We start from the raw sequence: 115,343 nt of genomic DNA on the forward strand, positions 1-115,343 counted from the left end.
CAGCGGTTCCAGCTTCGGGCCCCGACGAGGAACTGGCGCACCAGCAGCAGAAGTCACACCGCAACTAACGATCAACTACTGGCGCAGGACACTAGGGCATCGTCCGGGAGAAGGCCCGCCGGTAATGGCCCGGGGACACCCCGACGTGTCTGAGGAAGTGGTGGCGGAGGTTGTTCGCCGTACCGAAGCCACTCAGCTCCCCCACCTTCTCGATCGACAAATTCGTTGCCTCGAGGAGATTTTGGGCCCGCAGCAGGCGCTGCTGCAGGAGCCACTGGAGCGGGGTCGTCCCGGTGGCCGCCCGGAGCCGCCGGTGGAGGGTCCGCGGGCTCATCGCTGCGCGCCGTGCCAGGTCCTCGACCGTCAGCGGCTGGTCCAGGTTTTCACGGGCCCAGTCCAGTACGGGGCCCAGGCCCCGGTCGTCGGCGGCGGGTACGGACAGGTCGATGAACTGGGCCTGACCCCCGTGCCGGTGGGCCGGCACCACCATCCGGCGGGCGAGCTGATTGGCGACGTATGCGCCCAGGTCGCGGCGCACCAGATGGAGGCAGAGGTCGATTCCCGCGGTCAGTCCGGCGCTGGTGAGCACGTCGCCGTCGTCGACGTACAGCACCGAGTCGTCGACGTGTATCTTCGGGTAGCGCTCGGCCAGTTGGGCGGTGTGCATCCAGTGAGCGGTGGCGCGTCGTCCGTCGAGCAGCCCCGCCTCGGCGAGGGCGAAGGCGCCGGTGCACAAGGAGACCATGCGGGCGCCGGCGTCATAGGCGAGGCGCAGGGCCGTGACGAGGGCCTGCGGCAGTGGTCTGCCCTCGTCGACGCAGGAGTCGGGCACCGAGGGCACGATGACCGTGTCGGCGCCGACGAGGTCGTCGAGCCCGTGGCGAGTCCACAGTGACAGCCCCGCCTCGGCCGCAAGGGTGTCCTGCTGCCCCTCCCCGGTACCGCACAGCATCAACTCGTACCAGGGGTCGGCAAGATCGGACTGCGGCTTCCCGAAGATGGTACAGGGGATGCTCAACTCGTAGAGGTCCCACGAGGGGACTCCGATGCCCTCGGTCACGACCACGGCGACGGAACCAGCATTCATGTGCGAAGGCTATGGCAGGAATTCGGTGGACGCCGTCATCGCCGTCACTGTTCCCGTCCTCCGCCTGCTGCGATCTTGGTCTTGCACGGCCAACCGCCACAGGCGGGGCGTACCGGACCTACAAGGAGATGTGGCATGCGTTACGGTCAATCAGCGGTGAGTGTCATCGGATTGGGGTCGATGGGCTCGGCGCTGGCCTCCGTCTTGCTGGAGCAGGGGCACGAGATCACCGTGTGGAACCGCTCGGCGCCCAAGGCCCGGCCGCTGGCCGACCGGGGAGCCCGCCTGGCCGCGACCCCCGGGGAGGCGATCGCGGCGAGCCCGCTCACCATCGCTTGCGTTCTGGACTACGAGGCGCTTCACGACGTCCTCGACCCCGTCACCGGATCCCTCGCGGGCAAGGTCCTGGTCAATCTCACCTCGGGTTCCCCCGAGCAGGCCCGTGAGGCCGCCACGTGGGCCCGGTCGCACGCCGCCGGCTACCTCGACGGCGCCGTCATGACGACCCCGCCAGGGGTCGGCAACCCCGAGATGATGTTCCTCTACAGCGGTTCCCGCGCCGTCTTCGAAGCCCATCGCCCGACCCTGGCGTCTTTGGGCGATCCCCTGTATCTGGGAAGCGATCCGGGCCTGGCCTCCCTCTACGACGCCGCCCTGCTCGGCCTGATGTGGTCCACCATGACCGGCTGGCTGCACGGCACCGCGCTGGTCGGCGCCGAGCAAACACCGGCGACGTCCTTCACCCCGGTCGCGGTCCGCTGGCTGACCACCGTGGCGGGCTTCCTGACCACCTACGCACCCCAGGTGGAGGCCGGCCGCTACCCGGGCGACGACGCCACCGTCGAGGTGCAGATCGCGGCCATCGGCCATCTCATCCACGCTGCGGCGGCCCGCGGCATCGACAACACCCTGCCCGAGCTCCTGAAGTCCGTCATGGAGCGGACCAGGGACGCGGGCCACGGCGCCGAGAGCTACGCCAGCGTGATCGAGGTCCTGAGGAACCCGGGGGACGCCGCATGACCGTCACACCGGCAGCCACCCCCCGTCCTGGGCCTGCCCCTGTGGTTCCCGGCGGCGCCGCGCCATGGCCGGACCTGCTGACCGCCGCCACCGACGACTGCCTGGCCGCCCTGCTCAGTGGAGCCGACCAGGACTGGTTACGCCCCGCCCACGGCCTCGACTGGAGCTGCCGCCGGACCCTCGATCATCTGGCCCTCGGCCTGACCGGCTACACGGGCCTACTCATCGCCCGCCCCGACGACCGCTACATCACTCTCTTCGCCTCGCTCGACCCACAGGCCCCCGTCCCCGCCTGCCTGGAGGGCCTGCGGATCGCCGCGTCCCTGCTGATCTCCACAGTCCGCGACACGCATGCCGAAGCACGTGCCTGGCACCCCTGGGGGCGCTCCGATGCCACCGGCTTCGCGGCCATGGGAATCACCGAACTGACCGTCCACACCTTCGACATCACCCGTGCCCTCGGCCTGCCCTGGACCCCGCCCGACGACCTGAGCACCGCCGTCCTCGCCCGCCTCTTCCCCGATGCCCCGACCGGGCACAGCCCGTCCGAGACCCTGCTGTGGTGCACGGGCCGCATTCCGCTTCCCGGTCTTCCCCGCCGCGCGGACTGGCAGTGGGACGGATCAGTGCGCTGACCGTGCCGCACCCCGACGGCCGGGGCCGGCCAGCCCGTCGTGCCGCGCCACGCATGCTGCTCCGACCTGTCAGGGCTCGAACGGGTCGGCCCCGGCGACCCCCACCGCCTCGGCCGGGATGGTGACGGCATCGGCTGCGAGGCCGATTGATCCGCTCACCATGCCAGAGCCGAACGGGTTCGTCCCCTATTCACCGGCGCGATCGGCGAACGCCGCCCTGGCTCCCGAGAACGTGCCGTAGACGGTGAAGGCACGGAGCCGGGCCCACACAGACCATCGCCCGCACCCCGCGCATCCCGCCCACCTCGCCGACATCCTCGCACGTGTCCTGGACAAGGGCATCGTGATCGCCGGTGACATCAATCGACCTGCTTGACATCGAGCTGCCGACCATCCGTCTGCGGCTGTTCATCTTGTCGGTGGAAACGGCGAAGACGGCAGGCATCGACTGGTGGGAGAGCGACCCGGCCCTGTCCTCCCGGGCCCGGCACGACGCCATGACCGAGGAGAACCGTGAGTTGCGCCAGCGGATCGCCGAACTCGGGGCGGGTCAGGGCCCGGCACCGGCCATGGACCGCGGCGAACGCCGGGACCGCGGAGGGGAGGTCCGATGACCGGACGGCACCCGGCCCGGCACTCTCCGGAACGCCGCCGCCCCGGTTCCTGCCTCCTCCGGTCGCACCAACCGCCACCGCCTCAACCGCGCCGCGAACAACGCCTGCACACCATCGTGCTGGTCCGCATGAAGTACGACCAGCTTGGTCTGCCCCCGCCCCCACCTGTCCGCCGCCTTGGGCAAGCTCTGCAGACGGCCGACCACATCCTCACCACTGACTTCCAGGCCGCACGCTGTCGCTACTACGGCACACCCATCGCCGAGCCCCCGCCCGCAGATGAGCCCGCCCGGCCGACAGACCGGTGGCTCACCCCTGCACGCACGGAACCGTCTCGTCTCTACAACCGTGCCACCTGTACCGCCCCGTGCACGCTGCCGCCGATCGTCTTCCGGGACCGCCCGTCACCCACACCTCTCACCCAACAGTCAGCCCGGGATGCCGCCCGACGCCCTGGCTGCCGCGACCGAGCATCCCCGGCTGGCGGCCGTCCTCGCCGGCCGGAGTGACGGGTACACCGGGCGCCGCCGTGCTGCGTCGGTGGAGTCCGTTGGCCATGGGGAGGGTTGGCGGCGGGGGCCCTGGCTGGGCAGGGACGGTCACCGGTACGTCACCATCTCTGCTCATGGACAACATGCTGACACTCTTCGCCGCGCAGGACGAGCACACCGCCGCGGGCGCGCTCACGGCTGGCCCCGAAGCGGGCCCCGTACAACTGGACTTCGGCGATGTCGATGCGGAGGACGCGCTGCCCGCCTGGGAGGCCCTCCTGGCCGGCCGCGGTATGGACGCGGTGACGGAGGAGGCGGTGCCGCGGATCATCGCCATGGACGAGGACGGCAGTACCTTGGTGTTCGAGGTGCCGCAGGTGCTGGTCGAGGCGGTGCGGGAGGCGACGCCGTCCGATATCGACGAGGCTGCCACGCAGTGGTTCCTGGCGGGTGCCGACGAGGGGTACGTGTGGTCCTCCTGTGTCGCCGAGCAGGTCCTCAGCGCCCTTGCCGAGCTCGCCAACGTCGAGGCCACCAGCGGTCGGCGAATCTACGGACGCCTGACCTGACCTCGAACCTTTCGTGGGGCCCGGCGGTTCTCCGGGAACCGTTGCGGTTGTCCGGGCCGGTTGTGGGGACGCCCTGGCCGCCCTGGCCCCGCTGTACGGGCTCTGAGTCACCTGCGTCCTCGACCCGAACACCTCTGCGACGAACCTCGCCATCCTGGACAGCCTCGGGGCGGACCTCGACATGGTCTGGGAGCGGGACGCGGGCGGCGGCTACCTGGAGACCAGGCTTGCCCGGGTGCGGGAACTGGTGGCCCGGGATCCCGCGGTCGTATGGGTCAACCAGTACGCCAACGACTTGTGCTGACAGGCCCACTACGAGCAAGGGTTGACCTTCGCCAGGTGTGCGAGCGTCTGATCAAGCAGTGAGCGGGCGGTGATCTGCCGGCAGCGCAGCGCGTGGAGCTGGGCGCGCGCGGAGGCACGGTAGGGGGCGGTGATACTCATGACGTCCTTTGCGCTGGTCGCGGCGGCAGCATGTGCAATGTTCGGCAGGGAGGCCGCGGCCGCGCTGGTCGCGGCGGCAAGCAGGTTACGGCGATCCAAGTACGGCTTCCTGTGGCGCTGCGTGTCTTCGACCCGGGTGCGGCTGGCGGGGTGAAGTAGGCCGCTACGCGGACGAGGTGGCTAAGGTCTTTCCTGGTGGTGGAGGTATTCAGGGGCGCGGCAGCGTAGGAAGCACGCGGCCTCGGCGGCGGGGTCGGTGCCGGTCTGCTGGCTGTGGGTACCGCACGCGCCGAGCAGCGCGCACGTGGCGGCCACGGCCAGCGCGGCAGGTATACGACGGGTTTTCATTGGTGGGGCCTTTCAGGCGATGTGCTGGGAGGCGTTTTCGTTCTTCAGTTCGGCGATCGGTTTCGACCAGGCGCAACTGGCCCACGGATTGCGCTTTTTGAAGTACTGGTCTGGGACAACTACAGCCACCACGTCGACGCCGCCATGCGCGAGCTGATCGCAAAACGGCTGTGGCTGACGGTCTTCAGCTTCCCTCCCTACTCCCCCGACCTCAACCCGGCCGAGCGCTGGGCGCACTTGAAGAAGAGGCTGGGCAACCTCACCCCGTGCAGCATCGATGACCTCGTCGGGCTCGTCAGCACCCGACTCAAACCGATGGAGTACGCCCCGACCTGCTCGACGGGTTCATCGCCGAGACCGGACTGATCACAGCCTCGCCATGACGTCACCCTGAATCGAAAACCTCAGTAGCGCTCGGGGACGCGCGGACGCCCGCCTCTCAGAACCAACCGGATGCTGCGCAGGGCTTGTAGGTCATTGAGGGGGTTGCCGTTCACCACCAGCAGATCAGCGTCAAGCCCGGGTTGAAGTGCGCCGGTGATGTGCCGGATGCCGAGGGCTTGGGCTGCGCCGCTCGTGGCCAGCTCGATGATCTCGGCAGGTGTACAGCCGATGTGCTCGAAGAATTCGAGGCTGGAGGCGAAGTCGTTGAAGACGGCGCGGCTCACTCCTGCATCCGTGCCGGCGATGAGCCGTACTCCTTGTTCACGCATCCGGCGCAGAGTGCCGAACATGATGTCGGCTCGCGCGGGGCCGAAGCGCTGGGCGAAGCCGCGCCAGTCAGGGCTGGCTGCTGGGCACACCGCGACGCCGTTGGCTGCCATGGTGGAGATCAGGTCCTCTCGAATGTCGAACCCGTCCCGGGCCATCCACGTGCAGTGTTCGATCGTGTTCACCCCGGCGGCCACTGCCGCGGCGATCCCGGGTGTGCCGTGGGCGTGCGCTGCGACAGGCAGCCCGGCTCGCCGTGCTTCTTCCACGACGATGTCCAGCTCTGCCGCGGTGAACTGTGCTGCCCAGATGGGAGGGCCGCCCTTGGTGATGCCGCCTCCGGTGGCCATGACCTTGATGACGTCGGCTCCGCACTCAATGTTGCGGCGGACTGTCGCCCGGATGGCATCGGCGCCGTCGGCCTCGCCTCCGAAGAACCAGCAGTGACCGCCGGGAGCAGTCACCGGTGTGCCGGCCGCCAGAATGCGCGGACCAACCAGCCGACCGCTTGCGATGTCGTTCCGCAGTCGGAATACGAGCCCGTTGCGGTCGCCTAGATCGCGGGCAGTGGTGATGCCGACGTCGAGCAGCTGGGATGCTCGCTGAGCCATGGCGCTGCTCAGGGCTGCGTCGTCCAGACCGTGCAGAGCTGACACCGGATCCGGGCCTGCATCGAGTGCGAGGTGTACGTGGGTGTCGATCAGACCGGGCAGGAGTGTCCCGTGTGGATAGGCGAAGCTGGTGATGCCGCGTGGGGTGCGCGCTTCGATGTCGCTCCGGGGGCCGACGTCCGTGATGACGCCGTTGTGGACCACGACTGCCCCGTCGGTGATGTAGTGCCCTGGCGGGCCGAGCAGCACGCGTCCCGCCGAGACGATGGTGTCCACCGGTGATCCTCCTTGGTTACGGCGCAGCAACAACCCCCGAACGCTCCCACGCGCCCCGCCGGTTGGACCAGTTCGGACCGGAAAAGTGGGGCCACTTCAGCGCGTTAATACCACCGCTGTCGGCAGTGACCAGACTGCCCATCTCTGGGACGTCAAGGACCCCGCCAAACCAGAGCCCCTCGAGAGCCCGATCAGCAACAACGTCGTCAACAAGTGATGGCTCCAGACAAGGTCGGAGACCTCACCCAGCCCCTGACCGGCCACAACGGACACGTCCTGGGCCTCGCCTTCGACCCGAAGGGCACCATGCTGGCCAGTGCGGGCGCAGACCACACCGTCCGGCTGCGGACGACCCCACGCACGATCCTGAGCGGACACACCAGTTACGTCTACACCGTGGCCGTCAGCCCCAACGGCCACCCCCGCCGGGAGGCACGGAGCTCGGTGTCACCGGTGCGCAGATGAGCACGGTGGCGAGTGCCGCGACCGGAGCGTCCAGCGTTGGCCGCCGGACCGAGTTCCGCGGCCCCCCGAGTGGATTCCATGGCCTCCGTGCAGCACGAGTTACCGCTTACCGGTCCGGAGTAGGTTTTAGCTGTGCAATCAGCCGTCGTAAGGGGCAGCGGCCACGACGTGGTACAGCCCGAGAGCGGCGGCCCCGAGGACAAGCAGAAACAGCCCGGAGCGTAGGAACACCGCACGATGGTCACTGAGGCGGCCTCTCCCGTGATCGTGCCCCAGTCCCGCAGGCGTCGGATGTCCCCCATGCTGGCCCACCAGAAGCCGGCACCGACCACAAGCAGGATCGCACCGAAGAGGCCGGCAAGAGCACTGACCACGGCCAAGAACTCTTCTCGGTCACCGTGGCCAGTGATGCTCAAAGTCGTCACCGCGAGCGGGATGACGCCCAGCAGGCCGAAGGCCACGCCTCGCCGCGCAACGTCCGTCGGCCGCAGCCGCGGCAGCATGACGCCGTCTTGGTCCAAAGCCATGGTCAGCACCCTAGCCCGCTGGGCCCGAGCATCCGCAGTGTCCCCCTGGCCATCACCACGCCGAAGCCCGCCTGGCTCTGCGACCTCCTGGCCCTGAGACCTGGTCCGAGATTCAGTGCACTTCCGACCGTCCGAATCCCTGACTGGCCTGCGTCGACACGTGCGCCCAGGGCCTGGTTCGGCCTCCCTGCCCCGGGCGTGCTTGATCAGGCGTCAGCTTTGCCCCAGCAGTCTGTCAGAACTGCCTCGCAGAACCCCGGAGTTCTGCGAGGCCTTCTGAGAATCGTGATCTGAGGAAACGTGATCATCTTTGGGGCTCTCGCAAGCCTCTCGCAGCTGGTCATTTATGAGAATCACTGTGTGCGACGATCGTCGCGCACAGTTACACGCCACCTGGCACAGTGCTTTCGGGGTGGTTCGTAAGAACCATGTCACCGGCCTCAAACCACGGAACCGCTGCGCCGGCAGTTCGGCTGCGGCCGTTGCCTCGGCGAGCGCGGTGAGCAGCGCCTCAACGCGCGTGGCGGCCGCATCTGCGGGACGGTGGAGACAGGGAGGTTCGCGCCCTGGGGTATTCCCGGGGGCTACCTGCGACCCGGGAGGTTCTCATGGACCCACAAGCTCTGGCCAACGTCGCCACGTCGGACAAGCTCGGCGGCTACCTGAGCAGCCTGCCGAAGCTGCCAGCGACCCACCACGCCGGGCCGGCGACGACGGTCCGCACAACGGTGCACCGCGATCACCAGATCGTTGTCACCACCCGTTACGAGATCACCGTGGACGGCCTGCCGATCGGCGCCCACCTCGGCGTGGACTCGAACGGCCAGGTGCATTGCCACGCGCTGCCCGCCTACCAGTTCCCCTCAGCGCTCGGCGCGGTGAGCGCGCTGATCGACAACTATCCCGAGGAGTTCCCCGCCCACCCGCCCGGGCCCGGCGGTGGCGGCCATGGCGGAGGCCACGATGGTGGCCGGCACTAGCACGGAGGTGACTGAGATGGCCGTTCGGAAGAACATCCTCCAAGACGATGCAGTTCGCGAGGCTTTCATCTCCGGCGTCAAGCAGCTCAAGGCAGAGCCGTCCCCCTTTTCCACCACTGACTTCGGCATCGCGGGCGCGCCCGGCCAGGTGCGCACCTACGACTTGTTCGTCATCTGGCACATCCTGGCCATGCGGACCGCCGTCCCTCCGGGCGGAGACCCCGATATCCGCAACGCCGCCCACCGGGGGCCGATCTTCCTTCCCTGGCACCGGGTGATGCTTAGCCTGATGGAGGCCAACCTCCAGCGCGTGTTGAAGGATGCGTCCTTCGGCCTGCCCTACTGGGACTGGACGGATGACATGGAGCGCGGCGACCCGGGGGTCAGTGCCTTCTGGGAGCCGTCCTGCATGGGCGGCAGCGGCACGGGCCCGTTCGACACGGTCAGCGATGGTCCCTTCGGCTTCGATGAGGCCGACCCGGACACGTTCCGGGTTCGGATCACGACCAACTCGTCGCTGAACATGGTCCGGACCTCGCGCGGGCTGCGGCGTGCCCTCGGCGTCGACGAGGGCAGAGTGCCCAGCAAGGCGGATGTTGACGCGCTCTTCGACGTCCGCCCACCGCCGGATGGTGACCCGGACCTCACCACCTACGACTTCCCGCCGTGGGATGCGAGCTCGATCGGCTTCCGCAACCGGCTGGAAGGGTTCAACCCGTTCGGCCTGCACAATCTGGTGCACGTCTTCATCGGCCGGGACATGAGCCTGGCCTCCTCGCCTAACGACCCGGCGTTTTACCTGCACCACTGCAACGTCGACCGGCTCTGGGAAGGGTGGATGGACCGCAACGGCCGGGACTACCTGCCTGACCAGTCCGCTCCGGCAATCCTGCGCGGCCACAGGCTGAGGGACCCGATCGTCTCCCCGCTCGGCCCCGCCGCGACACCCGAGACGGTACTCGACCTGACCGCCCTCTACACGTACGACCGGTTGCCCTGAGGACTGACGGCCCGTATATACACCGCTGACGGCCGCCCGGCCCCACGCCCCCGACTACGCCCACCACGCCGAACTGCTGGCCCTACTGGTCTTGCTGCACGGCGCTGCCGCTGCGCAGCCGATCTCACGGAGTGCTTCGAATGACTGACCTGGCCACCGGCCCCGCCGCCACCGCGGGCTCGGCCCTCCTAAACACCGCGGGCGACGGAGTGGACCGGCACCTGTTCCATCTGCTGGCCAGGGCGAACGGCATCCCGGCCTGCTACCTGGCCGACCACGGCGCCGCCCGCGCCGCCTGCGCCTCAAGGACGCCAGCAAGCAGCGGGCCCGCTGGCGTGCCGCCCACACCCTCGGTCTCCTCGACGGGGTCCTCAACGGCAGCAGTCGAGCCCGCTCATCGACGCTGCCAGGGCCCGCGCCATGCTGGCCTACGACGACCGGCTCGGACCCTGCGGGTGCCGGATTCAGGTCCGGACTGTCAGGCACCGTGTCGGGAAACCCTCCGCGCTCCGCACGGGGTCCCGGCTCGCGTGGCAGGCGTCCTGTCGGGGTATAAGGCGACGCTCGTCCGGCTCCCGCCTGCAGCGCTAAGGTGAACGCGGCGCGGTTACCGGTGGTGCTCTCAGCGCGGCGGTAGTCAAGGGTGCGGCCCCATTTCAGGTTCGAGTACCACACAGGCCGTCCGGTGGCCGGGTCCCGGAAGTCGACGGTGCAGCCGACCGAGGCGTGGCTGTGATCGCACAGACAGGTGCACACCTTGTTCTCGATCTGCCAGCCGAGTCCGCGGGGCCCCTCTGTCAGGAGCCGGGTGGCGTCGGGGCAGGGCGGGCCGTCCGGTGTCTCCAGGCGGACACCTTTCCCGCTGGTCCAGGTGTCGGTGCTGTTGACCGGCCCCGGGCCGGCGGTCGCGCGGATACGGCGCAGCAGAGGCGAACAGGAGCGCAGAGGGATCGCGCGGGCAGGCCGCCTGCTCGGCGGCTGTCCAGTGCGCTTGTCGCAGCAAAGGACCGTAGATGTCCTCGCGGCGGCCCGCGATCCGTACCCACCAGCGCGGGTTGAACCCGGACAGGAGAACGACCGCCGCCATGCCCGGCCGGTACAGGCGGATACCACCCGCATCGCGGGAACTGCGCAGCCCCGGCACACCGGCGACCCGGTGACGTGGGTCATCGCCCGCGTCCCCACTGACCTTGGGATAGAGGAAGTCGATCCAGGCCTGCTCGGTGTGGCGCGCGGCCGGAATGGACAGGGGGCGGCCTGGCCGGGTCAGCATGGGGCACAGGGCCTGGTGGGATTCACCGGTGCTGCGCCGCCGGTCGGCGGTGAGAAGCAAGGCGGACGGAGGGTTCATGAGGCGTTCTTCCGCACGGGACCGGCCCCCGGCGGTGCGCGCTGTGTGAAAGAGACAGACGGTTGTGCGGGTCGAGCATGAGGCTTCTGGCCGATTCCCGGCGACGGAAGCTGTGGGGGCTTCGTCCGTCGCGCGGCCGGGCGCTCACGGGCCCGGCCCCATGGAAGCCGCCGGGCAGGGCCACGGTCAAACAGGCGCGCGGGCACCTGAACAGGGGGGGCCTGCACGGCACTCAAGATCGAGCACCTTGTCTTGCCGCCGCAGCCAACTGCACCAGCTGCGCACGGGCATTGACGACGTTCGAGGGTGGCTTCTCGAAGCCCGATGGGTCTCCAGGATCCGGCACCACGGCGTCAGGGGGTGATGTGCGCGCCGTCGAGCCGTCGGTGCAGCATCGAGAGTGTGGTGAGCAGTTCCAGCAGTTCCTCGTCGGTGACGGTGCGGTGAAGGCGCGGCTCGTGTGCGGCTGGGTTGCGGTACATGCTGAACAGGCCCTTGACCAGGTTCGCCAGCCCCCTTCTGCTCATCCAGCTCGGGCCCTGTGGCGTTCGCGTTGATGGCCACCCGGGCCGTTCCCTGGCCCGGCATGAGAACCGCGTCGACCAGCCGCGCCCCGTCCAGGCCATGGCCGGTGAGAGTGCGCCCGGTCGGCCACCGATTTGACCGTCTCCAGGCTGGCGTGGAAGGGGTTCTTGGCCAGGATCTCCACGGTGCAGTAGCGCAGCACCTGCGGATGCGTGGAGCGGCGGCGTAGCTCGGCTGGCGTGCCGTGCGGCCTCGCTCAGCGTGGCGGGCGCCGGCCCCCTGGCCACCTGCCCCTGGTCGTTGACCCGCAGCCCGACCTGGACCAGGACCTCGTTGAGGTCGTCCTGCCGGCGTGAGAACGTGTGGGGCTGCTGAACGTAGCGCACCGGGGCCATTGCCTCTTTGAGGAACGCGATCACGCAGTTCGACGCACCGTGGCGCGCCTGCTGCGCCAGCAGCGCCGCGGCGCGCCAGTAGCTCCGCCGCCTCGGCCCTGGGCGGTGACGACTGCGCCAGCCGCGCCTGCCATTGCCGAAACTGGCATATCGGCCCCGCATTGTTGACCTCTTGAGCGCCGGGCGGTCGAAGTCCCCGCGCGCGGCGTCGGCTGTCTCGAGGTGTGCGGCCGCCGAGACCGGAGGTCGGACCGCGTCCTGATCTCCGGGTGAGGGCGTCACACATGCGCAGGGCGTGTCCCGCCTCGCCCACCCGCGTTGGTGGCGGGGGAGCCGCTGTGGGTGGACGCCGACGGGGACGGCTGTACCACCCGCGCGGAAATCCTCAACGCCCCCCAGCACAGTGCGCAGATACGGCGCGGGCGGCAGAGCCTGCCACGCGTACTGCTCGATTGGCGCCGCTCGAACGCCGGGCTCGCTTCGCCGCCGATCGCTCCCTGCGGGTGCCTGCAGAGCCTCTTGCCCATCTGTGGCATGCCGCGACGCTTCTTCGTGAGCACCGCGGAGACGGTCATGTCGCGGCTCTGGTTGCCGCCGGCGTCGCCGGCCGTGAGGCGCACGTCTTGCACGCGATCGCGAGTGGGATCCCTCGCGGTGTCTGCACGCCGGCACGCGACTTCGACGAGGCGGAGTGGACGTCCAGACGCGGCGCCTTGGAAGGGAGGGGCCTCCTGGAGGGCGACCGGTTGTCGGGATGGGGACGGCAGCTCATGGCTGACATCAAGGAACGAACCGACCAACGGCCGCCACCGCCTACGAGGCGCTGACCACGAGCGAGACCGAGTGAGCTCATCCGGCTTCTACGCCCTCTGACCGATGCCGTGGTGCGCGAGGGCGGCATTCCCATGGACAACCCCATGGGACTGAAGCTGCGCGATTGTTTCGACCAGTCGTGAACTCACCGGGGTGGGCCAGGCGGAGCCCGCCCGGCGGACACGTTGCAGCCGCTCCGCCGACGGGCCCCGCCCATGCTCACCCGAAGTCCCTGTCGGCGTATGGCTGAACGTGGCCGATGAGGGGCGGGGAGAGGTCCCCGCCCTGAAAGCCTGAACGGGCAGGGGCTCGTGCCAGCCGGAGGGCCGGGCCCCCGGCTCGTGGAGGGTGCGGGAGCTGCGGGAGTGCTCGAAGTGGGGTGTGGCCTGGTGGTGTGTGGCTGTGTCAGTCTCCCGGGGGTCTCGTTTCGGCGTGGGTGCGGGAGCCGCTCGCGACCGCCTTTTCGTGGTCGGTGTCGATGAGAATGGATGTCACTGGGGCGCTGCGGCAGCCCACAGGGATGCCGCTGCCTGTGAGGGGCGGCGGTATGGGCGGGGTGGGGGCGTGTGGTACGTGGTGTTCTTCAGGGCGGCGGCTCCCGGCGGTACCGCGCGGGTGAGGGTAGGCGGCGTGCGGGTGCTGGGCGGTCATTGAGGGTGGCCGCGGGTCGCTGGCGGGCGGCCCGCGGGATGGCGGTGTCAGTGGCGGTAGACGCCGACGCCAGCGAGGAAGAGGGTCATCGCGCCGCCGACGGCGCCGCCGCCGATCAGGATGGCCTGGGCGGTTCCGGCGCCGGCGTAGACGGCGATGATCCCGCTGGCGCAGCCGAGGTTGAGCGCAGCCGAGGTGGCCAGCAGGAGTGTGAGGACCTGCAGCTTGGTCATCGCGCACCGCCGAGCTGGTGGTGCAGGGGTCGGGAAGCCGTTCGGGCGGAGCAGGTGCCGTCCAGGGACGGCGTTCCTGCCTTTGCGGGCAGGTGAGCGAGCATGCTGGAGGGGTCCTTTTCCGTGATGGGTGCTGCATGGATGGCCGGGGGTCCGCGCCGGGAGGGTTGGCGAACGGGACGCGGAGCGGGCCCTTGCGGCTTTGTGTGGCGCCGCCCGGTTTCCCGTGATGGCGTACGGCCCTATTCCAGCCTCGGTACAGTCGGTAAATCCAGCGGTACATGCTGCAACATTGCAGGTCTGGAAACGTGCAACACAGGAACGGGTTTGTTGCACCACGGGTGTCGGGGAGGGCGCCGATGCGGGGGGAAGACACTGGTGCAACAAGTGCGGGAGACGACTGCAACATCGGGCAGGGCCATGATCTTGCCGCGTTGCTGAGCCGGGGCGGGAAGCGTGCCCCCATCGATGACTTCATCTTCGTGCTGCGCTGCCCTGAGCAGTTCGCCAGGCTGGGGGAGAAGCAACGTCACAGCATCGAGACCTCCAACGAGGCTCTGCGTGAGCGGTTCAGCCGCGAGGTGCTGGCCCTGATCGTGGTCCTGCAGGAGCGCATTCTCATCGCTCACGGAGCGCGGCGGGCGTTTGTCGCTGAGCTCAGGGCGCAGGGCATCACGGAGGTGAATGCGACTTTCCTCAGCCGGCGTTTGGGAGGCCCGCAGGAGCGGGGCCCGCACGGTGCGTGGTGGCTGGCGGAGCGGATCGCCCGGCACTGCGCCCACGGTACGTCCGCCGGCGCGTTACGCCGCCGATTCGCCCGGCTCTGGCATGCGGCGTACGGCGAACTGCCCAAGGAGGCCCAGGACCTCGCCGACTCGCTGACGCCGATGTCTGAGCGGGAGATCGCTGAACTCGTCGATGCCCCGGGCCGGCCGGCCGGGCGGCCGGCCCTGCCAGAGACCGGCCTCCTTGACGGCAGCGCCGCTGTGGCAGCCGTCCTGGACGGGATCCCCGATGCGGTGCTTTTCCTCGATGCCCACGGAACCCTCCTGCACTCCAACCGGGCAGCGGAGGCACTTCTGCGGTCGCACGATGGCGGACTGGTCGGCCGCGGTGTGATCGATGTCCTCCCCTCGTTCGATATCACTCGTCTGCCACGCATCGCCGAGAACCACGACGGGCACCAGGCAGCCGACCAGCAGCCTCCCTTACGGCTGCAGGCACGCTGCCTTGACGGCCGGGATCTGCTGGTGGAGGTCTCCAGCACACCTCTTCACGGATCACGCCCGGACAAGCACGGGTCAGCCGGGGCGGCTGTCCAGCACACACGCAGCAGCTACGTCGGCCGGGATCTGCTCATGGTCATCTTGAAGGACCTGACCGGCTCCCAGAGGCTGGAGAGGGAACTCGCCCGTCAGCAGCGGCAAACCGAGCTGATCTTGCGTGCCGCCGGTGAGGGGATTCTCCGGGTGGACGGCGACGTCAGGATCACCCTGGCGAACGCCGCGGCCGCAGCTGCCCTCGGCTATCAGCCCAGTGAACTCGACGGCATGCAACTCGCCTCACTACTGCGCAGTGTCCGGCCCGACGGCACCCCCCGGCCCTTCCACGACACCCTCCTGGGGCGCTGTCTGAGCCACGGGCATGCCTGCAGCCTGCGCGGGCAGTCGCTCCTGGCCAAGGATGGCGTCGTCGTCCCCGTGGACATTCGCGCCATGCCCATGATGGCAGGCCACAGCGGCAGCGGCTCCGTGATCACCTTCCGTCTCCGCCGGCCGGCGGAGCGAAACATTGCCCGCGGCCCGGCCGCTGACCCCACAGCGGAGATCGAACGCGCCGACGTGAGCCGCTTGAAGACCGAGCTGATGGAGTATCACCAGGTATTGATCCAGATACTCGCACGCATGGACCAACCAGGTGTCGAGGCTGTCGCACGCCTGACCGACGTGCTTGCGCCCGCCGCCCGCAAAGACCTGCTGGCGAGCGCCGAGGCAGCCCGCGCCGGCTTCGCTGTCCCCGTGCCCTTCCTCACCGTGCCCGGGGCAACAGCAACCGAACCAGATGCCCTCAGCTCGCTTGACCAGGTGGTCCACACGAGCGTGCGCACAGCGGCCGCTCGCAGCGCGCTGGCGGACACTCGCTGCACCGTGTTCGCCCCGCCCACGCCCCTGAACTCGGACGGCACGTGGCTGGCAGGCCTTCTGGCACAACTGCTCGCCGGGGCCCTGCCCGGCGGCTCCCTCGCCCGTCCCGTTCTGATCGCCGCAGCCAAGCGGGGCCAGCGCATACGCATCGACATCAGGGGCACCTTCCCCGACTGCGACCGCGAGCAGATGGCGAAGCTGGAAGGAGAAGTCCAGGCGCACGCGGGCACCTTCCACACACTGGCAACCGAACAGGCCGACGCCCCCACCGTGATGGTGCTGGAAGTACCAGACACCACCCGCACCCCCCAAAGGACCCACGCGGAAGAATCCACGCCCCCGCCCGCTGCTGCAGCCCTTGCAGAACGAAAGATCAGCACACGGCTGCCCGTCGACCTCCCTGGGGTCCGTTTGATGCCGCCCGTGGTGATACGTCATCCCACCGCAGAGGGCAGCCAACGGCCAGGCCAGCACAGCACAAACGCGCAGGGTGCGGCCCGTGCCAGGCTGCCCGATGCCAGGGGGCCGCATCACGGCCGGAGCACGTCAGCGACATCCGCGACCGCGGCAACCCCGGCCGACCACGGCATACGGCCCGAGGGCACGAGACCCCCGCACCGGCCAGGCACACGGCACCCATCCGGCTCGCCCCTCTCGCGTCCCGCCCTGCGGATAACCTCTGGCCGGCTGGTGCTTACCGTCGCCTCGGGCGAGCTGAGCCACCTGGATGCCGGCCCGGACACGCATCTGGTCCGCGCCGAGAAGCGGACCAAGGCCGAGCGAGCCGAGGTGGAACACGCCGCCAGGCCGCCCGGCCCGGCGCAGCCTCCGGTGCCGCTGGTAGCCCGCCAGGAGGTGCGTGATCAGCTCGTGCGGATGCTCGCCCGCGGCCGCTGCGTGCGTCTTGTCGGTCCTGCGGGCTCCGGCCGCACGCGGCTGCTCGAGGTCGTCGCCGAGGACTGCGCCGACCTCGCGCCCGACGGCGTCGTCCGCCTCAGCGGCCACTGCCGCAGCGCCGAGGAACTGCTGTACGACCTCTTCTCCGCGGTCCACAACGCGCCGCTGCACCGCCCGGACACGGCCGAACTACTCACCTACACCCGCCAGATCGGCGCGGTGGTGGTGCTGGACGACATCGAGTTCGGCGGCGCGGCCCTCGACGGGCTGCTGGACGCCACTCCGGAATGTGCCTTCCTGATCGGCGCCACCCCGGACGTGCCTGCCCCGTCCGCCGACGCGGGCGTCGCAGAGGTCGCCCTCGACGGGCTCGACCGCGCCGCCAGCATCGACCTGCTGGAGCACGCCGTCGGCCGCCGCCTCACCGAGGACGAGTCGAACTGGGCCGGCGACCTGTGGTTCGAGTCCGAGGGCCTGCCGCTGCGCTTCGTCCAGGCCGGCGCCCTGCTGCGGCAGCGCGACCAGGTACGCGCAGGCGACCCGTTCGGCGTTTTCGACAGCACCCGAGCTGGCGCACCGCCCTTTCCCGCAGCCGAAGGCGACGACATCGCGCTGCCCTCAATCGGGGAGGCCGCCGCACTCGCCCCGCTGCTCGCCTCCCGGCTCAGCGCCTCCGCCCGCGCCACCCTGCAGTTCGCCGTCGCGCTCGGCGGCGAGATCCCGCACCAGGCGCATCTGCCCGCGCTGGTCGGCGACACCCACGCCGACGCCGCGGTCGGTGAGCTGGTGGGGTGCGGGCTGGTCACCCCGGTCGGCTCCCGCTACCGGCTCGCCGCCGGAGTGCTGGTCCAACTGCAAGCCGCTGCGTACGGCGAGGACGCCCCGATCCGCGCCTCGGCCGCAGCCGCACACTACCGCTGGTGGGCCGCGCATCCACTGGCCACCCCCCAGCAGGTGTGCACCCAGGCCCCCGCGGTGCTCGCCACGCTGCACGCATTGGCTCCGGGCACGGGACCGTCGGCAAAGGGCCAGGACAACCCAGCGGTGCATCTGGCACGCACCGTGGCACCGGCCTTCGCCTCGGGCCTGCACTGGAGCGCCTGGCAGCAGGCGCTGCGAGCCGGCGCGCAGGCCGCCACATCTGGCGAGGACATGACGGGACAGGCCTACTTCCACCACGAGCTCGGCACACTCAACCTGTGCGTAGGCGAGTTCAAGCAGGCCCGCATCGAACTCGAAGCCGCCATGCAGCTGCACGGCGCGCTCCACGACACACACGCTGTCCATACCAGTCGGCACAACCTGAACGCCTGGCCGCCCCGCCCGCACGACGCTTCATCAAGTGCGACGACTACTGACAGTGCCGATTGAAGCGTCACATCCGGCCCCGGTCCTCTCCGCGCATGCCACGAGTGTCCAGGCCGGCTCAAGCGTCGGCCTGCGCCTTGCGGGTCCGTGGCGTCTTGACCGGTCCATCAGCGGTCGGGTCAGCAGGTTGGCTTCCTGGGCAGCGTCCGCCTGCTCGCGCGCTGTCCGCGCGGAGGCGGACGCTTCGCTCGCTCCCCGGCACCTGGCTGCGGCTGCCGTGGTCAATGACCACCGAAAGATGAAGCGGTGTCAAGGCCGTGCGCGAACAGTGCATCGAACCCCGCCATGCCCAGCGGCCGCTCCTGGGCGGGCAGCGTGCACGCCTGCGGCGCCCATGACGTCATCACCGTTCCCCGCAATCTTGACCGCCTCGTCCGGTGAAGCGGCCTTAACCCTCGACGGCAGACCTGTACCTGGGTACCGGATGCCATCCCCAGGGGCACTGCGTGTCGGCGATCCGGCGGTGGTCGGCCCGCTCAGCTGGTCGGCTGCGGCCCCTGCAGCTCTCCGACCGTGCTGCCCAGCTCCACAGTCCGGCCCTGCACCAGCTGGACGGTCAGCGCCTTGCCGGACGGGGTGTCCTGGTAGGGGGCGACCTGGATGTGCAGCAGGGGGACCAAAAACGCATGCGGGTAAGGGGGTTAGGCTTCCCCCGGCCCCGGCAGGGGAGGGAGCAGGCTATGGCCCACCACGAGGGAACCCGCAGCGGGATCGAACTCAACTGGACACTGCGAGCAGAGATCGACCTGCCGTACCCGGGCGACGGCAGCGCCTACCGCGAACTGGACGAACCCTGGTTCACGGCTGCGCTCACCGCACTCGCGGGACCGCTGCAGACACAATTCACACCCGAGGCGGACTTCTCCGGCCGGGCTGTCGCGCTCAGCCGCCAAGAAGCAGCGCCCGGGCAACTGTGGGCGACCCTGGTGGTGCTGGAACCGGCCAAGCGGCGGCAGAAACCGTACGAGGTCCCCTGGTCCCCGAAGAACTGGAGCGCCTTTCTCCGGGATCTGGAAAGCATGCCCGGTCAAGCGTCGGTGGCTCTCAAGATCATCGGATCCGACGGCCATCCCGACTGGCCGTGGCTCGACGTGTCCGTGGTCCGGGGCCGCGACACCCCCGAAGTCGTCTCGCTCGTCGCTTCTCGCACCACGAGGAATTCACCGCCCCGGGCCTCCGGAGCGAGGCGCAGGCCCGCTGGATCGACTTCTTCCGTACGCAGCTCCACCGGCACGAGGACATCCTGTACGGAAGCATCGCGGACGACGCCGAAGGTGGGACAGGAAGGACCGCACTCGAGGTCGACCTCGGGCTGCTGCTTGAGGACACCTTCCCGCACCTGGGCACCGTCCTGCGGGGATACGCATGGTGGACGGTCTGTTCCCCGGGTGTTGTCTCGGCACTCGGCGGTGTTGAGGCCCTGCGCGCCGGCGGTGCCTTCCATGACGTGGAGCCGCTGTCTGGCGGAGGGCCTCACTACGCGCGACTGAAAACGTGTGGGACTACGGTGAGGAACCGCTACGGGCGGTCTTCCGCACGCTGGCGCCGCCCTGCCCGAAGGGCAACCGGTCAAGGGGTTTTCGTCCGGACACTCGCAGGCTGGTCTACGAGCACGCACCACACCACCGAGGAGTGAGCCGCTGCCAGAGGTTCTCGAGTGTGACGCGCGGGGGATCGCGCTGGTGCCCCGGCGGCTGGGCGAGCACAAGATACTGCCCGCCGTTGCCGCAGTCCTGGACACAGCACGGGCCGCCTGAGCGCCTACGCGTCTGGGGCGGTGTGGTGCGCGATCCATTCCAGACAGCTGGGAGATCCAGCGACGATGGGCACTTCAGCAGCAGCTGCCATTCCTTGCCGGCACCGAACTCGCCGTTGTGCCAGAACGCAGAGGTCACGGGGCCGATGATCTGCGCCCCGGCGGCCAGCTTCTCCTGGACGACCGTCCGGGCCAGTTCGACGGCCTGCTCTCGCGTCGGAGTTGCCGTCGACATCTGCAGGAAATCAGCCATGCGCGGGAGCCTCTTCCTCCCAGCGCGTCGCGCGTGGGGCCGCCGCCCCACGGCCCTCGCCTTCCCGGTGGGGGCCGTTTTCCGACGCCTCGGCTTCGCGACCGGACAAGGCCCCCGCGCGGTTTCGGCGCTCATCGTCCCCGGTCGAGCCGCGCACCTGTCGGCGGGCGAACAGCGACCACGTTCGGCGCAATCCGCGGGACCGGCTCTGTTTCGCTGATCCACTATGGGCGGGGCGGCCATGTCCGGTCGTCCCGCGCAGCGCGGCCGGCAGGACCGGCAGCATCCGAGAAAGGCACTGCGGTGAGCAACGGAACCGAAAGTCAAGAAGCAGTGGTCGCGATTCCGGACCTCGGCTTGAGCGACAGTGAGCTCAACACCCTGAAGTCCAAGTTCGAGAACGACATCATGGAGTCCATGAGAGCCAGAGAGGCCGGGGCGGAAGTGGAAGTGAAGGTCAGCGTCAGCGTGAAAATCTAGAGGAAGAATAGCTGTCAATCCTCGTCCGCAGCCGACAAGGCGGCGCCTCGCGGATGCGACGAACAGATCGGTCGGCGAGGCCCGCCCCCCAACCAAAAAGGTATCGGTGTGAACATCTGCTTGATCAGTCCGCCGACGGTGACCGAATACGAAGACGCGTCCGTGGCCGAGAACCGCGCCATGCAGCTCATCACCGAGAACGCACCCGTCGGGGTGTTGAGCCTTGCCGCAGTCCTCGAACAGAACGGAAACGCTCCCGAGGTCGTGGACCTCAACCGCTGGTACTACGAGTACCTTCGCGCAGGCTACGCAGAGGCCCGTCCGCAGGACTTCTGCGATTTCGCAGTACAGCGGCTCGAGCTCATGCCGGCCCATGTCTACGGCTTCAGCACGATCTGCAGCAGCTATCCGCTCACCCTTCGCATCGCGGAGCGCATCAAGCACGTGAAGCCCGATGCCGCCGTCGTCCTGGGCGGACCCCAGGCATCCGTCGTGGACGTGCCCACCCTCCAGCGCTTCGAGTACGTCGACTACGTGGTCCGCGGAGAGGCGGAGGAAACCCTGCCGCTGCTGCTCGACGCCATGGAGACCGGCGGTCCCCTCGGAGGCATCCCGGGCATCACGTTCCGCCAGGGCGGCGAGACCGTCCGCAACCCAAACCCGCCGGTGATCCAGAACCTCGACGACCTGCCCATGCCCGCCTTCCACCTCTACCCCCACGTCAAGGAGTGCGGTTACGTCCCGCTGGAGCTGGGTCGGGGGTGCCCGTTCGCCTGCGAGTTCTGCTCGACCAACGACTTCTTCCGGCGCCGTTTCCGGCTCAAGTCACCGGACCGCGTTATCGAGCAGATGAAGCACATCCACGCTGAGTACGCAATCACGGCATTCGATCTCGTGCACGACATGTTCACCGTGGACCGCAGGAAGGTCGTGGACTTCTGCGAGGCTCTGCTCGCCTCCGGTGAGGACTTCAACTGGTCCTGCAGCGCGCGGACCGACTGCATCGACGACGACCTGATCGCCCTCATGCACCGCGCTGGGTGCAGGGGCATCTTCTTCGGCATCGAAACCGGATCCCCAAGGTTGCAGAAGATCGTCAAGAAGCGGATCGATCTCGATGAGGCCGTACGCCGTATCGAGTGCGCCGATCGGCATGGCATCAAAACAGCGGCCTCCCTGATCACCGGCTTCCCGGAAGAAACAGTGGACGACCTCAGGGGAACGGTCGCATTCCTGATGGACGTCCTTCGCCTGGACCATGTGGAACCCCAGCTCCATCTCCTCGCGCCGCTGGCTGAAACCCCGATCCAGCGCCGCTACGCCGACCAGCTCACGCTCGACGACATGTACTCCGACATGTCGCACCAGGGCTGGCACCAAAGCCCGGCGGACCGGCACATGATCGAGTCGTATCCCGACGTGTTCCCGAACTTCTACACGGTGCCGACCCCTTGGCTGGACAAGCGGTACCTCAAGGAGCTGCGGGAGTTCGTCCACGTCGGAATGCGGCGCTTCCGATGGCTGCTGGTCGCCCTGCACCAGGACAGCGGGGACCTGCTGACGGTGTTCGACGCGTGGCTTGACCGGCACCTGCGCCACAGCGAGCGGAAGACCTGGTCCGGGCCGGACATCTGTGCTTACTACGCACACCCTCGCTTCCGGGCCGAGTTCCTCGAATTCCTCCAGGCCGACTATCTCAGCGCCTCGAAGCCGGCCCACCGCACCATCTCGGAAATGGTGAGGTTCGAAACCGCCTTGGCGGGTCAGGAGGAATCAGCCGGGCAGGTACCAGGGACGCGGGAGAAGCGGGACGGGGTCGCGGTTCTCCCGGACAACGAGGTCATCAGGCCGGAAGCCGTACCGTTCGCCCCCGAGTCGGTGCGCGGGGTCAGACTCGCCGTCGACTACCCGATGGTCATCGCTCGCCTCAAGGAAAAGGGCAGCATCGCTCAGCCTCCCACGGCGCAGTCCACGCTCGTGAGACGGATGCGGGAGGACGGCGAGGCCGAGTACATCGCACTGAGCCCACTGTCGGCCCAGCTGTGGGAGCTCTGCGACGGCAGCCGGTCCGTGCGGGAGATCTCGGGCATGTTTGCCGAGTCCTCTCCCGACACAGGCGGAATCGATCCGGTCAAAGGGAGCGTGTTCGGTCTGGGGACCCTGCGTCGGCAGGGTCTGCTCCACCTGCAGGCCGACCGCGATCAGCAGAACCGGGTATCCGACGCCGTGCCGGCCACGTGGCACGAGCGTGGCGGCGCTTGAACGCGACGACGGTGCCCAATGCCTTGTGCTCGGCGCGGAAGACACCGGCCTGCCCTCCGTCCGCCAGGGTGGGGCGGTCCAAGCGGTAGTCCTTCTTCTCTCCTCGGGCCGATCCGCTCACCAGCCCGCACCCGTGCGACGGCGCCGCGGCGGGCCGGTGCCGCCCACCGGTACGCCCTCGGCGACTGGGCCGCGGCCGGTGAGCTTGAGCAGGACAGGGCGGCAAAGGGCCGTCTACCAGGTGAACTGCCCCGAAACCGGCCGGATCGGCGTGGTGGGGATCCCCGACGGCGAGCAGGCGCCTTCCCAGCCCGCCATCGATCCCGGGGCTGTCGCCCAGCGTGCGGTGGATTCCATGAAGCTGACGGTGCGGTACTGAAGGCGCTGGAACAGCAGGCAGCGGACCACCTCGGGCGGATCGGGCCGAAGAAGACCAGGGTCGGCTATGCCCGCGACTGGCAGCTGTGGGAGGAGTCCCACGGCTGGCTCGCACCGGCACCCGCCTGCTCATCGGCGCTGTCACGGTCGGCACCTCCGTGTCGTTCGTGGCCTGCTGGACCAGGTGCATCAGGCAGTGCCGAACACGATCGAGTGCAGGATCACCGGCGTCACCGCCAAGGCCCGCCGCCACGGTTACACCCTGCCCAAGGCGGCCACCGAGGCGGCCCGTCAGGCGCTGAAGCGGCTGAAGCCGCTGAAGAACGACAAGACCCGGTAGGCCCCTGGGCGCGGCAAGGCGGCCGCCGCCACCCTGGACGACCTCAGGGCGATGAAACCGCCCCGCGCGAACAGGCACCGCAGCCGGCCGCCCCGGCGCCGCCGCACGCATCTTGTGCCGGAACTGGCCCGGCTGCGCGACTGGACCCTGAATCACCGAAGTTCGCCGTCGCCGGGCGCAACGAGGAGATGACTCGACGACGCCCACACGAGGTGAATGGTCAGCACCTCCCGTGTCCTCGACCCCGCGGAGAAGGACCGTCCCGCCCATGGATGTTCACCTGCGGCGGAGGCCAGGAGACCGGCGAGTGAGGCCCGGGCCGCGCGGGAGAGTGGCGTGGACCTGCCGATGAAGCGGAACCGGCCCGTGGGGTCGTAGCGGCCCAGCAGTAGGTGCGGTGGCGGGCCGGGTGACCGCGCCCACGATGGTCTCCTCGGTGACGCGGATCTTGTCCCTTCCCAGGCGCGGGTGCCGGCTGCCGGCATCAGCGGACTCGTCTGTGGGCTCAGTTCCGCAAGCCGCAGTGAAGGCGAGAGCGGCGGCGGTAACGGTGAGCACGAGCGTCCGGGTGTGTCGCATCAGGCATGCCTCTTGTGTGCGCCGTTGTGGTTCTTGATGCCGGAGCCGAGATTGCGGGCGTAGCCATCCGCCTTCGGACGGCCAAGAGCGTCTCTACCCGTAGGACTTGTGCACCTGCCTTCGGGCAGTATCGAGGCATTGAGTGTGCTGCCTTCGCGGTGGCGGTCGCCGAGATCTCGGTAGATGGTCAGGGCTTGGGTGTGGGCGTCGATGGCGTCGTCGAAGCGGTGTATCCCTTGCAGGGCGGCGCCGAGGTTGTTGAGTGCTCGGCCTTTGCCGTGGCGGTCGCCGAACTCCCGGAGGACTGCCAGTGCGGTGGAGGTGACAGTGAGGAAGTCATCGAACGAGCGGCGGTAGTTAAGGAAGCCGATACGCCTCTCGCAAGAACCGCGCTTACCTGCGACGGCGTGGCATCCGCTGCACCATCCCGGACAAGGCCGACCAGGACGGCAACCGCAAGAAAATTCGGCTCGCTCGGCGGCCGGGTGCCGAAGTTCGACCCGACTGACTACGACGAGCGCCACGCGATCGAGTGCACCGTGCCGTAGCCCGCGGTACAACAAGCTCGCGGTCCGCTATGAGGCGGCCGTCCCGTCGCGGCCATCAACGAGTGGCTGTCACACGCCTCACAAAGGAACTGAGGCACCTTCCTCGGCCAGTGTCCTGATGCCACGCAGGGTGGCTTCCATCCCGGCGTGCAGCTCCTTCAGCCGGAAAGCGATGATCTCCTCCTCCCTGTCCGGCCAGCGCTCGAGGGCCAGCGTGACTCCGCTGCGGCCCGGCCCGATGAGGGCCGACTGCCGCAGCCGGGTGCCCCCGCCCTCGGCCTCGAGTTCGTAGCGCCAGGACGCCATGGGTTTGGACGGATCCAGGGTCGGTTCTCCATAGCGGCCATCTGCATCCGTGACGGCCCAGGCAAACACATGTTGCTCGTCCAACTCGACCACATGGGAGACGGTCCGCCACTCGCCGAGCTGTTGGTGATGGTTGTAGCCCTCGAAGCACGCACCCACCAAGGGACGGTCCGCGCCATTGAGCCATTCGACGCGCTGCAGCTCGGGGCTGAGCCGGGCCGGCAGGCGAATGTCGGTCACCAGATCCCAGACCCGCGGCACAGCTGCCTCGACATGAACATCGCAGTGCACGCTCGGACCATCGGTAAATCGCACGTCGCCCCCTCAACGTCGGATTCCCTGATCATCCATGACCTTGATCCGCCTTCGCAACAGCCCTGGGTGCGTCTTCAGACGGATCTTGCCCAGCGTAGAAAGACGCCAGTGTGACTGCTGCTTTTTGGGAGGTGGCGGCCTTCTCGTATCGGGTGGCGATGCCGCGGAAGCCCTTGAGCCGGTCGGAGCAGCGTCGATGGCGTTGCGTCGGCGGTAGTGAGGCGGCGGGCCATGAGGTCGGTCATGGGCCAGGTGAAGTACGGCCTCGGAGCGGGCGGGCCGCCAAGCGCAGGTCCGTTCCACTGCCCCAGTGTTGCGTAGGTCTCCCGTAGCTTGATGGCGTGTAGGGGGCGGGGAGAGGGGCGACAGTGCCACGGCAGGGATGAGGTAGTGGTCTGGCACCGATCAGGTACCGTTCCAGGCGGCCAGGCGCCGCCAGCAGGTCATGCCCGAGCCGAAGCCGAGCTCCTGGGGCAGGTACTCCCACTGGATGCCGGTGTGCAGGACGAACAGGATCCCGCACAGAGCCTGCCGGTCCGGCACCCGCGGCCGACCCGCCACCAGCTTCGGCCCCGGCTCGGGCAGCAACGGCTCGATGAGCGACCATAGTTCGTCCGATACGATCCACGGCCGCGACTGACGCTTCCCCACGACCCGACCAACGAGCAGACAAGCCGATGGTTACTTGATCAACGACTTCTGTTAGGGCCTCTTAGGGTCCGCCAGTTGGCGCAGCAGGGTGTTGACCCCCTCGCGATGGCCGATCCGCATGCGCTGTGTCCGGCTGGAGGAGACGTCGGCCGATAGGCGTAGGTGTCGAACGCCGCGATCTCCGGTACGAGTGACTCGACCCGCGCCCATTCGTCCTCGCCCCACGGCCCCAGACCCACCGTACTGCGAAGCACATCAACTCACGTAAAGCAAGCGCGAGTTGAACCGCCCGCCACAGGTCGTGCCAGGGTCTCGTCCCCCGGATCCCCCACCGACCGCCGACCTGTACAACTCTCCACCGCGCAGGTGGATATCAAAGCGACACAACTCTCCGTCTACCTGCCTCCGAGAGGCCTCGGCGGAGACCACCTCCGCCACGCGGAAAGCCGGCACACACGCAACCCCGGAACCGGAACCCAGCGCCTCGTGGGCGGGCGCCTCCAGGGCGAGGCGTTCCTGGACAGCGCGAACCGGCCGACGGGCCGAACCGCAGCGACTCGACCAGCTCGAAGTCGAGCACCCACGACTCGGCCCAGCCGTCGCCGCTGCTGAAGAACGCCTCAACGTCCACGCCCCACCCCCTGCGATCCGTACGGATCAGCCTCGGCCCGGCGGCGGCCCGTTCGCCAGATGCCGCTGACACGCCGTCAAGCACAGACGATCTGCACGGCTCCTTTCTCGTCTTCCGCTGAACCGGTGGTGGCAGGCCAGAAGGTTTCGGCAGGCCATCACCGGTCGTTCGCGGCGGTCAAGAGGCGTGCACGAGTTCGGCGCAGGTGGTGAAGAAGCGGTCGCCGGTCAGCTTGTGGTGTGCGCGCTGTTCACGGACGGCCTGTTCGTCCGCCCAGTGGTCCGGGCTGCTGGCGAGCGCGGCCGCGTAGCAGCGAGGCTGACCCGGAGTCCCTCGACCTCGCCGAGCGGCCCGCGCCGTTCATACCGAGGCCGATGAGCACACGTGGGTCGGTCTGGTCCAGCTACTGCAGTTGCGATGCCGTGAGACCGGGCCGAGAGACGAGGCGGCACCGACGCGGGTTGCAGAGAGAAGGAGACCGCGTCGGCGCCGGGGGCCGACTCAATCGAGGATCGCGGTCGCCTCCACCTCGACCAGGACGTCGGGCTCGAATAGGTAGTCGACCCCGATCAGCGAGGAGGGCGGAAGCGGCACCGTCAACCCGATCTCCTCCGCCACCTGCCCGACCCCTTCCATGAACGCGTCGATCTTCTCGGGCGCCCAGTCCGTGACGTAGAACGTGAGCCTCAGGACGTCGTCGAACGACGCACCCGCCCCCGCGAGGCCCTTCCCGGTGTTCCGCAGTGCGTGGGCGACCTGTCCGGCGAGGTCTCCCGGGGCGAGGGGAGACCCGTCCGCCGACCGGGCGACCTGGCCGCTGACATGCACGTGACGCCTTCCAGTGCCCACGGCCACATGCTCGTACGGGGTGGGCTGCATCATGCCTTCGGGTGTGAAACGACGGACGGACATGGTGGTCTCCTCACTTCGACAAAGTCGGTATATCTTTGCTACCTGGTAGACGAAGGACACTTCAAGGAGACCAGGTATCGTGCCGGCTACTACGCACAGCCACGACGGCGAGCTCAGGATCGAGCACCCCCACCGGGAGTTCCTCGACCAAGTGCTCGACAAGTGGTCGCTGAGCGTCCTCAACGAGCTCTGCGAACATCCCTGTCGCTTCAACGACCTGCGCCGTGCGATCCCCGCGGTGACCCAGAAGTCGCTCACCGCTACGCTGCGCCGGCTCGAACGCAACGGCATCGTGGAGCGCGTGCTCCTCAGTTCCCGCCCCGTCGCCGTCGAGTACCGGATCACCCCCCTGGGCAAGACCATGCGGCAGCCGGTCGAGGTGCTGCTGGAGTGGGTCGCGACACACATGCCCGAGGTGGAACGCGCCCGTCGTGCCTTCGACCTCGCATGAACCGGCCTGCGCGGCCGGGGCAGCACCCCTACGACTGGACCATGCTCGACGACGAGGGACGCGACCCCTGGTGGAAGCACCACGAGACGGGGCGTCACGCCTTCCCCTGACGGTGCTCACCGGAACCACGAAGACGGAGTACTTCAAGCACCCGTACCAAGCGCTGAAGCCGATGGAGCACTGAACCGCTCCGGGGAGCTGGTGGAGGCTCGTCTCCCTGAGAGGATCGAGGCATGGCCCGTCCGTCTCCCTATCCTGCCGAGCTTCGCGAGCGTGCGGTGGGCATGGTCACGCAGGTCCGCCCCAACGTCCGACTGAGTGGGCCGAGATGAAGGCGGTCGCCGCATAGCTGGGCATTGGTTCGGCCGAGACAGCCCGGACGTGGGTCGGCAAGGCCGAGGTCGGCGCCGGCCGGTGTCCCGGGGTGACTTCGGAGGAGGCTGCGGAGATCAAGCGGCTGATGGCCGAGAACGCGGAGCTGCACCGGGCGGCTGAGATCCTCAAGGCGGCCTCGGCTTCTTCGCGGCCGAGCTCGACTGGCCGTCGAAGCGCTCGTGCCGTTCATCGACGCGCACCGCCAGGTGCCCGGAGTCGAGCCGATCTGCACAGTCCTGACCAGCCACGGACTGAAGATCGCAACGAGCACCCGCTATGCGGCGAGGAACCACACCTGCAGCACCGAGCAGTCCGTGACGCGGAGCTGAAGACGCAGATCAGCCACGTCCACACGGACAACCTCAGCGTCTACGGAGTCCGTAAAGTCTGGCGGCAACTGCACAGCAAAGGCTACCGGTGGGCCTCTGCACCGTCGCCCGGCTCACGCGCGACCTCAGCCTCCAAGGCGCCCGACGCGGCAAGAAGATCCGCACCACCATCCGAAACGACCGTCACGATCGGGCCGCCGACCTGCTCCGGCGCGACGTCACCGGATCACGCCCGGGCGAGCGATGGGTGGGCCAGCTTCACCTATGTCACCACCTGGTCCGGGATCGTCTACATCGCGTTCGTCGTGGACGTGTTCTCCCGGGCGATCCTGGGCTGGTCCGCCGCCAGCAAGCGGGCCAAAACTCGTCCTCGACGCCTCGACATGGTCCCGTGGCGCTGCGAGCGTCACGGGCCACCGGTTGACGCCAGGAGGCCGGGTGCCAGCCGGGCCGTCCAAGGCAACAGCCATGTGCAGCGGAGAAAGGGGTGTTATGCACACGAGCGGGTGCCTTCCTGGAGACTGGTGAACGAGATCGCCGGCCCCTCGCACAGGGTGGGCACAGCGGTGAGCGTGCGCAGCAAGATGGGGGTGCCCCGCGCTGGGGCAGGTTCAGGGGCGACAGAGTGCGCCGGGCACCCGCTGCAGATCGAGTGCGTACGGGAGTGGAAGCGGACGACCCGGCGCGGGTTCAGGGCACGGCGGTGGGGCAGCTGTGGGATGTGCCGCCCCTCCGTCCACGGTGCCGTAGTGCGCGTCTCGTCGTGAGTCACAACAGCCCGGCTTCGCGGTCTTCCCGGCGTGCGGATCTGTCGGACCGGCGTGCGCACCTGAAGGATCGTGGTCAGGCGGCGCAGAGCGAAGCCGAGCGAGTCGTACAGGCAGGCGGAGCCGTTCACCGGGCAGGGCGATCAGCTTGACCCGGTGCCGGATGTCAACGCAGGTGCCGAGTTCGACGGTTCGCTGCAGGAAAGGGCCCGGCTTGGTGTGGGCGACCGGGTATGGTGTTTCCCCTCTCAGTGCTGGCGTACAGGAATGACGCGCGGGTGGCCGCCCCAGACGGGACGGGGGAAGGCGACGCGTCGACGGCGCCAGATCCACGTACCACCTGCGGTACAGCGCCGAGGGGTTCACGTCACCATGTGCAGCAGAAAGTTGAGGGACGATCGTTACGACTGCATTGAATTCCGCCGAGAGCGGCCGGGTCGCCCGGCGGGAAGCGGCTCACGGCCCATGCTGTCGCGGATCAGGACGCCCCCCGCTCGGGGACGGCTTCGCGCTCCAGGACGAGCAAGTCACCGGCATTGCCGTAACTGCGTGTTCGATGCGCTTTAATCCGGGATGCCTTGGAATCCCGACAGCACGGTCGTCAGGGTCTCCTGCGCCTCGGTGTATGCCGGGGCGCTGGGGTGGTCTTCCGCAGCCGGGTCGGGGTTGACCGGGTCGTCGTCGGCGATGCTCAGCACTTCCACCAGGAAGCGGCCGTTGGTGCCGTAGACCACCGCCTGGCCGTAGGTGAAGGCCGCCTCCACCGCACCGGATCCCGGCGCGGGCAGATCCCCGATGGGCGCCAGCTTCCCGTCCGGGCCGATGGTCCAACTCGGCCCCGGCGGGGCCGAACCCGCGGCGGATGCCTCGCTCAGCACGGCGACGCCGGGGCCGTGCTTGCCCGAGGTGAGCTGAGCAGCGGTGGTCACCACGGCGCTGGAGCGTGAGACTGCGGATATCGGGGCGGTAGCGGTGCGCGAGCCACAGTCCTTGGCCGCGGCGAGAACCGCGCCGAGTACCTTCGCCTTGTCGGCGTTCCTCGGCAGGACGTACGTACTCACGCTGAACCCGTCGGTGACGCGCTCGGAGCGCAGCTCGTACAGCGCGGGCACCGGCACCGGTTTGCGTGTCGCCTTCTGCTTGTCTGTGATATCCGCACCCCCGTCTGCCTCCATCAGCCGACAGGGCGAAGCCCCCAGCGGCTTGCCCTGCTGCGGGCGGTGAACCGTCCCGTCAGGCATGCCTGTGATGCGTTGGCCGAGAGTGGAGTCCAGGATCTGCTGAATGTACGGGGGCTCGACGCCCTCCTCGGATGCATCGGCGGGCACAGCGCCCGACTCCGCCTCCGCCGACGACTCCTTGGGTGAGGAGGATGAGGAGCACCCGCTCGTCAGCAGCGCGCTCAGCACCAACACCGCGGGCAGGAAGTGACCATGACGTATGCGCATGGTTCGAACGGTACGACAGGCCAACCGAATCGCGTTGCGAGAATCCCGTTTCGTCATCCTCAGCTTTGGGCTGGGCGACCGCGACGGGCTGCGGAAGGCCTGGTGGCAGTGCCGCCAGTGACTGAGTGAGCTTTTTCAGCGCTGCCGCTCCAGGGTGAGGACGGCGGCGGCGAGTGACGAGAGCCGGTTCGGACTGCAGCGGGCATGGCGGAAGATCCGCCATGACTTGAGCTTCGCAATGCTTCGTTCAACCGGCGCCCGGGCTGCCGACAGGGCTCTGTTGATCGTCCGCTGGGTGGGGGGAGCTCCCCGAGGGGCGGTCGTCTGACCGGCGTGGTCACCCAGGGGCCGGCTCCGATGTAGGCGCGGTCGGCGAGGACGGGAATGCCCTGGCGTTCGCAGATCCGGATGATGCGGTGGGTGCGGGCCGCGGTGAGGTCGTGGGTGCGGCCGGGCAGGACGGGCGAGATCCACAGCAGGTTGCCCGCGGGGTCGGCGACGACCTGCATGTTCACGCCGTGGCGGCGGTGCTTGTGGGAGAAGTCGGCCCTGCTGTCGCCGACGCGGTCGCACTCGGCGAGTGTGCCGTCGAGCAGGACGTGGTCGGGGTCGGTTTCCCGCAGGATCCGCAGCAGTCCGGGCGCTCGGTGGCTCAGGTGGTCGATGACGGCTGTGGCATAGGCGTGAGCAGTGCCGCCTATTTTTCCGGCGGATCGCTTGATTCAGTGCTCATGTCTAGCCGCCGAAAATAGGCATGAATCATCCGAAAAGCGAGCAAAACGCTCACTGAGAGGTTGTTTTCATCTTTAGTGCGATGTTATCTGGGCTATTGCTCCCTCTGATGTACCGGTGCGTTTGGGACTGCGGGGTTGGCCGTGCTTGTTGACTCGGATGGTGTGGCGTCTGATGCGGGGATCGGCTTGCGCCTGTCTCATTCCAGGAGGCCCGGATGTGTTACGTGCTTCAGCGCGGCACAAGACATGCCTGGGCGAACGCCCCCGACCGGCGGTACGTCCAGGTCATGACCGACCGTCGTGCGTATCCGAGTGATCTGTCCGATGCCCGCTGGGAGTTGATCGAGGCGGTCCTGACTGCCTGGTGCTTCGAGCGCCGCGGCCGGGCCCTGAACTTCGGGCGTCCGCCCGAACACGAACTGGGCGAGATCATGAACGCGATCCTGTACGTGGACTGCACGGGGGTGCAGTGGCGCTGTCTGCCGCATGATTTCCCGAACTGGAACACGGTCTACGGCTACTTCGCCAAGTGGCAGGCTGACGGCGTGTTCGCCCAGCTCAACGGCCTGTTGGCGCGCAAGCAGGAGGGCCGCAACGCGAAGCCGTCGGCGTGCGTGATCGACGCGCAGAGCGTCAAGACCTCCACCAGCGTCCCCGCCGCAAGCCAGGGCACGGACAACGCCAAGAAGATCGTGGCCGCAAGCGGAGCATCGTGACCGACACGCTCGGCCTCCTGCTCGCTGATACGCGACCACGTTGCGCTGCGGGCTCTCCTCGTGCTGACGAATGCCGAGGTCCAACGCTGACGGACGACCATGCAATGCTGTGGTCAAGGCGCCGCGGCTGGCACGAGTGCTCCAGCCCCCGCCCACGCCAGCCCCCGTGACCCGCAGCTTTCGGCTGGACGATGCCCATTGTCAGTGCGGTGCGCTTCACTTCCCGCCATGGAACTCACGCAAGCGACCGTCACCGACCTTCTGGCCCGACTCGGCCCGGGGGACGGCTACCTGTACCTGCCCAGCGACCTGGACCCGCAGGAGCTGACCGACCTGCTCGACGGCAGGTACGGTGCCCCGCGCACCCTCGTCCTCGACGGCTTCACCGATCCGACGGTCGACGAGTCCAGGGGCGCGGCTCTCCTCGTGCCCTTCGAGGACCGGGCCGTGACGATACGGGCGTGGGCGTACGGGGATCAGTGGGTCGGCACGGGTACGGCGCGGGACGCCGATGGGGCCGAGCGGCCGGTGCTCGTGGTCGCTCATAGGGAGGTGCCCGAACCCTTGGCGGTTGCTCCGGACGAGGATGTCGACTGGATGGAGCGGCTCAGACGGATCACCGGCTGGACACAGCCCGCCCAGCGGCCGGACGTGGACTGGGCGGAGGCGGAGGCGCGCCTGGGCACCGCGCTGCCGAGCGACTACAAGCGCATGGTCGAGACGTTCGGCGAGGGCGCCTTCGACGGATTCCTGAACCTGATCCAGGAGCCGTGGACAGCTCTCGAAGAGGACGGTCTGCTCATCTGGGCGGGCACTGAACACGAGGACCTGTACTGCTGGAGGGCCGAGGGCGACGACCCCGACCGTTGGCCCGTCGTGCTCCGGTCCTTCGACGGTGACGACGTCCCCTTCGACTGCCAGGTGGCGGAGTTCGTCTGCCGCATCCTCGTCGACCCGCACCATCCGTTCACCATGGCCCGCTATTTCGACACTCACTGGTTCATGAACTACCGGGAGAGCGGCTGACCGAACCCCGCCGCCAACGGCCCCTGCTCTCATCGGAGGCACTCCGGATCCGGCATCGTGATTCCGGCGAACCGGCAATGCGCCGGATGATCACCTGCTATCGATCACGCCCCCGACCGGCGCGAGGCCCCAGCCCCCGCCAGCCCCATGACCAGCGATTTCAGGCTTGAGGATGCTCAATGGACTGCGCACGCCGATTGCCCCGGAGCCCATGCTCATTGCGCAGCCGTCCGCACCACCGAAACCGCCGTAGTCGGTCTCATGATCGGAGCGAGCCGTCCCGAACTGCTGCTGTCCGGCAAGGCGCTGACCGACCAAGGCCGCGTGGTCACCGTCATGCTGGAAGCCGGCTGGAGCGCCGAGCAACTGCGCCACGTCATCACCGACGGGCCCCTGACCCATCCGGTACGCATCTCGGTCGGCGCGATCCGCACCGCCGCGGTGGACGAGGTCCGCACCCGCGTGGCGGACATCGCCGCGGCCCGGCCGACCACCGTCGCGGCCTGAGACCGTCGAGCGCATGGCAAGCACTCCCCACCCGGACCGCCGAACCAGCCGTCCCGCGCGGTTCCGCGCGTGGACGACGGCGACCGGCTCGCGGCGTGCGAGAAGCGGCGCCGTCCGCCGCTGGACGTCTGCGTCGGCACCGCCCGCTGCACCGCGGCTGCGGTCACCTCCAGCCCGACGAGCCGAGGGAGGAGTGGAACGGATTTTCGTACGAACCCGCGGGTACCGCCGCGAACCTCGCGGAGGCTCGGCGGTGGGTGAACGAACAGACGACCGACACGGCTGGCAGCCTGGTGAAGAACAGCGGAACAGGTATTAACGGCAGCAGCCGTTCCGCTTCCGGGCCCCACTCGGATCGCTGCCGACCGATCGCGCCAATTCCGCGAGAGGCGTGAAGTCGATCACGTTTCCGTCGGTCGCTGTTCGCGGAAGTCCTCTCAAAGTACGCGGCTTCCCGGTCTCCGACCGCGCGATGGGCACCGTGCGGCTGGCCGTCAGCAGTTGGTCACCAACGCCTACAGGTACGCGCCCGGCGCCTGCCTGTTGGACCTGGCGGTCAGCGAAGGCGCCGTCCAGATCAGCGTCTGGGACACCGACCCGACACTGCCCGCGGCCTGCCCCGCAGACCCAGACGGGGCGGGCAGCACGGCCGTGTGTCAGAGCTTCGAGGTGCGCCGCGAGCCGGTGGGCAAGCGAGTCAGGGCCGCCATCGTGCTGGTCGACGACCCCGGCGGAGATCCGGCCGCCTGCTGTGACCGTCCCTGGGCGCAGGAACCTGGCGCAGGTGTCTACCGGCCCTCAAGGTAGTCGGCGGCCCGCTCGGCAGCATCATGGAGGGTGCCGCCGCCGGGCCGATGGTAGATCCCGCCAGCGAGCGCCCTCCAGGTCGTCGGCCGTCCTGGGGCAAGATCATCCCATCGCCCGTTTGACGCGTACCTCGGCGGCCCGGGGGCGGCGGCAGCCCTCAACTCAGGGCCATGATCAATCGCAGCGCCAACGGCTGTACCGATGTAAAGGCCGGTCTCCATGGCGGTCATGCGCTGTCCCCCACCCTGGACAGGTTTTGTGCCTCCAGGCTCAGCATGTGGTCGCCGAGCAGGGAAGCAACCCAGGAACAGCACTCTTCCGGGTGTACCCGCGGAAGAACCCTAGACACTAACCATGGAGAAAACCTGTCGTGGCGACAGTAGACATTGGCCCGTCGCAGGGTTACATTCTTTGTCGTACCCAGGAAGTCGAAGTGGGCACGGCAGACACGAACTGCCATGCCGACAGGTCAAGCAGGACACGGCCCGAGAAGGTCGTGAGCAGTACCCGCGGTATCCAGCAGTATCACCGAGTAACCGAAGGTAAGGAGCGAAACGCCATCAGGATCGCCCGGGCGAGGAAGCAGTCCGCCCGGGTACCGCAGGCCCCGGATTGGAAGGTGGTCCCCGGTCACGCATCCGCGATCCCCGCAGTCCCGCCCTCCCAGGCGGACCCTGCGGACATACAGGGCCGGCGCAGTTCGCCGGTAGATGGTGTTGAAAGCTCGGGGCCCGGGTGCCAGTACGGCGCCCGGGCCCCCCGACGCGTCCCCCGGAAGAAGAGGTCTATGCCCCCTGGCAGTTCCCGCGCCGTCACTCCTCTCGATGACGACGACTACCCCGCCTACACCATGGGCCGGGCCGCCGACATGCTCGGCACCACCCCCGCCTTCCTGCGTGCTCTCGGCGAACACCGCCTGATCACACCTTTGCGCTCCGAAGGTGGCCATCGCCGCTACTCCCGCTACCAGCTGCGCATCGCTGCCCGTGCCCGCGAACTCGTCGACCAGGGCATCTCCATCGAAGCTGCCTGCCGCATCATTGTCCTCGAAGACCAACTCGAAGAAGCGCAGCGCATCAACGAGTACATGCGCACACAAGGCCCCGAGCCGCAGTCGAAGGCCTAGCTAACCCTGGTACCCGTCCCGCACGATGCCCCGCGCCACCTCGGCGCGCGCCGCCGCCAGTTCGCCGGCGATACGGCGCTCGCGGTCGGCGTCGGCCGGCACGGCAGCGGGCAGGGGCGGGCCGGTGAGCAGGCAGGCGCGGCGCAGGTGGGTCGGCGGGTGGGTGGAGTCCACGCTGTGGCCGCGCCGGGCGCCGGCGCGCAGCAGCCGCTCGTACTCGTGGCCGGGCACGGACTCCATGTGGGCGGCGAGCCGGTCCCACAGATGCTCCGCGCGCTCGGCCCTCAGGGCGGCGCCATGCCCGCGCAGGGCTGCCTGGTTGGCCTCGCGCCGCAGCGCCGTGACGGCCGAGTCCGCGATCAGCAGCCGGTCCATCAGCCCTGTGGCGGCCTCGGTGGAACCGGCCCGGGCGGCCTCCCGGTCGGCCAGGTACTCGGCCCGCTGGGCGGCCCGCAGCGTGAGCTGGTCGAGCAGCATCAGCACCCCGTGCACGAACACGCCCACCACCACCCACCGAACTTACGAAAAGATCAGTAAGGGTTGCTCCGGTCTCGCCCCGCGTGATCAGCTCTCCCCTTCTGTCATGAACAGGCGGCTTCGGGGAGAGGCCGCAGGGGAGGGAAAGGCGCCATGACGAGCGCTGCGGAGCAGATCACCCAGGCGTGCCCCGAGTGCGGGGCCGGGATCGAGGGGGACCGGCGGTTCACCCTGTGGTGCGCCGCCTGCGAGTGGAACGTCGACCCGGCGAAGCCGGAGCCCGAGCGCGGCCGGGTCGACCGGACCCGGCGCGCCCTGGCCCGCGGCTATGGCGAGAAGCTGCTGGACGAGGTGGCGCAGGGCGGTGTCCTGGCCGCCCGCCGGGACACCTCGGCGGTCCTCGCTTACGCGCTTGCCCTCGCCGTGCACGCCGTCACCGCGGTACTGCTGCTGGCCGGCGTGTGGTGCCTCGGACGCGGCTGGGGTGGCGTCGGCATGGTGGCGGGGGCGATCCTGCTGGCGATGGCGATGGCGCTGCGGCCCCGGTTCGCCCGGCTGCCGAGCGACCGGCCGGTGCTGCGCCGCGCCGACGCGCCGGAGCTGTTCGCACTCATCGACGACGTGGCCCGCTCGGTCGGCACCCGCACGGTGGACGCGGTCGTCGTCGGCGACGAGGTCAACGCCAGTGTCAGCGTAGGGGGCGTGGCAAAGCAGCTTGCCTGTCTGGTGAACGCGGGCTCCCGGTACGCAGACGCGGTCGGCTACCCCGATGCGCCCCGCGCTCAGTGACCAAGGAGCCCTGTGGGCGGGCGGGTCGGTCCGATAGAGTCGGAGCCGCGGCGGTGCACGACCGCCAGATTCCGTGAGGGAAGCCGGCCCACCTCCAACCCGCGCAGGTGGCCGCGATCACGGGGTCGTCGGTGTGGTCGAAGGGCGTGCTGAACGCGATGGCGGCGACCGCGGAGGCGGGGGGACGTCCCGGGGCCAGGTGATCCTGATCGGCTTCGTCGTGCGGGTGCTGGCCGTCCGGCTCGGCGGGGAACTCGTGGGAGAGTTCGCCGCGTTCGACAACAAGCCGCGGTCGGCCACCGCTGCGCGCCGCATGCGCGCGGGCCGACATCGCCTGGGACACGTGCGGCCGACGGGCGCAGGGAGACGGCTATCTACTCGTGTTCGAGCCTGGCATCGACGAGACCAGGGTCGTGCCGGACCTTCTGGAGGGCCTCGCCTCCGCGCTGGCCGACGCCAATGCCGCGGTCGCGTACCCGCGGCGCGTCCGGATGCGGGCCAGCCTGCACCAGGGCATCGTCCACGAGGCAGACAGCGGATACGCCGGATCCGCCGTGGTCGCCCTGTTCCGCGTCCTCGACTCCGACCCCGTACGCCGCGCCCTCGTCGACGACCCCTTGACCCAGCTGGTCGCCGCGTTCTCGGACGGGCTCTACCAGGACCTCGTCTCCCATGGCTACAGCGGCCTGGCCGCCACAGGATTCCGGCGGGCGGAGATTCACATCGCGGCGAAGAGCTTCACCGGTGTGGCTTGGATCCGTGCCCTGCCGGCTGCGCCGACAGCCCGACGGATGAGGACAAAGACCTGACATGAGCCCGTAGGTCCTCTGTCCGCAGTGGGAGGGTGGCGAGCAGCCCCGGTGGGCCGTCCGGGCGGAGCCAGGCCGGTCGGCGCCGCACCGTCCGCGTTACCGAAGTGGACCGTGCCGCCGGAGGACTCCGCCCCGCTGAAGTGCCCGTCCCCCGTCGGTGCGGGAGCGTTCGGGCCGGAGGAGGCCGCCCGTGCCGGCGCTCGGGTGGGTGGCGGCAGCGGTCGGAGCCCGACGACCAATACGGCGCCGAGCCGCTCGCAGGACTCGGCGATCAGCTCCCAGTACCGGCGATCACGTCGCCGTCCAGTGGGTCAACGTCGGCCCGCCCAGGACGCCGGCGATCGGATGCAACGGGTACGCGAACGAGGTGACGACGCCGAAATACCCACCGCCGCCGCAGACCCCACCAGCGAGGAAGTGCGCGACCGGCTGCGGGTCCTTGCCGAAGAGCGCGGCACCACCATCACCGAGCTGCTGGAAGAGCTCGCCTCCCGCGAGCTCACGGAAGCCGAACGAGAGCAGCGCGCTGCCGAGGCGGCCCGTGAGCTCGATATCCAGTACACAGAGCAGGTCCAGCAGGCCGGTCAGGATGCCTGGGCGAAGATCCGCGCCCACCAGGGCGGCACCGCCGCGTGAACCTGACGGCTGTCCTGGACCACACCGCTCTTGCCGCGCTGTACCGGGCCGACCCCTTCTTCACCGGCCTCTACATCGAGGCCTCACGCGGCACCGGCCGCGTCATCATCCCCTCCCTGTCCATCCTCGCAGCCGAGCGGCAGGTCGCCGGGGCAGGCAAGCACGCGGCATCCTTGCGATTCGCCGAGCACATCCCGTTCACCGCTGCGCACTCCGTAAACGCGATGGACTGGAAAAACGTGGACTGGCCGGTAGCCCACGCGGCTGCGATCGCCTGGCACGCGATCAAGGCCGGGGAGCCTCTCACGGTTCTGTCGCTGGAACTCGAGCTGTACGCGGGTACCGGTATCACTCCGCTGAGCCCCACCTGACCCGCACTCCGGGCGAAGGCGAGGCCGTTCCCCGGAGGGAGCGGCCTCGCTGTGGTGGCCCTACCAGAAGTTGTTGATCAAGTGACTGCCGGCTTGCGTGAACGACCGCAGCGGCGCAGCGAGACTCCCTGTGGCCCGCAGCAGTTCCGGGACGTCCTGCCGTCCGCGCCCACATCCCGCGCCGTGGCGCCCGCCCCCGCGCCCGGCGGTCAGAGCAGGCGGATGATGTGCTGCTGCCACCGTTACAGCCACTCGCTGTACCCGTCCTCGCCGGGGGCAGGGGCGCCCGGTCTCGATCGCCTTGCTGCTGCGGAGCACCTGGACGGCTACGCCGTGCGGGTGGCTCTTGCCGGTCAGGAGGCAGACCGCCCAGTGGGTACCGACCGCCTCCGGCTAGCGCTTGCGGGCGGCCTGACGAGTGATCCCCGAGGCTTCACCCAAGTCCGCGTAGGCGGCACCCGCCCGGCCCGCGCGAGTGGCAGCGTCGATGGCCAACTGCTTCGTAGTGTCGTCCGCGGTGACCCACTTGGCGGGCAGGCCGGTAGCGAGGCAGCGGCAGACGATGTCCCGGGCCAGCTCTCCCTTGGTCGCGAAGCCGCGTTCGTCGGGGATCTTCGCCGCCCGGCAGCGGTCACGATCGGACGTCCAGGCCTTGGGCAGGTAGAGCTCCCGGTCCACCAGGGCCCGGCCCGAACTGGTGGCGTAGGCGGCGAACACCCCGATCTGGCAGTTGTCGATCTTTCCCGAGGTGCTTCTTGATGAACCCGGCGTCGTCGATGATCAGCACTCCGTCCGGTCCGAGCCGCTCGGCGACGTAGGCACGGACGTCGTCACGCAGGGCGTCCGCGTCCCAGACGCTGCTGTTCAGCAGCCGCTGAAAGCCGTCGGGGGTGCGGTGGCCTGCCCATTCAGCGAGCTGCCAGCCGTTCTTGCGTGTCGCCCGCCCCAGCAGACCGCGGACGTAGTCCCGCATCCGCCACCGCAGATCCGCCCGAGCGAACCGGCCCGCCACCCGGGCGAACACCGACTCCAACTCCTCAGCCCAGCAACCGACTTCAGTCATGCCCTCCATGCCAGGACAACGACAATCGCCAGCTCAGGACACGATCCGCTGCTGGAGTATTAAGGGTGCCTCGGGTTCCGGCGGGGCGGGCGGGGCGGGTTCTCGCGTTCGGCCTCGATGATGTGGGCGATGGCCTCGGTGTGCTCGTCGCGAAACTCCGCCGTTCAGGTCGTCGCGGGTACCGGCCATCAGTTGAGCTGATCAGCCGTCATGAAGTGCCGGGGCTAGGTTGTGCAGGCTCACTTGTTCGAATTGGATGAGGATGACGACCCTGGGCAAGCAGTTAACTCCTTTGGGTGATGCGAACGTCGAGGTGATGGGCATACGATCTGGTCGGCTTGATGATGCCTTTGGGTGCTCGGGCGTGGCCGGAGGGGCTGAAGCCGGGGCGGGGGGGGATTGTGGCGCGTGCGTCTGGGAGAGCTCTGTGTATTTTGGGGCTGACGGCAGCGATCTGCGGGGGGCTGTTGGCCGGCTGTTCCGACGGTCGGAGCCGGGCGGCAGGGGAACGGGAACCGCATGCGAGTCCGGGTGCCAGTCGTAGCACATCGGGCGCGCAGAGCGGAGGGCTGGCGGGATCGGCTGGTGCTGATGGTGGGGTTGTGGCGCCGGGGGCGTCCCCGACCGTTGTGTGGGATCCGGCACGGCAGCCGGGAACGGCCGGTCAGGCGCAGAAGCTCATCCGGAAGGTGATCGCGGGCCCGGAGTTGTTCGGGCGGGGGGTTGTTGGTGCGACGCCGTACGAGGGCGACCCAAGCCGCTGGGCGGTATTGGGCCAGGACTGCGCGTGGCGGCAGGAGCCCTTGCCGAAGGATGTGCTGGCGACACTGACCCGTTACTTCCAAGTGCCTGCGGAGGGAGGCAAGGGATCAGTGCGGCTGTCGGCCACGGTCAGTGTGCATCGCACGGCCCTGGGCGCGGACTGGGCCCAGGCGGGCACGCTGGAAGAGGTGATGGGCTGCCCGGAGCAGACGCTGCGCCCGGGTGAGCGGCTGACCGGCCTGATGTCGGCCTCACAGGTGTGGGGCGACGGCGCCAACCGTTCCGGCGAGGACCGGCTGCATGAGAGCGGCCAGTGCCGCAGCCGCACCCGCGGCGGCCCGTATCCCTACGTCTGGCTGCAATCCACCTTCGGACCGGTGACGGTCGGGGTCTCCGCATGCGGGGGCCAGGGTCGCAGTGAGGAAGAGGTGCAGCGCATGGTCGCCCAGTCCTCGGGCTGGATGCGGTCGGCACTGGAGGACGAGATCGGGCGGCCCGCCAGGGTGCCATCCGGATCCTCGGAGCCGGGCGCCTGGTCCGGCGAAAACTCCTCCACGCCCGGCACGCATGGGGGCGCGTGATGGAGCCGCTGGTCGCATCCGATCCCTCCCGCCTGGGCGGGTACCGGCTGCTGGGGCGGCTGGGCGCGGGCGGCATGGGCGTGGTCTACCTAGGCCGCGCCGCCGACGGGGAACTGGCCGCGGTGAAGGCGATCCAGCCCGAATACGGCGGTCAGGCCGAGTTCCGGGCCCGGTTCCGCCGCGAGATCGCCTCGGCTCGGCGAGTGGTGAGCCCATGGGTGGTGCCGGTGCTGGGCGCGGACACTGAGGCCGGGGCCCCGTGGCTGGCGACGGCGTTCGTGCCGGGGCCCTCTCTGGACGAGGCGGTCGCGGCCTGCGGGCCCCTGCCGGTTCGTGTGGTGCGGTCCCTGGGAAACGTGCTGGCGCAGGCCCTGTCGGCCGTGCACGAGGCGCGCCTGGTGCACCGGGATGTCAAGCCGGGCAACGTCCTGCTGGCGCTTGACGGGCCACGGCTGATCGACTTCGGCATCGCGCGCCCGACGGCGGCCGAGGAGACCGCGCTGACCACGGGCGGCATGGTGGTGGGCACTGCAGGGTTCTTCTCCCCGGAGCAGGCACGTGCCGGGCGGGTGGGCTCCGCGAGCGATGTCTTCTCGCTCGGCTGCGTGCTGGCCTACGCGTCCACCGCGCGGCCGCCGTTCGGCACCGGCACCGTGGATGCGCTGCTGTACCGCACGGTGCACGACGCGCCGGACCTCGACGGCGTGGACGATCCGGCCCTGCGGGCGCTGCTGGACCGTTGTCTGGCCAAGGAGCCCGGAGACCGGCCGACGGCCGCGGAGGTGGCCGGGGAACTGATCGGGGAGGCCGGGGACGTCCCGGCCGGCTCTCTCGACTGGTTGCCGGAAGCAGTGCTGCAGATGGTCGCGGACCGGTCAGCCGAGACGCTGGCGCTGGCGGGCATCGAGCCAACCGAAATCTCCCAGCCGGCGGGGACATCTGAGGCGCCCGCCCCCGCAGCACCGGGCCGTCGCCGGATCCTCACCCTCGCCGCGGGCGGCGCTGCCCTGATCGCGACGGGCGGCGGCACGGCCCTGTGGACGGCTGTGTGGGGTGGCGACGAGGCCCCGGCCACCGCGCGAGCCGCAGGGCGTCGGTGGGTCATCGGCGTCCATGCGGACCTGACGGGGCCGCTGCAGCAGGCTGGAAGGGCTCAGGAGAAGGCTGCGCGGCTGGCCGTGGAGCAATTCAACTCCCGCAAGGACAAGCCCTTCGCACTCAGCCTCGAGGTGATCGACGACCGGGGTGAGGCTACGCGGGCGCGGCACGCGGCACGGCGTCTGACCGGCGACCGGGATGTACTCGCCGTCGTCGGTCCCACCGGCTACGCATCGACGCAGGGCGCGGTAGAAGTCTACGAGAGCGCCGGCCTGCCGCTGCTGACGGTGTCCGAACTCTCCCTCGGTGCCGCGAGGACGGTGCTGCTCGCCAAACCGCGCGTTTACTTCCAGGCCGCATCTCACACCTCGTTCGCTTCCGCAGTGACCGTCCTCACGCTCCAGGCGCACGGGGCACGGCGTCTCGGCCTGATGGCCGACCGTGCCGGCCGGGCCGTCAGCTGGGACTCCGCCGACATGGCACGCCAGGTGGCGAATAGCAAAGGGCTGGGTCTGTACCCCCGGGTTGTTCCCTCTGCCGCTTCCGAGCTGGGACCCGTCGTCACCGACATGCTCGATCATGGCATCGACAGCTTCTACTACACCGGCACGCCAGAACGCGCCGCCGTGGTCGCGCGGGCCCTGGCGGCTTCACAGTTCCACGGGCCCCGCTTCCTTGACCCTGCCTCAGCGACCAGTGACTTCATCTCGGGGGTGGGCAGGGCGGCCGAAGGGTGGCAGCTCGTCGCCCCGTACACGAGCCCGGAGGCGGTCGGTATGCGGGGGTTCAACGCCGCCTATCGGCATCGGTACGGCGAGGCGCCGGGCACATGGGCGATCGAGGCGTACGACGTGACGCGGCTGATCACCGGTCGGCTAACCGTCCTCGCCGCGCGGGACGGTCGACGTCCCAGCCGGGAGCGACTGGCCGACGCGCTGGCCCGCGCCGAGTTCAAAGGGCTGGCCGGAATGTATGCATTTGATGAGGACAGGTGGCTGAAGCTGCCCCGCGCGTACCACTACCGTGTTGCCGGCGGCAGGTTCACGTACGTCGGCCTGCCCCGGCTCGGCCAAGCCTGAACGCGGGCGTCAGCGATGCGTGCACTGCGGCCCCGGGACCCTGTCCACCTGGGCGGACACCGGTTGCTGGCCCGACTGGGCGCGGGCGGCATGGGCGTGGTCTACCTAGCTCGCGCCACCGACGGACGTCTCGTGGCGTTGAAGGTGATCCGCGCCGAGCACGCCGCGGACCCGACCTTCCGGGCCCGGTTCCGCCGCGAGGTGAACCTTGCAGCGATGCTCACCGGGCGCTGGGTGGTGCCGGTCACGGCCGCCGACCCCGAAGCGCGCGAGCCGTGGCTGGCCACCGCCTTCATACCAGGGCCGTCGCTGGCCGAGGCGGTGGAGGAGTGCGGGCAGCTGCCCGCACGCACCGTCCTCGCTCTGGGAGCGCACATGGCAGAGGCCCTGAGTGAGCTGCACGCGGCAGGTCTGTTGCACAGGGACGTCAAGCCCGGCAACATACTGCTCGCCCGCAACGGCCCGCGGCTGATCGACTTCGGCATCGCGCACGGCGTGGGCGTGACGGCGCTGACGGCCCCCGAGGCGGTCATCGGCACCCCGGGCTATCTCTCACCGGAGCAGGCCCGCGCGGGCGACGTCGGGACGCCGAGCGATGTGTTCTCCCTGGGATGCGTCCTGGCGTATGCGGCCACCGCGCAGCGGCCCTTCGGCAGCGGCGACCCGGCGGCCGTCCTGTACCGCACCGTCCACGAGACCCCGGACCTCACCGGCCTTGCCCCCCTGCCGCCGGCGGCGCGAGCGGTGGTGGCCCGCTGCCTTGCCAAGGACCCGGGGCAGCGGCCCACGGCGGGAGAACTCAGGAATGCTCTAGTTGCAGTGGCGGCAGCGCGCGACCCCCGCGCCCCCGGGGCGTCTTGGGGACCGCGTCGCAACCCGGCGGCGGAACCTGCCGCCCCGGGCAGCCGTGGCGCGGGCGCGAGCCGGGCCGCCGGAACTCCGGAAGTACCTTCGACATCAGCTGCCAGAGCCACGGGGCCGGAGCCGCGCGGTAAGGAGTCCGGCCGACCCGTCTCAGGGAGTCCGACGCCGGATGGCGAATGGCTGCCCCCCGCCGTACTGCGGCTGGTGGCCGAACGGTCGACGCGCGCTCTGAGCCCACCTCCCCGCCCCTCGACGCCCGCCACACCGGAGCCGCCCGCACTGGCCCCGCCGGCCGGCCCGCACGGCTTGGCTCGGGGCCTCTCCCGCCGTCGCATCCTGACGGCCGGCGGCTCACTGGCCGCCGTACTCGCCACCGGAAGTGCCGCAGCCCTGCTCGCCACCAGGGCGAAGACCGGGCAGGGCCGCTCCGCTCCCCGGGCCCTGCCCACCCACACCATTGGCCTCCAGGCCGACCTGACCGGCGGCCAAAAGGAAACCGCGATCGCCCAGGAGCGAGGGGCGAGACTTGCAGTCGACGCGCACAACGCGCGCAGGGACGCACGCTTCCGGCTCGCACTGACAGCGCATGACGACCAGGGCACGGCCGAGGGTGCGGAGAAGGCCGTCCGCCGCGTGCTGGCCGAGCCCTCCGTCCGCGCCGTGATCGGCCCGGTCGGCGAGACTGCCCTGCAGGCCGCCGAGCCGCTGTACACGGCGGCCCGCATGCCGATCGTTCTCGTCTCGCACGACGGCAGACCGCTGTCCACGGTCACCACCCGTACCCTGTGTGTGACCCGCGTCAGCGACGACTTGGCGATCCAACCGCTGGCCCACTACCTGAGCCGGGTATGCCGCGTGCGCAGAACCGCCGTCATCCAGGACCGCGCTGCGGGCCAGACGGCGTGGAGCCTCACCAGGGATCTTCAGACCGCACCGCCCGGCGAGGGCACGGTCACCGTCCACTCGGTCGCGGCCGAGGACGACGACTTCCGCAAGGCCGTCACCCAGGCTCTGGCCGAACATCCCCAGGCGGTGGTCTACGCAGGGGAATCACCGGGCCGGGCCGCCGCCGTGGCCCGCGTATTGCGACAGGCGGGCTTCACGGGTGTCAGGACGGCCATCGAACCCGTCATGCGCCCGGCATTCGTGCGGGAGGCGGGTGAGGCGGCCGAGCAGTGGGTCTGCTCCGCCCCGTACACAGAACCGGCCTCCGCCGACACCGAGACCGCCAAAGCGTTCACCACCGCGCATCGCACGCGCTACGGCCACACTCCGGGGCGGTGGGCCGCAGAAGCATACGATGCCGTCGGCCTCATCGCCCGCACACTGGACGCACTCGGCGCAGGCAACACCGACGTCGAACACTCCCAAGTCGCCGAGCGCCTCTTCCACACGACGCATGACGACGGGGTGGCTAAACCCATTCGGTTCCTCAGCGACACCACTCACAGCCTGGACCCGCGGGGCGGGAGCTTCCTGTACCAGGTGCGGGACAGGACGTTCCGGTTTCTCGGGCCGTACGACCAGGTCCGCGGGGCGGGGCAGACCCCCTCCCCGGCGGCGACCATCAACGCTGGGTAGTCCACTACCAGGACCTCGACCCCGGCCGTGTCCTTCCGGTGAGGCACCGCCGTGCGCGGCCGGCCCGGCCGCACCGGCCTCCCCGACGACCGGCCGTCGATCACCACAGCGCGAGCGTCCGCCTCGGGCAGCGCCTCCAGATACTGCTCCATGCCGAGGACCCGGCGCCGGAGCACCTCCTCCACCGCGGCCAGAGCCGCCCGCACTCGCTCTAGCAGGGCTCGGTCAGGTTCGTATGGGTGTGGGTATGTCGCGGTGGCAGGTGGGGCAGGCACGGGTCCAGGTGGCGAGGAGTGTCTGCAGTTCACGGACAGCCTGGTAGAGGCTCAGGCCCGCGCCGGATCTTTCGCCACCCGCTTGCAGAACACCGTCGCCAGGTCGTCGCGGACCCGCATCATCGCCTTGTGCGTCAGGCACGCAGTCAGCGCGATGCGCTTGACGGGCGCGTAGTCCCGCAGCGGCGGGCGTCCCCCGCGTCCGCCTCCCCGGCAAAGTCGGTGAGTTTCCGGCCCGAACTGGTGGCGTAGGCGGCGAACACCCCGATCTGGCAGTTGTCGATCTTTCCCGAGGTCCCGGTGTACTGCCGGCCCACCCCGGCCGAGGTGGTGCCCTTCTTGATGAACCCGGTGTCGTCGATGATCAGCACTCCGTCCGGTCCGAGCCGCTCGGCGACGTAGGCACGGACGTCGTCACGCAGGGCGTCCGCGTCCCAGACGCTGCTGTTCAGCAGCCGCTGAAAGCCGTCGGGGGTGCGGTGGCCTGCCCATTCAGCGAGCCGCCAGCCGTTCTTGCGTGTCGCCCGCCCCAGCAGACCGCGGACGTAGTCCCGCATCCGCCACCGCAAATCCGCCCGAGCGAACCGGCCCGCCACCGGGCGAACACCGACTCCAACTCCTCAGCCCAGCAACCGACTTCAGTCATCCCCTCCATGCCAGGACAACGACAATCGCCAGCTCAGGACACGAACCGCTGCTGAAGTATTAGACCGTGTCCTATGTGGTGAGGTGGACGAGCGGCTTGTAGCAGCACAGGGCGGCAGCGAGGCCGAGGAAGGCCAGACACCTCATGAAGCTAAGAGTCAAGCTGCGGCCGAGAGTCGGATAGGGAAGGCTGTTTGTTCATCGAACAGCTCGTGCTCCTGCAGGCAGCGGTAGAGCTGGCCGATCATGCGGTTGAAGAGGTTGCGCAGGGCGGCCGCGTGCCAGTCTCCGTGTATGTCGCGTCGGCGTCGGTAGTGGGCCTTGGCCCCGGGGGATCCGTTGGGGGCCGCGAAGACCCACAGATAGCCGGCATGGTTGAGCCGGTCGTTCTTCACTCTCCGCCGGATGATGCTCGACTTCTTTCCGGAGGCCCTGGTGGTGGGCGAGGAGCCGGCGTATGCCTTCAGACCGCGGGCATCGGCGAACCGCTTCCGATCGTCCCCGATCTCGGCCAGCACCCGGGCGCCGAGCTGGACGCCGAGGCCGGGGAAGCTGAACTCCGCCGGACTGGGCCGTGACGTGGCACGCCCCGCCGACCAGTGCGTCGGCCAGGCCGCCGTGCTGGCCCGTGGCGCTGAGCGCATCCACTTCGTCCAGGCCCAGATGCTCGACACCCTCGCCTCCGCGATGGACGTCGCCGGTCAGCCCGCGGAAGCGGCGCGCATCGCCGGAATGATCAGCCACTTCCCCAGCCGCCGCAACACCCGTGCCCGACTCGCCAGGAGGACACCATCTGCCGGGGCCCGGACCTCCGACCTTGCCCACCCGGCCCTCACCGGCGCGACGAGAGGCACGGCGGCCGGCCGAGCAAGCCCGACGTCTGGCGGCGGACGGAGAGCACGAGCGGGCGGCGGACCTGGTGGCCGACCTGCTGGTCGACGGTCCCTGGACGGCAGCCCTACCCGCCCTCGCGGTCATCGACCGGGAAGCCCTCTTCGCGGCAGCGGACGGTGCTCGACGGGCTTGCCTGAGCGGCGCGCGAGCGGGCACCCACGGTCGCGGGGTCACCGGGGCCACCCGCCGTCCCACACACAACTAACCATCTGGCCGTAATGCATTCAAAAAGGATAAAAGCGAGATCGTCTGACAAGGTGTCGGATGCCGCATAACCTGGGTACGCCGAGCGCCTCGATCCCTCTGCGGTTGCCTCCCGGGCGTGCCCACTACGAGCGGGAGGGAGACGGATGCGTCAGCATCGCCACGTCGCCCGGGGCCCATCGGCTGAGGTCTGCGGGGGAGGGGTGACGGCGCGCCGTGATCGATCTCATGCTCGTCCTGCCGGTGCGCGCCTACCGGGACGCCCTGGTGGCGGTCCTGGAGGCCGAGTCCGGCCTTCGGCTGGTCTGCGAGGCCTCCACCGCGGCCGAGGCGCTCGCCCGCCTCACGCCGCACGAACCAGCCGTAGTGCTGCTCGACTTCGGCATAGCCGACGTGCTGCCCCTGCTGTGCGCCCTTCGCCGCGCGGCGCCCGCCACCCACCTCGTGGGAATCGGCGTGGGGCACGGCCGACGGCACACCGAGGCGGTCGTGCGGGCCGCCGAGGCCGGCGTGGCCGGTTTCGTGGACGCCGACCAGCCGCTGCCGGACGTGGTCACCGCCGTACGGTTGGCGGTGCGCGGTGAGTCGTGGTGCAGTCCACGCATCGCCGCGCTGCTGCTGCAGGCCATGCGCCGCCGCCCCACGCCCCCGGCGATGGCTGCCGGTCGGCCGGGACCGGCGCCGCTCGCGCCTGACGCGACGGGTGCCCGGCTGACACCCCGGGAACGGCTCGTGGCCGAGCTCGCCGCCCGGGGAATGACGAACCGCCAGATCTCGGCCCACCTCGTGGTGGGGGAGTCGACGGTGAAAACCCACATCCACGCCATCCTCCGCAAACTCCAGCTGCGCCGACGGGAGGAGATCGTGGTCAGCCTGGACCTGGGCTTCGCTTTCAGCGCGGCTCAGGGGGGACCGGGCTCGGACCCCGGTACGCAGGATCAGGGTGGAGAGGAGGTGGAGACCGTGTCTCCACCCCATCCTCCACCCCCTCTCACCGCCCCCGGTGGATAGGCCGACCTCACCCGCCGCCCGCACAGTCGAAGCGTGGCGAAGACGACGGAGCTCGACCTCGACCCGCTGACCCGGTGGTGCGGCGATGTCCTGAACCGGGGCCTGGACGGCGCCCCCGGGTGTTCGGCCGACACCGCGCCCCCGATGCCCGACCACCTCGCCGCACCGCTGCTGCGGCACGGGTTCGACGCCTTCGACCTGACCGCCGTGGCGCTGACCCTCGCCCCGGACCTCGACCCCGTCCTCGCGACGGCCCTCTCCGCGCTGACCGGCGCCTCCGGACCGCGCCGCCCGACCCTTTCCGTCATCGCCGACCTCGTCGGCGCCACCGGGCCTGGGCGCGCCGCCGTCGCCGCCCGGCTCTGCCCGTGCGGGCCGCTCGCCCAGGTGGGCCTGGTCCACGTGGCACCGCCCGTCGACCACGCTGTCGTCAGCGAACCGCCCTGGGGCCCCTCGATGCAGAGCACCCTCGTCGCGAGCACCGCCCTGCTGCGCTGGACGTTCGGGGTGACGCGCCTGGAGCCGTCGGCGTACCCGGCCGTCCGCGACGACCTCGGCGCTCCGGGCACCCCCGCCGACCCGTCGGCGGCCGAGATCGTGGCCGAGCGGCTGCGGACGCCCGGCCCCACCCTGACCGTGCTGTCGGGCCGGCGCGCGGCCGACGCGCTCGGACTCGCCCTGCACGCGGCCGCACGCTGCCGCCGCCCGGCCCTCACGGTGGAGGCGGCGGCACTCGTCGCCTTCCCCGCGGCGGCCCGGGTGGCCGCGGAGGCGCTGCTGCGGGATGCGGTGGTGGTCGTCATCGGAGACACCCGGCCGGTTCCGCCCGCCCGCTGGCAGACCCTGTCGACGGTCGTCGTCGTCGGGCCCGTACCCGTCCTGGACGACATCGGCCGCGACGTCGTCTGCCTCGACGTCCGATCGGCGCCGGGGGCGTCCGGGGGGAACCAGCTCGTGGACCAGCTGCGCGGCCGCGGGGTGAGCGTCGCGGCACCGGAGGCCGACCGGATGAGCCGCTGGGAACACCTCGACCCGCAGGACATCGGCCGGCTGGCCACGACGATCGCGGCGCGCAGCCGCTCCCGGGCCGACCCTGCACGGATCCCAACAGTCACCGCGGACGACCTCACCGCCGCCTGCCTCGGCGTCGTCGGCCACGAACTCGCGTCGCTCGCCACACCGCTGGCTGGCGCGCGCGACTGGTCCGCACTCGTCCTGCCCGAGCCGCTGCGCGGCCGGCTGACCGAACTGGTTCGGCAGGCGGCCGCCCGCTCCGAGGTGCTCGACGGCCTCGGCTTCGCCGAACTCCCCGGCCAGCCACGGGGCGTGACGGCGCTGTTCGCGGGCCCGAGCGGCACCGGGAAGACCCTGGCGGCACGCCTCGTCGCCGGCGATCTCGGCCTGCCGTTGTACCGGGTCGACCTGTCGCGCACCGTCTCGAAGTACATCGGCGAGACCGAACGCAACCTCGACCAGGTCTTCTCGGCCGCGGAGCGCTCCGACGCCGTACTCCTCTTCGACGAGGCCGAGGCGCTTTTCGGCAAGCGCAGCGAGGTCCAGGACGCCCGGGACCGGTACGCCAACATGGAGATCGCCTTCCTCCTCCAGCGGATGGAGAGCTACGAGGGCGTGGCGCTCCTCGCCACCAACCTCCTCGGACACCTCGACGACGCGTTCGCCCGCCGTCTGTCGTTCTGCCTGCGCTTCCCGTTCCCCGACGCCGCGCTGCGCGCCCGGATCTGGCGCGCCGTCTGGCCGCGGCGCGCCGTACTCGCCGCCGACGTCGACCTGGACGCCCTCGCACAGCGGCACCTTCTCTCCGGAGGCCACATCCGCAACATCGCCGTCACCGCCGCCCACCTCGCCGCGACGGACGGCAGGCCGATCGACGCCGAGTGCGTCGACCGCGCCGTCGAGCGGGAGTACGAAAAGCTCGGCATCGTGCCCGAGCCCCGCACCGGCGCGGAGGGACGATGACCACCGCGCCCCCCGGGCACGCCGCCCGCGACGGCCGGCCCCCTTCGCTGCTCGCCCTCCTGCGGGGAGAAGGGCGCCGGCTCGACGCCGATGTGCGCGGCGCCATGGAACGGTCGCTGGGCGCGCCGTTCGGCGATGTCATGGTGCACGCCGGACCGGCCAGCGCGGCCGCCGCCGACCGGGCCGGGGCCGCGGCCTTCACCGTCGGACGTCATGTCGTCATCGGCGCCGCCGGCTGCGACCCGCGCAGCGTACGCGGCCGGATGCTGCTGGCGCACGAACTCGCGCACGTGGTCCAGCAGCGGCGCGGCGGAGGCGACCTCGACCTCGGCGCGGCGCTGCCCGGACCCGCGCTGCCCCGCCACCACGCGCACGGCGGCCCCACCGAGAAGGCGGCGGCCTCCGCCGCGGCGGGCAGCGCGCTCGGCCTGGCCGCGCCCGTCTCCGGCGCCGCGCCGGTCGGGATGGCCCGGCAGGACAAGGCGGAGGAGAAGGACTGGAAGTCCGCGCTGTGGGCGAAGGCGAAGGAGAAGATCCGCGACAAGACCAAGGAGACCCTGGGACTGGTCGAGGGCGTGGCCATCGAGGCCGGGCAGATCGTGGACACCGTCGCCTGGATGCCGTACGCCGCCCAGGCCGCCGTGGACAAGGCGATCGACACGGCGGGCAACCACCTCGGCGCCTCGAAGGAGACGCTGACGGCCATCAAGGAGGCTGTGCCGGGCGCGGCGGCCCTCAACGCCATCAAGACGAAGGCCGCCGCGAGCGGCATGCTCGACCCCGTCACCGGGACCCCCATGGTCAGCGGAAAGATCACGGAGGGGTTCGACGAGCTGGACAAAGGGCTGGACGAGCATGTGTTCAAGGGCGTGAAGGAGGAGGAGGGCTTCTTCACCAGCCGCGACATCGGCCAGCTGAAGGGGGCGATCGGATCCCAGGTGGCGCTCAGCTTCGTCGGCGTGGAGGAGATCCAGCTCGCTCTGAAAGTCGTCAGCGGGATCGGCGCCTTCAAGGCGATCGCCGACGCCGTCCAGCACAACGCCTCCGGGTTCGCCACCGACCGCCGCTTCTGGACGGCGGTGGCCGGAGCGGTGCTGCACGTGGTGGGGCTGCGCTCGGCGTCGTCGGGGAAGAAGCTGTTCACCTTCATCGTGGACGTCGTCTCCACCACGCTCTCCGGCGCCGCCGAACTCGCCCAACTGCGCGAGGACTACCTGAAGCCGGAGGGGGAGGAGCGCGACAAGGCCCTGCGCAAGGACATCCAGGCCCTGATCCGGCTCGTGGCCGGGGCGGTCCAGCAGGCGCTCAGCCACCACCGGGGCCTCAAACGGGCCACCGCGCAGGCGCATACCGAGCCCCCGGCCCCGCCCGCCCGGACCGCCGCCGGCGATGCGCCCGCGCCGGAACCGGCGACCGCTGGCAAACCGGTCACTCCCGTACCGGACCCGGCGACCACGAGCAGGTCGGCCGTTCCCGTTCCGGGCCCGGTTGCCACGCCGGAGGCAGCCACGCCCGCCCCGGCAGCCGAACCGGCCGCCGTCCCCGCTCCCCGCACACCAGCCCCCGAACCGGCCGCCGGCAACGGCGAAACGTCTGCACCTGCGGTGAGCGATCCGGCACCGCACGCAGGCGGCGCGGTCCCGCCCGGTCCAAAGGCGGCCCCGGCCCGCCTGGCGGACGACAGCGTCCCGGCGCCCACGGCGGGCGAGGTCCGTGAGGTGCCCCTCCCGAAGGGAGCACCGGGCAAGAAGGACCTGGACCGCGCCATCGCGGCGACCGAGGGGCCGCACAGCACCGAGCCGCAGCCCTCGACGGCCGACCCGACCGCCGCAGCCCCGGCACCCGCCCCGACCGGTGCAGCCCCGGCACCCGCCCCCAAGCCCGTGAAGCCCGCGACGACCGGCGAGAAAGCCGCGGTGAAGCGGGTGGAGGCCGCGACCGCGAAGAAGGACCTGGCGGCACAGACGCTGCGCGACGCCAAGGCCGGGCTGCGGGCCGCCGAGAAGCGGCTGGCGCGGGCCGAGGCCGTCGCCGTCACAGCGAGCGCGGCACATGCCAAGGCGTCCGGCGGTCAAGGCTCCGGGAAGAAGGCTTCCGCCGCACAGAAGGAGCTCGCCAGGGCACGGAAGCAGCGGCAGCGGGCGCAGGACGCCTTGGTCGCAGCGCGAACGGAGGCGACCCGTACGGCGGGCAACCTCCGCGAGGCGAAGGCGATGGCGCGCAGGGCCGCCAAGCCCGCCATGCCCGCAAACTCCGTCAACCCCGCCAAGCCCAAACCGGGTGCCCCGATCGGGATGCCCAGCGGGCTGCCCCCCGCCTGGGACCACGGCAGGTACCCGCGCGGTCCGCGACGCCGGTGGAGGGCCGGTGACTCCGTGGACATGCCGAACCCGTCCGGCGGTTACCCGGGCTGGAGCACCATCCGCAAACGGGTCTGGAAGACGCTGGCGGCCAAGGAACTGGCCGCCCGCTCGGTGAGCACCTCCGCCGCGGACACGCAGCTGCTCGCCCTCAACCCCGTCCACGCTCTCTCCACCGCCGAACTCAGGGCAGTGGCCAAAACCGGTGACATGCCCGCCCGGGTCAGGGCGGAGATCGAGCACGCCCGCATCCCCCAGCGCATCGGCCGACTGCTCGAGAAGGCCGGCGTCGGCAAACACCGCGCGCGCGAGCTCTCGAAGTCCGGCGCCGCCTCCAACCTGGACCCCACCGTGCAGGATTGGCACGCGGTCGTGGACAACTTGGCCCACATCTTCAACGGCAAGCGCACCAAGCGCAACCCCGTCCTGCCGGCGTCGCTGGACGACCGGGCGGAGTTCCCCCTGGGAAGCGCCGGCAACGAGGAGATCGTCGAGATCATCCGCGCCCTCAAGCAGCCCGGCGTCGACCTCGACGGACCGGCGGGCACCCGGCTGCGCGAGATCCTCACCGTCGAGAAGGCCCGTCGGCGGGGCTGGGCGACCTGGGAGGTGCCGTGATCGACCGGCTCGACCTCCTCCTCGGCCAGACCCTGAAGACCTCCCTGCCCCAACTCGCCGACCGCATCGGCTTCCAGCCCCCCGACGACACCTGGCGGCAGCGGGTCGGCGCGGGTACCGGTGTATGGCTGAACTGCGCCCTGGTGGATCTGCGGGAGGTCCGTCACCGGCGCTCCACCGGCGTCAGGGTCACGCACGACCCGCCGCGCCGCGCGCGCCCCCCGTTCCTGCTGTGCTGCCACTATCTGCTCAGCGCCTGGAGCAGTGCCAAGGACTGTGCCGCGGTCGCCGCCAGCGTCGCCGAGCACGCCCTGCTCGGGCAGGTCGTCGCCACGCTCGCCGAACGCGGCGCGCTCACCCCCGCCGAGGTCCTCACCCCGGACGAACTCGCCCAGCTTCCCGCCGCGTGGCGGGAGGCGGACCTCGACACCGGCCTGCTGCCCCCCGAGGGCTTCCCCAAGGTCGCCGAGTTCTGGGGGACGCTGGGCCGCGCCGTCGCCTGGCGTCCGGTCGTCTGGCTGGCCGTCACCGTTCCCGTGGTGCCCGAGCCGTCCTCCGTGGACGGCGTGGTCACCACGCTGCTCACCTCCATGGGCCCGACGGGGGGACCGGTGGGGGGACCGACGGAGGTCCTGGCCGCCGTCGGCGGGCTGGTCGAGGACGCCGCAGGGCCGCACGCCGGCAGTCCGGTGCCCGTGCCGCAGGCCCTGGTCACCCTCACGGACTCCGCGGGGCGGCTGCGCGCACGGGCGCGCAGCAGAGCCGACGGCTCCTTCGTCCTCGACGGCGTCCCGCCCGGCGACTACCTCGTCACGGCACGCGCGCCCGGCCACACCGTGCCGCGCCCCGAACCCGTCACGGTTCCCGTCCCGACCGGCGGGCCCCTCCGGCTCCGGTTCACCTGAACCACCCCGCAGCCGCCGCAGCGCTCACCAGCGAAGGGAAGAACGCCATGGCGATTCAGGTCTCCCACCCGGGCGTCTACATCGAGGAGTTCGCCCCGGCCGCGCCGATCGAGGGCGTCTCCACGAGCATCGCCGCCTTCACCGGCATCGCCGAGAAGGGACCGTCGGGCGTGCCCACGCTCGTGACCAGCCTCGACGCCTTCACCGAGATCTTCGGTGGGCCCGTGGGCGGCGCCACCCCCTGCTATCTGCCACTCTCGGTGGCCGGATTCTTCCGCAACGGCGGCACCACCGCGTACGTCACCCGGATCAGCTCCGGCACCGCCGCCAGGGCCGAGTTGGAGACCCGCGACTCGGCGGCGGCGACGCTCGCCGCGGTCACCGCCGTCGGGGACGGCACGGCAGGTGAGGGCGGTGCGGTGACCATCACGGACTTCAGCGCGCTCGCGGACGCCCTGACCGCGGTGGGCGCGGGCGACGCCGTCCCCCTGCACCGCGCGCAGCAGACCGTCACCGCCCTCGACCACACCGGACGCGGCGCGACGGTCGCCGACGCGAGCGGCTTCGCCGCCGGGGACCAAGTCGTACTGGCCAAGGACACCCACCGGGTCAGGGCCACGGTGGCCGGGACGGACCCCGGTGTCGTACGGTTCACCGCCTCCGTCGGCCAGGAGTTCACCAGCGGCACCGTCACCACCGCCGATCCCGGCCCCGGCGACACCGTGCTGCGGCTCAAAGTGCCCCCGGCCGTGAGCCTGCGCGCCGCCGTGCCGGTCGGCTCGGTCGTCGTGGTGGGCGACGGCACCCGCGCGGAATGGGGCACGGCGGCCGCCGTCGGGGCCGACTCCGTCACCCTCGCCGCACCGCTGACGGTGCCCCTCGACCGCGCGGCGGCGACCCTCGCGACCGCCGAGTTCACCCTCGTCGTCACCGACCCCCGGCAGGTGGCCCGCACCTACCCCGCCCTGTCGACGTCCCCGCTCCACCCGCGCTGGTGGGGGAGCGCGGTCGGCGACGACCCGTACGCGCGCATCGTCCTCACCGACGGCGTCTTCCCGTCCGGCGACCCCAGGCCCGTCGCGGGCACCTTCCCGATCACCGGCTCCGTCCCGGACGACCCGGCCGCCTCCTGGGCCAGTGTCGCCGCGGACATCGAGGACCACCTCAAACTCCTCGAACCCATCGACGAGATCAGTCTCGTCGCCGTACCCGGCTGCACCGACATCACCGCCCAGCAGGCCGTCGTCGCGCACTGCGAGCGGATGTTCGACCGGTTCGCCGTCCTGGACGCCGCGCCGGGCAGCGACCTGGTGACCGTACGCACCCAGCGGGCCGCCCTCACCGGCAGCCTCGACAAGGGCTTCGCCGCCCTCTACTACCCGTGGATCACCCTGCGCGACCCCGCCCGCATCCGGACCGTCCCGCACCCCCCGTCCGGCCATGTCGCCGGCATCTACGCCCGCACCGACGCCACCCGCGGTGTGCACAAGGCCCCCGCGAATGTCGGTGTCAACGGGGCGGTCGGCGTCGAGCGGCGCCTCACCGACACCGACCACGGGCTGATCAACCTCGACGGCGTGAACGCCATCCGGGTGCTGCCCGGGCACGGCCAGCCGGTCGTCTGGGGCGCCCGCACCACCGCCGGGGACCGCAGCTGGCAGTACGTCAACATCCGCCGGCTCTTCCTCTTCCTGGAGGAATCCATCCAGGAAGGGCTGCGCGGCGCAGTGTTCGAACCGAACGACCTCGGCCTCTGGGAACGGCTCAAGCGCACCCTCACCGAGTTCCTCACCCGGGTGTGGCGGGACGGCGCGCTGTTCGGCGCCACCACCAAGGAGGCCTTCTACGTGCGGATCGACGAGCACCTCAACCCGCCCTCGACCCGCAAGCTCGGCCGGCTGTTCGTCGAGATCGGCGTCCAGCCGGTGTACCCGGCCGAGTTCATCGTCGTCCGGATCGGCATCTGGGACGGCGGCGCGGAGGTCGCCGAGTCCTGACGGAGAGTTCCGACCCGACCAGAGCCGACCCGATTCGGACCCCGACGCAACCAGGAGAACACCCTCATGGCCACCGGCGAAGTCCCCGACCCGTTCGTCAACTTCAACTACCTGGTGGAGATCGACAACCTCGCGCGCGGCGCCTTCCACGAGGTGAGCGGCCTGGAGTCGACCATCGACGTGATCGAGTACCGCGAGGGCGGTGCCAACACCACGCCCCGGAAACTGGCCGGGCAGACCAAGCACGCCAACATCGTCCTGCGCTGGGGCATGACCATCGACACCGAGCTGTGGGAGTGGCACAGGACCGTCGTCGACGGCACGATCGACCGCCGCAACGGCTCCGTCGTCCTCCTCGACCGGCGCGGCCAGGAGGTCGCCCGGTGGAACTTCGTCCGTGCCTGGCCCGTCAAGTACACCGCGCCGTCGCTCAGCGCGGAGGCCAGTGACGTCGCCATCGAGACCGTCGAACTGGTCCACGAGGGCCTGGAGCGGGTGAGCTGACATGATCCAGGTCGAGCACGAGTTCCTGCTGCCCGTCGGGTTGCTCGGTGACGACGGCGCGCTGCACCGCGAGGGAACCATGCGGCTCGCGACGGCGGCCGACGAGATCCTTCCCCTCCAGGACCCCCGGGTGCAGCGCAACCCGGCCTACCTCACCGTGATCCTCCTCAGCCGCGTCATCACCCGCCTCGACGGCGTGGAGCACATCACTCCGAAGACCGTCGAGTCGCTCTTCGCCGCCGATCTCGCCCACTTGCAGGACCTCTACAACCGCGTCAACGACGTGGACGACGGCCCCGACGGCACGGGTGCCCCGGTCCTGTGCCCGTCCTGCGGCGAGGCGGTCGGGCGCGGCCATGAGCGCCTGGGGGGATCCGTGGCTACCCCGTCGGGCAGTTGAGGGGGGAGATCGCCTTCCTCGCCTACCACCTGCACTGGCCGCTGGCGGAACTCATGAACCTGCCCCACCGCGAGCGGCGGGCCTGGGCCGGCGAGGTGTCCTCGATCAACGCGACCCTCAACGCCGCCCAGGGCCCATGACCCGGGCGTGATCCAAGGAGCCTCAATGACGAAGTCAAGCCGCTTGCGTGGCCGGCGGGGCGGGGGTGAAGGCCCGTCCGTCACGCAGCAGTGCCCACAGGACACTGGCCCGACGGCGGGCCAGTGCGAGGACAGCCTGGAGGTGCTTGCAGCCCTCACCGCGCCTTTTGAGGTAGAAGTCCCGGTTGGGTCCTTCGCGGATGATGCTGGTCTGCGCGGACATGTAGAAGACTCGTCGCAGGCGGCGGCTGTAGCGCTTGGGCCGGTGGAGGTTGCCGGTACGGCGTCCGGAGTCGCGCGGGACCGGCACGAGTCCGGCCGCCGAGGCCAGATGACCGGCGTCGGCGTAGGCCGCCAGGTCGCCGGCCGCGACGACGAACTCGGCGCCGAGTATCGGGCCCATGCCGGGCGGGGACTCGATGATCTCCGTCTGCGGGTGGCTGTGGAACGTCGCACGGATCTGCTTGTCGATGCGCTTCAGCCGTTCGTCCAGGCCCAGGATGCGTGTCGCCAGGTCAGCCACCATCTGGGCGGCGACGTCCTCACCGGGCAGTGCGGTCTGCTGGGCCTGGGCGGCCTCCAGCGCGGTCGCGGCGATGGCGTCGGCGCCGCGCACGCTGCGGTTGGCCAGCCAGGCCGTCAGGCGGGATCGGCCGCGGCGGCGGATTGCGGCCGGGGTCTGGTAGCCGGTCAGCAGGACCAGCGCGCCCTTCTGGGGCGAGTGGTCAAAGGCCCGTTCCAGCGCGGGGAAGACGCCGGTCAGCACGTCGCGGAGCCGGTTGATCATGCGCACCCGGTCCGCCACGAGGTCCGTGCGGTGGGCTGTCAACAACGCCAGGTCGGCCGCCAGCTGGGCGGGCACGTCAATGGTGGCAAAGTCCCGGCGGTGGCGGGCGGTCTCGGCGATGACGTAGGCGTCACGGGCGTCGGTTTTGGCCTCGCCCCGGTAGGCGCCGGACATGCGGTTGACTGTGCGGCCGGGCACGTAGACGGCTTGCTGGCCGTGGGCTGCGAGCAGGGCATGCAGCGGCGCCGAGGACGTCCCGGAGATATCCACAGCCCAGTGGACCTCATCGGCCAGGTCCAGGATCTCGCCGAGCACGGTCAGGATCGCCGTTTCGTCGTTGTCGACCTTCTTCGACCACAGGATCGCGCCGGTCTCGTCGACCACCGCCACCCAGTGGTGGCCCTTGCCGGCATCGATGCCTGCCCAGATCTGGGCCAATCGCTTGCTCACTCGCCCCTCCTCGTTCCGCTCGACGTGCTGTGGGCCCGAGGAACACCCCGTCGTCAACTCCGTAATCAGCGACCAATGCGCACACCTCAATCAGCGACCAGGGCGCCCCGGAGAGCCAGGCGGCCGCTCCTTGGAAGCCACTGAAGACAAGTCCCGATAAGCCACACCCGGCCCTCCCGGGCCGCCCAACAACCTACGGAGTACCGATGTCCCTGACCCAGCCCCCGCTCCCCGGCCGTCGCCGACCGGCGGCCCGCGGCACACGCTTCGCGGCGTCGGTGTGCGCACGGGCCGGCCGGGTGCCCGCCGCCGCGCGCACGGCGTGGCGGCCCGGCCGCGACCACGCCCACCGACCCGGCCGCCCGAGCACCGTCGACCGGGTGCTGCGCCAAACCGTTCGCCCGGCGGCGCCCCACCCTGGACAGCGGGCCGGGGGCACACGGTGGGACCTGCGCCTCACCCTGCTGACGGTCCTCGAGCGCGGTACGCCTACAGCCCTTCATGCTCCGGCCCCTCACGTCCCGGCCGCCGGCAACCGCCGCCTGGCCGTCACCCCCCTCACCGCCACCCGGCCGGCACGGCGCCGCCCCGCCCTCGTCCACCGCGCGGCGGTACGGCGCGACGCCCGGCCGTACCCACCCGTGACGGCCCTTCATCTCCCGCGCCGGGCGCCGTCATCCGCGCCGCCGCTGCCTCCGCCTGCCGGGCCCCCGCCCGCGCGTCCGGTGCCGCTGGTGCACCGGAGGCCGGACCCGCCCGCCCACGGGCCCGGGCCGCACCCGGCCGCTCCCGTACCGTCCCACTCGTTCGCCCCTGGCATGCCGCCGCCGACGCCCGGACCGTACGCCCCGTCCTTGCCCGGCGGGACGGCCGCCGCCGCGCTGACCACCCAGGACATGCCCGTCGTCGTCGACCACGTCGTCCGGGAGATCGACCGCCGGATGACCGCCGCCCGCGAGCGCAGGGGGTGGCCAGCGTGACCGGACTCGCGCGGGCCGCCCTGACCAATACGGTCACCGGCCGCCGCACCGAGGTGCAGTTCAACCCGGAGGAGTACACCCTCAATCGGGAAACGAACTTCGCGCAGCTCGCCGTGGTAGGACTCTCCGCGCCCGTGGTGCAGTTCCTGCACGGCATCGCGCAGACCCTAGACATGGAACTGCTCGTCGACGCCACCGAGGCCGGCCCGGCGGGCCCGGCGGGCAGCGACGTCCGCACACTGGTCGGCGACATCACCGGCCTGATGGACATCGAGCCCACGCTCCACGCACCGCCGCCGGTGATCTTCACCTGGGGCCGGCTGACCTTCACCTGCGTCGTCACCAAGGCCGTCCAGCGGTACGTGCTGTTCGAGGCCGACGGCACCCCGCTGCGGGCCCGGGTGACCGTCACCTTCAGCGAGTACCGCAACGTCGAGCTGGAGGCCAAGGAGATCAAGCGCCAGACCGTCGACTTCACGAAGGTCCATGTGGTCACCGAGAGCGACACCTTGCACCTCATCGCACACCGCGAGTACTGCGACGCCACCGCCTGGCGGCCCATCGCCCTCCACAACGGCATCACCGACCCGCTCCGGCTCACCGTCGGCGCGAGCCTGTCCATCCCGCGGCTGCCCTGGACCGACCCCGCCACCGGCGTCGTCCACACCGCACGGTCCTCCGAGGAGGCCGTATGAGCGCCGCCCCCGGCTACGCCCCCGAGCTGCGGCTGATGCTCGCCGGACGGCCCGCCCCGGCCGCGCTGCGCGGCTCCGTCACCTCGGTGAGCGCCACCTGCGGCTTCGGTGACGCCGACCGGCTCGAAGTCGCCCTCGCCAACGAGGCGTTGCGCTGGCTCGACCACGACCTGCTGCGCCTGGACACCCCCGCCGAACTGTGGCTCGGCTACGCCCCCGAGGAGCCGGCCAGGGTCTTCGCCGGGGAGATCGTCGGCGGCCAGGCCGCGTTCCCCGGGACGGGCATGCCGACCCTCACCGTCGTCGCGCAGGACCGCAGGACGCGGCTGGCCGCCGCCGCTCCGTCGCGCTGGTTCGGCGTACCCGTCCCGCACCTCGGGGTGATGCCGCTGCCCGACGTGGCCGTGGCCCCCGCCCTCGCCCTCGAACACGGCCTGCTGCCCGTCGTCGACCCGCTCGGCGCGCTGCTCGCCGCCGCGCTCGGCGCCGTGGAGGCGATGGCGTCGATCGACGACCCCACACTGCGCCAGCGCATTGTCCGCGAGCAGGCGGGCGCCACCTCGCTGGACTTCCTCAAGCAGATCGCCGCCGAGAACGCGTGGGAGATCGTCATCGACCACGCGGCCGCCCCGGCGGGCCTGATCCTGTCGCTGATGTCGCCCGCCGCCCACCTCTCCTCCGACGTGACCCTGCGGTACGGGCACTCGCTCATCGACTTCACCCCCCGGCTGAGCACGGTCGGCCAGGTCGCTTCGGTCTCGGCCCGGGTGTGGCAGCCGTCCATCCGGCTCGAACTCACCGTCACCGTCGGCTACGACTGGGACCGCCAGGCGCTGGACCTCTCGGTCACCCCCGGCTTCGGGCTGCCGACGGACGGGGCCCCGGCCCGTCAGGTCCTGCTGCTCGACGAGCCGGTCTCACCGGCCAACGCGGCCCGCACGGTCCTCGGCAAGCTGCTGCCGAGGCTCAACCGCCGTTTGACGGCGAGCGGCACCTGCCCCGGGGACGCCCGGATCCGCGCCGGATACGTGCTGCGGATCGAAGGCGTCGGCGAGACCTTCGGCGGGCTGTGGCGGGTCACCTCCGTCACCCAGACCGTGGACGCCGGGGGATGGTGCACCTCGTTCGAGGCGCGCAAGGAGATCTGGTTCGGGTCGATTCCCGCACCCGCGCAGGGTGCGGTGCGGGTGCAGGGCGGCCTGCTGTCGATGCCGGCTGCCGGCGGATGACGAAGACGGGACAGCGGGAGAAGACAGGACAGCGGGAGGGGACAGGAATGGGACTGCTGGACTCATGGGGCGAACCCCGCCCCGAAGCGCCGGAGACCGACAGCCTCCGGCACGGCGTCGTCCGCGCCGAGGTCACGGACAACCTCGACCTGATGGGCACCGGCCGGGTGCGGGTGAAGTTCCCGACCATCCCCGACATCGAGCCGTGGGCCGCCGTCTGCGCCCCCTTCGCGGGCAACGGCTACGGGATGTGGTGTATGCCGCAGGTCGGGGACATCGTCATCGTCGCCTTCGAGCACGGCGACATCACCTGCCCGGTCGTCGTCGGCAGCGTGTGGGACGCCCGTAACCGGCCGCCCGCCGCCCTGCCCACCGACGCGGTCACCAAACGGATGCTCAGGACCCCCGGCGGCCATGAACTCGTTCTGGACGACCTGGAGGCCAAAGTCACCCTCACCCACCTCGCCGGGCACAGCGTGACGCTCAGCGCGACCGGCATCACCCTCGAACTCGCCGGCGGCGCCGGCACCGTGAAGCTCGCCCTGCCGGGCGAGGCCATCGTCAGCGGCAAGGTGTCCGCGACAGTCAGCGGCGCCCGCACCTCGGTCGGCGCGGACACGACGCTGGAACTGCGCGGCGCGACCACCAGCCTTCAGGCGTCGGCCACCTGCCAGGTCAAGGGAGGCCTGGTGACGATCAATTGACGCCACGAAAGAGGCGCCCACGACGGACCTCCGTCACGACACACGCCGTCACGACAAGAAGGAGCGCGGCCGTGCCACCAGCAGCTCGCGTCGGTGATCCCACCGGCCACCCCGGGAGCGTCACCGGTCCCGGCGCCGCCACGGTACTGATCGGCGGCATGCCGGCCGCCGTGCTCGGCGACATGCACGCTTGCGCGTTCCCGCCCCCCGCGAGCCATCCGCCGACCCCGTTCACGGTGGGCAGTGCCACCGTCCTCATCGGCGGCCGGCCGGCGCTGCGCCTGGGCGACGTGGCCGGCTGCGGCGCGCCCGTCGTGGCGGGTGCGGTGACCGTGGTCGTGGGGGGCTGACATGGTGACGACCGAGACGGCGGACGTCCGTCTGCTGGGCTCCGGCTGGTCCGTCCCGGCCGCGGTGTCCGCGAGCGGTGAACTCGCCCAGGCGGCCGGGCCGGAGAAGGTGCGCCAGTCCATCCGGCTGATCCTCGGCACCCGGCGCGGTGAGCGCGTCGCGCGCCCCGACTTCGGCGCCGGCCTGGAGGACTTCCTCTTCGAACCCACCGGCCCGACCACGGCGGCGCTGGTCCGCCACCGCGTCGAGACGGCGCTCGTGCGATGGGAACCCCGGATCGACGTCACGGAGGTGACCGTCGACGTCGCCGACCGCCGCCGCGGCCGGCTCGACATCCGCGTCGCCTACCGGATCCGGTCCACCAACACCCACTACAACCTGGTCTACCCCTACTTCCTCCACGAAGGAGGAGCGGTATGACCGCCGGGGCGGAGGGCACCGCATGAACCCCGTACCGCCGACGAACCCCGCACCGCCGCCGCCACGGCGGCCCCCGGAAGCCGAGCCGCTGCCACCCGCAGCGGATGCGCTGCTGCGCCGTGACCGGGACGCCCTCCTCGGCCAGTTGCTCGCCGTGCGGGGCGCTTGGGCGCCGGACTGGCTGCCCGAACCCGGCGGGGCGGGCCACGGGCTCGCCGACATCCTGGCCGGACACCTCGAACAGCTCGGGCAGCGGCTCGCCCAGGTGCCCGACCACCGGCTGTCCGTCCTGCTCGACCTGCTCGGCGTCTCGCCGCTGCCCGCCCAGGGCGCCCGCGGGCACATCCTGCTCACCGCGATCCCCGGCACGCGCGGCGCGCGGATCCCCGCCGGCACACGGTTCGGCGCGCCGGTGGCCGGGCGGGACGCTCCCGTCGTCTTCGAGACCCAGCACGACGTCGCCATCTCCCCGGCCACCCTCGCCGAGGTGCACAGCGTCGAACCCGGCGCGGACGCCGAGGACGACCACTCGGCCGACGTCCTGGCGCACCGCCCCTTCACCCTCTTCGGCGCACCGGTCCCGGTCCGCCGCGACCTGCACATCGGCCACGACGCACTGTTCGCCTTCGACGGCCGCGCCGTCGTCGAGGTGGAGATCGGCGTCGACACCCCGGCGGCCGCGCCCCTGCCGCTGGCGTGGTCGTGGTGGGACGGCGCGAGCTGGCGCCCGTTCACCGCGTTCGTGCCCTCCACCCTCCGGGCCGGTGAGGACGACTCCCTCGACGGCACGGCCGGACTGACCCGCTCCGGGACGGTACGGCTGGTCGCCCCCTGCGCGGCCGCCCAGCCGCTGGACCTCGACGGCCGCACCACGTACTGGATCCGCGGCCGGCTCACCGCCCCCCTCGCCGTCCCGCCCGGAGCCCCGCCGCCCGTGCTGTCCCGGGTGCGGCTGCGCGCCGTCAACGAACACCGTCGGCTGCGCACCCACCGGTCGGAGACGCTCGGCGACACCGCCTCCGTCACGGTCCGGTGGACCGACCCCCCGGCGCCGGCCAAGCTCCAGCTGCACCTCGCCGACGCCACCGACGGCACCCTAGCCTCGGAGCCCGTGCCCGCCGACGGGACCGTGCCGCTGCCCGCCGCCGGGCACACCGTCCGCGTCGGCGTCAGCCCGGACCCCGCCCGCACCTCGGATCCGACGGCGCCCGTCCCGGCGGACGCCCCACGGCGCGTGGCGTTCGACAGCAGCGAGGAGCTGACCGAGGCGTTCGCCGCGGACCCCGGAACGCGCCTCGACGTCACGGTCCGCGCGGGCCTGGAGCTCGACAAGGCGATCGCCGACCGCCAGAGCGCCGACCTGACCAGGACGTTCGCGCCGCTCGGCCCGTCACCCGCGCGGGGCACCGCGTTTCTGTTCGCCTGCGCCCCGGCGACCCGCCGCCCCGGCACCCGCGTCACGCTCGTCCTGGAACGGCCGGTGACCGCGGCCGAGGAGGCCGACGGACTGAGCGGACAGCAGGAAGGCACGGTCCAGGAGGCGAAGAAGCAGATCGACGCGCTCGTCTCCCGGCTCCGCGCCGCCACGGGCCCGCTCACCGCGCTCACCTCCACCGCCGGACCGCTCGGCGCGCCCCTGCCGCCGTTGGTCGCCTCCGATCCCGCCGCCTGGTACGCCGAGGTCCGCGGCCGGGTGCGGGAGGCACTGCTCCGGCTGCGCACCGCATCCTCGGGCACCCACAGCGTGTTCGGCCAGACCGGCGAGGCCCGCACCCAGCTCGACGCCGCGATCCGGGCCGCCGACGCAAAGCCGGGTGCGCGGGATGCCCACGGGACCCTCGAGCCCACGCCCCGCGCCGCCGCCCGCGTGCTCCTCGACCTCGCCGGCGCCACCCAGCAGCTCGCCGCGGACACCGGCGGCCTCACCGGGCCCCTCGCCGCACTGACCACGGCCGTGGCGAGCGGCGCCGACGCCGACGTACAAGCCGCCGAGCCCCCGCTCGCCGCCGCGCTGGCCGCCGTCCTCACCGCCGCCGACCCGTTCCTGCCCGCCGGTACGCTGCCCCCCTTCCTCGCGAGCGACCCGGCCGCCTTCGCCGCCGCAGTGGCCGCCCGTCTCTCGACGGCCGCACACGCCGTGGACTCCGCCGCCGGCGCCATGACCGCCGTCGCGACGACGCTCGACCAGATGAGCCCCGACGTCCTGCTGAAGAAGGTCATCGGCACCGCCAGCCCCCAGCTGACACCCCCCGAGGTCGCCTGGGAGTACCACGACGGGCGGCGCTGGCGGTCCCTGGGCGCCGAGGGGGACCCCGAGGTGCTCGCCCTGCGCGCCCCCGGCTCGGTGGGCTTCACCGTGCCCGACGACATCGCGGCCGTCGACGTCGACGGCGACGAACGGCGCTGGCTGCGCGCCAGACTCGCGGCCGGCAGCTTCTCCCACCTGCGGCTGGTCAGCTGGACCGACAAGTCCGGCGTCCTCAACTTCCTGCCCGTCGTCGAGCCCAGGGCCCCGCAACTCGATCGGATCCAGGTCTTCTACACCCACCGGTCGGCGCCGTCCGACCCCGGCGCCGTAGTCGTCCACGACGACCACACATGGCGCGACCTCACCGCCGACGTCACCTGGCCCGCCGCCGGCGCGGCGCCGTTCCGGCCGATGCCCGAGACCGGCCCCACGCTCTACCTCGGCCTCGACGGCGAACTCCCCGCCGACCGCGTCGGCATCTGGCTGCGCCCCGCCGCCCCTTCCCCCCGGTCCACCCCGCACCGCCCGGTCTGGGAGGGCCACGACGGCACCGACTGGGTCCGCCTCGCCACCGACGACGGCACCGACGGGCTGCGCCGGACCGGCGTCGTCGGTCTCGTCTGGCCCGGCACCCCGGGCACCGGGGGCGCCACCGTCACCGGTGCCCTCGGACGGACCGTCACCCTCCTCGGCCGGGGCGGCGCCCCCCGCTTCTCGCCCGGGGACCGACTCGTCCTGGCCGACACCCAGGGACAGGAACCCCTCGTCGTGGCAGCGGTCGCGGACCAGACCGTCACCACCCGCGAGCCGCTGTCCCGCCCCTACACGGGCGGGCGGCTGCGGCCCGCGCCCCCCGCCCGGTTCGGACGGCCCCGCACCTGGATCCGGGCCGTCTTCGACCGCACCCTCCCCCCGCCGCGCCTCGCCCTCACCGGACTCGCCGCCCACGCCGTCGAGGTCGCCCAGACCGAACTGCTGCGGGACGAACTCTTGGGGTCCGGCGACGGCTCGCCCCGCCAGGTGCTCACCTCACGGCGCTCGCCCGTCACCGACGACGTCGAACTCGAGGTCCGCGAACTCGCTGGCGAATACGCCGACCTGGACGCCGACGTCCTGGCCCGCTCGCTGGCCGCCGACGGCGCCGACCCGGCGCGGACCCGTACGGTGCGCGACGCCCGCACCGGCCGCCTCACCGAGGTCTGGGTGCCGTGGACCGCCGTCGCCTCGCTCGGCTCGGCCGGGCCCCGCGACCGCGTCTTCGTCGTCGACCACGCCCTGGGACGCTTCCTGTTCGGCGGCGCCGGACACGGCCGCGCCCTGCCCGAAGGCCGCGACAATGTACAGCTGCGCTCGTACCGCACCTGCGAGGGCGCCCTCGGCAACGTCCCCGCCGGAACCATCACCCAACTGCTCAGCGCGGCAGGCGTGAGCGAGGCCGCCAACCCGGACCCGGCGACCGGCGGTGCCGACGTCGAACCGCCTGCCGCCGTGCTGCGGCGCGGTCCGGGACTGCTGCGCCACCGCCGCCTGGCGCTCACCGAGGCGGACGTCGAGGCGGTCGCGCTCGCCGCGAGCCCCGCCGTGGTCCGCGCCCGCGCGGTGGGCGCGGCCGACCGGTGGGGCCGCCCGGCACCCGGCGCGGTCCGCGTGCTCGTCGTCCCCCGGGACGGCACGCCCGCCCCCCGGCCGGGCCCGGCGCTCCTCGCCGCCGTGCACACCGCCGTCATAGCCGCCTCCCCGGCGGCAGCCGCCGCACGCATCACCGTCGAGGGCCCCCACTACACGCCGGTGGGCGTACAGGCGGCGGTGATCCCGCTGCGCCCCGACGACGCCGGGCCCACCCGGGAGGCCGCCGTCGCGGCCGTCGAGGAGTTCCTGCATCCGCTGCGCGGCGGACCCGACGGCACGGGCTGGGACTTCGGGCGAGGCGTCCACGTCTCCGACGTGGCCCGCCTGCTGGAGTCGCTGCCAGGCGTGGACGCCGTCACGGACCTGGTCCTGACCCGTGACGAGGTGCCGGTCGGCACGCTCGTGCTGCGGCCCGACGACATCGTGTGCGCGGGACCGGTGGTCGTCCGGCTGGAAGCGAGGAGCTGATCCGCCATGCCGCTGTCTCTGCCGCCGATCGACACCCTCCGCTGGGCCGACCTGGTCCGCTCGGGACGGGCCCAGCTGCCGCTGGTCGCCCCCGGCTGGACCGACCAGAACCCCAGTGACCCCGGCATCGCCCTGCTGGAGCTGCTGGCCTGGCTGGTCGAGGCCGACGGCTACCGCGCCGACACCGTCACCGACCGCGAACGGCGCCTGCTGCTCGCCCTGACCGGCCACACCCCGGCACCGGCCCGGCCCGCCACCTGCCTGCTGGGGTTCACCCCCGGCCCGGACGGCGGCCCCCTCCGGGTTCCGGCAGGCCTCGTCCTGATCGGACGACGCGACGACGCGACCGTACCGCTCACGCTCCCCGACGACGTCGCCGTCGTCGGCGCGACCGTCACGGCACTGGCCTCCACCGGTCCCGACGGCACCGTGGACCTCACCGATCAGGCGGCGGCCGGACTGCCGGTGGCCCCCTTCGGCCCCGCCCCGGCCCCCGGCTGCGCGTTCCTCATCGGGCTCGCACCACCGGACGCCGCCGCGTTGCCCGAGGGCACCGTGCTCGACCTGTGGGCCGTCACCGAACCCGGCCCGCACGCACCGGAGACCCCCGCCCCGCCGGGGCCGCACCACTCGGCGCGCACCGAGTGGGAGGTCTGGGACGGCGCCGCCTGGACACCCGCCCGCGAGCACCCCCACGACGACACCGCCGCCCTCACCCGCACCGGCCGCATCCGGCTCACCCTGCCGGTGGCGGCACCCCGCACGGCCCCGCCCGGCACGCAGCTCACCGGCCACGACCGCTCCTGGCTCCGCTGCCGTCTGACGGCCGGCCGACACGACACGGCACCCGTCCTGACCGGCCTCCACGCGGACGCCGGGGCGGCGGTCGCGGCCCAGCCCTTCGACACCGTTCTGGGCACCGGCACCGGCGTCCCCGACGAGGAGTTCACCCTGCCCGGCCCCGCCTGCGGGCCCCCGCCCACCGTGGCGTACGTCGACTCCGACGGCACCCGGCACCCGGTCCGCCTGGTCCCCGACCAGGCCACGGCGGCACCCGGCGAACCGGCCGCCCACCTGGCCGACGACGCGGTCACCCTCCGCTTCGGTGACGGCCGCACCGGCCGCCTCCTCCCGGCCGGCGCCCACGTCACCGCCGCGGGCACCTGGACCACACCCGCCGGCACGGGGGACCTGCGCCCGCCGCTGACCGTCGGCGTCCCGCCCGACGACGACCGGGCGCCCGCCGGACTCGGCGCCGAACTGCTGACCGGCCTCGCACCCGGCTCGCCCGCCGAAGGCACCGACGAGACAGCCGCCCGGGCGGAACGCCGGATGTGGGTCCACGACCGGCTCACCGACACCCTGCGCCGGGCCGGCGCCACCACCCTCGACGACCTCCCCCTGGAGATCGTGCGCGGGCTCGGCGTACCCGAACGAGCCGTCACCGCGGCGGATCTGGAACGCCTCGCCCTCGCCACACCGGGCACCGCGCTGCGCCGCGCCCGCGTTCTGCCGGAGACCGACCCCCGGCTGCCCGGGCTGGTCGCCGACGGCTGCGTCACCGTCGTCGTCGTACCCCACCTGCCGCCCGAACGACCCGAACCCAGCCAGGGCCTGCTCGCACGGGTCGGAGCCCACCTGGAGGCCGCCCGCACCCTCGGCACCCGGATCTTCGTCACCGGACCGCGGTACGTCACCGTCACCGTGACCGCGCGCCTGGTCGCCCTGCCCGGCGCGGCCCCGCCCGACGTCGTCCGCACCGCCTCCGCCGCCCTCCGGCGCTTCCTCCACCCCGTCACCGGCGGGCCGTCCGGCCGGGGCTGGCCGTTCGGCCGCGCCGTGCGCCGCACCGAACTGCTCCAGCTCCTGGACGACGTACCGGGCGTGGACCACGTCGAGGACCTCACCCTGGCCCGCGAGGGCGGCACCGGGGATTGCCGCGACCTGACCCTCTGCCCGTTCCAGCTCGTCCTGGCGGGGACGCTCACCCTCACCACCGGCGCGTCCACGACCCGGGGGAGGCATGCGTGAACCGTGAACCGCGGCTGGAGTACGTGGCCGGCGCCTGGCTGCCGGCCCAGGACCTCCGCGACGCGCCCCGGCTGCCGCGGCGGCGACTCGCCCAGCACCACCTCGCCGCCCACCGCACCTGGGGCTGCGCGGCGGGCCTCGAGGTACGGGCCGGGCGCGGCGAAGTCACCGTCGGCCCCGGCTGCGCTGTGGACCGCTGCGGTCGCATCGGCGTCCTCGACCACCAGGTGACCCGTCCAGTGCCCCCCGGCGAGGAGAGGGTCGTCGTGCTGGCGCTGCGCGCGTTCGGGCCCGCCGCCGACGTACGGCTGCGCCGCCCCGCCGACGTACGGGACCTGGACGTGCCGCTGGCGCTGCTCACCGCCGACGGCACCCAGTACGACGGCGACGGCGTACGGCGCTGGACGCGCCGGCCCGGGCCCGCGCGACGCCTCGGCGGCCTCGTACCGCGCGGCTCGCCCGTCGAGGGAACTGCGGCGGCCTGGTCGGCCCGGGTCGATCTCGCCGCCGACCGCCTGGCCGCCACCCCGGCCGTCACCGCGGGCTTCGCCGGCCCGGCACCGGGCCTGGCCACCGTCGAGGTCCACGACACCTCCCCGACCGGATTCACCCTCACCGTCCGCCACTACGACCCGCCCGGCACCGCCGCGCCGGCCGACCCCGCCACCGTCCACGCGGCCCCGGCCCCCCTCTCCTGGCTGGCCCTGCTGCCCGCCGCACGACCACGACCCGCCCACCCGCAGGAGTGACCATGACGACCCCGACGGCCCCCCTGCCGGGCACCGACCGGCCCGCGTTCATTCCCGGCCAACTGCTCACCGCCGACGAACTCACCGCCCAGCAGGAAGCCGACAGCGGACTGCGCCGCCTGCACCACCAGGTCCTCCACGGCTGGGGCATCGCCCAGGGCCTCACCGTCACCGGCGCACCCGGGGACACCACCGTGGACCTCCTGGCCGGGTACGCCCTCGACATCACAGGCCGGGAACTCGTCGTCCCCGAGACCCTCACCGTCCCGGTGCCGCCGGTCGCCGCCGGACCCGGCGGCGGGCCGGTGCCGTACGCCCTCGTGCTGCGCTGGACCGAGGACGACGAGGCCACCGTCCTGCACCGCCCCGGACCCTGCGGCGCCCAGGGCGCCGTGCGCCGCTCGGACCTGCCCACCGTCGCCTGGCGCGACCCGGCCGCCGTCAGGAGCGGCCACGAACTCGTCCTCGCCGAGATCCAGCTGCTCGGCTGCCGCCTCACCACCGCCCCGGACCCCGCCGCCCGCCGCACCCTCAACCCCCCGCCCACCCCCTACGGTTCGGCTGGGCGCACCCGGCCGGGGTGGACAGTCTGGCGGGTCCGGGCCGCCCCGAGGGGCGAGCCGTGGGCGGTCTCGACGGACGTCGACACCGCCGAGGCCGGCTTCGGCGACGTACCGGTGTACCTCGCGCGGGTCGCGGGGGAGCGGCTGCTGCCCGCCGCCTCCTCACCGACCGGTGTGGACGCGCTGATCGACGGCACCCCCTTCGTCGAGGCGCCGGAGACGGGCCGCTTCCGGCTCGTCGTGCCGCTCGTACCGGGCATCGCCGGCGGCCCGCGGGTCCCGCTCGCGGTCAACCCGCCCGAGGCCATCACCGCCACCGGCTTTGAGGATCTGGTGTCGTCGGTCCTGCGGTGGCACGTCGAGTGGATCGGACTGCAGACATGAGCGCCGCACGCTGGCTGGCCGGCGGCGACTGGGCCGCCGCCACCCATCTCGGGACCGCCGCCGACGCCGGGGACCTGGTGCTCGCGCCCGCCACCGGCACGGCCGCCCGCGCCCGCCACGGCATCGCGTTCGTCCCGGCCGGGCTGCCCGACCCCGCGCAACGGGACACCACCGGCGCGGACCGCTGGCGGCGGGCCCTGGTACGACTGAGCGCACCCCTGCCCGCCGGGTGCTGGCTGCGGCTGTGGACCCGCACCACGTCCACCACCACACCACCGCCGCCGCCCCCGCGCCACGACGCCTCCGCCGCCGACGGCGACCGCTCACCCGTTCCCACCCCCGCCGACCGCTGGCGCGTTGCTCCTACCGGGGCGACTGACGTCCGCGTCCTGTGCGCCCCCGCGGCGGCCCTGTGGCTCGCCCTCGAACTGGGCGGGGACGGCACCGGCACACCCCGGGTGGCCGACCTCCGCGTCGAGACCGACGACCTGGGCCTCGTCACCCGGCTTCCCGGCGTGTACCGGCGACTGGATCCCGAAACGCAGGACATGGACGACGGCGACGGACTGCTCGGCCGCTACACCGGGCTGCTCGGCTCGCGGCTGCGCGAGACCTCCTCCCTCCTGGACGAACTGCCCGCCCTGCTCAACCCGGCCGTGACCGCCGACCGGCCCGACACACCCTGGCTGGAACGCCTGGCCGCCTGGGTCGCCCTCGACCCGGCACGGCTGCCCGCCACACCGGCACACCGGCGGGAGACCGTCGCCACCGCCGTCGAACGCCACGCATGGCGCGGCACCGCCCGCGGCCTGCTCGACGCGATCCGCCGCGAGACCGGCGTACCGGTCGAGGTGGTCGAACCACTCCAGGACGCCGTCGTCTGGCGACTCGACCCCGCCGCGGCGGCCACCAGCGCCCTGGGCCTGACGACCGCGCTGGTGGCCGCCGACCCCGGCCCCCCGGTGCTCGACCGCACGGCCCTGCTCGACGGCTCGGCCCTCGTCCCGCCCGAGGACACCGGGCGCCCGCTCCACGCGCACCGGGCACACCGCGTCTGCGTCCACGTGCCCGACGGCACCCCCGAGCAGGTGCGGGCCGTCGACGCCGTCGTACGGCGCGAGCGCCCGGCACATGTCCTCGCCCGCACCCGCGCCACCCGGCCCCGGACCGCCGTCCCGTCCGTCGTCGGCCGCGACCACCTGCCGGACGCCCCCGTGCCCGGCCTCGCCGACGACGTGTCGTACGACGCGCGCGTGGACGGCCCCGGCCGACGGATCGGCACCGCCCGCCTTCCTGGCATGCCTGTGTCCCCGACTGCGTCGGGCGGCCTGCCCGCGTCCTCGGCTGCGACGGCCGGCCCGCCTGCCTCCCCGCCCGCGACGGCCGCCACAGAGCCCCCGCCCGCCACGGCCGACCCGCCCGAGTCCTCCGCCGCCGCGAAAGGAAACCCGCGATGACCGCGCCGAAGACCCCCCACCGCACACCGGGCACACCCCCGCTTCCCGACGCCCCCGCCGACGCCGACCCCGGCTCCGACCTCAACCACGACCTCAACCGCGACCGCGACGGCGGCTGTGGCTGTGGCGGTCGCGACCGAGGCTGCCGCGGCACGCCCGCCCCCCTCACCCGCAACAGGTTCTTCCCCCGCAAGCTGATGGAGGTCCGGCACTGGCGCGCCGAGCAGGACTACCACCGCCGGGCCCGCGAACTGACCACTCGGCTCGGCCTCGGCAGCGGCGTGCTGTGCGGGTTGGAGCCGTACCTCACCGACACCGGCACGGTGGTGATCACCGCCGGGGTCGCCGCCGACGCCAGGGGCCGGCTCGTCGTCGTCCCCGAGGACGTCGAGATCGACCCGACGCGGCCGACCGACTGCCGGGGCCGCCCGACCGGCGAGACGGTCCGTCACGGCTCCGTCGTCGTCTCCCTCTGCCATCTCGAGTGCGGCGCCGACGTGGTGGCCGTGCCGCCCACGGACTGCGGCAGCGATCTGGTGTGCGTGCCGTCCATGGTCCGGGAGGCCTACGCCCTCCACGTGACCCGCCACCACACGGCCCACTACCCCACCCACCACCCAACGGCGCAGGCCGAACCCGCCCGGTGGTGCGAGGACCCTGGAACCCGCGACCGCGCCTGCGACCCCGACGAGGAGTGCGTCGAGCTCGCCAGGGTGTGGTTCGGCGACGGGCACCGGTCGCTGGACACCGACGGACGTACCGTCCTGCGCTCCAACCGGGAACTGCTGGACCTGATCCGGTGCTTGGCCGAGCGGGTGGAGGAGTGCTGCCGTCCCGGCCCGCCGCGGGTGGTCGCCCTGTGGCCCTGGCCGGACGCCGCCGGCCAGGCCCGTGAGGCGTTCCTCGACGAGGCCCGGCTGGAGCTGGGCTTCGACGCCGACATGGCCGAGCAGGGCCTCGACGACCCGGAACCGTGGCTCGGCGTCTGGGCGCTCGACGGCGGCGGCGCACGGCGACTGCCCGTGCAGCGGGCCGGCGGTGCCCTCACCCACGTCAGCCCGCCCGGCGGCGGTGACGCCGCCGCATGGTCCGTCGAGGTGGACCGGGAGGCCGTGGGGGAGGACACCGTCTTCGTCGTCATGGCCAGGTCAGCGTCCGGCGGCCCGGTCCGTGCCGAATCTGACGAGCACCTGGCCCTCGACGCCGAACTCGCCGCGACCGGCCTGAGCGTGGACGCGCGGGACCGGCTGTGGTCGCTGCGACCGGGTGCGCGGCCCGACCCGTCGCTGGCCGGCCTCGCCGACGACGCCGTGCTCGGCCCGCCGCCCTGGCTGCCCACGGGAGACGGCACCCCCGGCGGCGAACTGCACCTCGTCCTGAGGACCCCCACCCGCGTCCGGCCGGTCCCGCGCCTGCTGGCGATCTGGCCCCCGGGCGGCGCGGTACTCGACCAGAGTACCGCGGAACGGCTCGACCTGCTGAAGAGCTACCTGCGCTCGCCCCGGATCGAGATCGTCGTCTCCCGGCCGCTGGCTCCCGAAGCCGTCGCCGACCCTGCCGGATGGCTGCGGGCCTGGCAGACCGGACGGGACGGCGAACTCATCCACACGGTCTCCCGCCTCCCGATGGGCAGCGGCCGCGAGGGGGCGACGGGCAACGGCACGGTGCGCTACGTCTTCCCCGTCGACGGGACCTGCGGACGGCGGCCGGACGCCACGGACCTGGAGGTGCTCGTCCAGCTACGGTCCACGCCACCGCTGATGACGGGCTCGCCCCGGGGCCGTGACGAGCCCCACGACCTGCTCGACGCCTACGTACGGGGCACCGCGCTCGACTCGCAGACACTGATCACCGTATGGAAGGACGACGCGCTGCCCGCCCCGCTGCCCGGCCTGGGGGCGCGTACGACCGTGGCCGGGGCGCTGCAGAACGGCATCCCCGGCGGCCTCGCCCACTGGGCCTACCGGGTCGGCCGCGCATGACCGGCCGGACACCTCACGAGGGGACGACGACCATGCTGACCCTGGGCGGTTGCGGACAGACCGGCGACTGCGGCGGTCACTGCGGGTGCGGGGACGCCACGGACACCCCGGCGTGCACCGCCTCGGAACGCCCGCGCTGGTTCACCGGCCAACTCGTCGGCCCCGCGGACCTGGAGAGCCTGCAGCAGTGGGTCATCGCCCGCGGCCGCCGCCACAACCGGATGCTGCACGGCTGGGGCGTCTCGTGCGGACTCACCGTCCACCCCACCACCGCCCCCGGCGGCGAGGACACCGTCCCCTGGTCCGTGACGATCGGTGCCGGATACGCCCTGTCGGCATGCGGCGACGAGGTGACCGTGCCGCACCCCGTCCGGATCGACATCCGCGAGCCCGCTCCATCCGCCGACGACGTCTGCGCCACGCCGGTCGACCCGTGGCGCGCCCCCGTACGCCGGCGCCGCGACCCGGAGCGCACCTACTATTTCGCCATCCGCTACGCCGAACGCCACACCCGCCCGGTCCGCGCGGGCGGCTGCGGATGCGGCTGCGACGACGAGCCCTGCGAGTACAGCCGGGTGCACGAGGGCTTTCTGACGGCGATCCTCGACGAACTCCCCGCCTGCTACGAGGACTCCGGCACGGGGGACCGCGAACTCGACCGCCGCGAGGCCGTCGACTGCTCCCACCGCATCCGCGCCACCGGCACCCGGCCCTGCCCGGATTGCTGCTCGCCGTGGATCGTGCTCGCCGACCTGCGCGTCGACACGCTCGGCACCGTCACCGTCGACCCGCTGGCACACCGGCGGTTTCTCTACGCGTTCGGCCGCACCGCCTTCACCTGCGACGACACAGGCGGCGGCAGCGACACCGTCGGCCCGTACGGCCGGAACCTGACCGACGTCGAACGAGACGTGCTGAAGTCCGCCTTCACCGCCCAGGCCGCCGACCGCGCCGCACACGCCGCACCCTCCGACCTTCTCGCCGCCCCGGCCCACACCCTGCGCGGCGCGACCCGCACCCGCCCGCTGCGCGACCTGGTCGGCGACCGGAACGTGGCCGACCTGGCCGCCACCGACCTCACGGCCCTGACCACCGCGGCCGAGAACCTGGGCGCCGACCCGGCGGCGGCCGCCCACCTCCACCAACTCGCCCGCCTGGTGACACGCCTGCTCACCTGACGAGCTCGGGCACCGACCTCGCGGTGCCCGGCGCTGCCAACCGCGCCGCCGCGCTCCTAGTGACCCGGTTTTGAGTTCTCCCGTCGCCACTTGAGTCGTGTTCCGTTTCGGATCGTGGCTTGGGCGCTGACGGGGCTGGTGGTTTGCGGTCTGCTGTGGGGATGGGCGACAGCAGGCTTGCGCCGCTGGTGTTATCCGATGCCGAGCGGCGGACGTTGCAGGGATGGGCCCGGCGCCGGACGACCGCGCAGGGCCTGGCGTTACGGGCACGGATTGTGCTGGCCTGCGCGGACGGCGGCAGTAACACCGCGGTGGCTGCGCGGATGGGCATCAACCGGGGCACGGTGACCAAGTGGCGTGCGAGATTCCTGCGCAGCAGGCTGGACGGGCTCAGCGACGAGCCGCGCCCGGGGGTGCCGCGCACCATCACCGACGCCCAGGTGGAGGAGGTGGTGGTGCGCACGCTGGAGGAGACCCCGCAGGGGGCGACGCACTGGTCCAAGCGGGAGCTGGCCAGGGTCGTGGGGATCTCCCCGGCGAGTGTGTTGCGGATCTGGCACGCCTTCGGCCTGCAGCCATGGCGGACCGAGACCTTCAAGATCTCCCCGGACCCGCTTCTGATCGACAGGATCCGCGATGTCGTCGGCCTCTACCTCGCCCCGCCGGCCAACGCTGCGGTGTTCGCGGTGGACGAGAAGCCGCAGATCCAGGCACTCGAACGGACCGCGCCGGTGCTGCCGATGCTGCCCGGAGTGCCTGAGCGGCGCAGCTTCGACTACGTCCGCCACGGCACCGTCGACCTGTTCGCCGCGCTGAACACAGCGACCGGCAAAGTAATCACGAAGCTGTCCGCGCAGCACCGGGCCGTGGACTTCCGCGACTTCCTCGACGAGATCGACTGCCAGACTGAGCCCGGCCTGGCAGTCCACGTGATCTGCGACAACCTCTCCGCCCACAAGGCGCCGGTGGTGCACAAGTGGCGGCACCTGGTCGGCATCGACGTGAACATGGCCTTCGCTGCCGGAGCCAACGGCCTGATCGTCGGCCTCGGCGCACCCACCCACGTCACCACCCCGGTCTTCGACCCGAAGCTGCCCGGCTCCTGGCTGGTGGACCTCTCCCACATCGACCTGTCGAGAGTGAAGGTCGGCAAGGAGTGGGTTGAGCTGGACGGCGACCTGTTGCCCAGCCCGTTCACCCAGAAGGGCGAGCGCCCGGAAGGCCCGGCCTGGTACGCCACGCCCACCGTCGCCTACGCCCAGTAGCTGGGCTACGAGGTGCGCCCGCTCGAGGCGTACGTTCGGTACGACAACGGCCGTTACCTGGACGGCTGGTACCAGCGGCTGCGGGACGCCTACCTGGCCACGATGGTCGACCTCGGCGTGCACGCGGACATGACGCCGGCCGATTTCCTGGCGGCGATGGACGGCTACAAGAGCCGCGACCCCGAGCTGGCGATCGTCGCTGCTTCGATCAAGGCCACGGTCAAGGGTGGCCTGGGCAAGCTGCGTGAGCGCCCGCGCGGGAGGGCTGGCGGCCCGGGCAGCCGTGGCGGGCGCTGTCCCGGCCGACGTGGCGGCCGGACATCCGGGCGGCGGTCATCTCCCGCACCCGGATCAACCTCCACCGGAAGATCGTCAAGCACGCGGCGTTCACCGGGCAGTACCCGGTGGCGATCCTGTCCGACTGCGTCGTCTACGCGGCTGACGGCACCAGCCCGCTGGACTTCCTGCCCTACTCCAGCGGCAAGCCGCTGCCCGGCGGCTTCAAGCTCGGCATCAACCCCGGCCTGGTCAAGCACGAGGGCACCCAGAGCGTCCTGTGGGGCGAGGAGGTCCGCGAGCGGTTCAACGCCCCGGAGCTCAACCTCGCCCGGTACATCAAGGACGGCACCGTCACCGACGTCGACAACGGAGAATAGGAGAAGGCGACGATGAGCCTGTTCGAGGACGGCCTGGAAGCCGCGGTGCAGAAATCCTTCACCCGTCCGGCGCCGAAGTCGGCCGGCGCGCAGATGCGCTACCTGGTCAAGCAGCTCAAGGGAACCCGCGTGGTCGCCCAGATGCTGCGGATCTCCCAGCGCACGAGCGGTACGTGAAGGACCAGATCAAAAAGCCCCGCCCCGACCTTCCCGCCTGGAGCGCGAGGTGAAGAAGCGCTGGCAGCCGCAGATCCGCGCCCGGGCCCGGCAGAGGGCAGCGACCACCGGCGGCATCGTCATCGACACCCGCGCCCGCCTCGGCTACACCGCACCCATCGGGTCGACGGACGATTCCCACATCCGCCACCTGACCGTCGCCCTGCCCCCACAGCACGCCGCCCGCCTCTTCGACGCCCAGCAGGCCGGCGCCAGCGACCAGCAGCTCCAGCAAATCGCCGCCGATGCGCTGCGCGAGGTGTACTTCCAACACGGCGGCCGCCGCGCCGGAAGCCTGGACGAAGTTCGCTTCACCGACATCGAACACCTGGAGTTCGAGCTGTAGCCGCCCCGCACACCCCGTGCGCCCCGGACCGACTGTGACTGAGCGCTTCAGTTGGCGAGTGAGCGTGCGAGTTGGCGAGTTGAGTGGGCGGCGTCGACGGCTCGGGTGAGACGGGACGCGATAGTTGGAACTGGGCCACGACGGTTGGAACCACGATCAGCTCATCGTGCGGTCAGGACCTGGGGTCTCGGGTTGTGCGGGCAGGATCGCGGCGTCGTGGGCGGCGAGTTTTTCTCGGGTTCCGACAAGGGCAGGTCCGCAGTTGGGCGGGAGCCGGTCGACGACCATCGTGACGGCTTGCTGTGCCGTCGCGGCCGGACCCACGGACTCGCTGCGGAGGGGGCCGGAGACCCAGTACTCGCCTTCTGCTGCGGGCTGGATATAGGGAATGTCCCATGCCCACGGCCACTCCGTGCAGCGGCTGAGGTGCAGCTCTCCCATTCCAGTCCAGGGGAACACTTGGCGTAGGCGGGGTTCGGCGTAGGCGGCTTCGACCGTCTGCCAACCCGCTTCGACCAGGGCCTGGCTCGGTGGGGTCGTGCCCATAGCGGCCATCATCCCTGCCCTGTGTGAGCCGGACGTTCGGATTCGGTTCCAGCAACGATGGCAATTCGCCACTGGTTCCGAGAAGCGTAACCACTTGGTTCCAACCAGCGTCTCTCGCAAGGCCTGAGCTTGTTCTTTTTCTTCCGGTCTCGAACGGTGTCTCGAACTGGGTCGCTCACCTGGGGATTCACCGGACGTGGGGGCGGCCTTCGTCTGATCCTGTGCTCCGACCAAGGTGCACGTGACCAAGACGAAGGCCGTGAGGGTGAGTCTGCTGCCTGAGGCTGTCCGGAGGGAAGCGTTCGCGGAAGCGTCACGCTTCCGGGGCGAGTTCTACGAGTGTCTGACCGCTCGGCGCGACGAGTTGTTCGAACTCACCGACGCGGTGCTGTGTGCGGAGAGGGCAGTGAAGTCCCCGGTGGATCTGACGCTGCTGCCCGAGCATCGTCGTGGGCATGGAGCGATGTACGGCGGTCTGAACCACGGCCGGATCGACATCGGCCGGCTGCGGACCGTGCTGGCCGGGCTGTCGCTGCCGCGGTTCGACGGCGGGCGCCTGGTCCTTGCCGTCGATGTCTCGCCGTGGCTCCGCTCGGACGCGCCGTGCTCGGCTGAGCGGCTGTTCTGTCACGTCTACGGCCGCGCGAAGACGGCGTCACAGTTCATCCCGGGCTGGCCCTACTCCTTCGTGGCTGTGCTGGAGCATGGCGCCACGTCCTAGACCGCGATCCTGGACGCGGTCCGGCTCGGCCCTGCGGACGACGCGACCGCCATCACCGCCGCCCAACTGCGGGGCGTCGTGGAGCGGCTCGTCACCGCGGGCCAGTGGCAGACCGGGGACCCGCATATCGTGATCGTGAGCGACGCCGGCTACGACGTCACCCGCCTGGCCTGGGTCCTGCGTGACCTGCCCGTCGAACTGGTCGGCAGGGTGCAGTCCGACCGGGTCATGCGGTCGCCGAAGCCGGCCCGCAAGCCGGGGACGAACGGCCGGCCACCCAAGCACGGCCCGGAGTTCCACTTCGCCAAGCCGGAGACCTGGCCCGAGCCCGCGATCACCACGGTCACGGACACCATCAACTACGGCAAGGCCGAAACCCAGGCGTGGGACCGGGGCCACCCCCGGCTCACCCACCGCTCCTCATGGCTCGACCACGACGGCCAACTTCCCTTGGTCGAGGGCACGTTGATTCGGCTGAAGGTCGAGCACCTGTCGAAGGACCGGGACGCCCCGCCGGTGTGGTTATGGTCCTCGAAGACCGGTGCGACCCCGGACGACGTGGACCGTTTCTGGCAGGCATTTCTCCGCCGCTTCGACCTGGAGCACACCTTCCGCTTCGCGAAACAGACCCTCGGCTGGACCACCCCGAAACTCCGTACTCCCGAGGCTGCGGACCGCTGGACCTGGCTCCTGATCGTCGCCCACACCCAGCTCCGGCTCGTCCGGCCACTCGCCGAAGACCTCCGCCGGCCCGGGGAGAAACCCGCCGACCTCTACCGGCTCACCCCGGCCCGGGGCCGACGGGGGTTCAGGAACATCCGCGCCCACCTCGTCTGCCCGACCCGTGTTCCCAAACCCAGAGGCGCAGGCCCCGGACGGCCACCCGGCGCCAAGAACAAACACCGGGCACCCCGCTACGACGTCGGCAAGACCGTCAAACGCCCCGAGACCCTCAAGGCCATCGGCAAGCCTGGAAGATCTTGGTAGATAAAGAACAAGCTGAGTGTTTGTTTCTGAGCTGGGCATGGCATGACAACCGCGGCGTCTGGGCGTTTGCCCAGCTCAGAGTTCGAACGGCGGGGTCTGGGTGGCGGGGGCGGCTGGTCGACTGCTGCTTGGCACCGCACCCGGCTCATATTCGGTGTGGTCCGGCTCCGTCCTGCCAGCGGTAGAGGTCGCGCAGCAGGGAAATTTCGGCGCCGTGATGGATCAGCTCCCGGTTGACGTGCAGCACCCTGTTTTCCATGGGAAACGGCTCGGGACCCATCGCGGGCGGATTGTCTAGGTCGGCGTCCGAGAGTTCGCGGACCCCCGCGTTCCATCTCCCGTACATCTCATCGAGCTGTTTTAGCGCCTCGTCAGCGGTCCCCGCGTAGGCGAACGCCTCGGCGTCGAAGTCCTGGCCGTCGAAGTACCACTCGACCCGTAGGCCAGGCACGAGACGATGATGTGCGCCAGCCGCCAGGCAATCGTGGTCACCGGCGCCGGCACCGGGGCAGGGGACGCGAAGTCCATCGTCCACTCCCCTGAACCCGCCGACATCGGTGCGGCCGACGTGCCACGTGGGCGGATGCTCCAGCAGCCGCGCACCGGCTCCCAGAAGTACTCCTCGTCGGTAAGACCGTCCAGCCGTGGCCGCAGGTTCTTGCGCCAGTACCAGTCCAACTGCTCCGCGAGCCGCTCGCTTCTTGTCATTTCCGCACACTACAGACCCGTCGAACAGAGCGTGCCGGCCCGGTGGACGCAGGACGCCTATCCACCGGCAGAGGCGACCGGCAGCGTCACAGGTCAATCCAGGGGCGGGGCGTACCGCCGGTCAGGGGCGTCCACACGTCCTGGGCGGGGCCGCGCTGTTCGAGGTCCTCGAGCACGGCGGCTCCCAGCGCCACCTCGCGGGCGAGTGCGGCGACGAGCGGGTGCTGGGCGGCCATCGCCTGCAGGTCGCTGATCCTGCCCTCCAGCCGGCTGCGGGAGGCGCCGGTGAGGACGAACAGCACGCGGGGGAAGACCGGATACCAGCGCATCCAGCCGGGCTCCGCGGCGACGCGGCGGCGCCGGCCGACGGGCTGGGCCTCGTACTGAAACAGTCGCGCGTACTCGATCAGCTTCACCGCCAGACGCTCGCCGCTCATGGTGGCGCGGTCGACCTCCACGAACGCGCGCAGCTTACGCCGCTGCTCGCCCCCGATGACCGTGTAGTACAGGACGGCGTCGGCCACCACCCGCTCCCCTTCGCCGATGGAGTGCGACACCTCGGGCGTCCAGTCCCAGGGGCCGTGCTCGTGCCCGAGCCGGCGGGCATCGGCGGCGAAGGCCAGATGGGCGCGTACCACGGTCAGGGTGTGCGCTGTCTTCAGCGACGCCGCCGTCGTGGAGGTTATCGGGTAGGGCGGCCGCCCCCGCAGAACCGGCAGGTCCCTCGTCAGGCGCGCACCGTCGGGCGTGAGGTACCAGGCGTGGGCGGCAGAGCGGTCCGAGCCGGGCAGCACCGTGTAGTCGACGAAACCGTCGCAGCGCAGCTTGTTCAAAGCGCGGGAGATCAGCTGCCGCGTGCCGTCCTGGGCGCAGCATCCGGCGCAGCTGACCGGTGGTGGCGATGCGGTGCTGAGCGAGCGCCGTCATGATCTGATCACTCAAAGCCTCGACCGGGCTGGGAGACAGAAGCGAAACGCGTGTCCTCGAAGCGGAGCGGGGCATGGGAACTTCCTTTCGGCGCGCGTGCGGCTGGAGCCGAGCGCGGGCCGTTCGACCGACGGCATCAGTTGCCGACGAGGAAACCCAACAGCCCCGACCAGACCACCGACCACGAAGGCCCGACCATGGTCACGAATGGAAAACATCCCGGTCGTCGGCGTGGCCGGCCCCGTGTCCCCCCGACCACGGACTCCTCGAGCTGCACAGACGGCAGGATCCGATCAGTGGCCGGCCGACGCCGCGGGTCATTGCCCGTCGGACGGGGTGAGTTCCAAGACCCTGGAAAACGGACGATGGCCGGTCCGCAGCAGCATCTGCTGCTGCGGGGCGTAGTGGCGAGCTACGCCATGCCGGCCATCGTTGCGGTATCCGGCCCGCAGGGGATCAACAACCCATAACCGGATACCACGTCTGTGGGGTGGTGAGCATGTGGCCACCACCGGAGGGCTAGCTGTTTCGCGCGGCTTTCTGTTCGAGGACGCGCCGGCGTGTCCACCGGCGTCTCCCGCCGCTCTCCGTGACCGCATCCACCGTCTTCAGCAGGGGCAGGTTGCCCTGGGCGAGGCTGCTGCTGAAGGAATTGATGCTCTTGAATCCGAGCAGGGCAGCGGCTTGTGTTGCGCCCAGCAACTCGTCCAGATCTCCATCGGCGGGGACATCCGGCAAAGGCCGCGTCGGCCGCCCGGTCACCTTGCGTCTGCCCATGCCCGGACGAGTGGCCTGCCAGTCCAGCAGGGTCTGCACCCGCCACCTGCGTCGCTGATAGGGCCTTTCGGGAGTGCCAAGCTCTTCGACGACGTCGGGTTCTGGGAAGTAGCCGGGGTGATCTCGCAGGTAGTGGTTGACCTGCTGAGGGCTTTTGTAGCCGAGGAACTTCGAGGCCTCGGTGCTGGTGAGCAGCTGGTCCGGGTCAAGGGCCGGAGGCTTGTGCTCCTGCAGGCGGGACAGTTTGCGCTGGGCGAACCAGGTGTCCACATCCTTCTCGTCCCACTGCCGGGCGCGGCCGCGGTGGCCGACCACATCCGGGAACCCGGTGGTCTCCCGCTCGAGGTACAGCGAGCTGATACGTGCAGGGGTCAGCCCGTACTTCGCGGCAATGTCCGCGGCCTCGACGACGCGCCGTGTGGAGCGGGTCATGGTGTGGGAGCCCCATCGTGTGATGCGGAGCCAGCCTACCCGGCCCGCAACACACATAATGGCCCCTGTCTGGATCGGGTGTCCAGCTCGATGCCCGTTTTCAGGCCGCGAGGAAGACCGGAGCCTATTCTTCGGGGAGGAGGCTGACTCCCCGGCGCGCCGCGTCTTCCACCATGGCGGAGTAGGCGAGTGCTGCGGGCGTCATGTCCCACTCGTCCAGGGCGAGGAGCAGCACCATCTCCGCGCGGTCCCGGGAGGAGTCGTAGGGGACTTTGGCCGCGTCGGCTGCGGCCGCAAGGTCGGCGGTGGACAGCCCCTGCAGGTGGGCTGCGGTCGCCTGGTGCGTCTCCTGCAGGCCCTGGTGGTACAGGACGTTGCCTTCGTGCAAGTGGTCCAAAAGGTCCTCGCCGTCGGCCGCCGGGGCGGCTGCGGACAGTTCCAAAAGGCGCTGGGTGCTCGTCGTCATCATGGTCAGTATGCCTGTCTAGATGGGCCGGGAGGGAAGGTCGGGGGCGGTGGGGCCTGCATCGCAGCCGCCGCAGGCCGGGCCGGAAGACGGGCGGGCGGCCAGGTAGACGGCCTTGCGCGGCGGCTGTCGCAGGGCGGTGCGGATCTGCTTTTCCAGCAGGTCCATGTCGGGGCCGTCGTCCGGCAGGATGATGCCGGGGTCGGGGGGCGCCGGGCCGGCGGCTGGCCTCGATCAGGTCGGTGATGCGCCAGTCGGGGGGAAGGTGTCGCCGCGGGCGGATTCGACCTCGGCATACAGCGCGGCGAGCCGGGGCCGGCGGGCGATGGCCAGCAGCAGGCCCCGCTTGGAGGCGAACACGCACAGCGAGCACGAGCACCTTTTCCGGACTAACATGCAACGACCAGCTGGTGGCTCGCTCCCTATTTGCGGCGCCGCCGCTACCCTGAGGGGCCTCGTGCGCCTCTGTCGCGTGCGGGACGGGCCCCACTCTGCTCGACGCTCGACCGGGGCGATCCACCTGGTGAGTCCCACGAACGTACGGTGAATGGGGAGCTGACCGTCGACGACAAGACGCTGCCGCGGACGAAGGCTACGGCCCCGGCATCGCCGTTGCTCTCAGGGTCGGGGTCGGTCTCGGTGCCTGCGATGAGGATGCCTTTGATCGTGCGGGAGGACGGGCCGCCGAGCGCGATGGCCCTGGCGCAGGCATTCAACCATCTGTCCTGGGCGCGTTGCGGGCCCTGAATGCCTCCTCCACACGGTCCTGGAGCCTCGCGTGGCGGAACTGGTAGACGGGCCCTACAGTTCGCAAGACGTGACGCTCGCGAGCATCGGAGAGAAACCTGATCAGGCGGACCGGGGTTTCGTTCCTCCGACGCAGTTGGAGGCTCGCAAGGAATGTGCGCCAGGTCACTGATCCCACCAGGCTCAGCGCCAGGCTGAGCAGGAGGCCCCCCAGCATGACCAGCGCAATCCCGGACAGGAATCCGTCGATGATTCCGAAGATCCGCTGGTGCGTCAGTTCGGCGAGCAGACCGAGGCAAGATCCCCCGATGACGCTGCCAACGAGGCCTCCAGCGATTCCTGCGGTCAGCGTGTACTGACGGTCCTGTCTCCAGCACGAGACAGGATCGATGGGAGTTCGGCTGTCGGCGCTGCGGTTGCTGAGACCCGTGACGAATCCACCCACCACACCGGCGAGGAGGCCGAACACCAGGCCGCCGAAAAGCATGACGAGGCGGCCATGCGTGAGGAGGAGGGCGACGCCCAATGCCAGTCCAAGAGCTCCCCCACCGATAATCCCGAACTGGAAGTTCTCGCGGACGACAAAATCTCTCCATTGCAGACGGCCCAGTAACTGAGGGGAGTCCCCGGCGCGTCCGTACGTGAGTGACATCGTCACGGAGAGACCCACTGTCGCACCAGCTCCCAGTCCGGCCGCCGGTCCCGCCCAGCAGAAGCCCACTGCTCCGGCGAGGACTCCCAGGAATAGGCAACTGGCTGTCGTTCTCGGCCATGCCGGTCGCCACTGGGGAACCTGCCACCAGGCGAGGTCGCGGGTTCCCTCGCTGTTCATCCGATGCGCTATGGCGCCGAGCCAGCGCTCGGCCTGGGCGAGACTGTAGCGACTGTGCGGCTGTCCCGGCCGGTCGTCGTCATAAGCGGCGGGCAGGACTCGGGCGAGAAGGTGGTCCTCCACCGCCGCCCGGTCCGCGAATCGTTCCAGTTCGAAGCGCTGGTCAGTGCGGTAGGTGTCGCGCAACAGCGTGAGCATCAGGGGTGTGTCCAGTGCCTGAGCCACTGCGCCTGAGGGGTGCCTTCGGATGTGCTGCACCAAAGCGCGCCAGGCGTCTGGGAGCGGCTGCGTCTGGCAGCGCGTCAGGTACTCCGCCGCATCCTCGGCGCTGACTGGCAGCAGTTGGAGCCCGGCGGAGCCGGAGAGGGGTCCCGCTGCGGATACGGCCGTCAGCAGCTCGTCCACGCGGCTCAACATGACCAGGCGGAAGCTCGCCTGCTCGTCCAGCGCCCGCAGAGCTGTGGGGCGTACAGGCTCGGGTACCTCGTCCAGGCCGTCCAGGAAGACGGCGTTCCGGCCCGTGCCGATGAGTCGGGAGACGACGCCGCCCGCGTGTTCTTCGGACTTCCTGAACATGTAGTCCGTGGCAAGCCGTGTGACGAGCCAGTCGTGCAGTCGCTGATTCAGCGGGTCCCAACCGCTCAAAGTGAGCAGCACTGGCACGGGGACTCTGGCGCGCGCGGTGGGGTCCAGCGCCTCACGATGCGCGAGTGCATCGAGCAGCAACCTGATAGCGGCGCCGCTCTTGCCGGCCCCGCCTGCTCCGACGATGACCAGCCGGCCGGAGTCCAACGCGCCGTAGAGGCGGAAGAGGTCCCGAACGGCACCCGACTCCAGATCCGTGATGGTGATCGGTTCCAGCCCCGGGAGGGTCTCGAACCGCCGTGAGCCGTTCCCGATACCCACAGCGTCGGCCGCCGGACCTGACAAAGGAAGATTCGACCATTTCCACCGCACCGGTACGGGGCTCGGATGCAAAAGCCGCCGCTCGCTCGCCGCGGCACTCCACTGCACCTTGACCCGCTCAGCCAACTCGTCGGCAAAGCGGCACAGAGCCGATTCGGTGAGTTCCGCCCGAGGCCTGCGGTTCGTCAGAAATAACGCGGCGCTGGCGGCAGGAACGACGATAGCGCCGATCCCCTGGACGAGTGTGGCCGCTGAGTCCCGGTCATGGGAACGGAAGATGAACGCAAGGGCGACGAAAGCGACGAACAGGACAACTAGTAAGCCAACGATGACCATTCATGCCCCCCTCTTGTCACCGTATGGGGGAGTGTGGCAGACAGTTACGGTGCGTGTCCTCGAATCGGCCGTGCAGCACCCCCTACCCACGAGCGTTTCAGCCTCCGCATGCTGGTTTCGTCCCGGCAGATAGCCCCACGACTTCATCACCCGTCCTGCAGGACGGGTGACAGCCAGCCCGGCCCACGCAGTCGGCCTTCGGCCCGGAACGGCTCCAGCGGGTTGTGGTGCGCGCTCGGCCGCCGTCCACCGCGACGTTCCTGCGGCACCGGATTGACCAGCGGTCCGGCCCCGCGCTCGATCCAGAACTCGTCAAAACTGCGGATCACCGCGTTGCTGTGACGGATCGTGCGGACGGCGTACTGGTCTCCCGGGTGCTGCTTGCGCGTGATCGGGTTGATGGAGCCGGCGGTGGCGGCCGTCTTTCTCCTGGGGGTAGGGCGCGGTTTCGAGGTGCGTTGCAGCCATAGCACGAACGCCCGTACCACTGCCGACGTCACCTTGTCCCACGCAACGTCGACGACCAGAAGCCACCGCCACCACCGCAGCAGGTCGTAGGCGTAGCTCCGTACGCTTCCGACACGGCGGCCCTGGGCGACGAAGTCCCGCAGCTACCGGCGTACAGGCTCGATCGGCTGTCCGTCGGCGTCCTGTACCTCGTAGGGCACGACGCCGCCCGTCTCAACCACTCGGCCCCACCGTGGCAGCCGGATCGCCTCGACATCGCGCTCCACATCGTTCGGTAGTGCCACGCGCATCCCTTCATTCGGATTGCGACGGCCCGGCGGTCAGCTGATCCGGGCGATGGCCAGCGGTGGCCTGGGGCCGGCACTTTAAGGGAGTGCTGGACGAGGACGGCAACGCGATCGGCGAAGGAGAGGAACGAGCGGACCCGTGGATCGTGCTGGAACCAGTCGCCCGCGCCATCGCCGTCGCCGAGGAACTCGAAGACGGCGAGCAGCTGTTCACCCGCACGCTCTACCGGTACGGCAAGGGCACCTGCATGCCCCGCACCGGCCTGTCCTCCGACACCGCCCTGGAACGCATCCGCGCCTTCACCGCCTGGGCCAACCAGCTCGCCGCCGCCCACGACCGGCCCCACGAGCTGATCCCGCCCGATCCCGACGGCGCCGTCACCCTGCGCCGCTTCCGCCGCACCATCGCCTGGTTCATCTACCGCCAGCCCGGCGGCCGGATCGCGCTCGCGGTGCAGTACGGCCACGCGGCCACCGCCATGTCGGAGTCCTACGCCGACCCTCGGGAATTGCATCAGACGGGCGTGAAGGTGCAGGTCGCCTGCTCACGGAGAGAGCCCGGCGGACTCCGACACTACTACGACCTGACGTCCTGACCAGGCATGTTGTCAACAGTGTCCCGTCTAATGCATGATCTGCCCTCCAGAAGGGATGGTCTGGAGTGGTGCATCAGCAGAAGGTGGCCCTCGCTGGGTCGGCTCGCATGGAGCTTGTCTCCGGGGTGGTCCAACTGCGTCCGGAGGACGCGATGTTCGACGCGATGCTGCGGGGCTGGCGGGCTCAGCAAAAGTCGCGGGGGCTGAAGGACGAGACGATCGACCCGAGGGAAAGGCTGATCCGTCGGTTTCTCGATTTCGCGAACGAGTACCCGTGGCAGTGGACGCCGGCCCACATGGACGAGTGGTCGGCCTCGCTGACGAGCGAGAAGCACCTGGCGCCCTCCACGATCCGCAGCTACCAGGGCACGGTTCGACTGTTCACCGAGCTCCTCATCGACGCCCGCTACGGCTGGGGCCCGGCATGCGAAGAAGCCTTCGGTGCTTATCCGGTGGCCATCGCTCACGAATGGAACACCCTCCCTCACCTGCAGGATTACGAGGGCGATCCGGAAGCGAGGCCGTTCACCCGCGAAGAACTGCAGCGATTCCTCGACTACGCCGACGACCAGGTCGCACGTGCCGTGAAGTCCAAACGCAAGGGAGCCCTCGCCGCCTACCGTGACGCGACCCTCTTCAAGGTCATCTACGGCTGGGGACTTCGCCGGACCGAGACGTCCAAGCTGGACGTGGTCGACTTCGGGCGGAACCCGAAGGCCCGCCAGTTCGGCCGGTACGGCACGCTCAACGTCCGTTACGGCAAGGCGAAGAAAGGCCAGCCGCCACGGCGTCGGAACGTGCTGTCGGTGATGGACTGGGCCGTCGAGGCGGTCGAGGACTACGTCGAGAACGTCCGGCCCCGCTTCGGGTTCCCCGACCACCCGGCTCTCTGGATCACCGAACGCGGCGGACGCCTCCAGCCCGGCTCCATCAACGACCGGTTCGAGGCATACCGCGACGCGCTAAAACTCCCAAAAGATCTAGTTCCGCACTCAATCCGCCATTCATATGTCACTCATTTGACCGAAGACGGAGTAGATAGGCGATTTATTCAGCAGCAAGTCGGTCACGAGTGCGACAGCTCCACGGCCATCTACACGCACGTCAGCGACGACTTCATGAACACTGCCTTGAGCAAGGCCCTGGCCCCGGCGTTCGCCGGCGTCTGACGAGGAAGGACCCGATGATGGCCGCCAAGCTCGACTACCACTGGCACCTGCGCAAGGTCATGGCGGACCGCGGGATGTTCTCCACCACCGACCTCATTCCGCCCCTGAAGGAACGCGGCATCAGCCTGTCGTCGAGCCAGGTCTACCGGCTCGTCGTCGAGCGGCCCGAACGCCTCAGCCTGAAGATCCTCATGGCCTTGCTCGACATCCTCGACTGCACGATGGACGACCTCATCGAGCCCATCGCCGTGGCCGGCTCCGCGACGAAGCCGAAGAAGGCCGCCGCAGGCGGGGCTTCGGTCTCCGAAGGAGTCGGTGATCTGCGACCCCGGCGGGCCCGGATCAGCGGAGTTGACCGGTGACCGGTCTTGCCGAGCCGGTCATCGCGGATCCGGTCGGCCTGGTCGTGCGGCTGATCGGGAACGTCGAAAAGCACCTGCCCTCCGAGCGTGTCCGCGACGTCGTCCTCACGGTCGTACGCACACGAGCCGGCCGCCGCAGCCTCGCCCAGGCCCTGCACGACGACCCGTCGCTGTTGCGGACCGGGCGACCACCGGCGCCTTACTGCGTCGCGAAACTGCTGATGGCCCTGCACGAGGCCGGCGCCCAGAACGTCGCACTGCCCCGCTGCGGGGATTGCGGCCGCGCATGCGGCTACGTCGGCAGCAGCAGAGGTGGGCACTGGGGCTGTTCGCGCTGCTTCGACAAGCCCGCCATCTGCGCGGGATGCCATGAAGAACGACGCGTCGTCAGCCGGGACCGTCACGGCGAGCCCCGCTGCGCGAACTGCCCGGACACCGACGGCGATCCGCTCCAGGAACTCACCGAACTCGTCACGAGCCTCGATCCCGCCCTCAACGACGACGTGGTCCTGGCCGCGCTCGGGCGAGCCACCGTCCGGCCCGCCGGCCAGCGCCGCCTTGCCTGGGCCGTCGTCGCTCGCCCCGAGCTGCTGACCGGCGCCGGTTACGAAGCCCCCACCCCGGCCGCCCTGCGGTTCGTCGACGAGCTCGTCAAGGCCGGGGCGACCAAGGTCGTCCGACCGGCCTGCCCGCGCTGCCACGGAGTGAAGGCGTTGTCCAAGCTGCTGGACGGCAGGAGGATCTGCCGAGCCTGCTTCGCCCGCCACGCGGCCGCCCCCTGCTTCGGCTGCGGCGCCGTGCGCGAACCCGCCACACGCGACGCCGAGGGCCGACCGCTGTGTCCGAACTGCATGATCAGACAGCCCGAGAACCTGGAGGAGTGCATCGGCTGCGGCCGACGCAAGCCCGTCGCGAACCGGCTGCCTGACGGCCCACGCTGCCAGAACTGCCGGCCGAGGATCACCGCGGAGTGCGGCATCTGCGGGCGGACGGCGCTCTGCGACATGTCCCGGGCCACCGGCCAGCCCTGGTGCGACCGCTGCCAGCAGCGATGGGCGGCCTGCAGCGGCTGCGGCACCGTCGCCCAGGCCCGCAGCGGAACCTGGGAGGAGCCGTTGTGCGCGAAATGCACCAACCCCGACCCGGACTTCTGGGGCCGCTGCCCGGTCTGCACCACCACCTGGCAGCTCAGCACCCGCCCCTGCCAGCGATGCGTCCTCGACCAGCAAGTACGCGACCTTCTCGGCGACGCCACCGGGGCCATCCGCCCCGAACTCGCCCCCTTCCACGACGCGTTGACGAGCGCCGAGCGCCCCGACGTCGCCTTCGCCTGGGTCTCCCGCTCCAAGGCCCGTGACCTCCTGGAACGCATAGGCCGCGACGAACGGCCCGTTACCCACGAAGTCCTCGACGAACTGCCCCCGGGCAAGGTGCTGGCCCACCTGCGCAGTGTCCTGGTCGCGACCGGCTCCTTGCCACCGCGCGACGAGCGGCTCGTCGCCCTGGAGAAATGGATCACCACGACCGTCCAGGCCCGCACCGACCTCGCAGAGCGCCGGATCCTGCACGGCTACGCGGTCTGGCACCACATGCGCCGGCTCCGACGCCGCCTCGGTGAAGACCACACCACCCGGCTCCAGGACCTGAACGTGCGCTGCCACGTCACCGCGGCGAACAACTTCCTCGACTGGCTCGGCGGCGAAGGGCTCGCAATCGGGACCTGCACCCAGACGGACCTGGAACGCTGGATGGCCGACCCCAAGGTCAGCTACCCCGACGAGACCGGCCACTTCATCCGCTGGTCGGTACAGCACCGGCACGCCCGCGACCTGACCTACAGCACCGTCCGATGGACAGGCCCGCTCAGCACCATCGACAGCGAGAAGCGCTGGGCCGACGCCCGCCGCCTCCTCAACGACGACACGCTGCCGACCCCGGACCGCGTCGCGGGACTGCTGCTGATCCTCTACGCACAGAAGATCGCCACCATCAGCCAACTCACCGTCTATGACGTCGACTTCGACGGTGACACTGTCTCCATCACGTTCGGCACCTCGCCGGTCGTCCTCCCCGCGCCCCTGGCCAGCCTGGTCCGCGAGCTCATCGCGACCCGCCGCGGCAAGGCCAAGATCGGCACCCCGGAGGACGCCCCCTGGCTCTTCCCCGGAGGTCAGCCGGGACGTCCCCTCGGCGACGACCAGATCGGCCAGCGCCTCCACAAGATCGGGATCCGGCCCAAGCAGGACCGCTCCACTGCGCTGTTCACCCTCGCCACCGAAGTGCCCGCCGCGATCCTCGCTCGGATGCTCGGGGTCCACATCAAAGTGGCCGTTCAGTGGCAACAGGCATCAGGCGGGGACTGGGCCGCCTACGCCGCCGATGTGAGTCGTCGCAGCAAGGGAAACCAATAACAGAAAGGAATAGTCCGTGAATCGACTTAGGAAAGTTCAACAGAGAACCGAAGGGGCCCTGCCTGCTATTACCTTGGTATTAGTGAGCATCGTCTCGGCCGCGGTGGCTCTGTTCGGGCTCGAAACTTGGGTGGCCGTTGCTGCCGCCGTCACTGCCCTGGCGAGCGGGGCTCAGGTCATCAACAGAGAAGCTGTAATTCCGTGGCGCCTAAAGTCGGCGAATAATGCCGTTGTGCGTCTTTACTCCAGATCGGCTGACGGCCCCCTACGGAAGGGCAGCGCAGTGCAGATCGCTCCAAGGCGCTGGGCGACGGCCTCACATGTGGCGCCCTCCGATGCCGTTATCAAGCTGAAGCTCGGTGACACATGGTCCCAGACAAGAGTGATCTACCGCGACGAGGAGCTCGACTTGGCCGTCATGGAGGCCGACGATGATTGGCCTTGGCTGGCCCGAATTTCCACTGACCTTCCGGATCCGGGAACTCCGGTGAAGGTTGTGGGCTGGACGCCCGGACGGCGCGACAACGAAAATCGCGACAGAGGAGTCCGGGTCGCGCAGGACTACACAGTTCAAGGCCCGGTCGAAGATGCTCTGATTGTGCTGGCAGGAGCCGTCCCTCCCGCCGGATTCAGTGGCGCGGCCGTAACGGAGATCGAGACTGGGAAGGTAGTCGGGATCCTTTTCCAGTTCAGCCCGGGAGAGCGTGACAGCTACGGCCCGCCCCGGCTCGACGAGACACATGCGACGCCGCTGTCCTGCATCCCATCTGAGCACACCCGGTAGTCCCCCTGCTGTACCGCAGGTTCCGGAGCGTGGCGGTCGGGCCTCTTCAGGCCGCCAACTGCACTTGGTCCTGGGAGGCATTCGGACAGTTCCAAAACCCGACTCCACCATTAAACCCTCGCCCGGATGCTCGGGGTCCACATCAAAGTGGCCGTCCAGTGGCAACAGGCATCAGGCAGGGACTGGGCCGCCTACGCCGCCGACGTCATATCGGCGCACAACGCCGATATGACACTTGCGGAAAGGCAGCCTTCGGCCCTTGCCCTTGGTAACGAGCTCATCGCAATTGAGGGGGTAGCGGCAAGACGTCAGTCTCTCAATAGCGTCAGGGCTCGGTAGGCTCTACCGACTCCTGTTTCGTAAACCCGGCCCGCAGCCTTTTCGTAGCAGGTTTCACCTTGTTGTTCCAAAAGGGCTTGACATGAGGAGCGATGAGAAGAGCCCCCACTACGACTCCCCCGATTGCCAACCCCTTCCAACTGGGCTGGGGGACGTCGTCATCGCCACCGCCGCTGAGAGAGTCTCCCGCTTCGAAGCCTCCGGGGTTGGCTTCCATGTCGGCCTTGAGCGCCGCCGACGTCTCGTCGCTCCAGGTGCGAGTTTCCCAGCTAGGGTTGTACTGTGCGTAACCGCCGGTTCCGCGTGAGTGGTACTTCTCCTCCGCGTACTGCTGCCCCTTCTCGGTGAGCCCATACGCGCCAGGGTCTCCGTACAGGTAACCGTGGAGTTTGAGTAGCTCATTCATTTCGCGAGCCGTTCGGCCAAACTCCCAGCCCAGCACCCGTGCTGATTTTCCCATGGAGCAGAGTCCCCCTCTTCCGCTTGCAGCCTGCGCGAGGCGTGCATCGTATCCGCGCAACACACGACGCCGTAAGCCTGACCGTCGACGCCCGAACGACGTCAGCAGACTGGCTTCGGCAGATCCAGGGTGCACGGCGTCATCGGGTCTTCCGCCGCTCTGCGCAGCCCGGCACCGCCACTTGCCCAACCGTCGGCTCATCCCCTTCGTCATCGCCTGACCACGGGGCAGGAACGTCACCCCTTCGAGTCATCGGCCGCCCGACTCACCTCGGAGGCCAGACGAACTCCATGCTGGCCGAGCTATTCGGGAAGTTCCAATACCCGACTGCACCATCAGGCCGCTCGAAGGCCGACATGCTCGAGGTCCTGGACCAGGAGAAGGGCCTTGCCCTGGCCGAGACCCTCACCGAGGCCGGCGAACGCATCGACGCTGGCGAGAAGGTCAGCGGCCCGGCCGCCGGCCGCTACCGCGCCGCGGCCGCCGAGTTCTCCGCCCGCTATGCCGGGACCTACCTCGGCAAACGCGAACTGCGCGCGCTGGTCGCCAACCCCCGCCTCCAGGTCTACGAGGACCCAAAGGCGTTTTTGACGTGCAACCACGACGCGTTCACCGCGCTGTGCAACCCCGACCGTGACCGGGCGGGCAACGGCGGCCGCAACACCCCCGACCACTCCCGCTGCCACCCGGCGTGCGCGAACATCAGCCGCACCGACAGCCAGATCACCGCCCTGCGGGCCGAGGTCGCGCTGATCGACGCGGACGCCGACACCGGCCTCGACCCGTACCCCATCGCCGCCCGCGAACAGCAGCGCAAGGACCACCTCACCGCCATCATCCGACGGCACGAGGCCCAGCAGCCGGCCGACATCGAAGTCGAGGAGCGCCGATGAACACCCCCAACGCGGCCGCCCCCGGCCCGCGCGACGGCGCGGCGCTGGCCCAGCTCGTCGGCGAGGCCCTTACCCACGCCCAAGGCCACGACATCGTCGAGGACGCCGCAGAGGTGCGGGCCATCACCGACGCCATGGTGCGCCTGCTGATCGGCGCCCCGCTGCACTCCGACGGTAAGCTGACCATCGTCTCCCTGGCCACGGAAGCCGGACTGCGCCGCAACAAGCTCACCCACAAGCACACCGGCCTAAAGGACCTATTCTACGCCTTGGTCAAGGCCCGCACCCCCGTCCCCGAAGCGCTGCCCGGCTCGGCGCGAGCCCGCGCGGCGAAGCAGCAGCAGGACCTGGCCCGCGTACCGCCGAACGCGACGATCTGCGTGGACAGGCGCAGCTCCTGGCGCGGATCGTCCAGGTCCTGGAGGTCGAGAACCACCGGCTCAAGGAGACGAATAGGAACCTGGAAAAGCAGTTGGCCGACCATGCGGCAGTCCCCGACCTCACGCGATGACGTCGAAGCTGACCTCGCACGACGAGGAGCGGTGGGATCGCACGGGTACCACCGCTCGTCTGCCCATATCTGGCGACCTTGCCGGTCGCTGAGCTTGGCCTCAGCGAGTTCGGGCCGACCATCACCCGCCCGGTGGGGATTCTGCAGATGTTCGGACCACGAGGCGACCAGGCCGTCGTCCGCACAAGACCGAAGCAGCCGGCGACCACACCCGCACCGCCGCTCGGGCAGGAGCTCGACGCAGACGCCTGACGATAGATGGGGCGGCACACGGTCGGCGGGCTTGCTGTGGCGCGGGCTTCACGCCTGACCGACTCTGGCTTGAAGGGGACGACCGACGAGCGGGCCGACAGAAGGAGACCCTTTCATGGCCATCACCACGACCGACCACTCGATCCCTCACACGTCGACTGTCCCCGCGAACGAGGGCCAGAAGGTGGAGCTTTTCGTACGAGAACACGACGGCACCTCCGGCCCCCCTGCGGACCGCAAGGCCATACTCATGCTGCACGGCAGGAGTACTCCTGTGCTGGCCGCCTACGATCTCCAGCACACCTCGTACGGGTGGGGCAAGGTCCTCGCACAGGCCGGTTATGACGTCTTCATGATGGACCTGCAGGGCTCTGGCCGGTCGCCGCGTCCCCGCATGGAGGATCCCTGCAATGTCAATCCCAGCCAGCAGGCTGCCGTCATTCCCCCGCTGTCGGGCCCACGAACGGCGAGCTATCCGTTCGCACTGACCAACTCCCAGAGCGACCAGGACGAGCTCAGCACCGTCGTCGAGTACATCCGCAACGAGCGCAACGTTTCAAAGGTCGCCTTCATCGGCTGGTCGGCGGCCGCGTTCGCCATGGGACCGTACGCAGTCAAGAATCCGGGGAAGGTGGAAAGCTTGTTCCTCCTCGGCCCGATCTTCCCTCCGCTGGGCCCCTCGAACCCGCCGACCCTGCCGGTACTCGGCTTCCCCACCCACGTGCTCACCCGCATGAGCATCGAACAAGCCTTGGCCATGAAGTGCGCGAACCAGTACGAGCCCGGCATGGTCGACGTTGTGTGGAGCGCCCTCATGGACAACGATCCGATCGGCCGTGAGTGGGGAAAGCTCCTTCCCTCCGGACAGCCGGCGGGCGTCAGCCGATTTCGGAACTTCGTGACCTGGGGCTGGAACAACACCACCGCAGGGCAAGGAGGCATCCTCGGCGGACGCGTGCCAGTGCTGATCGTCCACGGCGAGCACGATCAGACGGCCAACACCACACCGCCCAGCTCCAACCCCGCACTCGACTTCCACGTCCCCGCGCTCTACGACGCCATCACAGGACCTCACAAACTCCTCGTCACGGTGAAGTGCGCCGGCCACTCGATGCCCTGGGAAAGTCGGCACAAGAACCTGCACAACCTGTCGAAGCACTGGTTCAAGCACACCAAGGTCGACGGCAAGACCCAGGGCAGGTTCGAGATGGACGAGAACGGCAACATCAGCCCGGCATGAACCTGGCTACGCCCCGCTGGCCAAGGAGAGTCACCGAGGCGTTCACTGAGCGGTGTCGAAGACCAGGCCGCTGGAGCCCTCGCCGCGGCCGACGCCACGCTGGGCGCTGAGCCAGACCGACACACGGCCGTTGTACCAGCGGGTGCGGTTGTAGGCGAGGGTGATGGTGGTGCCGGTGGGAGTCACCTCTTCCTCGTTGACGAAGTAGGGCTTTCCCGCGTCGATTCCCTCTCTCAGCAGACTCGTGTGGGGGCGGACCGGCCGGCCGTCGACGACACTCGGCATGGCGGCTCGCTGCAACCGGATGGACCGGTCGGAGCCGGGAACGTGGACGGGGACGAAGGGCACCCAGTTCTCCGGGACGGTGCTCATCGCCCGGTAGGCGATCGGTGCGCGAGGAACGTCCGGCGCCGGAGCGGGAACCAGGCGCAGGCGGTGGGCGAGCATCCCCGCCACGACCTCGCTGCCCCGGCGGCCCACGCCCGTGGGGAGAGGGACCGTCTTCTCCACGCCCCAGACCATGTTGGCGTTCTCGTCACGGATCAGGGCCACCTGCTCCAAGGGGGCTCCCTCGGACACCTTCGGCACGGTCGGCGGGAGGAAGACGCTCATGTCGGCGGGCACGTCGTCCGTGCCGATCGTGTCCAGGGTGAACATCGACCAGCGCTGCCAGTCCTCGTCCTGGCCGCTCCCCGCCGGGCTGATCCACTGCCGCTGCCCGAACACGTCCGTCACCGCCAGACCCCGGATCGACGCGAGCACTCCTGCCGGGAGGTCACAGGGCACCTGGTACCAGTCGTTGCTGTAGACGAGCGCGAACTCGAGGAAGATCAGTCGCGCGAGGTCGGTGCTGTCCGGCCGGACACCCGCGAAGTTGGTCCGTCCGTCCTCCAGCGCCCACCAGCGGGGCAGCGGCATCCCCGAGTAGCGGACCGGCGCCGGGAACACGGTCCGGTTGATCGGCGCGGGCGCCGGTGCCGTACCGCCGAGCGGGGCGCCCGGGTCGATGGAGAAGGCGTGCCAGTCCAGGTGACCGCCGGGGTACTCCTGTGCGGTCAGGACCTTTTCGGTGCCCGTCGGAGCGGCGGCGACGGAGAACCGGTGTTCGAGCCAGCTCGCGTCCCAGGTCCCGTCGGCACGGGGCTGGTCGAAGAGGTCGTCGAACCAGGCGACCAAGCGGACGCCGAGCGCGTCCAGTTGCAGACGGGCCGGTCCGGGAGCGGAGATGCCGTCCGAGGCCCGGCCATTCTCCGTCTTGATGTGCCGGTAGAGCGCGTACCCGTCCATACGTCGGCCGGCGAATGCCTGCAGGGTGGACCAGACGTCCGGATCGGCGGTGCGGGGCGTGTCCGCGTCCAGGCCGGGATCGGGCAGCGCGATCGGGTACTTGTCGATGTAGGCGGTGCGGTAGTTTTTCAGACCCAGTTGCGGGCCGAGCAGCTTCATCCAGCGCCGTCCGATGGCCAGGCGCAGGTCGAACGAGACCGGATCCGGGCCGAACGCGAACGGCAGGTTGCGCCGCTCGGCCACGGTCTCTAGCGGTCGGTCGCCGGGGAGGGGCTCGACCGCACCGGCTCCCGGGCGGAACCGGGACGGTACGGAGGTGGCCACGGAGTAGGTGGCGGTGACGGGTGAACCGCCGTCGGTGCCCCGGAACTCTCCGAGCTGCCACTGGCGGGTGAGCAGCCACAGGGCGTCGCGGACCTCCGCACGCAGCGCACGGTCGAACGAGGTGGTGCGCGGGCGCCCCTCCAGGCGGTTCCAGAGTCCGACGGCGGGGAACGACCGCCGGTCGAGTGCCTCGGGGAGGTTCTTGATACGGGACGGCTCAGGCATCGGCTTTCCCCCGCAGGTTGGCGGTCGCGAGATCGGTGCTGATGGTGATCGGCTGCCGGGTCGCCGACATGACGGTGGCGGGCAGGAGATGGGCGTAGGGGGTGGTGTCCAGGTGTGCGGGCTCGACGGCACGGGTCTTGGCCAGGTCGAGGGTTTCGCCGACGGCGTGGAGCAGGTCGTCCCCGTTCCACTGGCCCGTTCGCCGCGGCGGGGTGACCAGGAGCATGGTCTGCGGGGGTTCGGCGTCCGGTCCGTCGTAGTGGAACGCGATGCCGGTCGTCTCCTGCCGGGCGGGGACGACTTCCGTCCATTCGTCGAGCAGGAGCCCGCAGTGCCTGTTGACACCGAGCATCGGCTCCGGTGCGTAGTGCGCCGTGAAGAGCACCCGGTCCTCCTTGATCTCGGTGCCCGTCGCGAACTCCATGCCCAGCCAGTGGTCGTTGTCGCGGTAGGGCAACTGCACGGGCACCAGCTCCGGCTCCTGCCATCCGGGCAGGTCGCCGAGCACGCCGCCCGGGCCGCGCAGGGCGTCGGCGACGAGGACAGCCTGTTCCCACAGCCGTGGCTGCTCGCGCACGCGTGCGATGCCGTGCACCCAGTCGTCGACCGGGAAGTCGCGGTGGGCGTCCTGAACGAGGTGGCTCAGGAGCCGGCCGCTGTCCAGACGCGCCTTCTTCCAGTCCGTGTGCAGTGGGTCGGGTGCGGCGAACTCGGGCACGACGAGGAAGTCGCTGCCGAGCATGGCCTGCAGCGCGTCGGTCGCGGCGCGCACCCGGTCGGGTGCGGTCAGTGCCTGGTCGTAGGCCGCCAGGGCCTTTTCGGCGACGGTGAGTCTGCCGGTCACGTCGCTGTGCAGCGCGCGGGCGCGTTCCAACAGGTCGCGCCCGAAGTTGACGATCCGGTCATAGAACGGTTTCAGCTCCAGTCCCACCGGGTCGAAGGTGCTCAGCGGCAGCAGCGCGGCCACGTCCGTGAGCAGTGCGCTCAGAGTCTGCTTCGTCGTCTTGGCGATGTCGCGCAGGGCCTGCAGGCGGTTGTTGAAGGAGGTGCGCTCGGAGCCGACGATGGTGCGCAGTTGGGTCGGCTGGGCGGGGCGAGGGGTGGTGGGCCTGGTGGTCAGTCGCCACTCCGCCTGCTGGAGCAGCCGGAAGCGTTCGTCGTTGGTGGCCGACGGCGGCAACTGGTCGTAGGCGGCGATGAGGGCGTTCGCGGCCTGGAGAGAGGCGGCCATACGGTCGGCGGTCGCGGCGACCGCCTTCAGTACGTCGCCGAACAGGGTTCCGCGCCACAGGGCCGCTTCTCCCCAGCCGCTGCGCGGCATGCCGAACCCTCCTGCCGTGCGGGCGAGGCCGGCGTAACCGGTCAGGAAGGTGTCGATCCCGCTGACGAGGGCGGCCCGGTCGGGCTCGGCGGGCGGGTCGGGGAAGAGCGGTGCCAGCGAGGCGAGGTAGCCGGCGGTGGCCTGGCGCAGTTGGTCGAGGGCCGTGCGGACTGCTGCCGGCCGGGTGCGGTCCAGGGTGACGGACTCGTCGATGGTCCGGTCCACGGCCTGACCGCTGCCGCCCGGGACCAGGTCCGTAGGTCGCAGCGGGCGTGCCCCGGTCAGGAGGGTACGCACCGCGTTGACGAGGGGTGACACCTCGAAGAACGTCACCTTTCCGGCGACGCGCTTGGTGTGGCGGATGGTCAGCCGGGCGTCGGGTCTGGGTTTGTCCTTGGCCACGACGAAGGCGATGATCCGGTCGTCGAGGTCGGTGAGAGCCGCGTCGTCCGACGGCCGCACCCCCCACAGCATGTCCAGGGGCTGCAGTTCCAGATCGGACTGGGTGACCACCCGGCTTCGTGGTGCCGCGGTGACCGGGTCGCGCCATTCCACGGTGGTGGCCACGTTCGCCTGGGCCGGCAGCAGGGTGGGCAACCAGGCGTTGACCGCCGGTTCCCCCTGGGCTCGTGGCCCGCTGCCGTGGAACAGGCCCGAGCCGTGATCGGGGCCCAGGCCGGGGGTCAGCATCACCCCCAGCCGGTGGGTGAGCGTGACGCCGCTGCGCGGGGTGCGGACCACGGCCGGGTCGGGTGGGAAGCCCTCCTTGGCGTACGCGTCGAGCGTTGCCGCTGCCCGTTCGGGATTGCCCCGCAGGGTCTGGTGAGCAGCCTCGGCGACGGCGAGGTCGGCCAGCGCGTCGTGGAGGGCGAGCAACTGCTGGACTTCGGCGTTCATGGCCTGCTGCTCGGCCTGGGTCGCCTCGGGCAGGCCGCTGGCTCCGAAGGGGTACTCCGGGTGGGCGGGTTCCCGTGTCGCCCGGCGGACGAGGGCCAGTCCGTCGATGACGTTGCGCGCCTCGACGAGCTCCAGCGGGGTGCCCGGTGCGGGTTCGGAGAGCTTTCCGGACCTCAGCGGGAACGCCCCGCGCAGTGCGGGCAGGAATCTGTCGAGTTCCAGCCCGGGGTGCCCCTCGTGCAGGCCCCGCTCGAAGCGGTAGCCCAGCAGTGCGCCGAGCGACTGTCCCTGCCGGAGTCCGTCCAGCAGGGTCAGCGCGGTGCGAACGCGGTCGGAGCTCAGGTTGACGGCGAAGCAGTCGGGCTTGTCGGCCGATCCGTTGGCGAGGTACCCGGCCCGCAGTACGGCTGCGGTGGTGGCCTGGGCCGGGGAGGGGGCGTGGATGTAGCCGCCGTTGCCCGGGTCCTGCACCAGCGGCTGGGAGCCGCTCGGATTGAACTGCGCGCCGAGACTGCCCGTCAGATGGACGGGGGCGAAGGACTGGTTGCCCCGCCTGACGTCCTCCAGCCATCCGTAGGCGCCGAGGTGCAGCCCGCGGCGCGCCGGGGAGGTGCCGTCGGCGCCGTAGCGCAGCTCGGCCAGGCGTTCGTTGACCAGACCGAGCCGCCAGGCGTCCAATCGGTAGGTCGCGCAGTCCAGGTGCTCCGCCAGTACGCGTTCGAGCCGGGCGGTGGGCACGTCGGCGAGGACCTTGAGGGCGTCGACCTGCTCGGCCAGCGGCCGTGCCTCGGGAGCGGTGGCCAGCACCTGTGGAATGTGGTCGACGACGAGCCGAGACGGGTCACCGGTGATGTCGGGGTCCGGCGAGTACAGCTTCCGGTAGCGGCTTTCGCTGGGCGGCGGGTGCTCGCCTGTGCGGATGTGGATGAACAGGGGGTCCTCTGCCGTGAGTGACGCGTCCGCCGGAGCCAGCCTGCGCGCGGTTTCCTCCCAGCCCAGCAGCACCGCGTGACGAAGCAGCAGGTACAGCACGGTCGCCGGGGGCCGGTCGTCGATGAAGCCGGTCTCCAGGCGCACGGTCTCCAGGTCGGTGGCGGCGTTGTCGGCGAGCCATCGCAGGTAGTTGCGCCCGTCGGGGACGTACGCCCTGACTCCGCTGCTCTCCGACAGCGGCTGGTCGTCGACGAGGGGGCCGAGCAGCGGGTACTGTTCCTCGGCGAACAGACGCCGGATGATGGCCGGGTCGGCGGCCGGCCACCCGGCCGGGCCGAGCCTGTGCAGGAGGTCCCGGATGGGCTGCGGCATGTGCAGGTCGTCCAGCTTGGGCAGTACCTGGGTGGCGTCGCCCCTGAAGACCTCGCGGTTGTAGATGTCCTCGACGCTCTGTGCGTAGCGCTGGTGGTACTCGGCCGATGTCGGGTGCAGGGCCAGGATGTCCAGCAGCAGTTGGTGCGGGTCGACTGCCGGGGCTCCGGGCTCGGCGTGCTTGCCGAGGTACGGCACCTGGCCGACGGCCTTCTTCCAGTCGTCGGCGGCTGCCGCGAGCAGCGCGCCCAGTGTCCGTCGGTGGGTGGTGGTCTCGGGCCAGGTGAGCCGGGAGAAGGTCGTCGTCGGCAGGATGCCGTACGGCTGCCGTCCGATCTTGACCGCGGGAATCGGTCCGCGTCCGGAGACGTACCGGACGAAGAAGTCCCGTGTGTCACGCGCCACTTGGGCGGGGACGGCCGGGTGCATCATGGTCTGCAGGTAGGAACCCCACGTGGCGGGCCACAGGGCGATGTTCGCGGCTCTGGCCTCGCGTTGGTCGGTGCCGTCGGCGTTGGCCACCCCGGTCATCACCGCGGGGTCGATGCCGAGGAGTTCGGCGAACCACTGGCCGTCCGTCGTGGCCTTCCAGTCGTCGACCGCCGACGTTTCCGCCGGCTGGGACGCGGTCGCGGAGCGCAGAACCGCGGCGGACTCCTCGCGCGCGTCTTGCCCCGCGGGTGTCTCTTCGCTGTTGTTGGTCGCAGTGCCCTGCGGCAGCAGGCCGAAGCCGGCCGGACTGCGCAGATGGCGGGTGAGGAGGTCCGCCACATCGGTGGCGGTCTGCTCCGGTGTGCTGTTCTGCCGTACGCCGAGCACGACGAGTCTGTCGACGCCGTCGCGAAAGCTGTTGGCCAGCGGAACGCGCACCCCCATGCCGACGCCGAGCGCCTCGTTGAAGTCGGTCAGCCAGCGCAGCGCGGTGGGGACGGACAGGACCCCGGTCTGCTCGTTGATCGTCGGCTTGTCGGCGCTGACGGGGTCGGGGCCGACGTCCAGCGTGGCCGGCACCTGCGCGCCCGTGACGGAGAAGACCTGAGTGGTGCCGACATACCCGGTCACGGTGAACCGGTCGGGAAGCAGTCTGGCCCTGGGTGTCCGGGTCCATGAGCGTGGCGACACCTCGCTCGCGGCGGGTGGGGGCAGCACAAGGAACGCCACCACGACGCTGTCCCCGGCCGTCAGGGTCCCGCTGTCGAACCCGACCGGTCGGTTGCTTCGGATGGAGGCCGCGCGGGTGGCTCCCACTGCCGCGTTCAGGGCCGCATCGGCTGCGGCGATCTTCGCCCGGTCACCGTGCGCCCGCCAGACGGCGGTCCAGTACGTGACGGTGGGCTGTCGGTCGTCCGCCGCCACGCGTTGCGAGGTGCGCACCACAAGGACGGTAGTGCCGGGCTGCACCCCGGTGGGCTGCTCCGCACGGTTGGCGGGGCGGCGGCTCTTCAGCAGCCAGCTCGCCCGCCCAGCCGACACCCTCCTGGTGAGTTCCTCCCACGCGGACTGTTCGGCGCGCGCGTTGCCGCCGGCCCGCCACAGCGCGATCCAGTAGGCGTCGACCGCGTCGATCTCCGCCTGGGTGGGAAGCGGTTCGAACGCCTCGACCGACCACGCGTCGGGGAAGATCCGCACGAGCAGTTCGTCGGCGGTGAAGCGGGTCTCGATGCGCACCGGTCCCAGCAGGACCGGGAAGTCGTCGCTGAGCGGCAGTGCCGCGGTGGTGTCGAACGAGGTCAAGGCAGCATCTCCTGTGCGTGCACGGCCATCAGCACCGGTGCCTGGAAGAGGATGTAGGCGATGTCGGCGGAGCTCAGGTCCGCGTGCCACAAGGGGAGCGACAGGTCCTCGATGTGCTGGTCGTGCTTCTCGGCGTCCTCCACCGGCTGGTCGAATTCACGCAGGACGACAGGCGTGGTGTCTGGGTCGAGCTTGACGAATCCGTTGGTGCCGGGGTCGATGTCCGGCCAGGAGAGGTCGTTCCACACCTCGACCCGGGGAGGGGACGCGTCGGGTGCGACGTCCGCGCCGAAGCGGGGCTCCCCCGGCCGTTCCTTGATGACGAAGAACCAGCCCGCGCTGCCTGCCGGTTGCTCCCCCTTGGCCTCCTTGGAGGTGAGGTCGAAACCGAGCAGGTAGATGTCCGGCTCGACCTTCGCCTCGTACAGCGGCAGCCGGATCTCGTCGTGCGCGGGATGCGCCTCGTCGACGAGCTCTACGGGTACGCGTTCCTTGCTCGGGTCGGGCTGCCCGGCGGTGAGCTCCCAGCGGGCACGGTGGGCGTAGATGGCCGCGTTGGGATACTTTTTCAGCAGCTCGCCACGGATGACCAGCACCAGTTCGTTCTCCTCGACGCCCGTGTCCCGGTGGTCGTGCTCGCCGAGTTTCGAGTCCTTCGTCCACGTGGCGATGGGAGGGATGTCGTACAGTCGCTCCCGCCGCTCCGCGGCGCTCTCGCCCTGCAGGGCGGGCACTGAGCGGACGTCCCAGAACTGACGGAACGGAGTCCCGCGCTGGTCGGTGGGGTACTCCCGCCACAGCAGTTCGCAGGCCATCTCGTGGTTGAGTCCGACCAGGTAGGCCTCGATGAACTCCTGGTCCGTCTCCAGCAGACTGATCGAGTTGGGCGGGACCCGGTTGAGGTTCGGCATGAACAGATCCACCGACTGGTCGAGCAGCGCCTGGTACATGGGCATGTCCAGCACGGGATAGGCCATGGCTTCGAGGAACTGCTCTGCGAAGGGCGCCAGTCGTTCGGGCAGCCGCACGGAACTGAGCAGGCTGCGGGGGACGGTGTCGTCAGGGCGCAGTCCGGTCAGTGTGGCCGCCGTGGTGCCGAGCACCCTCAAGGGAGGGCGTCCGTCGGCCCGGCCGCCCAGTCGGGCGTCCGCGAACGCCTCGTACATCTCGTGCAGAGCCTTCTTGAAGGACCGGGCCTCGACGCTGTCCTCCCCGCCCGGGGTGGGGACGAAGGAGTCGCCGGGGAGCGTCAGCACGAAGTCGTGACTGGTGGGCAGGTCGTCCACCGGGTCGCTCACGGTGGGGGCGGCGGCCGGTGTGGGGTGCAGCACCTGGTCGAGCCGGGTGGGCGTGACCACGGCGGCCGGCCGTGCCTTGGCCGGTGCGGCCGTGACACCGCCCGAGTCCGCGTCAATCCTCGCAACCAGAGCATGCGGTGGTTGTTCGTCGCTGAAGGGCAGCGAACGCATGATCCGTGAACCGGGCCGCATCATGCGGCGCATCGGCGCGGACAGGGGTGCGGTGGCGACCCGGCTCTCGGACACGTGGAAGCCGACGGCCACCTGCTGCGCCGGGTCCGCCGACCGTTCGCTCGCCGTCGCCGCCTGCTCCGCGGTGGTGACGACCCGGGAATGGGCCGGCGCGGTCAGGGTGAGGGCCCGCCCGGAGGCGCCGGTCTGCGCCCGGGTGGTGACCGGTGGCTGAAGGTGCTTGTCGTGCAGCACGGTGCCGACTTCGCGGGCCAGTTGCGCGGCACGGATGCGCGCGTTGGCGGCCAGTACGTCGCCGACCTGGGCCCAGGCGGCCGCCATGAACTCCTCCTGCCGCTTCTGCACCACCTGGGCACCCAGGCCCGCCGCCACCCGGAACCTGGGGTCGAGGTTGAGCCGGTGCACCCAGTTGCGCTGGTGGGCGACCGGGCTGCCGTCCCGCTCGGTCAGCAGGCGCGAGGCCGGTGCGTGCCAGCGTCCGTACAGGGGCGGGGCGATGACCGGGTCGGCCGCGCCCACGTCCGCCGGTGCGGGCGCGGTGACCAGGGAGCTGTGGGCGGCGGCAGGGGTCTGGGTGAGGTAGTCGTCGGCCAGGTTGATCAGACCGGCCAGGGCCTGCTGGAACGGGTGCGGATAGTGGTACCCGAGCCGCTGGAGGTCGTCCCAGTTGTCGTGGTCGTCGCTCGGACGGTTTGGCTGCCTCAGGGCGCCGCCGAGTTTGAGGACTCCCCCGAGCTCCACGGGCATCGTGATGCCGGGCAGTCCGGGGCCCGCCGACCGGTGCACGTCCAGATCGCGGCGGCCGACACTGGGATCGAGCTCGGCGACGGGGTCGAGGAGGCGGACCAGGTACTCGAAGTCGCCCGCGCTGCCGGTGGAGAAGAACCAGCGGTGGTAGTACGGCAACTGCCCCACGGCCTGCTGGCCGGTGTAGGTCTCTCCCCAACTGGGGTGGAGGGCACTCGGCGCGGCGGCGGGATCGAGGCCGAGGCCTGCGAGTCGTCCCGTCTCGAAGGCGGGCACGAGGAAGGCGTGATAGGCGGTGTTCGCGTCCAGTCGACGGGGACACAGCAGCCGGGCGCACGCCCGGTCCGCGTTGGTCCTGAGCACCTGCCCGAGCGCGGGCAGCACGCCGGCCATGTTGTCGGACACGACCGGCGTGTCCAGGGCTCCGTTGACGTGCACGTGTGCCCAGGCACCGAGCTGCCCTGCCGGAGGCAGCGCGCTCGCCTTGTTCACGGAGATGTACGGCAGTGGCCGGTTGGCGGCCTTGCCCTCGTCGAATTCGGCACCGTCGGTGGTGTGCGGGTCCTGCCCCGCGGCGAGCACGATCAGTGCCAGCCAGGGCCGCAGCCTGCGGGTAGTGGCATCCGGTGCGGCGGGGCTGTACCGCCAGGGGAAGTCCTCGTCCTGGAACTCGATGTGGGCGAGGTAGTTGGGCTCCACGTTGGTGATCCAGTGCCGCGGCTCCGTGCGGGAGACGGCCCGGGGGTCGATCCCGATGACGTCGCCGGGACCGTAGATCTGCACCGTGCGTTGCACGTCACGGCTGAGCGGTCCCGCGGCGCCGCCGTCCGCCGCGGTGACCCGGAGCGTGACCGGAACGCTGGCCCGCGCGGCGGTCCCCGGGTCGCCGGTGATCCGGGTGGCGATGCCGGATCGCAGCCAGGGCAGGAACGTGTAGGCGCTGTCCGTCATGAAGTGACCGCCGCGTCCACGTCGAATACCTCCGACGTGGCCGTGAGATCCTGCACGTCGGGTCTGGCCGCAGCCAGTCCGGAGCGGACGACGCCCCCGGCGACCAGGACCAGTTTGTCCGACAGGGGTGCGGCGGCGAACGCGAACCGGCCGGTGGACAACCCCGACACGGTGCTCCAACTGCGGGTGGTGAAGTCGAAGACGGCGGCGCTCGCATAACCGACGTCGTCTCCGGCGCCGTCGCTACCTCCCACGACGAGCACGCGCGTCGTGCCCAGGGGGACGGCACGGTGCAGGGCGCGGCCGCCGGGCATGTCCGGCGCGGCGGTCCACCTCCCGGTGTCCTGCAGGTACAGCTCCGCCCCCGCCCGGCTGAACGGGTCGAACGTGCCGTCGCCCGGGCCGCCCGGCGCTCGTCCGCCGGTGACGAGCACGGCGCCTCCTGAGGAGAGCGCCGTGGCCTGGTGTCCGCTGCGGGGCGCGAGGAGGGCACCGGTCGGGCTCCAGGTGCCGGCGTTGGGGTCGAAGAGTTCGCAGTACGCCAGTGCCGTGTCCTCGTCCCGGGCCGTGGGCAGGGTGCCGCCGACGACCAGCACCCGGCCGTTGGCCAGGACGAGCGCGGGGTGACCGTTGCGGGCGTCGGTCATGGGCGCCGTTTCCGTCCACGTGCCGGTGTGCGGGTCGAACAGCTCGGCGGAGTGCAGGGCCTTGACGGACTGGGCGGAGCGCATCGTGGTGCCGCCCGCGACGAGGACCTTGTCGCCCACCAGGACGGCGCAGTGCCCCCAGCGGGCGGTGCGCATGCTCCCGGTGCTGGTCCAGGTGCCGGTTTCAGGGTCGTAGATCTCCGCCGCGGCCAGGCCGGGAGCGGGGAACTGCGCGGTTCCGCTGATGCCACCGGCGACGAGGACCTTGCCGTCGGCCAGTCTGGTCGCGGTGAACAGTCTTCGGGACGTCTGCAAACTGCCCTTGACGGTCCACGTCTTGGTGGCGTGGTCGTACACCGCGGCACGTGTCAGGGCCGCGGCCGACCCGTCGGCGCCCCCTATGACGAGCACCTTCGTGCCGGACAGCACGACCGCGTTGTCGTGCTGTCCGTACCATCCGGCGGCTGCGGGCATGTTGCCGGTGGCTGTCCATTTCCCGGTCGCCGCCACGGTGGCACTGGTCATGGGCGCGGACCCTTCGTCGTCGCTGTGTGCGTGTCGGTGCGTTCATGGGGTGAAGATCTCGGCGGTCTCGGTGAGGACGTCCTGCTCCCCGGGCGCCGCCACGCCGCTCCTGACGCGGCCGCCGGCGGTCAGGACCCGTCCGTCGGAGAGCACCAGGGCGGTGAAGTCCCAGCGGCCGGTGACGAGTGCGCCGGCCGGCGACCAGGTGTCCGCGGCGGGGTCGTAGGCGATCGTGCTGCGGTACCCCGTGTGGTAGCCGGGTCCGCCCGTGCCGCCGAGGATGAGCACCTTGCCGGTGGGGAGCAGGACCGCCCGGTGTCGGCTGCGTCCGCCGGGCATCGCGGCGGCGGGGATCCACTGGCCGGTGGCCGGGTCGTAGAGTTCCGCGGTGGCCAGGCTGCCGGCGCGGTATCTGCCAGCCAAACGGCCGGTGGGGGCGTCGCCGCCGGTGACCAGCACGCGGCCGTCGGGCAGCAGTGTCGCCTGGTGTCCGACGCGCGCCGAGCCGAGGCTGCCCGTGGGCGTCCAGGTGCCGGTGGTGGGGTCGTACAGCTCGCAGTAGGTGAGAGCGGCGGATCCGCGGCCGGTGGTGGCGGCGCCCCCGACGACCAGGACGCGACCGTTTCTCAGCAGCACCGCCTGGTGCCCGGTGCGGGCGTCCGTCATCGGCTTGGCGTCGGTCCAGGTGCGGGCGGCGGGATCGAACAGCTCCGCGGACGCCAGGGCGACGGGTACCTCCCCGCGCGTGCCGGTGCCGCCGGTGACGAGGACACGCTTGGACGACAGGGCCGTGACGGCATGGCCGTACCGGGGCGTGCTCATGCCCTCGGGGAGCGTGGTCCAGGTCCCGGCGACGGGGTCGTAGGTTTCGGCCGACTTCAGCACGCCGCCGCCGGCGCCGAGTCCCCCGACGGCCAGGACGCCTCCGCTGCCGAGGGTGACCAGGCCGTGCCGGTGGCGGGCCGTGCGCAGCCGGTCCGCCTGGGTCCACGCGCCGGTGACCGGGTCGAACAGCACGCTCTCGGTCCGCGCTCCCGCGGTCGCGTCCGTGCCGCCGGCGAGCAGGGCCTGGCCCGGCTGCACCAGCACGGCCGTGTCCATGGCCGAGTCGGCCGCGAAGGCCGCCGGGGCGCCGGCCACGGCGGTCCAGCCGCCGGGGGTGGCCGGGGTGCCGACCATCTCCGACTCGGGGATGACGTGCATCGTGTCCTGCCGGCGCCGGTCGGCGCTCTCCCACGCGGCGAGCGCGTCGGCCGCAGCGGCGCGGCTGCGGAAGCCGGCCGGCCCACCGGCGGGCGTGGGCGTGATACCTCCCGGTGGGAACGCCCTTTGGTTGTTGCGCCGGTGCGCCACGACGAAGCGCGTTCCCGTCACCTGAAGGGTGTCGTCGGCGTACGGCTGACGCAGTGCCGCCTCGTGCCGGGACAGGGACGTCCGGCTCGTGCTGCTGCCGCTGAGGAGCTGCTGGAACACAGCGGGGCTGACCGTGCACAGCCGCTTGGCCGACGGTGGCGCGGGCGAGTCCGGGATGCGCACGAGGCCTTCGGCCCGCAGGGCGGCGGGGCGTCGCTTGCTGTCGACGACGATCATCTCGTAGCGGGCACTGCGCCGTACGGCACGCGCGGAGGCGAGGGTTCCCTGGAGCGGGGCCAGTTCCAGTCCTGCGTCCTGGTCCTCGTACGCCGGAGCGGTCAGTTTCGCCGCGTCGTCCATGTCCTGGAACTGCGCCATGGCAAACCGGTCGGTGGTGAGCGAGGCCTGGGACAGGCCGCTGTCCGGCGCTGGTGCGACACCGAAGCGGTGTCCGGCGAGCGGCCGTTGGGCGCCCACCCGGTCCACCCGCACATGCAGCGGGATCACGCGCTGGCGGATGAACAGCGTGCCGAGGGGGTGCAGGACCAGCCCGTCGGCGGCGGTCAGCGTGCGCAGGTTGACCAATGCCTGGGTGCCGCCGGTGGGCAGCTCCGTACGCCATCCCTCCACCTTGCCGATCTCGTCGGCGAGCAGTGCCAGGACGTCGACGGGAGGCAGTGTGGGGTTGGTGCTGTCACCCCAGGTCAGGTCGAAGTCGGCGGAGATGTCGAAGAAGAGCAGCGAGATCGAGCCGCGGCCGTGAGCCCGCCACGGTGCGGGGCCCTCGAGCTGGAAGCGCAGGTGGATGCCGAACAGGCCGACACCGAAGGCCTTCAGGGTGAGGTCGGCCGCGATGTCGATGGTGAAGGCGAACGGGGAGAACCGGAACAGGGCGTCGAAGGCCAGATGTCCCTGCAGGCCGAAGTCGTCAAATCCGAGGACGAGTTCGGCCTGGGCGCCGAACTGCACGGTGTTGCTGGTGACCGCGAAGTAGCCGGAGACCCGGATGAGGGCGAAGGGCTGGTGGATGATGTCGACGGAGATGCGGGGCGGGATGGGAAAGGGCAGCGGGGGCGGGCGGAACGACGGGTGGAATCCGCCGACGGACAGGACGAGGTCTCCCCCGCCCCAGTCGACGAGCAGGCCCATCCCGCCCTCAATGGTCATCAGGAGGATCCGCGACTCGAACAACTGGGCGTAGAACCACAGTCGCTGTTTGTCGAACTCGACCGCGCCGACGAAGTTGACCTGGAGGACCATCAGGGGCAGGTCCGCCGCGGGCAGGATGCAGCGCAGGACGCCGACGATCGCGATGTTTCCGGGTACCTCGACGATGACACCGACGGAGACGCTGATCAGAGTGGGGGTTCCCCATCCGATCTTCGCCATCGGGCCGACCAGGAACGTGCCCTGCCGAGGGGGGAAGAAGGCGCGCAGGTCGCTGAGGATGCGGGGCGCGTTGGCCACCACGTCCTTGGGGAACATCACGGATTCGATGGCGCCGGTGCGGACGCCTTCTGTCAGGGCGGCCAGATTCATCGCGCGGTGCAGGCCGAGCAGACCGCCGACCGTGAGCAGGGTGAACCCGTATCCCAGTTGCAGTCCGATTCCACCGAACTCGGCCGTCAGCACCACGAGCAGCGAGAAGCCGGGAGTGCCGTCGGGCATGCGGGTCGAGATGAGTCCGATCGCCTTGACGTCGATGAATCCGGCGAGCCGCAGGGACAGGGCACCGGCGTACTCGCCGCGGGCGGGGTCATGGCTCAGGAATCCGCCGCCGCTGACGAAGGCGAGGTCGAGCGAGAGGCCGACACCTCGGGGCGGCCGGAAGCCCGGCCGGATGTCGACCGGTCCTAGGTTGCCCTTTCCGAGTGGGGCGAGGACGAGGGGGATTTCGGTGCCCAGGCCCTGGACGGCGGCCGTGACGGGGCCAAGCGCCGCCTTCACGTCGCTGGTTAGGCCGAGGATGAACGTGCTGTCCTTGATGCCCACGCTGAGGGTGAGCGCCGTGAGGTCCACGGCGCCCAGCCCGACGTGGGAGGCCAGTTGCACCTCCAGGCCGCCACTGCCCTCGAAGCGCAGGCCGTCGGCCACCGAGAACCGGGCGCCCAGCTCGAAGGTGCTTTCGATGCGCACGTCCTTCAGCAGGGTCGCGAGAAAGCCGTCGCTGTCGCTGCCCAGGGTGAGGAGGACGGCTCCGCGTTGGAGTTGGAGGCCGAGACCGACGTCCAGGCCGCCGTCCGGCCGCGTCCGCAGCCGCACGGTGGAGTCCACCTGCTCGACCGTCACCTTGCTGCCGCCGGGGAGCGACAACAGCAGCACCGGGTCCCCGGCTTCGCGGCGGTAGCTGTGCACGACCTCCGCCGTCGCGGAAACGGTCGTACCCTGCGGCGGCTCGACGGTGGACGCGCCGGGTCGCAGGACGACGGCAGTTCCGGCCGGCACGTCTCCGTCCAGCCGCAGGGTGAGGGACCAGGACTTGTCGGACCGCTCCTGCGTGCCCTTGGTCAGGCCCTGGGACAGGGTGACAGCGAAGCCGTGCGGCGTGACGTCGTTGCGGGGGACGAGGGCGGCGAAGACCAGGTCGAGGGTGGGGGGCGTAGTTGTGGTGTCGAGGAGAGCGGGCAGCCCGGCGTGAGCGGCCAGCCGGTCCAGGACGGTGAGGATCTTCGAGCCGTCGAATCCCGGTGTGCCCCAGTCGTACAGCGTGGCGAGCTGCGCCAGTGGCGACTTTAGCCAGCCCCCGATCCGCTGGAACTGGAACGTGTTCTCGGTGAAGAACGGCTTCTGCGGATCGAACAGGCCGGTGTTGTGGTCCGTGCGCGCCAGGACGCCGAGGAACTCGAGGAGTTCGTTGACGCCCTGGTTGCCCTCCAGGTGCTTGACGAGCAGCAGGTTGAACACCCGCTCCGGCAGGTTCGGCAGGATCTGGCCGGCGCCGGGCAGGTTGAGGCCCGTCAGAGCCGTCTTGAGTCCGTCGAACCCGGAGACGATCGTGGTGATCTGGCCGCCGACCTGTCCGATCTGTCGCACGACGGCGTCCCACTGCTCCGCGGCGACGGCCGACCGCAGCCCGTCGAGCAGCTCGACGAGGAATCCGACGGCGCCGGTGGTGGTGCTTAGCGTGGGGGCGAGGGAAGCGGCCTGCGCGTCGGTCAGCGGCAGGCCGATCTCGGCGAGGAAGTCCTGGGCCCCTTTCTGGCTCAGGCCGCAGAGCGGGGACAGCAGCGTGCCGAGCTGGCCCACCAGGGCCTCCAGCGTGCCGTGCCGGCCCGTCATGACGGGCTTCCCGGACGGGCGAGCGCCCCGGGCACGTCCTGTAGGGTGTCCACCGTCAGCAGTGCCTCGGTCAGCAGCCGCCCGTAGCGTTCCAGGTCCCGGCGCAGCGGTGGCCCGGTGTGCCGGATGAGCAACGGCAGCATGACGCCAACCAGTTGGGCCCGGCCCACACCGTTGATGCTGTGGGGAACAGGATGTCCTGGGCGCTCGGCGCTCGTCACGCAGTGGTGGTGGAAACCGGGCCCCTGGAGGGCGTGCCAGGCCGAGGTCACCTCGCGCACCGAGGACAGCAGCCGTCGTACCTCGGATCGGTGTTGCTGGATCTTGCCCAGCAGCAGCCGGCCGAGCACGCTGGTCCGAAGTTGGCGTCGTAGTTCCTCCGCGGTGCGCCGCCGGGCCACTTCGGCGGCCGAGGCCGGGCCGCGCAGAAGGACGGGGGACGCAGTACCGGCGCTGGGGACGGTGCCGGACCAACCCTGCTCGGCGGCCGGGATGGTCACCTGGAGGTGGTCGAGGATCTTGCCGATGGGAGTGGCGACGCCGAGGTTGCGGATGCTGGAGAACTCCAAGGCGCTGCGGTCGAGCTTGATGTATTCGCTGATCGGGCCGGCGCGGATGATCATGGCAATGACGAGGTTCTCGTGGTTGATCACGAAGCTGCCCGAGTCACCGCCCTCGAAGGTCAGCTCCTCGCCGTTGCGGTAGCTGTCGCTCAACGACTGGCCGGGAATCGGGCTCGGCCTCGGAAGGATCATGAACTGGTTCACGCTCGCCTTCATGCCGCGCCCGTGGTCACTGTCGTCGGAGTTCCCGACTTTCATAATGAGTCGATCGGGGTCGCCGACGTCCGGCTCGGCCAGTGTGTTGCTGAGCATCGTTCCGAACCTCAGGGTGCCGTTGACCGCGTTGTAGACCCGCACGTACTGCTCACGGCTCGGCAGGGTGCCCAACGGGGGCCCCTTGACGATGCCCAGCCCGTCGGTGACGGCTCCCTTGATCGGGATGGTGGTCGTCGAGCCTCCGAGGTCGACCTGCCAGGCATTGTGAAACCTGACACCCGGGTCGAGTCGCGCCGTCGCGCAGTCGACCTCGCTGGCGTGACCGTTCACCGCGGTTCCCATGACTCGGACCTTCGCTGGAATCCAGTTGAAACCGCCGGTCCAGGTGCCGGCGTGGTAACCGCCCACCCATTCGTCGAGCTCTGTGGGCTGCGCCTTGACGTTCCGGTCGTACACCGGCCTGCCGATGCGGACACCGTTGAAACAGCAACTGCTGTAATGCGGGGTGTAGACGGCGAGATCGTCGATGATCTTGAAACCTGGAAACAGGACGTGGGAGCAGGTCACCAGCACGGGGTTGCCGTTGCGGTCGCGTGCGAAGCCACCGATGGAACCCGGCTTCTTCCCGTGATTGGTCTCGATGCTGGCGCCGGCCATGACGAAGGGAGCGTCCGCCGTCTGCCGACTGGCCGGGGCGGTCACGACGTGGGTCGGCAGCCCGAGCAACCGCACCGGCACGGCGTGACCTACGGCATCGCGGTCGTCGCGCACATAGACGCGCCACACCAGCGAGGTGCTGTCCGTGGGCGTTACGCCGAGACCCACGTCCCGGACGCCGGGCAGTGCGCGCAGGAGTTCTCGCGCCCGGGGCAGCAACTGCCGCCACTCGGCCGTCGTGGCGGGCGCGGACGTCATACGGACTCCTCCCGGCGCTGGGACTCCTGCGCGCCCACGCGTTCGAACACGCCGAAGGGAACGACGCCGAGACGGTGCAGCAAGGGTTCGGCCGGACAGGCGACGCCGTCACCGGCCGCAGTGGCTCCCCACAGCAGGCCCACGATGTGCCCTTGCTCGTCCAGCAGAGGGGCTCCCGAGTCGCCCGGCGCCGAGAACGCCCGGTCCGGATCTTGGGAGGCGACCAGAAGCTGACCGGGTGCCGTCCACGTGTGCCCCTCGATGAAGGGCCGGTCGGGGTAGGCGACATCGAGCAGCGTGCCCTGCGTCAGGCCCGTAGCCGGACCCCTCTTGTGCACCGGGGCTCCGGGTTCCGCCTGCGCCACTTCCCTGGGCCAGGCGCCCGTGAGAGCCTCGCGCAGCCACGCGGGACGGTCCGCGGCGTCGTCCAGTTCGATGAGCGCGCCGTCGACGAAACACGTTTCCCCGGCGAACTTCACGAGCCCCAGGTGCCCCCGCCGGCCGCGCCCGAGACGGGTCGGCACGCCCGGGTCGCCGGGGTCGGCCGTGGGGGGCAAGGCCCACACGGCGTCACCTTCCTGCGCTCCGGCTCCGAAGACCACGTGATGGCTGGAGAGGAGGTACGAAACTCCCCCGGGGTCACGGACCAGGGCGCCGACGACGCCAGGCACACCACGGGCGTTCACGATCCGCAGGGCCGCCGGGGCTGCCCGGCCCGCCAGCC

At 70.7% G+C, this 115,343-nt stretch carries 83 protein-coding genes and 13 pseudogenes (1 of these 96 running past the window's edge); 58 read left to right on the plus strand and 38 right to left on the minus strand.

The features are described 5' to 3' along the window. Nucleotides 1-91 precede the first annotated feature (91 nt). Nucleotides 92-1,087, minus strand: coding sequence for a helix-turn-helix domain-containing protein (locus ACFYOV_RS28415; RefSeq protein WP_389092357.1), 996 nt, complete (start codon nt 1,085-1,087; stop codon nt 92-94). A gap of 135 nt (nt 1,088-1,222) precedes the next feature. Between ACFYOV_RS28415 and ACFYOV_RS28420 the strand changes: the two genes are divergently transcribed. The 5 genes and pseudogenes from ACFYOV_RS28420 (at nt 1,223) to ACFYOV_RS28440 (ending at nt 4,720) form a co-directional block, all read left to right on the plus strand. After that, nucleotides 1,223-2,107 carry an NAD(P)-dependent oxidoreductase gene (locus tag ACFYOV_RS28420; RefSeq protein WP_389092360.1) on the plus strand — a complete coding sequence of 295 codons (885 nt, stop codon included), beginning with the start codon at nt 1,223-1,225 and terminating at the stop codon, nt 2,105-2,107. After that, nucleotides 2,104-2,742, plus strand: coding sequence for a maleylpyruvate isomerase N-terminal domain-containing protein (locus ACFYOV_RS28425; protein ID WP_389092361.1), 639 nt, complete (start codon nt 2,104-2,106; stop codon nt 2,740-2,742). Before ACFYOV_RS28420 ends, ACFYOV_RS28425 begins: the two co-directional genes overlap by 4 nt. Nucleotides 2,743-2,986: 244 nt before the next feature. Continuing rightward, nucleotides 2,987-3,356, plus strand: a pseudogene (locus ACFYOV_RS28430) (gas vesicle protein). A gap of 625 nt (nt 3,357-3,981) precedes the next feature. Continuing rightward, on the plus strand, nt 3,982-4,416 hold the full coding sequence (locus tag ACFYOV_RS28435; RefSeq protein ID WP_389092364.1) for a hypothetical protein: 435 nt from the start codon (nt 3,982-3,984) through the stop codon (nt 4,414-4,416). Nucleotides 4,417-4,597: 181 nt separating this feature from the next. Further along, nucleotides 4,598-4,720, plus strand: a complete 123-nt coding sequence (locus ACFYOV_RS28440) for a hypothetical protein (protein WP_389092366.1) — start codon at nt 4,598-4,600, stop codon at nt 4,718-4,720. Nucleotides 4,721-4,728: 8 nt separating this feature from the next. Here the strand turns inward: ACFYOV_RS28440 and ACFYOV_RS28445 are convergent, their stop codons facing one another. Next, nucleotides 4,729-4,860 carry a hypothetical protein gene (locus tag ACFYOV_RS28445; protein ID WP_389092369.1) on the minus strand — a complete coding sequence of 44 codons (132 nt, stop codon included), beginning with the start codon at nt 4,858-4,860 and terminating at the stop codon, nt 4,729-4,731. Between the two features lie 273 nt (nt 4,861-5,133). Between ACFYOV_RS28445 and ACFYOV_RS28450 the strand changes: the two genes are divergently transcribed. After that, a complete protein-coding gene (locus tag ACFYOV_RS28450) occupies nt 5,134-5,574 on the plus strand; it encodes a transposase (protein ID WP_389092372.1) in 441 nt (146 codons plus the stop codon). 38 nt (nt 5,575-5,612) lie between these two features. On the opposite strand, the gene ACFYOV_RS28455 is transcribed toward ACFYOV_RS28450, so the two are convergent. Continuing rightward, nucleotides 5,613-6,806: an amidohydrolase family protein gene (locus ACFYOV_RS28455; RefSeq protein ID WP_389092374.1), complete on the minus strand. Its 1,194-nt coding sequence runs from the start codon at nt 6,804-6,806 to the stop codon at nt 5,613-5,615. Nucleotides 6,807-7,022: 216 nt separating this feature from the next. Here ACFYOV_RS28455 and ACFYOV_RS28460 point away from each other — a divergent pair, with 216 nt between their 5' ends. Further along, nucleotides 7,023-7,271 (plus strand): WD40 repeat domain-containing protein, encoded by a 249-nt coding sequence (locus ACFYOV_RS28460; RefSeq protein ID WP_389092377.1) that lies wholly within the window; start codon nt 7,023-7,025, stop codon nt 7,269-7,271. Here the strand turns inward: ACFYOV_RS28460 and ACFYOV_RS28465 are convergent. Then, nucleotides 7,196-7,798 carry a DUF6336 family protein gene (locus ACFYOV_RS28465; protein WP_389092379.1) on the minus strand — a complete coding sequence of 201 codons (603 nt, stop codon included), beginning with the start codon at nt 7,796-7,798 and terminating at the stop codon, nt 7,196-7,198. The genes ACFYOV_RS28460 and ACFYOV_RS28465 overlap by 76 nt on opposite strands. Nucleotides 7,799-8,406: 608 nt before the next feature. Here ACFYOV_RS28465 and ACFYOV_RS28470 point away from each other — a divergent pair. Together ACFYOV_RS28470 and ACFYOV_RS28475 are read left to right on the plus strand one after the other, a co-directional pair. Further along, a complete protein-coding gene (locus ACFYOV_RS28470) occupies nt 8,407-8,778 on the plus strand; it encodes a hypothetical protein (protein WP_389092382.1) in 372 nt (123 codons plus the stop codon). A gap of 16 nt (nt 8,779-8,794) precedes the next feature. Further along, the gene (locus tag ACFYOV_RS28475) at nt 8,795-9,778 is read left to right on the plus strand and encodes a tyrosinase family protein (protein WP_389092384.1); all 984 of its coding nucleotides are present in this window, start codon (nt 8,795-8,797) and stop codon (nt 9,776-9,778) included. A gap of 1,704 nt (nt 9,779-11,482) precedes the next feature. On the opposite strand, the gene ACFYOV_RS28480 is transcribed toward ACFYOV_RS28475, so the two are convergent. After that, complete coding sequence (locus tag ACFYOV_RS28480; protein ID WP_389092387.1) at nt 11,483-11,656, minus strand: TIGR02391 family protein; 174 nt, start codon at nt 11,654-11,656, stop codon at nt 11,483-11,485. Nucleotides 11,657-12,333: 677 nt separating this feature from the next. Here ACFYOV_RS28480 and ACFYOV_RS28485 point away from each other — a divergent pair. Beyond that, nucleotides 12,334-12,876: a hypothetical protein gene (locus ACFYOV_RS28485; protein WP_389092389.1), complete on the plus strand. Its 543-nt coding sequence runs from the start codon at nt 12,334-12,336 to the stop codon at nt 12,874-12,876. A 684-nt stretch (nt 12,877-13,560) separates the two neighbouring features. Here the strand turns inward: ACFYOV_RS28485 and ACFYOV_RS28490 are convergent. Further along, nucleotides 13,561-13,746, minus strand: a complete 186-nt coding sequence (locus ACFYOV_RS28490; protein ID WP_389092390.1) for a hypothetical protein — start codon at nt 13,744-13,746, stop codon at nt 13,561-13,563. A gap of 359 nt (nt 13,747-14,105) precedes the next feature. Here ACFYOV_RS28490 and ACFYOV_RS28495 point away from each other — a divergent pair, with 359 nt between their 5' ends. Then, nucleotides 14,106-18,158: a PAS domain-containing protein gene (locus ACFYOV_RS28495; RefSeq protein WP_389092392.1), complete on the plus strand. Its 4,053-nt coding sequence runs from the start codon at nt 14,106-14,108 to the stop codon at nt 18,156-18,158. Nucleotides 18,159-18,631: 473 nt separating this feature from the next. On the opposite strand, the gene ACFYOV_RS28500 is transcribed toward ACFYOV_RS28495, so the two are convergent. The 3 genes from ACFYOV_RS28500 to cutA all read right to left on the minus strand — a co-directional run bounded on the left by ACFYOV_RS28500 (nt 18,632) and on the right by cutA (nt 20,164). Continuing rightward, a complete protein-coding gene (locus ACFYOV_RS28500) occupies nt 18,632-18,775 on the minus strand; it encodes a hypothetical protein (RefSeq protein WP_389092394.1) in 144 nt (47 codons plus the stop codon). A gap of 407 nt (nt 18,776-19,182) precedes the next feature. Further along, complete coding sequence (locus ACFYOV_RS28505) at nt 19,183-19,599, minus strand: hypothetical protein (protein WP_389092396.1); 417 nt, start codon at nt 19,597-19,599, stop codon at nt 19,183-19,185. Nucleotides 19,600-19,759: 160 nt separating this feature from the next. Further along, a complete protein-coding gene (cutA, locus tag ACFYOV_RS28510) occupies nt 19,760-20,164 on the minus strand; it encodes a divalent cation tolerance protein CutA (RefSeq protein ID WP_389092399.1) in 405 nt (134 codons plus the stop codon). A gap of 303 nt (nt 20,165-20,467) precedes the next feature. Here cutA and ACFYOV_RS28515 point away from each other — a divergent pair, with 303 nt between their 5' ends. The 4 genes from ACFYOV_RS28515 to ACFYOV_RS28530 all read left to right on the plus strand — a co-directional run bounded on the left by ACFYOV_RS28515 (nt 20,468) and on the right by ACFYOV_RS28530 (nt 23,624). Then, nucleotides 20,468-20,644, plus strand: coding sequence for a hypothetical protein (locus ACFYOV_RS28515; RefSeq protein WP_389092401.1), 177 nt, complete (start codon nt 20,468-20,470; stop codon nt 20,642-20,644). Nucleotides 20,645-20,752: 108 nt separating this feature from the next. Then, on the plus strand, nt 20,753-22,906 hold the full coding sequence (locus tag ACFYOV_RS28520; RefSeq protein ID WP_389092404.1) for a radical SAM protein: 2,154 nt from the start codon (nt 20,753-20,755) through the stop codon (nt 22,904-22,906). Between the two features lie 241 nt (nt 22,907-23,147). Next, nucleotides 23,148-23,285, plus strand: a complete 138-nt coding sequence (locus tag ACFYOV_RS28525) for a hypothetical protein (RefSeq protein WP_389092405.1) — start codon at nt 23,148-23,150, stop codon at nt 23,283-23,285. A gap of 195 nt (nt 23,286-23,480) precedes the next feature. Continuing rightward, nucleotides 23,481-23,624 carry a hypothetical protein gene (locus tag ACFYOV_RS28530; protein ID WP_389092408.1) on the plus strand — a complete coding sequence of 48 codons (144 nt, stop codon included), beginning with the start codon at nt 23,481-23,483 and terminating at the stop codon, nt 23,622-23,624. Between the two features lie 578 nt (nt 23,625-24,202). On the opposite strand, the gene ACFYOV_RS28535 is transcribed toward ACFYOV_RS28530, so the two are convergent. The 4 genes and pseudogenes from ACFYOV_RS28535 to ACFYOV_RS28550 form a co-directional block, all read right to left on the minus strand. Continuing rightward, nucleotides 24,203-24,727, minus strand: coding sequence for a tetratricopeptide repeat protein (locus ACFYOV_RS28535; RefSeq protein ID WP_389092411.1), 525 nt, complete (start codon nt 24,725-24,727; stop codon nt 24,203-24,205). A gap of 102 nt (nt 24,728-24,829) precedes the next feature. Then, nucleotides 24,830-25,372 carry an SRPBCC family protein gene (locus ACFYOV_RS28540; RefSeq protein ID WP_389092413.1) on the minus strand — a complete coding sequence of 181 codons (543 nt, stop codon included), beginning with the start codon at nt 25,370-25,372 and terminating at the stop codon, nt 24,830-24,832. A 417-nt stretch (nt 25,373-25,789) separates the two neighbouring features. Continuing rightward, nucleotides 25,790-25,996 (minus strand): annotated as a pseudogene (locus tag ACFYOV_RS28545) (transposase); the annotation flags it as partial. Between the two features lie 1,159 nt (nt 25,997-27,155). Then, nucleotides 27,156-27,566 carry a RidA family protein gene (locus ACFYOV_RS28550; RefSeq protein ID WP_221756125.1) on the minus strand — a complete coding sequence of 137 codons (411 nt, stop codon included), beginning with the start codon at nt 27,564-27,566 and terminating at the stop codon, nt 27,156-27,158. 79 nt (nt 27,567-27,645) lie between these two features. Between ACFYOV_RS28550 and ACFYOV_RS28555 the strand changes: the two genes are divergently transcribed. Next, nucleotides 27,646-28,017, plus strand: coding sequence for a winged helix-turn-helix transcriptional regulator (locus ACFYOV_RS28555; RefSeq protein WP_389092416.1), 372 nt, complete (start codon nt 27,646-27,648; stop codon nt 28,015-28,017). A gap of 2,034 nt (nt 28,018-30,051) precedes the next feature. Here ACFYOV_RS28555 and ACFYOV_RS28560 read toward each other — a convergent pair. Continuing rightward, nucleotides 30,052-30,936, minus strand: coding sequence for a hypothetical protein (locus ACFYOV_RS28560; protein ID WP_389092419.1), 885 nt, complete (start codon nt 30,934-30,936; stop codon nt 30,052-30,054). Between the two features lie 135 nt (nt 30,937-31,071). Further along, a pseudogene (locus ACFYOV_RS28565) lies at nt 31,072-31,631 on the minus strand (transposase family protein); the annotation flags it as partial. 326 nt (nt 31,632-31,957) lie between these two features. Between ACFYOV_RS28565 and ACFYOV_RS28570 the strand changes: the two are divergent. The 4 genes and pseudogenes from ACFYOV_RS28570 to ACFYOV_RS28585 all read left to right on the plus strand — a co-directional run. Beyond that, nucleotides 31,958-32,412 (plus strand): annotated as a pseudogene (locus ACFYOV_RS28570) (transposase); the annotation flags it as partial. A gap of 202 nt (nt 32,413-32,614) precedes the next feature. Continuing rightward, nucleotides 32,615-33,412, plus strand: a complete 798-nt coding sequence (locus tag ACFYOV_RS28575) for an SMI1/KNR4 family protein (protein ID WP_389092421.1) — start codon at nt 32,615-32,617, stop codon at nt 33,410-33,412. 261 nt (nt 33,413-33,673) lie between these two features. Further along, complete coding sequence (locus ACFYOV_RS28580; RefSeq protein WP_389092424.1) at nt 33,674-33,919, plus strand: hypothetical protein; 246 nt, start codon at nt 33,674-33,676, stop codon at nt 33,917-33,919. Nucleotides 33,920-35,513: 1,594 nt separating this feature from the next. After that, the gene (locus tag ACFYOV_RS28585) at nt 35,514-35,852 is read left to right on the plus strand and encodes a MerR family transcriptional regulator (RefSeq protein ID WP_389092426.1); all 339 of its coding nucleotides are present in this window, start codon (nt 35,514-35,516) and stop codon (nt 35,850-35,852) included. On the opposite strand, the gene ACFYOV_RS28590 is transcribed toward ACFYOV_RS28585, so the two are convergent. Beyond that, a complete protein-coding gene (locus ACFYOV_RS28590; protein WP_389092428.1) occupies nt 35,853-36,362 on the minus strand; it encodes a hypothetical protein in 510 nt (169 codons plus the stop codon). Nucleotides 36,363-36,482: 120 nt separating this feature from the next. Here ACFYOV_RS28590 and ACFYOV_RS28595 point away from each other — a divergent pair, with 120 nt between their 5' ends. Further along, nucleotides 36,483-37,118, plus strand: coding sequence for a M48 family metallopeptidase (locus ACFYOV_RS28595; protein WP_389092430.1), 636 nt, complete (start codon nt 36,483-36,485; stop codon nt 37,116-37,118). Nucleotides 37,119-37,498: 380 nt separating this feature from the next. Continuing rightward, nucleotides 37,499-37,927, plus strand: a complete 429-nt coding sequence (locus ACFYOV_RS28600) for a hypothetical protein (RefSeq protein WP_389092433.1) — start codon at nt 37,499-37,501, stop codon at nt 37,925-37,927. 294 nt (nt 37,928-38,221) lie between these two features. Here the strand turns inward: ACFYOV_RS28600 and ACFYOV_RS28605 are convergent, their stop codons facing one another. Next, on the minus strand, nt 38,222-38,545 hold the full coding sequence (locus tag ACFYOV_RS28605) for a hypothetical protein (protein ID WP_389092435.1): 324 nt from the start codon (nt 38,543-38,545) through the stop codon (nt 38,222-38,224). Between the two features lie 17 nt (nt 38,546-38,562). Here ACFYOV_RS28605 and ACFYOV_RS28610 point away from each other — a divergent pair, with 17 nt between their 5' ends. Beyond that, on the plus strand, nt 38,563-38,937 hold the full coding sequence (locus ACFYOV_RS28610) for a PIN domain-containing protein (RefSeq protein WP_389092437.1): 375 nt from the start codon (nt 38,563-38,565) through the stop codon (nt 38,935-38,937). Between the two features lie 393 nt (nt 38,938-39,330). On the opposite strand, the pseudogene ACFYOV_RS28615 reads toward ACFYOV_RS28610, so the two are convergent. After that, nucleotides 39,331-40,009 (minus strand): annotated as a pseudogene (locus tag ACFYOV_RS28615) (IS701 family transposase). 794 nt (nt 40,010-40,803) lie between these two features. Between ACFYOV_RS28615 and ACFYOV_RS28620 the strand changes: the two are divergent. Genes ACFYOV_RS28620 through ACFYOV_RS28630 form a run of 3 tightly spaced genes read left to right on the plus strand, consistent with a single transcriptional unit; the run spans nt 40,804 to nt 45,965 of the window. Next, entirely contained in the window at nt 40,804-41,343 is a 540-nt protein-coding gene (locus tag ACFYOV_RS28620) for a hypothetical protein (protein WP_389092439.1), read from the plus strand. Next, nucleotides 41,343-43,520 carry a bifunctional serine/threonine-protein kinase/ABC transporter substrate-binding protein gene (locus tag ACFYOV_RS28625; protein WP_389092441.1) on the plus strand — a complete coding sequence of 726 codons (2,178 nt, stop codon included), beginning with the start codon at nt 41,343-41,345 and terminating at the stop codon, nt 43,518-43,520. Before ACFYOV_RS28620 ends, ACFYOV_RS28625 begins: the two co-directional genes overlap by 1 nt. A 15-nt stretch (nt 43,521-43,535) precedes the next feature. Then, nucleotides 43,536-45,965, plus strand: a complete 2,430-nt coding sequence (locus ACFYOV_RS28630) for an ABC transporter substrate-binding protein (protein ID WP_389092444.1) — start codon at nt 43,536-43,538, stop codon at nt 45,963-45,965. 454 nt (nt 45,966-46,419) lie between these two features. Here the strand turns inward: ACFYOV_RS28630 and ACFYOV_RS28635 are convergent. Next, nucleotides 46,420-46,836 (minus strand): annotated as a pseudogene (locus tag ACFYOV_RS28635) (transposase); the annotation flags it as partial. 207 nt (nt 46,837-47,043) lie between these two features. Continuing rightward, nucleotides 47,044-47,439: pseudogene (locus ACFYOV_RS28640) on the minus strand (transposase); the annotation flags it as partial. Nucleotides 47,440-48,199: 760 nt separating this feature from the next. Between ACFYOV_RS28640 and ACFYOV_RS28645 the strand changes: the two are divergent. The 8 genes from ACFYOV_RS28645 to ACFYOV_RS28680 all read left to right on the plus strand — a co-directional run bounded on the left by ACFYOV_RS28645 (nt 48,200) and on the right by ACFYOV_RS28680 (nt 57,895). After that, nucleotides 48,200-48,994, plus strand: a complete 795-nt coding sequence (locus ACFYOV_RS28645) for a LuxR C-terminal-related transcriptional regulator (RefSeq protein WP_389092446.1) — start codon at nt 48,200-48,202, stop codon at nt 48,992-48,994. A gap of 33 nt (nt 48,995-49,027) precedes the next feature. After that, complete coding sequence (locus ACFYOV_RS28650; protein WP_389092447.1) at nt 49,028-50,971, plus strand: ATP-binding protein; 1,944 nt, start codon at nt 49,028-49,030, stop codon at nt 50,969-50,971. Continuing rightward, nucleotides 50,968-53,949 carry a DUF4157 domain-containing protein gene (locus ACFYOV_RS28655; RefSeq protein WP_389092449.1) on the plus strand — a complete coding sequence of 994 codons (2,982 nt, stop codon included), beginning with the start codon at nt 50,968-50,970 and terminating at the stop codon, nt 53,947-53,949. Before ACFYOV_RS28650 ends, ACFYOV_RS28655 begins: the two co-directional genes overlap by 4 nt. Further along, nucleotides 53,946-54,854: a Pvc16 family protein gene (locus ACFYOV_RS28660; protein ID WP_389092450.1), complete on the plus strand. Its 909-nt coding sequence runs from the start codon at nt 53,946-53,948 to the stop codon at nt 54,852-54,854. Before ACFYOV_RS28655 ends, ACFYOV_RS28660 begins: the two co-directional genes overlap by 4 nt. Before the next feature lie 47 nt (nt 54,855-54,901). After that, nucleotides 54,902-56,851, plus strand: coding sequence for a phage tail sheath family protein (locus tag ACFYOV_RS28665; protein ID WP_389092453.1), 1,950 nt, complete (start codon nt 54,902-54,904; stop codon nt 56,849-56,851). Between the two features lie 66 nt (nt 56,852-56,917). Next, on the plus strand, nt 56,918-57,355 hold the full coding sequence (locus ACFYOV_RS28670) for a phage tail protein (RefSeq protein ID WP_389092456.1): 438 nt from the start codon (nt 56,918-56,920) through the stop codon (nt 57,353-57,355). Between the two features lies 1 nt (nt 57,356). Further along, nucleotides 57,357-57,755 carry a hypothetical protein gene (locus ACFYOV_RS28675; RefSeq protein WP_389092458.1) on the plus strand — a complete coding sequence of 133 codons (399 nt, stop codon included), beginning with the start codon at nt 57,357-57,359 and terminating at the stop codon, nt 57,753-57,755. After that, complete coding sequence (locus ACFYOV_RS28680) at nt 57,752-57,895, plus strand: DUF6760 family protein (protein WP_389092461.1); 144 nt, start codon at nt 57,752-57,754, stop codon at nt 57,893-57,895. Before ACFYOV_RS28675 ends, ACFYOV_RS28680 begins: the two co-directional genes overlap by 4 nt. A gap of 34 nt (nt 57,896-57,929) precedes the next feature. Here the strand turns inward: ACFYOV_RS28680 and ACFYOV_RS28685 are convergent, their stop codons facing one another. Next, complete coding sequence (locus ACFYOV_RS28685) at nt 57,930-59,132, minus strand: IS110 family transposase (RefSeq protein ID WP_389092464.1); 1,203 nt, start codon at nt 59,130-59,132, stop codon at nt 57,930-57,932. 854 nt (nt 59,133-59,986) lie between these two features. Between ACFYOV_RS28685 and ACFYOV_RS28690 the strand changes: the two genes are divergently transcribed. The 16 genes and pseudogenes from ACFYOV_RS28690 (at nt 59,987) to tpg (ending at nt 78,683) form a co-directional block, all read left to right on the plus strand. Beyond that, nucleotides 59,987-60,112, plus strand: coding sequence for a hypothetical protein (locus ACFYOV_RS28690; protein ID WP_389092466.1), 126 nt, complete (start codon nt 59,987-59,989; stop codon nt 60,110-60,112). After that, a complete protein-coding gene (locus tag ACFYOV_RS28695; RefSeq protein ID WP_389092468.1) occupies nt 60,109-60,807 on the plus strand; it encodes a peptigoglycan-binding protein LysM in 699 nt (232 codons plus the stop codon). The genes ACFYOV_RS28690 and ACFYOV_RS28695 overlap by 4 nt, the downstream gene beginning before the upstream one ends. Beyond that, nucleotides 60,804-62,036, plus strand: coding sequence for a phage late control D family protein (locus tag ACFYOV_RS28700; protein WP_389092471.1), 1,233 nt, complete (start codon nt 60,804-60,806; stop codon nt 62,034-62,036). The genes ACFYOV_RS28695 and ACFYOV_RS28700 overlap by 4 nt, the downstream gene beginning before the upstream one ends. A gap of 47 nt (nt 62,037-62,083) precedes the next feature. Further along, nucleotides 62,084-62,740, plus strand: coding sequence for a phage baseplate assembly protein V (locus ACFYOV_RS28705; protein ID WP_389092473.1), 657 nt, complete (start codon nt 62,084-62,086; stop codon nt 62,738-62,740). A 71-nt stretch (nt 62,741-62,811) separates the two neighbouring features. After that, entirely contained in the window at nt 62,812-63,090 is a 279-nt protein-coding gene (locus tag ACFYOV_RS28710; RefSeq protein ID WP_389092476.1) for a PAAR domain-containing protein, read from the plus strand. Between the two features lies 1 nt (nt 63,091). Next, nucleotides 63,092-63,511 carry a GPW/gp25 family protein gene (locus ACFYOV_RS28715; protein WP_389092478.1) on the plus strand — a complete coding sequence of 140 codons (420 nt, stop codon included), beginning with the start codon at nt 63,092-63,094 and terminating at the stop codon, nt 63,509-63,511. Between the two features lie 22 nt (nt 63,512-63,533). Next, on the plus strand, nt 63,534-67,856 hold the full coding sequence (locus ACFYOV_RS28720; protein ID WP_389092481.1) for a baseplate J/gp47 family protein: 4,323 nt from the start codon (nt 63,534-63,536) through the stop codon (nt 67,854-67,856). Between the two features lie 6 nt (nt 67,857-67,862). Further along, on the plus strand, nt 67,863-69,887 hold the full coding sequence (locus ACFYOV_RS28725) for a baseplate J/gp47 family protein (protein ID WP_389092483.1): 2,025 nt from the start codon (nt 67,863-67,865) through the stop codon (nt 69,885-69,887). Beyond that, nucleotides 69,884-70,636, plus strand: a complete 753-nt coding sequence (locus tag ACFYOV_RS28730) for a hypothetical protein (protein ID WP_389092486.1) — start codon at nt 69,884-69,886, stop codon at nt 70,634-70,636. The genes ACFYOV_RS28725 and ACFYOV_RS28730 overlap by 4 nt, the downstream gene beginning before the upstream one ends. A gap of 2 nt (nt 70,637-70,638) precedes the next feature. After that, on the plus strand, nt 70,639-71,583 hold the full coding sequence (locus tag ACFYOV_RS28735) for a hypothetical protein (protein WP_389092488.1): 945 nt from the start codon (nt 70,639-70,641) through the stop codon (nt 71,581-71,583). Next, the gene (locus ACFYOV_RS28740; RefSeq protein ID WP_389092491.1) at nt 71,580-73,040 is read left to right on the plus strand and encodes a phage tail protein; all 1,461 of its coding nucleotides are present in this window, start codon (nt 71,580-71,582) and stop codon (nt 73,038-73,040) included. The genes ACFYOV_RS28735 and ACFYOV_RS28740 overlap by 4 nt, the downstream gene beginning before the upstream one ends. Then, a complete protein-coding gene (locus ACFYOV_RS28745) occupies nt 73,037-75,022 on the plus strand; it encodes a hypothetical protein (RefSeq protein ID WP_389092493.1) in 1,986 nt (661 codons plus the stop codon). Before ACFYOV_RS28740 ends, ACFYOV_RS28745 begins: the two co-directional genes overlap by 4 nt. Before the next feature lie 32 nt (nt 75,023-75,054). Continuing rightward, nucleotides 75,055-76,200 carry a hypothetical protein gene (locus ACFYOV_RS28750; protein WP_389092496.1) on the plus strand — a complete coding sequence of 382 codons (1,146 nt, stop codon included), beginning with the start codon at nt 75,055-75,057 and terminating at the stop codon, nt 76,198-76,200. Nucleotides 76,201-76,361: 161 nt separating this feature from the next. Continuing rightward, nucleotides 76,362-77,138, plus strand: a pseudogene (locus tag ACFYOV_RS28755) (IS630 family transposase); the annotation flags it as partial. Nucleotides 77,139-77,180: 42 nt separating this feature from the next. Then, nucleotides 77,181-78,121, plus strand: a pseudogene (locus tag ACFYOV_RS28760) (transcriptional regulator); the annotation flags it as partial. Nucleotides 78,122-78,133: 12 nt separating this feature from the next. Continuing rightward, nucleotides 78,134-78,683: pseudogene (gene tpg / locus ACFYOV_RS28765) on the plus strand (telomere-protecting terminal protein Tpg). 156 nt (nt 78,684-78,839) lie between these two features. Here tpg and ACFYOV_RS28770 read toward each other — a convergent pair. Further along, nucleotides 78,840-79,229, minus strand: a complete 390-nt coding sequence (locus ACFYOV_RS28770) for a DUF6193 family natural product biosynthesis protein (RefSeq protein ID WP_389092498.1) — start codon at nt 79,227-79,229, stop codon at nt 78,840-78,842. Between the two features lie 265 nt (nt 79,230-79,494). Here ACFYOV_RS28770 and ACFYOV_RS28775 point away from each other — a divergent pair. Next, nucleotides 79,495-80,937: pseudogene (locus ACFYOV_RS28775) on the plus strand (NF041680 family putative transposase). A gap of 145 nt (nt 80,938-81,082) precedes the next feature. Here ACFYOV_RS28775 and ACFYOV_RS28780 read toward each other — a convergent pair. From ACFYOV_RS28780 to ACFYOV_RS28810, 7 genes and pseudogenes are all read right to left on the minus strand, one after another. Next, nucleotides 81,083-81,645: pseudogene (locus tag ACFYOV_RS28780) on the minus strand (DinB family protein). Nucleotides 81,646-81,731: 86 nt separating this feature from the next. Then, nucleotides 81,732-82,572: pseudogene (locus ACFYOV_RS28785) on the minus strand (replication-relaxation family protein). A 519-nt stretch (nt 82,573-83,091) separates the two neighbouring features. Then, nucleotides 83,092-83,781 carry a hypothetical protein gene (locus ACFYOV_RS28790; RefSeq protein WP_389092501.1) on the minus strand — a complete coding sequence of 230 codons (690 nt, stop codon included), beginning with the start codon at nt 83,779-83,781 and terminating at the stop codon, nt 83,092-83,094. A gap of 124 nt (nt 83,782-83,905) precedes the next feature. Then, entirely contained in the window at nt 83,906-84,247 is a 342-nt protein-coding gene (locus tag ACFYOV_RS28795) for a hypothetical protein (protein WP_389092502.1), read from the minus strand. An 18-nt stretch (nt 84,248-84,265) separates the two neighbouring features. Then, on the minus strand, nt 84,266-84,415 hold the full coding sequence (locus ACFYOV_RS28800) for a hypothetical protein (RefSeq protein WP_389092505.1): 150 nt from the start codon (nt 84,413-84,415) through the stop codon (nt 84,266-84,268). A 544-nt stretch (nt 84,416-84,959) separates the two neighbouring features. Continuing rightward, complete coding sequence (locus tag ACFYOV_RS28805) at nt 84,960-87,068, minus strand: hypothetical protein (RefSeq protein WP_389092507.1); 2,109 nt, start codon at nt 87,066-87,068, stop codon at nt 84,960-84,962. Nucleotides 87,069-87,214: 146 nt separating this feature from the next. After that, on the minus strand, nt 87,215-87,679 hold the full coding sequence (locus ACFYOV_RS28810; RefSeq protein ID WP_389092572.1) for a site-specific integrase: 465 nt from the start codon (nt 87,677-87,679) through the stop codon (nt 87,215-87,217). A gap of 230 nt (nt 87,680-87,909) precedes the next feature. Between ACFYOV_RS28810 and ACFYOV_RS28815 the strand changes: the two genes are divergently transcribed. From ACFYOV_RS28815 to ACFYOV_RS28835, 5 genes are all read left to right on the plus strand, one after another. After that, nucleotides 87,910-88,419 (plus strand): hypothetical protein, encoded by a 510-nt coding sequence (locus tag ACFYOV_RS28815; RefSeq protein ID WP_389092509.1) that lies wholly within the window; start codon nt 87,910-87,912, stop codon nt 88,417-88,419. A 107-nt stretch (nt 88,420-88,526) separates the two neighbouring features. Next, the gene (locus tag ACFYOV_RS28820; RefSeq protein ID WP_389092511.1) at nt 88,527-89,588 is read left to right on the plus strand and encodes a tyrosine-type recombinase/integrase; all 1,062 of its coding nucleotides are present in this window, start codon (nt 88,527-88,529) and stop codon (nt 89,586-89,588) included. Between the two features lie 14 nt (nt 89,589-89,602). Next, complete coding sequence (locus ACFYOV_RS28825) at nt 89,603-89,950, plus strand: helix-turn-helix transcriptional regulator (protein WP_361305548.1); 348 nt, start codon at nt 89,603-89,605, stop codon at nt 89,948-89,950. After that, nucleotides 89,947-92,361, plus strand: coding sequence for a site-specific integrase (locus ACFYOV_RS28830; protein ID WP_389092513.1), 2,415 nt, complete (start codon nt 89,947-89,949; stop codon nt 92,359-92,361). Before ACFYOV_RS28825 ends, ACFYOV_RS28830 begins: the two co-directional genes overlap by 4 nt. Before the next feature lie 82 nt (nt 92,362-92,443). Beyond that, entirely contained in the window at nt 92,444-93,145 is a 702-nt protein-coding gene (locus ACFYOV_RS28835) for a serine protease (protein ID WP_389092516.1), read from the plus strand. A 325-nt stretch (nt 93,146-93,470) separates the two neighbouring features. Here ACFYOV_RS28835 and ACFYOV_RS28840 read toward each other — a convergent pair whose 3' ends face one another. Next, entirely contained in the window at nt 93,471-93,890 is a 420-nt protein-coding gene (locus ACFYOV_RS28840; protein ID WP_389092518.1) for a hypothetical protein, read from the minus strand. 410 nt (nt 93,891-94,300) lie between these two features. Between ACFYOV_RS28840 and ACFYOV_RS28845 the strand changes: the two genes are divergently transcribed. Further along, nucleotides 94,301-94,837 carry a hypothetical protein gene (locus ACFYOV_RS28845; protein WP_389092521.1) on the plus strand — a complete coding sequence of 179 codons (537 nt, stop codon included), beginning with the start codon at nt 94,301-94,303 and terminating at the stop codon, nt 94,835-94,837. A gap of 262 nt (nt 94,838-95,099) precedes the next feature. Here the strand turns inward: ACFYOV_RS28845 and ACFYOV_RS28850 are convergent, their stop codons facing one another. Further along, the gene (locus ACFYOV_RS28850; protein WP_389092524.1) at nt 95,100-95,273 is read right to left on the minus strand and encodes a hypothetical protein; all 174 of its coding nucleotides are present in this window, start codon (nt 95,271-95,273) and stop codon (nt 95,100-95,102) included. Between the two features lie 442 nt (nt 95,274-95,715). Between ACFYOV_RS28850 and ACFYOV_RS28855 the strand changes: the two genes are divergently transcribed. Beyond that, complete coding sequence (locus tag ACFYOV_RS28855) at nt 95,716-96,840, plus strand: alpha/beta fold hydrolase (RefSeq protein WP_389092526.1); 1,125 nt, start codon at nt 95,716-95,718, stop codon at nt 96,838-96,840. 42 nt (nt 96,841-96,882) lie between these two features. Here the strand turns inward: ACFYOV_RS28855 and ACFYOV_RS28860 are convergent, their stop codons facing one another. The 7 genes in view from ACFYOV_RS28860 to ACFYOV_RS28890 are tightly spaced (at most 42 nt apart) and all read right to left on the minus strand, a layout consistent with a single transcriptional unit that may run on beyond the window. Then, nucleotides 96,883-98,676: a hypothetical protein gene (locus ACFYOV_RS28860; protein ID WP_389092529.1), complete on the minus strand. Its 1,794-nt coding sequence runs from the start codon at nt 98,674-98,676 to the stop codon at nt 96,883-96,885. Continuing rightward, the gene (locus tag ACFYOV_RS28865; protein WP_389092531.1) at nt 98,669-103,933 is read right to left on the minus strand and encodes a hypothetical protein; all 5,265 of its coding nucleotides are present in this window, start codon (nt 103,931-103,933) and stop codon (nt 98,669-98,671) included. The genes ACFYOV_RS28860 and ACFYOV_RS28865 overlap by 8 nt, the downstream gene beginning before the upstream one ends. Continuing rightward, complete coding sequence (locus tag ACFYOV_RS28870; RefSeq protein ID WP_389092533.1) at nt 103,930-107,121, minus strand: hypothetical protein; 3,192 nt, start codon at nt 107,119-107,121, stop codon at nt 103,930-103,932. Before ACFYOV_RS28870 ends, ACFYOV_RS28865 begins: the two co-directional genes overlap by 4 nt. After that, on the minus strand, nt 107,118-108,293 hold the full coding sequence (locus ACFYOV_RS28875; protein WP_389092535.1) for a Kelch repeat-containing protein: 1,176 nt from the start codon (nt 108,291-108,293) through the stop codon (nt 107,118-107,120). The genes ACFYOV_RS28870 and ACFYOV_RS28875 overlap by 4 nt, the downstream gene beginning before the upstream one ends. A 42-nt stretch (nt 108,294-108,335) precedes the next feature. Next, nucleotides 108,336-112,925 (minus strand): DUF6603 domain-containing protein, encoded by a 4,590-nt coding sequence (locus ACFYOV_RS28880; protein ID WP_389092538.1) that lies wholly within the window; start codon nt 112,923-112,925, stop codon nt 108,336-108,338. Beyond that, nucleotides 112,922-114,619 (minus strand): hypothetical protein, encoded by a 1,698-nt coding sequence (locus ACFYOV_RS28885; RefSeq protein ID WP_389092540.1) that lies wholly within the window; start codon nt 114,617-114,619, stop codon nt 112,922-112,924. Before ACFYOV_RS28885 ends, ACFYOV_RS28880 begins: the two co-directional genes overlap by 4 nt. Further along, nucleotides 114,616-115,343: the end of a hypothetical protein gene (locus ACFYOV_RS28890; RefSeq protein WP_389092543.1), read on the minus strand. It continues 1,471 nt past the right edge of the window; only the last 728 of its 2,199 coding nucleotides appear in the window; the start codon falls outside the window, past its right edge; its stop codon occupies nt 114,616-114,618. Before ACFYOV_RS28890 ends, ACFYOV_RS28885 begins: the two co-directional genes overlap by 4 nt.

Origin of the sequence: Streptomyces sp. NPDC005931 (assembly GCF_042871235.1) — a bacterium.
Taxonomy (GTDB): domain Bacteria; phylum Actinomycetota; class Actinomycetes; order Streptomycetales; family Streptomycetaceae; genus Streptomyces.

What these genes read in the sequence shown, in the direction of transcription:
- ACFYOV_RS28670 (WP_389092456.1), top strand. Translation starts at nt 56,918, where the DNA reads ATGGCCACCGGCGAAGTCCCCGACCCGTTCGTCAACTTCAACTACCTG.
- ACFYOV_RS28465 (WP_389092379.1), bottom strand. Translation starts at nt 7,798, where the DNA reads ATGGCTTTGGACCAAGACGGCGTCATGCTGCCGCGGCTGCGGCCGACG.
- ACFYOV_RS28665 (WP_389092453.1), top strand. Translation starts at nt 54,902, where the DNA reads ATGGCGATTCAGGTCTCCCACCCGGGCGTCTACATCGAGGAGTTCGCC.
- ACFYOV_RS28770 (WP_389092498.1), bottom strand. Translation starts at nt 79,229, where the DNA reads ATGGGCACGACCCCACCGAGCCAGGCCCTGGTCGAAGCGGGTTGGCAG.
- ACFYOV_RS28580 (WP_389092424.1), top strand. Translation starts at nt 33,674, where the DNA reads ATGATCGGAGCGAGCCGTCCCGAACTGCTGCTGTCCGGCAAGGCGCTG.
- ACFYOV_RS28825 (WP_361305548.1), top strand. Translation starts at nt 89,603, where the DNA reads ATGATGGCCGCCAAGCTCGACTACCACTGGCACCTGCGCAAGGTCATG.
- ACFYOV_RS28420 (WP_389092360.1), top strand. Translation starts at nt 1,223, where the DNA reads ATGCGTTACGGTCAATCAGCGGTGAGTGTCATCGGATTGGGGTCGATG.
- ACFYOV_RS28480 (WP_389092387.1), bottom strand. Translation starts at nt 11,656, where the DNA reads ATGAGCAGAAGGGGGCTGGCGAACCTGGTCAAGGGCCTGTTCAGCATG.
- ACFYOV_RS28735 (WP_389092488.1), top strand. Translation starts at nt 70,639, where the DNA reads ATGACGACCCCGACGGCCCCCCTGCCGGGCACCGACCGGCCCGCGTTC.
- ACFYOV_RS28625 (WP_389092441.1), top strand. Translation starts at nt 41,343, where the DNA reads ATGGAGCCGCTGGTCGCATCCGATCCCTCCCGCCTGGGCGGGTACCGG.
- ACFYOV_RS28700 (WP_389092471.1), top strand. Translation starts at nt 60,804, where the DNA reads ATGAGCGCCGCCCCCGGCTACGCCCCCGAGCTGCGGCTGATGCTCGCC.
- ACFYOV_RS28845 (WP_389092521.1), top strand. Translation starts at nt 94,301, where the DNA reads ATGCTCGAGGTCCTGGACCAGGAGAAGGGCCTTGCCCTGGCCGAGACC.
- ACFYOV_RS28595 (WP_389092430.1), top strand. Translation starts at nt 36,483, where the DNA reads ATGACGAGCGCTGCGGAGCAGATCACCCAGGCGTGCCCCGAGTGCGGG.
- ACFYOV_RS28485 (WP_389092389.1), top strand. Translation starts at nt 12,334, where the DNA reads ATGCGCAGGGCGTGTCCCGCCTCGCCCACCCGCGTTGGTGGCGGGGGA.
- ACFYOV_RS28655 (WP_389092449.1), top strand. Translation starts at nt 50,968, where the DNA reads ATGACCACCGCGCCCCCCGGGCACGCCGCCCGCGACGGCCGGCCCCCT.
- ACFYOV_RS28870 (WP_389092533.1), bottom strand. Translation starts at nt 107,121, where the DNA reads ATGACGGACAGCGCCTACACGTTCCTGCCCTGGCTGCGATCCGGCATC.
- ACFYOV_RS28505 (WP_389092396.1), bottom strand. Translation starts at nt 19,599, where the DNA reads ATGGAAGGCACCGCCGGCGCGCAGGGCCTCAACACCGCCGAGTGCCGA.
- ACFYOV_RS28885 (WP_389092540.1), bottom strand. Translation starts at nt 114,619, where the DNA reads ATGACGTCCGCGCCCGCCACGACGGCCGAGTGGCGGCAGTTGCTGCCC.
- ACFYOV_RS28425 (WP_389092361.1), top strand. Translation starts at nt 2,104, where the DNA reads ATGACCGTCACACCGGCAGCCACCCCCCGTCCTGGGCCTGCCCCTGTG.
- ACFYOV_RS28820 (WP_389092511.1), top strand. Translation starts at nt 88,527, where the DNA reads ATGGAGCTTGTCTCCGGGGTGGTCCAACTGCGTCCGGAGGACGCGATG.
- ACFYOV_RS28790 (WP_389092501.1), bottom strand. Translation starts at nt 83,781, where the DNA reads ATGACCCGCTCCACACGGCGCGTCGTCGAGGCCGCGGACATTGCCGCG.
- ACFYOV_RS28740 (WP_389092491.1), top strand. Translation starts at nt 71,580, where the DNA reads ATGAGCGCCGCACGCTGGCTGGCCGGCGGCGACTGGGCCGCCGCCACC.
- ACFYOV_RS28440 (WP_389092366.1), top strand. Translation starts at nt 4,598, where the DNA reads ATGGTCTGGGAGCGGGACGCGGGCGGCGGCTACCTGGAGACCAGGCTT.
- ACFYOV_RS28475 (WP_389092384.1), top strand. Translation starts at nt 8,795, where the DNA reads ATGGCCGTTCGGAAGAACATCCTCCAAGACGATGCAGTTCGCGAGGCT.
- ACFYOV_RS28675 (WP_389092458.1), top strand. Translation starts at nt 57,357, where the DNA reads ATGATCCAGGTCGAGCACGAGTTCCTGCTGCCCGTCGGGTTGCTCGGT.
- ACFYOV_RS28585 (WP_389092426.1), top strand. Translation starts at nt 35,514, where the DNA reads ATGCCCCCTGGCAGTTCCCGCGCCGTCACTCCTCTCGATGACGACGAC.
- ACFYOV_RS28745 (WP_389092493.1), top strand. Translation starts at nt 73,037, where the DNA reads ATGACCGCGCCGAAGACCCCCCACCGCACACCGGGCACACCCCCGCTT.
- ACFYOV_RS28800 (WP_389092505.1), bottom strand. Translation starts at nt 84,415, where the DNA reads ATGGACCTGCTGGAAAAGCAGATCCGCACCGCCCTGCGACAGCCGCCG.
- ACFYOV_RS28415 (WP_389092357.1), bottom strand. Translation starts at nt 1,087, where the DNA reads ATGAATGCTGGTTCCGTCGCCGTGGTCGTGACCGAGGGCATCGGAGTC.
- ACFYOV_RS28560 (WP_389092419.1), bottom strand. Translation starts at nt 30,936, where the DNA reads ATGCGCATACGTCATGGTCACTTCCTGCCCGCGGTGTTGGTGCTGAGC.
- ACFYOV_RS28435 (WP_389092364.1), top strand. Translation starts at nt 3,982, where the DNA reads ATGGACAACATGCTGACACTCTTCGCCGCGCAGGACGAGCACACCGCC.
- ACFYOV_RS28725 (WP_389092483.1), top strand. Translation starts at nt 67,863, where the DNA reads ATGCCGCTGTCTCTGCCGCCGATCGACACCCTCCGCTGGGCCGACCTG.
- ACFYOV_RS28705 (WP_389092473.1), top strand. Translation starts at nt 62,084, where the DNA reads ATGGGACTGCTGGACTCATGGGGCGAACCCCGCCCCGAAGCGCCGGAG.
- ACFYOV_RS28805 (WP_389092507.1), bottom strand. Translation starts at nt 87,068, where the DNA reads ATGGTCATCGTTGGCTTACTAGTTGTCCTGTTCGTCGCTTTCGTCGCC.
- ACFYOV_RS28860 (WP_389092529.1), bottom strand. Translation starts at nt 98,676, where the DNA reads ATGCCTGAGCCGTCCCGTATCAAGAACCTCCCCGAGGCACTCGACCGG.
- ACFYOV_RS28550 (WP_221756125.1), bottom strand. Translation starts at nt 27,566, where the DNA reads ATGTCCGTCCGTCGTTTCACACCCGAAGGCATGATGCAGCCCACCCCG.
- ACFYOV_RS28470 (WP_389092382.1), top strand. Translation starts at nt 8,407, where the DNA reads ATGGACCCACAAGCTCTGGCCAACGTCGCCACGTCGGACAAGCTCGGC.
- ACFYOV_RS28490 (WP_389092390.1), bottom strand. Translation starts at nt 13,746, where the DNA reads ATGACCAAGCTGCAGGTCCTCACACTCCTGCTGGCCACCTCGGCTGCG.
- ACFYOV_RS28880 (WP_389092538.1), bottom strand. Translation starts at nt 112,925, where the DNA reads ATGACGGGCCGGCACGGCACGCTGGAGGCCCTGGTGGGCCAGCTCGGC.
- ACFYOV_RS28445 (WP_389092369.1), bottom strand. Translation starts at nt 4,860, where the DNA reads ATGAGTATCACCGCCCCCTACCGTGCCTCCGCGCGCGCCCAGCTCCAC.
- cutA (WP_389092399.1), bottom strand. Translation starts at nt 20,164, where the DNA reads ATGGCTGATTTCCTGCAGATGTCGACGGCAACTCCGACGCGAGAGCAG.
- ACFYOV_RS28630 (WP_389092444.1), top strand. Translation starts at nt 43,536, where the DNA reads ATGCGTGCACTGCGGCCCCGGGACCCTGTCCACCTGGGCGGACACCGG.
- ACFYOV_RS28855 (WP_389092526.1), top strand. Translation starts at nt 95,716, where the DNA reads ATGGCCATCACCACGACCGACCACTCGATCCCTCACACGTCGACTGTC.
- ACFYOV_RS28575 (WP_389092421.1), top strand. Translation starts at nt 32,615, where the DNA reads ATGGAACTCACGCAAGCGACCGTCACCGACCTTCTGGCCCGACTCGGC.
- ACFYOV_RS28495 (WP_389092392.1), top strand. Translation starts at nt 14,106, where the DNA reads ATGCGGGGGGAAGACACTGGTGCAACAAGTGCGGGAGACGACTGCAAC.
- ACFYOV_RS28875 (WP_389092535.1), bottom strand. Translation starts at nt 108,293, where the DNA reads ATGACCAGTGCCACCGTGGCGGCGACCGGGAAATGGACAGCCACCGGC.
- ACFYOV_RS28720 (WP_389092481.1), top strand. Translation starts at nt 63,534, where the DNA reads ATGAACCCCGTACCGCCGACGAACCCCGCACCGCCGCCGCCACGGCGG.
- ACFYOV_RS28795 (WP_389092502.1), bottom strand. Translation starts at nt 84,247, where the DNA reads ATGACGACGAGCACCCAGCGCCTTTTGGAACTGTCCGCAGCCGCCCCG.
- ACFYOV_RS28750 (WP_389092496.1), top strand. Translation starts at nt 75,055, where the DNA reads ATGCTGACCCTGGGCGGTTGCGGACAGACCGGCGACTGCGGCGGTCAC.
- ACFYOV_RS28460 (WP_389092377.1), top strand. Translation starts at nt 7,023, where the DNA reads ATGGCTCCAGACAAGGTCGGAGACCTCACCCAGCCCCTGACCGGCCAC.
- ACFYOV_RS28840 (WP_389092518.1), bottom strand. Translation starts at nt 93,890, where the DNA reads ATGAATGAGCTACTCAAACTCCACGGTTACCTGTACGGAGACCCTGGC.
- ACFYOV_RS28715 (WP_389092478.1), top strand. Translation starts at nt 63,092, where the DNA reads ATGGTGACGACCGAGACGGCGGACGTCCGTCTGCTGGGCTCCGGCTGG.